Source organism: Microvirga sp. BF8, from assembly GCF_059888585.1.
Window position 1 is genome coordinate 3,235,381 of record NZ_CM187619.1, and the last position, 115,105, is coordinate 3,350,485.

101 protein-coding genes, 2 tRNA genes and 1 pseudogene (2 of these 104 running past the window's edge) are annotated in these 115,105 nt (G+C 62.1%); 40 read left to right on the plus strand and 64 right to left on the minus strand.

From position 1 onward, the window contains the following. The 6 genes from AC522E_RS15370 to AC522E_RS15395 form a co-directional block, all read left to right on the plus strand. On the plus strand, positions 1-625 hold the 3' portion of the coding sequence (locus AC522E_RS15370; protein WP_500747133.1) for an SDR family oxidoreductase. Its footprint begins 530 nt before the window's first position; only the last 625 of its 1,155 coding nucleotides appear in the window; its start codon lies off the left edge, out of view; the stop codon is at positions 623-625. Further along, entirely contained in the window at positions 622-1,644 is a 1,023-nt protein-coding gene (locus AC522E_RS15375) for a cyclase family protein (RefSeq protein WP_500747134.1), read from the plus strand. Before AC522E_RS15370 ends, AC522E_RS15375 begins: the two co-directional genes overlap by 4 nt. A gap of 604 nt (positions 1,645-2,248) precedes the next feature. Next, positions 2,249-3,262 (plus strand): ABC transporter ATP-binding protein, encoded by a 1,014-nt coding sequence (locus AC522E_RS15380; protein WP_500747135.1) that lies wholly within the window; start codon positions 2,249-2,251, stop codon positions 3,260-3,262. Between the two features lie 60 nt (positions 3,263-3,322). Further along, positions 3,323-4,606 carry an ABC transporter substrate-binding protein gene (locus AC522E_RS15385; RefSeq protein ID WP_500747136.1) on the plus strand — a complete coding sequence of 428 codons (1,284 nt, stop codon included), beginning with the start codon at positions 3,323-3,325 and terminating at the stop codon, positions 4,604-4,606. A 61-nt stretch (positions 4,607-4,667) separates the two neighbouring features. Beyond that, complete coding sequence (locus AC522E_RS15390) at positions 4,668-5,591, plus strand: carbohydrate ABC transporter permease (protein WP_500747137.1); 924 nt, start codon at positions 4,668-4,670, stop codon at positions 5,589-5,591. Then, positions 5,588-6,397: a carbohydrate ABC transporter permease gene (locus AC522E_RS15395; protein WP_500747138.1), complete on the plus strand. Its 810-nt coding sequence runs from the start codon at positions 5,588-5,590 to the stop codon at positions 6,395-6,397. The genes AC522E_RS15390 and AC522E_RS15395 overlap by 4 nt, the downstream gene beginning before the upstream one ends. Before the next feature lie 193 nt (positions 6,398-6,590). Here AC522E_RS15395 and AC522E_RS15400 read toward each other — a convergent pair whose 3' ends face one another. Next, entirely contained in the window at positions 6,591-6,833 is a 243-nt protein-coding gene (locus AC522E_RS15400; RefSeq protein ID WP_500747139.1) for a hypothetical protein, read from the minus strand. 499 nt (positions 6,834-7,332) lie between these two features. Next, positions 7,333-8,145, minus strand: a complete 813-nt coding sequence (locus tag AC522E_RS15405; RefSeq protein ID WP_500747140.1) for a pseudouridine synthase — start codon at positions 8,143-8,145, stop codon at positions 7,333-7,335. Positions 8,146-8,747: 602 nt separating this feature from the next. On the opposite strand from AC522E_RS15405, the gene AC522E_RS15410 reads away from it, so the two are divergent. Both AC522E_RS15410 and rnk (AC522E_RS15415) read left to right on the plus strand, forming a co-directional pair. Next, a complete protein-coding gene (locus tag AC522E_RS15410) occupies positions 8,748-9,197 on the plus strand; it encodes a GreA/GreB family elongation factor (protein ID WP_500747141.1) in 450 nt (149 codons plus the stop codon). Between the two features lie 15 nt (positions 9,198-9,212). Further along, positions 9,213-9,668 carry a nucleoside diphosphate kinase regulator gene (gene rnk, locus AC522E_RS15415; RefSeq protein WP_500747142.1) on the plus strand — a complete coding sequence of 152 codons (456 nt, stop codon included), beginning with the start codon at positions 9,213-9,215 and terminating at the stop codon, positions 9,666-9,668. Between the two features lie 278 nt (positions 9,669-9,946). On the opposite strand, the gene rnk (AC522E_RS15420) is transcribed toward rnk (AC522E_RS15415), so the two are convergent. The 6 genes from rnk (AC522E_RS15420) to AC522E_RS15445 all read right to left on the minus strand — a co-directional run bounded on the left by rnk (AC522E_RS15420) (position 9,947) and on the right by AC522E_RS15445 (position 13,517). Continuing rightward, entirely contained in the window at positions 9,947-10,375 is a 429-nt protein-coding gene (gene rnk, locus AC522E_RS15420; RefSeq protein ID WP_500747143.1) for a nucleoside diphosphate kinase regulator, read from the minus strand. Between the two features lie 36 nt (positions 10,376-10,411). After that, positions 10,412-10,585 carry a hypothetical protein gene (locus AC522E_RS15425; protein ID WP_500747144.1) on the minus strand — a complete coding sequence of 58 codons (174 nt, stop codon included), beginning with the start codon at positions 10,583-10,585 and terminating at the stop codon, positions 10,412-10,414. Positions 10,586-10,941: 356 nt separating this feature from the next. Continuing rightward, entirely contained in the window at positions 10,942-11,481 is a 540-nt protein-coding gene (locus AC522E_RS15430) for a PTS sugar transporter subunit IIA (protein WP_500747145.1), read from the minus strand. Between the two features lie 269 nt (positions 11,482-11,750). Continuing rightward, positions 11,751-12,398 (minus strand): YitT family protein, encoded by a 648-nt coding sequence (locus tag AC522E_RS15435; RefSeq protein ID WP_500747146.1) that lies wholly within the window; start codon positions 12,396-12,398, stop codon positions 11,751-11,753. Between the two features lie 50 nt (positions 12,399-12,448). Further along, a complete protein-coding gene (locus AC522E_RS15440; RefSeq protein WP_500747147.1) occupies positions 12,449-12,820 on the minus strand; it encodes a putative zinc-binding protein in 372 nt (123 codons plus the stop codon). 235 nt (positions 12,821-13,055) lie between these two features. After that, positions 13,056-13,517 carry an Lrp/AsnC family transcriptional regulator gene (locus AC522E_RS15445; protein ID WP_500747148.1) on the minus strand — a complete coding sequence of 154 codons (462 nt, stop codon included), beginning with the start codon at positions 13,515-13,517 and terminating at the stop codon, positions 13,056-13,058. A gap of 203 nt (positions 13,518-13,720) precedes the next feature. Here AC522E_RS15445 and metC point away from each other — a divergent pair, with 203 nt between their 5' ends. Continuing rightward, positions 13,721-14,899, plus strand: a complete 1,179-nt coding sequence (gene metC, locus AC522E_RS15450; protein WP_500747149.1) for a cystathionine beta-lyase — start codon at positions 13,721-13,723, stop codon at positions 14,897-14,899. 26 nt (positions 14,900-14,925) lie between these two features. Here the strand turns inward: metC and AC522E_RS15455 are convergent, their stop codons facing one another. The 7 genes from AC522E_RS15455 to AC522E_RS15485 form a co-directional block, all read right to left on the minus strand. Next, the gene (locus AC522E_RS15455; RefSeq protein WP_500747150.1) at positions 14,926-15,201 is read right to left on the minus strand and encodes a hypothetical protein; all 276 of its coding nucleotides are present in this window, start codon (positions 15,199-15,201) and stop codon (positions 14,926-14,928) included. Between the two features lie 26 nt (positions 15,202-15,227). Further along, a complete protein-coding gene (locus tag AC522E_RS15460) occupies positions 15,228-15,698 on the minus strand; it encodes a YidB family protein (RefSeq protein WP_500747151.1) in 471 nt (156 codons plus the stop codon). Positions 15,699-16,031: 333 nt separating this feature from the next. Then, positions 16,032-17,540, minus strand: coding sequence for a chromosome partitioning protein ParA (locus tag AC522E_RS15465; RefSeq protein WP_500747152.1), 1,509 nt, complete (start codon positions 17,538-17,540; stop codon positions 16,032-16,034). A gap of 942 nt (positions 17,541-18,482) precedes the next feature. Next, positions 18,483-19,838, minus strand: a complete 1,356-nt coding sequence (glcF, locus tag AC522E_RS15470) for a glycolate oxidase subunit GlcF (protein ID WP_500747153.1) — start codon at positions 19,836-19,838, stop codon at positions 18,483-18,485. 9 nt (positions 19,839-19,847) lie between these two features. Then, complete coding sequence (locus tag AC522E_RS15475) at positions 19,848-20,480, minus strand: DUF2585 domain-containing protein (RefSeq protein WP_500747154.1); 633 nt, start codon at positions 20,478-20,480, stop codon at positions 19,848-19,850. A gap of 1 nt (position 20,481) precedes the next feature. Beyond that, positions 20,482-21,669, minus strand: a complete 1,188-nt coding sequence (gene glcE / locus AC522E_RS15480; protein WP_500747155.1) for a glycolate oxidase subunit GlcE — start codon at positions 21,667-21,669, stop codon at positions 20,482-20,484. Further along, the gene (locus AC522E_RS15485) at positions 21,666-23,114 is read right to left on the minus strand and encodes an FAD-linked oxidase C-terminal domain-containing protein (protein WP_500747156.1); all 1,449 of its coding nucleotides are present in this window, start codon (positions 23,112-23,114) and stop codon (positions 21,666-21,668) included. Before AC522E_RS15485 ends, glcE begins: the two co-directional genes overlap by 4 nt. Before the next feature lie 140 nt (positions 23,115-23,254). Here AC522E_RS15485 and AC522E_RS15490 point away from each other — a divergent pair, with 140 nt between their 5' ends. The 6 genes from AC522E_RS15490 (at position 23,255) to AC522E_RS15515 (ending at position 27,805) form a co-directional block, all read left to right on the plus strand. After that, a complete protein-coding gene (locus AC522E_RS15490; RefSeq protein ID WP_500747157.1) occupies positions 23,255-23,677 on the plus strand; it encodes a c-type cytochrome in 423 nt (140 codons plus the stop codon). Continuing rightward, entirely contained in the window at positions 23,674-24,474 is an 801-nt protein-coding gene (locus AC522E_RS15495; protein WP_500747158.1) for a (Fe-S)-binding protein, read from the plus strand. The genes AC522E_RS15490 and AC522E_RS15495 overlap by 4 nt, the downstream gene beginning before the upstream one ends. After that, entirely contained in the window at positions 24,471-25,013 is a 543-nt protein-coding gene (locus AC522E_RS15500; RefSeq protein ID WP_500747159.1) for a DUF6653 family protein, read from the plus strand. Before AC522E_RS15495 ends, AC522E_RS15500 begins: the two co-directional genes overlap by 4 nt. Before the next feature lie 65 nt (positions 25,014-25,078). Beyond that, on the plus strand, positions 25,079-25,723 hold the full coding sequence (locus tag AC522E_RS15505) for a hypothetical protein (RefSeq protein WP_500747160.1): 645 nt from the start codon (positions 25,079-25,081) through the stop codon (positions 25,721-25,723). A 42-nt stretch (positions 25,724-25,765) separates the two neighbouring features. Then, a complete protein-coding gene (locus AC522E_RS15510; protein ID WP_500747161.1) occupies positions 25,766-26,908 on the plus strand; it encodes a sensor histidine kinase in 1,143 nt (380 codons plus the stop codon). A 372-nt stretch (positions 26,909-27,280) separates the two neighbouring features. Continuing rightward, on the plus strand, positions 27,281-27,805 hold the full coding sequence (locus AC522E_RS15515) for a hypothetical protein (protein ID WP_500747162.1): 525 nt from the start codon (positions 27,281-27,283) through the stop codon (positions 27,803-27,805). Positions 27,806-28,074: 269 nt separating this feature from the next. Here the strand turns inward: AC522E_RS15515 and AC522E_RS15520 are convergent, their stop codons facing one another. The 4 genes and pseudogenes from AC522E_RS15520 to AC522E_RS15535 all read right to left on the minus strand — a co-directional run bounded on the left by AC522E_RS15520 (position 28,075) and on the right by AC522E_RS15535 (position 31,453). Further along, the gene (locus AC522E_RS15520) at positions 28,075-28,389 is read right to left on the minus strand and encodes an EthD family reductase (RefSeq protein WP_500747163.1); all 315 of its coding nucleotides are present in this window, start codon (positions 28,387-28,389) and stop codon (positions 28,075-28,077) included. A gap of 172 nt (positions 28,390-28,561) precedes the next feature. Further along, a pseudogene (locus tag AC522E_RS15525) lies at positions 28,562-28,784 on the minus strand (transposase); the annotation flags it as partial. Between the two features lie 78 nt (positions 28,785-28,862). Continuing rightward, entirely contained in the window at positions 28,863-31,037 is a 2,175-nt protein-coding gene (locus tag AC522E_RS15530) for a hypothetical protein (protein ID WP_500747164.1), read from the minus strand. Next, complete coding sequence (locus AC522E_RS15535; RefSeq protein ID WP_500747165.1) at positions 31,028-31,453, minus strand: YMGG-like glycine zipper-containing protein; 426 nt, start codon at positions 31,451-31,453, stop codon at positions 31,028-31,030. The genes AC522E_RS15530 and AC522E_RS15535 overlap by 10 nt, the downstream gene beginning before the upstream one ends. A 500-nt stretch (positions 31,454-31,953) precedes the next feature. Between AC522E_RS15535 and AC522E_RS15540 the strand changes: the two genes are divergently transcribed. The 5 genes from AC522E_RS15540 to bfr all read left to right on the plus strand — a co-directional run bounded on the left by AC522E_RS15540 (position 31,954) and on the right by bfr (position 35,582). Then, entirely contained in the window at positions 31,954-33,387 is a 1,434-nt protein-coding gene (locus AC522E_RS15540) for a LutB/LldF family L-lactate oxidation iron-sulfur protein (RefSeq protein WP_500747166.1), read from the plus strand. Further along, positions 33,384-34,055: a LutC/YkgG family protein gene (locus AC522E_RS15545; protein ID WP_500747167.1), complete on the plus strand. Its 672-nt coding sequence runs from the start codon at positions 33,384-33,386 to the stop codon at positions 34,053-34,055. The genes AC522E_RS15540 and AC522E_RS15545 overlap by 4 nt, the downstream gene beginning before the upstream one ends. A gap of 18 nt (positions 34,056-34,073) precedes the next feature. Beyond that, positions 34,074-34,646, plus strand: coding sequence for a putative glycolipid-binding domain-containing protein (locus AC522E_RS15550; protein WP_500747168.1), 573 nt, complete (start codon positions 34,074-34,076; stop codon positions 34,644-34,646). Between the two features lie 105 nt (positions 34,647-34,751). Further along, positions 34,752-35,009, plus strand: a complete 258-nt coding sequence (locus AC522E_RS15555; protein ID WP_500747169.1) for a (2Fe-2S)-binding protein — start codon at positions 34,752-34,754, stop codon at positions 35,007-35,009. An 84-nt stretch (positions 35,010-35,093) separates the two neighbouring features. Then, positions 35,094-35,582, plus strand: a complete 489-nt coding sequence (bfr, locus tag AC522E_RS15560; protein ID WP_500747170.1) for a bacterioferritin — start codon at positions 35,094-35,096, stop codon at positions 35,580-35,582. Positions 35,583-35,633: 51 nt separating this feature from the next. Here bfr and AC522E_RS15565 read toward each other — a convergent pair whose 3' ends face one another. The 5 genes from AC522E_RS15565 to AC522E_RS15585 form a co-directional block, all read right to left on the minus strand. Further along, complete coding sequence (locus AC522E_RS15565; protein ID WP_500747171.1) at positions 35,634-37,058, minus strand: sensor domain-containing diguanylate cyclase; 1,425 nt, start codon at positions 37,056-37,058, stop codon at positions 35,634-35,636. A 142-nt stretch (positions 37,059-37,200) separates the two neighbouring features. Next, on the minus strand, positions 37,201-39,924 hold the full coding sequence (locus AC522E_RS15570; RefSeq protein WP_500747172.1) for a bifunctional acetate--CoA ligase family protein/GNAT family N-acetyltransferase: 2,724 nt from the start codon (positions 39,922-39,924) through the stop codon (positions 37,201-37,203). Positions 39,925-40,045: 121 nt separating this feature from the next. After that, the gene (locus AC522E_RS15575; RefSeq protein ID WP_500747173.1) at positions 40,046-40,549 is read right to left on the minus strand and encodes a GNAT family N-acetyltransferase; all 504 of its coding nucleotides are present in this window, start codon (positions 40,547-40,549) and stop codon (positions 40,046-40,048) included. A gap of 89 nt (positions 40,550-40,638) precedes the next feature. Further along, the gene (locus tag AC522E_RS15580; RefSeq protein WP_500747174.1) at positions 40,639-41,109 is read right to left on the minus strand and encodes a GNAT family N-acetyltransferase; all 471 of its coding nucleotides are present in this window, start codon (positions 41,107-41,109) and stop codon (positions 40,639-40,641) included. After that, positions 41,109-43,835 carry a PAS domain-containing sensor histidine kinase gene (locus tag AC522E_RS15585; RefSeq protein WP_500747175.1) on the minus strand — a complete coding sequence of 909 codons (2,727 nt, stop codon included), beginning with the start codon at positions 43,833-43,835 and terminating at the stop codon, positions 41,109-41,111. The genes AC522E_RS15580 and AC522E_RS15585 overlap by 1 nt, the downstream gene beginning before the upstream one ends. Positions 43,836-44,028: 193 nt before the next feature. Between AC522E_RS15585 and AC522E_RS15590 the strand changes: the two genes are divergently transcribed. The 7 genes from AC522E_RS15590 to AC522E_RS15620 all read left to right on the plus strand — a co-directional run bounded on the left by AC522E_RS15590 (position 44,029) and on the right by AC522E_RS15620 (position 48,246). Then, positions 44,029-44,409 (plus strand): phasin, encoded by a 381-nt coding sequence (locus tag AC522E_RS15590; protein ID WP_500747176.1) that lies wholly within the window; start codon positions 44,029-44,031, stop codon positions 44,407-44,409. 27 nt (positions 44,410-44,436) lie between these two features. After that, positions 44,437-44,958, plus strand: coding sequence for a phasin family protein (locus AC522E_RS15595; protein WP_500747177.1), 522 nt, complete (start codon positions 44,437-44,439; stop codon positions 44,956-44,958). A gap of 74 nt (positions 44,959-45,032) precedes the next feature. After that, positions 45,033-45,482 carry an NUDIX hydrolase gene (locus AC522E_RS15600; protein ID WP_500747178.1) on the plus strand — a complete coding sequence of 150 codons (450 nt, stop codon included), beginning with the start codon at positions 45,033-45,035 and terminating at the stop codon, positions 45,480-45,482. 310 nt (positions 45,483-45,792) lie between these two features. Next, a complete protein-coding gene (locus AC522E_RS15605; RefSeq protein ID WP_500747179.1) occupies positions 45,793-46,500 on the plus strand; it encodes an outer membrane protein in 708 nt (235 codons plus the stop codon). 198 nt (positions 46,501-46,698) lie between these two features. After that, a complete protein-coding gene (locus AC522E_RS15610; protein ID WP_500747180.1) occupies positions 46,699-47,070 on the plus strand; it encodes a hypothetical protein in 372 nt (123 codons plus the stop codon). A 172-nt stretch (positions 47,071-47,242) separates the two neighbouring features. Then, positions 47,243-47,680: a hypothetical protein gene (locus AC522E_RS15615; RefSeq protein ID WP_500747181.1), complete on the plus strand. Its 438-nt coding sequence runs from the start codon at positions 47,243-47,245 to the stop codon at positions 47,678-47,680. 119 nt (positions 47,681-47,799) lie between these two features. Continuing rightward, positions 47,800-48,246, plus strand: coding sequence for a hypothetical protein (locus AC522E_RS15620; RefSeq protein ID WP_500747182.1), 447 nt, complete (start codon positions 47,800-47,802; stop codon positions 48,244-48,246). Between the two features lie 9 nt (positions 48,247-48,255). Here the strand turns inward: AC522E_RS15620 and AC522E_RS15625 are convergent, their stop codons facing one another. Next, a complete protein-coding gene (locus AC522E_RS15625; protein ID WP_500747183.1) occupies positions 48,256-49,392 on the minus strand; it encodes a GGDEF domain-containing protein in 1,137 nt (378 codons plus the stop codon). A 543-nt stretch (positions 49,393-49,935) separates the two neighbouring features. Here AC522E_RS15625 and AC522E_RS15630 point away from each other — a divergent pair. Beyond that, the gene (locus AC522E_RS15630; RefSeq protein ID WP_500747184.1) at positions 49,936-50,211 is read left to right on the plus strand and encodes a hypothetical protein; all 276 of its coding nucleotides are present in this window, start codon (positions 49,936-49,938) and stop codon (positions 50,209-50,211) included. 4 nt (positions 50,212-50,215) lie between these two features. Here AC522E_RS15630 and AC522E_RS15635 read toward each other — a convergent pair whose 3' ends face one another. Next, on the minus strand, positions 50,216-50,434 hold the full coding sequence (locus tag AC522E_RS15635) for a hypothetical protein (RefSeq protein ID WP_500747185.1): 219 nt from the start codon (positions 50,432-50,434) through the stop codon (positions 50,216-50,218). 462 nt (positions 50,435-50,896) lie between these two features. Between AC522E_RS15635 and AC522E_RS15640 the strand changes: the two genes are divergently transcribed. Next, on the plus strand, positions 50,897-51,697 hold the full coding sequence (locus AC522E_RS15640; protein ID WP_500747186.1) for an outer membrane protein: 801 nt from the start codon (positions 50,897-50,899) through the stop codon (positions 51,695-51,697). Positions 51,698-51,895: 198 nt separating this feature from the next. Here the strand turns inward: AC522E_RS15640 and AC522E_RS15645 are convergent, their stop codons facing one another. The 7 genes from AC522E_RS15645 to AC522E_RS15675 form a co-directional block, all read right to left on the minus strand. After that, positions 51,896-55,144, minus strand: a complete 3,249-nt coding sequence (locus tag AC522E_RS15645) for an error-prone DNA polymerase (RefSeq protein WP_500747187.1) — start codon at positions 55,142-55,144, stop codon at positions 51,896-51,898. After that, positions 55,141-56,646, minus strand: coding sequence for a Y-family DNA polymerase (locus tag AC522E_RS15650; RefSeq protein WP_500747188.1), 1,506 nt, complete (start codon positions 56,644-56,646; stop codon positions 55,141-55,143). The genes AC522E_RS15645 and AC522E_RS15650 overlap by 4 nt, the downstream gene beginning before the upstream one ends. Further along, complete coding sequence (locus AC522E_RS15655; RefSeq protein ID WP_500747189.1) at positions 56,564-57,316, minus strand: ImuA family protein; 753 nt, start codon at positions 57,314-57,316, stop codon at positions 56,564-56,566. Before AC522E_RS15655 ends, AC522E_RS15650 begins: the two co-directional genes overlap by 83 nt. 283 nt (positions 57,317-57,599) lie before the next feature. Then, positions 57,600-57,676: transfer RNA gene (locus AC522E_RS15660), tRNA-His, on the minus strand. A 124-nt stretch (positions 57,677-57,800) separates the two neighbouring features. Beyond that, positions 57,801-58,781, minus strand: coding sequence for a tripartite tricarboxylate transporter substrate binding protein BugD (locus AC522E_RS15665; RefSeq protein ID WP_500747190.1), 981 nt, complete (start codon positions 58,779-58,781; stop codon positions 57,801-57,803). 59 nt (positions 58,782-58,840) lie between these two features. Further along, entirely contained in the window at positions 58,841-60,343 is a 1,503-nt protein-coding gene (locus AC522E_RS15670) for a tripartite tricarboxylate transporter permease (protein ID WP_500747191.1), read from the minus strand. Further along, positions 60,343-60,999, minus strand: coding sequence for a tripartite tricarboxylate transporter TctB family protein (locus AC522E_RS15675; RefSeq protein WP_500747192.1), 657 nt, complete (start codon positions 60,997-60,999; stop codon positions 60,343-60,345). The genes AC522E_RS15670 and AC522E_RS15675 overlap by 1 nt, the downstream gene beginning before the upstream one ends. A gap of 286 nt (positions 61,000-61,285) precedes the next feature. Between AC522E_RS15675 and AC522E_RS15680 the strand changes: the two genes are divergently transcribed. From AC522E_RS15680 to AC522E_RS15690, 3 genes are all read left to right on the plus strand, one after another. Then, entirely contained in the window at positions 61,286-62,035 is a 750-nt protein-coding gene (locus AC522E_RS15680; protein WP_500747193.1) for a TerC family protein, read from the plus strand. A 79-nt stretch (positions 62,036-62,114) separates the two neighbouring features. Further along, positions 62,115-62,813, plus strand: coding sequence for an AzlC family ABC transporter permease (locus AC522E_RS15685; RefSeq protein ID WP_500747194.1), 699 nt, complete (start codon positions 62,115-62,117; stop codon positions 62,811-62,813). Next, positions 62,810-63,136, plus strand: a complete 327-nt coding sequence (locus AC522E_RS15690) for an AzlD family protein (protein ID WP_500747195.1) — start codon at positions 62,810-62,812, stop codon at positions 63,134-63,136. The genes AC522E_RS15685 and AC522E_RS15690 overlap by 4 nt, the downstream gene beginning before the upstream one ends. Here AC522E_RS15690 and AC522E_RS15695 read toward each other — a convergent pair. The 5 genes from AC522E_RS15695 to murA all read right to left on the minus strand — a co-directional run bounded on the left by AC522E_RS15695 (position 63,098) and on the right by murA (position 67,354). After that, a complete protein-coding gene (locus AC522E_RS15695) occupies positions 63,098-63,583 on the minus strand; it encodes an arsenate-mycothiol transferase ArsC (RefSeq protein WP_500747196.1) in 486 nt (161 codons plus the stop codon). The genes AC522E_RS15690 and AC522E_RS15695 overlap by 39 nt on opposite strands. 2 nt (positions 63,584-63,585) lie before the next feature. Then, positions 63,586-64,071 (minus strand): UPF0262 family protein, encoded by a 486-nt coding sequence (locus AC522E_RS15700; RefSeq protein WP_500747197.1) that lies wholly within the window; start codon positions 64,069-64,071, stop codon positions 63,586-63,588. Positions 64,072-64,086: 15 nt separating this feature from the next. Further along, the gene (gene hisD / locus AC522E_RS15705; RefSeq protein ID WP_500747198.1) at positions 64,087-65,379 is read right to left on the minus strand and encodes a histidinol dehydrogenase; all 1,293 of its coding nucleotides are present in this window, start codon (positions 65,377-65,379) and stop codon (positions 64,087-64,089) included. After that, positions 65,379-65,822, minus strand: a complete 444-nt coding sequence (locus AC522E_RS15710; RefSeq protein WP_500747199.1) for a DUF2948 family protein — start codon at positions 65,820-65,822, stop codon at positions 65,379-65,381. Before AC522E_RS15710 ends, hisD begins: the two co-directional genes overlap by 1 nt. A gap of 242 nt (positions 65,823-66,064) precedes the next feature. Then, a complete protein-coding gene (murA, locus tag AC522E_RS15715; protein ID WP_500747200.1) occupies positions 66,065-67,354 on the minus strand; it encodes a UDP-N-acetylglucosamine 1-carboxyvinyltransferase in 1,290 nt (429 codons plus the stop codon). A 378-nt stretch (positions 67,355-67,732) separates the two neighbouring features. On the opposite strand from murA, the gene hemA reads away from it, so the two are divergent. Together hemA and AC522E_RS15725 are read left to right on the plus strand one after the other, a co-directional pair. Further along, complete coding sequence (gene hemA / locus AC522E_RS15720; protein ID WP_500750718.1) at positions 67,733-68,959, plus strand: 5-aminolevulinate synthase; 1,227 nt, start codon at positions 67,733-67,735, stop codon at positions 68,957-68,959. A 63-nt stretch (positions 68,960-69,022) separates the two neighbouring features. Then, a tRNA-Thr gene (locus AC522E_RS15725) sits at positions 69,023-69,097 on the plus strand. 1,651 nt (positions 69,098-70,748) lie between these two features. Here the strand turns inward: AC522E_RS15725 and AC522E_RS15730 are convergent. The 13 genes from AC522E_RS15730 to AC522E_RS15790 form a co-directional block, all read right to left on the minus strand. Next, positions 70,749-71,231: a contact-dependent growth inhibition system immunity protein gene (locus AC522E_RS15730; protein ID WP_500747201.1), complete on the minus strand. Its 483-nt coding sequence runs from the start codon at positions 71,229-71,231 to the stop codon at positions 70,749-70,751. Next, on the minus strand, positions 71,189-71,401 hold the full coding sequence (locus tag AC522E_RS15735; RefSeq protein WP_500747202.1) for a hypothetical protein: 213 nt from the start codon (positions 71,399-71,401) through the stop codon (positions 71,189-71,191). Before AC522E_RS15735 ends, AC522E_RS15730 begins: the two co-directional genes overlap by 43 nt. Before the next feature lie 186 nt (positions 71,402-71,587). Further along, positions 71,588-72,385: a hypothetical protein gene (locus AC522E_RS15740; RefSeq protein ID WP_500747203.1), complete on the minus strand. Its 798-nt coding sequence runs from the start codon at positions 72,383-72,385 to the stop codon at positions 71,588-71,590. Then, a complete protein-coding gene (locus AC522E_RS15745; RefSeq protein ID WP_500750720.1) occupies positions 72,385-73,125 on the minus strand; it encodes a hemagglutinin repeat-containing protein in 741 nt (246 codons plus the stop codon). The genes AC522E_RS15740 and AC522E_RS15745 overlap by 1 nt, the downstream gene beginning before the upstream one ends. A 47-nt stretch (positions 73,126-73,172) precedes the next feature. Further along, the gene (locus AC522E_RS15750) at positions 73,173-74,033 is read right to left on the minus strand and encodes a hypothetical protein (protein WP_500747204.1); all 861 of its coding nucleotides are present in this window, start codon (positions 74,031-74,033) and stop codon (positions 73,173-73,175) included. Between the two features lie 40 nt (positions 74,034-74,073). Further along, the gene (locus tag AC522E_RS15755; protein WP_500747205.1) at positions 74,074-74,556 is read right to left on the minus strand and encodes a contact-dependent growth inhibition system immunity protein; all 483 of its coding nucleotides are present in this window, start codon (positions 74,554-74,556) and stop codon (positions 74,074-74,076) included. A 1-nt stretch (position 74,557) separates the two neighbouring features. Beyond that, positions 74,558-83,506 carry a hemagglutinin repeat-containing protein gene (locus tag AC522E_RS15760; protein WP_500747206.1) on the minus strand — a complete coding sequence of 2,983 codons (8,949 nt, stop codon included), beginning with the start codon at positions 83,504-83,506 and terminating at the stop codon, positions 74,558-74,560. Between the two features lie 74 nt (positions 83,507-83,580). Further along, a complete protein-coding gene (locus AC522E_RS15765; protein WP_500747207.1) occupies positions 83,581-84,393 on the minus strand; it encodes a tetratricopeptide repeat protein in 813 nt (270 codons plus the stop codon). 15 nt (positions 84,394-84,408) lie between these two features. Then, positions 84,409-86,118 (minus strand): ShlB/FhaC/HecB family hemolysin secretion/activation protein, encoded by a 1,710-nt coding sequence (locus AC522E_RS15770; protein WP_500747208.1) that lies wholly within the window; start codon positions 86,116-86,118, stop codon positions 84,409-84,411. A 161-nt stretch (positions 86,119-86,279) separates the two neighbouring features. Then, positions 86,280-88,238 carry a filamentous hemagglutinin N-terminal domain-containing protein gene (locus AC522E_RS15775; protein WP_500747209.1) on the minus strand — a complete coding sequence of 653 codons (1,959 nt, stop codon included), beginning with the start codon at positions 88,236-88,238 and terminating at the stop codon, positions 86,280-86,282. Then, complete coding sequence (locus AC522E_RS15780; protein WP_500747210.1) at positions 88,235-88,720, minus strand: invasion associated locus B family protein; 486 nt, start codon at positions 88,718-88,720, stop codon at positions 88,235-88,237. The genes AC522E_RS15775 and AC522E_RS15780 overlap by 4 nt, the downstream gene beginning before the upstream one ends. Before the next feature lie 599 nt (positions 88,721-89,319). Next, positions 89,320-89,580 (minus strand): hypothetical protein, encoded by a 261-nt coding sequence (locus AC522E_RS15785; RefSeq protein WP_500747211.1) that lies wholly within the window; start codon positions 89,578-89,580, stop codon positions 89,320-89,322. An 89-nt stretch (positions 89,581-89,669) separates the two neighbouring features. Beyond that, positions 89,670-89,867 (minus strand): hypothetical protein, encoded by a 198-nt coding sequence (locus tag AC522E_RS15790; RefSeq protein WP_500747212.1) that lies wholly within the window; start codon positions 89,865-89,867, stop codon positions 89,670-89,672. A 932-nt stretch (positions 89,868-90,799) separates the two neighbouring features. Between AC522E_RS15790 and AC522E_RS15795 the strand changes: the two genes are divergently transcribed. Then, positions 90,800-91,102, plus strand: coding sequence for a hypothetical protein (locus AC522E_RS15795; protein WP_500747213.1), 303 nt, complete (start codon positions 90,800-90,802; stop codon positions 91,100-91,102). 204 nt (positions 91,103-91,306) lie between these two features. After that, the gene (locus AC522E_RS15800) at positions 91,307-91,576 is read left to right on the plus strand and encodes a hypothetical protein (protein WP_500747214.1); all 270 of its coding nucleotides are present in this window, start codon (positions 91,307-91,309) and stop codon (positions 91,574-91,576) included. A 64-nt stretch (positions 91,577-91,640) separates the two neighbouring features. Here the strand turns inward: AC522E_RS15800 and AC522E_RS15805 are convergent, their stop codons facing one another. The 3 genes from AC522E_RS15805 to AC522E_RS15815 form a co-directional block, all read right to left on the minus strand. Next, a complete protein-coding gene (locus tag AC522E_RS15805) occupies positions 91,641-92,930 on the minus strand; it encodes an NAD(P)/FAD-dependent oxidoreductase (protein ID WP_500747215.1) in 1,290 nt (429 codons plus the stop codon). 42 nt (positions 92,931-92,972) lie between these two features. Beyond that, positions 92,973-95,093 (minus strand): adenylate/guanylate cyclase domain-containing protein, encoded by a 2,121-nt coding sequence (locus tag AC522E_RS15810; RefSeq protein ID WP_500747216.1) that lies wholly within the window; start codon positions 95,091-95,093, stop codon positions 92,973-92,975. 106 nt (positions 95,094-95,199) lie between these two features. Continuing rightward, on the minus strand, positions 95,200-95,706 hold the full coding sequence (locus tag AC522E_RS15815; protein ID WP_500747217.1) for a GAF domain-containing protein: 507 nt from the start codon (positions 95,704-95,706) through the stop codon (positions 95,200-95,202). Between the two features lie 225 nt (positions 95,707-95,931). Here AC522E_RS15815 and AC522E_RS15820 point away from each other — a divergent pair, with 225 nt between their 5' ends. Together AC522E_RS15820 and hemN are read left to right on the plus strand one after the other, a co-directional pair. Beyond that, a complete protein-coding gene (locus tag AC522E_RS15820) occupies positions 95,932-96,648 on the plus strand; it encodes a Crp/Fnr family transcriptional regulator (protein ID WP_500747218.1) in 717 nt (238 codons plus the stop codon). A gap of 127 nt (positions 96,649-96,775) precedes the next feature. After that, positions 96,776-98,113: an oxygen-independent coproporphyrinogen III oxidase gene (gene hemN, locus AC522E_RS15825; RefSeq protein WP_500747219.1), complete on the plus strand. Its 1,338-nt coding sequence runs from the start codon at positions 96,776-96,778 to the stop codon at positions 98,111-98,113. Positions 98,114-98,120: 7 nt separating this feature from the next. Here hemN and pbpC read toward each other — a convergent pair whose 3' ends face one another. The 4 genes from pbpC to AC522E_RS15845 form a co-directional block, all read right to left on the minus strand. Then, positions 98,121-100,220 carry a penicillin-binding protein 1C gene (gene pbpC, locus AC522E_RS15830; RefSeq protein WP_500747220.1) on the minus strand — a complete coding sequence of 700 codons (2,100 nt, stop codon included), beginning with the start codon at positions 100,218-100,220 and terminating at the stop codon, positions 98,121-98,123. Continuing rightward, the gene (locus AC522E_RS15835; RefSeq protein WP_500750722.1) at positions 100,220-105,421 is read right to left on the minus strand and encodes an alpha-2-macroglobulin family protein; all 5,202 of its coding nucleotides are present in this window, start codon (positions 105,419-105,421) and stop codon (positions 100,220-100,222) included. Before AC522E_RS15835 ends, pbpC begins: the two co-directional genes overlap by 1 nt. Before the next feature lie 136 nt (positions 105,422-105,557). Next, positions 105,558-107,276, minus strand: a complete 1,719-nt coding sequence (locus tag AC522E_RS15840) for a chloride channel protein (RefSeq protein WP_500750724.1) — start codon at positions 107,274-107,276, stop codon at positions 105,558-105,560. A gap of 151 nt (positions 107,277-107,427) precedes the next feature. Continuing rightward, a complete protein-coding gene (locus tag AC522E_RS15845; RefSeq protein WP_500747221.1) occupies positions 107,428-107,841 on the minus strand; it encodes a lysozyme inhibitor LprI family protein in 414 nt (137 codons plus the stop codon). A 72-nt stretch (positions 107,842-107,913) separates the two neighbouring features. On the opposite strand from AC522E_RS15845, the gene AC522E_RS15850 reads away from it, so the two are divergent. Further along, positions 107,914-109,314, plus strand: a complete 1,401-nt coding sequence (locus AC522E_RS15850; RefSeq protein ID WP_500747222.1) for a peptidoglycan-binding protein — start codon at positions 107,914-107,916, stop codon at positions 109,312-109,314. Between the two features lie 4 nt (positions 109,315-109,318). On the opposite strand, the gene AC522E_RS15855 is transcribed toward AC522E_RS15850, so the two are convergent. The 6 genes from AC522E_RS15855 to AC522E_RS15880 form a co-directional block, all read right to left on the minus strand. After that, on the minus strand, positions 109,319-111,130 hold the full coding sequence (locus tag AC522E_RS15855) for an ABC transporter ATP-binding protein (protein ID WP_500747223.1): 1,812 nt from the start codon (positions 111,128-111,130) through the stop codon (positions 109,319-109,321). Positions 111,131-111,475: 345 nt separating this feature from the next. After that, positions 111,476-112,018, minus strand: a complete 543-nt coding sequence (locus AC522E_RS15860) for an MOSC domain-containing protein (RefSeq protein ID WP_500747224.1) — start codon at positions 112,016-112,018, stop codon at positions 111,476-111,478. A gap of 65 nt (positions 112,019-112,083) precedes the next feature. Beyond that, positions 112,084-112,533 carry a DUF488 domain-containing protein gene (locus AC522E_RS15865; protein ID WP_500747225.1) on the minus strand — a complete coding sequence of 150 codons (450 nt, stop codon included), beginning with the start codon at positions 112,531-112,533 and terminating at the stop codon, positions 112,084-112,086. A 17-nt stretch (positions 112,534-112,550) separates the two neighbouring features. Then, positions 112,551-113,108, minus strand: coding sequence for a cyclase dehydrase (locus AC522E_RS15870; protein WP_500747226.1), 558 nt, complete (start codon positions 113,106-113,108; stop codon positions 112,551-112,553). 8 nt (positions 113,109-113,116) lie between these two features. Beyond that, positions 113,117-114,292, minus strand: a complete 1,176-nt coding sequence (locus AC522E_RS15875; RefSeq protein ID WP_500747227.1) for a zinc-dependent alcohol dehydrogenase — start codon at positions 114,290-114,292, stop codon at positions 113,117-113,119. 128 nt (positions 114,293-114,420) lie between these two features. Continuing rightward, entirely contained in the window at positions 114,421-114,858 is a 438-nt protein-coding gene (locus AC522E_RS15880; protein ID WP_500747228.1) for an NUDIX hydrolase, read from the minus strand. Between the two features lie 187 nt (positions 114,859-115,045). Here AC522E_RS15880 and AC522E_RS15885 point away from each other — a divergent pair, with 187 nt between their 5' ends. Then, a protein-coding gene (locus tag AC522E_RS15885; protein WP_500747229.1) for an inositol monophosphatase family protein crosses the window boundary here: on the plus strand, positions 115,046-115,105 show its 5' portion. 732 nt of this gene lie beyond the right edge of the window; the window shows 60 of its 792 coding nt (coding positions 1-60); it begins with the start codon at positions 115,046-115,048; the stop codon falls past the right edge of the window.

A 115,105-nucleotide genomic window follows, 5' to 3' on the forward strand; every position in this document is an offset into this window, starting at 1 on the left:
CTTTGGCGATGTGGTTGGCGTCGCGATGAATCTGACGCCCGTCATCGGTGCCTATGCGGCCATCTGCCGGGAAGAGGGCATTCCGTTCTGTTATCCTGGAGGGCCGGCCTACGTGCTCGAAGCGGTCGACGCACGCCTGATGGCGCGGGCCCTTTCGTGGGCGGCGGAAGCGCCGACCGCGCGGAACGAGACATTCAACATTACCAATGGCGATGTCTTCGTCTGGCAGAATGTCTGGCCCTCCATCGCCGAGGAACTCGGCGTCGAGCCTGGTCCGGACAGGCCGACATCCATGGCCGAATTCCTGCCGTCCCAGGAGAAGACCTGGAGTCGCATCGTCGAAAGACACGGGCTGAAATCCATCTCGCTTCCGGCGTTGCTCGGCGAGTCCCATCACTATGCCGACTTTACCTTCGCCTACGGTGCGCAGCACAGACCGCCCCCCGCACTGGTCAGCACCATCAAGCTCCGGCAGGCGGGGTTCGGCGATTGCATCGACACCGAGGACATGTTCCGCGACCTGTTCCGCAGCCTCGCGGCGAAACGCATCCTGCCGCCGACTCGTGGCATGCAGACATCATCCGCTCAACGGCCGAGCAAAGAACACGCAGGGAGGACACCATGACGGAGAAACGCTGGGTTCGGCGACCGGAAGGCTCCAACTGGGGTGATTTCGGACCCGAGGATCAGGTGGGGCGCATGAATCTCCTCACTCCGGAGCGCCGCCTGCGCGCCATCCGGGAAGTGACGCACGGCCAGACCTTCACCTTGAGCCTGCCCCTCGACTATCCAGGCGGCAATGCGCTCTTTGAGTTTCGCAAGGAGCCCCGGTTCTTCCATGAGCGACGCGGCCCAGGGCACAATTACAACTTCCGTCTCAGCAATGTCTGCGGCTGTTTCTCCGATATCGTCTCGGACGATGCGGTGCTCCTCTATACCCAGTACTCTACGCAATGGGATGGCCTGAGCCATGTGGGCCAGCTCTTCGACGCTGACGGTGACGGCATGGTCGAGAAGGTCTACTACAACGGCTATCGCGGAGGCATCGACATCGTCGGCCCCGACGATGCAGCGGAAGCCTCCGGCGCAAAAGCTCTCGGCATCGAGCATCTCGCGACAAGCGGCGTCCAGGGACGCGGTGTCCTCGTGGATCTCGAATCCCGCCACGGCCGCGACCGCGCCATCGTCGGCTATGACGAGTTGATGCGGATTCTGGACGAGCAGCGATCCGCCATAGAACCGGGCGATTTCCTCTGTCTCTATACCGGGTTTGCCGATCTGGTCCTTGAAATGGGCAAGAAGCCCGATGGACAGGTTCTCCTATCGTCCTGTTCCGTGCTGGACGGGCGCGACGAACGCCTCCTCAACTGGATTACGGATTCAGGCGTCGTCGCCATCTGCGCCGACAATTTTGCGGTCGAGGCATATCCGGCCAAGCCCGGACCCGGCGAAACCTATCCGGGCCTTCCCCTGCACAATCACTGCCTCTTCAAGCTTGGAATCCATCTGGGCGAACTCTGGTACTTCGCCGATCTCGCCCGGTGGCTCCGTGCCAACGGGCGTTGGAGCTTTCTCCTGACGGCTCCGCCGCTGAGGCTGCCCGGCGCGGTCGGATCGCCGGCGACACCGGTCGCGACCGTGTGAAATCACGTGCGCTGACGGGACGCGGAAGGGCTTTCCGGCACCAGACCAGGACAGGGCGCGCGGCCCAGTCCAATGCCGGGTCGGCTGACACATGGAACTTCCAAACCTTGACCATGGCAAACCTTGACCATGGTCGGTGGGTCGACGTTTCAGCGCGCCCTCCAAGGCCGGCAGAAGGGTCTACGGGACTGATATCCATCCCGCCATGCGCTCCATGATCCCGGCTGGCCTTCGCCAATAATTTGGGACATCCCACATAAGTATGCTTGTTATCCCAAATTCTGTCTTCTAGGCTTCACAAAAAGCCTGGAGAAGGGCACTCAATGGGAACGCTCACGCATGCATACAACCTGTCGCTTCATCGTTCGGATGCGCTGGCGGACTGTTCAAGGTCCGTGCCGTCCCTGGCATTGGCTGGCTCAACGGCTATGATGGGCTAAAGGCCAAGACCATGCCGGCGACCGGCTAAACACCGCGTCGTTCGCAGCCCTCTGCTGATGATACGGGTTGCCGCATAGGAGTGATTTTCCTAACCGGCTGCCGTTCTGCTGCAGGCAATGGGAAGGTAGTCTTCCCAGCCTCCGAAACCTCATAGGTTTGAAGAATGTCCGAAATCGTCGTCAATGCCGTGTCGAAATCCTGGGGAGGAGTAGGAGGCGTGAACGGCATCAGCTTCAAGGCTGACGCCGGGAGCCTGCTTGTGCTCCTTGGCCCCTCCGGATGCGGCAAATCCACGACCTTGCGCCTGATCGCAGGACTGGAAGAGGTCGATTCGGGCACGATCACCATTGGCGGACGCGATGTAACCCACCTGTCTCCGGCCGAGCGCCGCATCTCGATGGTGTTCCAGTCGTACGCTCTCTTCCCTCACCTGAACGTCGCCGAGAATATTATCTTCGGACTGAAGGTTCGCGGCGTTCGTCGGGCCGAGAGAGACGTGCGGCTGAAAAAAGTGGCCGATATTGTCGGCCTGAGCCATCTGCTGGAGCGCAAGCCGTCTCAGCTTTCCGGCGGCCAGCGTCAACGCGTCGCCCTTGGTCGTGCCATCATTGCGGAGGCGCCCGTCTGTCTCATGGACGAGCCTCTATCGAACCTCGATGCCAAATTGCGCCACGAGATGCGAACCGAAATCCGCAGCCTGCAGCAGCGGCTCGGAATGACCATGGTCTACGTCACTCATGATCAGACCGAGGCCATGACCATGGCGGATCGGGTGATCCTCATGCGCGATGGCTCTATCGAGCAGAACGGCGCGCCGCATGAACTCTACAACCTTCCTGCCAGCGACTTCGCGGCCCGTTTCATCGGCACTCCGCCCATGAACATCATCTCCTGGCGCGATGGCGCCATGCTGGGGGTGCGGCCGGAGCATATTTCACTTGTGGAGCAAGACGGGATTCCCGCCACCGTGAGGGCTGTCGAGTATCTGGGCGCGGACACCATCGTGCTGTGCGACGTGGAGGGTGAGACCGTGGCCGTACGCCGGACAGGGTATTGTTCGCTGCAATCCGGCTCCAAAGTCGGACTGGCTTGGCAAAACTGTCACATACATCTGTTTGAGGGGGACAGCGGGAAGCGTCGCGAAGGTGGTTTCACCTCCCGAGATGCCTTCTCCTGAAAGAGCGTGAGCGGCCCCGTGGCTGCAAGCGTGTGACTTCCAACACCCGAGGGGGAGACGATGAAGTTCAAAACCAAGGCCCTGCTGACAGCCGGTCTGATGGCCGTCGCAAATCTGGGCGCAAGCGTCGCTCAGGCTGTCGACCTGACGATGTATTATCCGGTCGCCGTCGGCGGCCCCGTCACCAAGATCATCGACGATATGGTCCAGCGGTTCCAGAAGGAGAATCCGGACGTCAAGGTCGAGGCCGTTTATGCGGGCAACTATACCGATACGATGACCAAGGCGATGACCGCCATGAAGGGCGGTCAGCCCCCGCAATTGTCGGTTTTGTTCTCCACCGACCTCTTCACGCTCATGGATGAGAAGGCGATCGTGCCGATCGACGAGATTGCCGGCGCGGACGGGAAGGCCTGGCTGAGCGGCTTCTATCCGGCCTTCATGGAGAACGGGCGGATCGAGGGGAAGACCTGGAGCGTCCCCTTCCAGCGCTCCACCATCGTCCTCTACTACAACAAGGACGCCTTCAAGGAGGCAGGTCTCGATCCCGAGAAGCCGCCGGCAACCTGGGCCGAAATGGCGGAGATCTCGAAGAAGCTTCTGAAGAAGGACGCATCCGGCAACGTCACTCGCTGGGGCGTTGAAATTCCGTCAACAGGCTATGGCTACTGGATGCTTCAGGCGCTGGCGATCGAGAACGGCCAGAAGCTCATGAACGAGGCCGGGAACAAGGTCTTCTTCAGCGACAAGAAGACGGTCGATGCCCTCCAGTACTGGGTCGATCTGGCTGCCAAGGAAGGCGTCATGCCGAAGGGCGCCGTGGAATGGGGAACCCTACGCACGGATTTCCTCGAGGGCAAGACCGCCATGATGTGGCACACCACCGGCAACCTGACGGCGGTGAAGGAAGGCGCGAAGTTCGATTTCGGCGTCGCCATGCTTCCTGCCAAGGAGCGTCGCGGCTCTCCCACTGGCGGCGGAAACTTCTATGTCTTCAAGAGCGCGACGCCCGAGCAGCAGCAGGCTGCCGTCAAGTTCATCCGCTGGATGACGGCTCCCGAGCGCGCCGCGGAATGGAGCATCAAGACCGGCTATGTGGCCGTGACGCCTGCAGCCTATGAAACCGAGACGATGAAGAATTACGTCAAGGACTTCCCGCAGGCGGTCGTGGCGCGCGACCAGCTTGAGCACGCGGTGGCCGAGTTGTCGGTGCATGACAACGGGCGCATCTACAAGATCCTCAACGATGCTGTGCAGGCGGCCGTGACAGGTACCCAGAGCCCCCAGGAGGCTCTCGAGAGCGCCCAGAAACAAGCTGACCGGGTCCTCAATCGCTACAAGTAGTCAGCGAAAGCGTGTGCCGCGACGGCCTCTGTCGCGGCACATATCCTCCGTCATCCGGGAGATGTCCATGACAGCCGCCGTCATGAGCGCAGTCGGGCCGAAGGCCGGCTATCGCAGCAACTGGCGTACAACCATCAATGCCTGGCTCCTGCTACTGCCTGCAATCGTTCTCCTGGCGGCCTTTACGCATTATCCGATCCTGGCAACGCTCTACCACAGCTTCTTCTCCCTCGGCCGCAGCGGCCCGGCGGAGTTCGTTGGCCTCGAGAACTACAACTATATGCTCGAGGACGATGTCTTCTGGCAGGTCCTGCGCAACAATCTGCTATTCGCCCTGGCAACAGTGCCGACGAGCATCGCTCTCGCCCTTCTGATGGCCGTTTGGGTGGACAAGAAGATCGCCGGACGCGCCTTCCTCCGGCTCGCCTTCTTCACACCGACCGTTCTGCCGATGATTGCAGTCGCGAATATCTGGCTGTTCTTTTACACTCCCGACTACGGCCTCCTCGATCAGTTCCTGAAGTCGCTGGGTTTCTCGGGCCATAACTGGCTCGGCGATCCGTCGACTGTCATGACATGCATCGCCGTGATGGTGGTTTGGAAGGAGGCCGGATTTTTCATGATCTTCTATCTCGCGGCCCTGCAGACCATTCCGCCCGAGTTGAAGGAGGCCGCTTCCATCGAAGGCGCGGGCAGGTGGTACTTCTTCCGCCGCGTGACATTGCCGCTCCTGATGCCGACAACCCTTTTCATCTCGATCAATGCATTGATCAACTCGTTCAAGCTCGTTGACCAGCTCGTCATCATGACCAAGGGCGGTCCGAACAACGCCAGTTCGCTGCTGCTCTACTACATCTACGAAGTGGCCTTCAATTTCTGGGATACGGCCTATGCCGCCACGCTGACCGTGACCCTCATTGCGATCCTGGCTGCAGTGGCGCTCACCAAATTCATGTATCTCGATCGCAGGATTCACTACCAATGAGACGGACCGGTTATTCGATCGAGACGATCGCCGCATGGGTGCTCGCCCTGCTATGGCTATTGCCCTTGGCCTATAGCCTGTGGAGCGCATTCCATCCGTCCGAGTACGCCACCCGCCTCGACCTGACGGCGCCGCTCACGCTGGACAACTTCTTTCGCGCGTGGCGCCAGGCGCCGTTCGCGCGCTACTACCTGAATACGCTGATGCTGGTCACTCTGGTCCTCGCAGGCCAGCTCGTGATCTCGACGCTGGCGGCTTATGCATTTGCACGCTTTCGGTTTGCGGGCCGTGACATCCTGTTCGCACTGGTCCTCGTGCAACTCATGATCATGCCGGACGTCCTGATCGTGGAAAACTATCGTGTCGTCAGCTGGCTCAATCTCCTCGATACGATTCCGGCCATTGCCCTGCCTTACATGGCATCGGCCTTCGGCATTTTCCTGCTGCGGCAAACCTTCAAGAGCGTGCCGAACGAACTCGTCGAGGCGGCGCGCGTCGAAGGTGCGTCGTCCTTCGGTGTGCTCTGGCGCGTCTTCGTGCCGCTCGGCAAAACCACTTATATCGCCTTTGGCCTCGTCTCGGTCAGCTACCATTGGAATAACTTCCTCTGGCCGCTCATCGTCACGAATTCCGTGGAGAGCCGTCCCCTCACGGTCGGTCTCGCGGTCTTTGGCGCCCCGGAAACAGGAGTCGACTGGTCGGTGATCACGGCGGCAACCGTCATGACCATGGCGCCTTTGCTCCTGGCATTCCTTCTGTTTCAGCGCCAGTTCGTTCAGTCTTTCATGCGCGCTGGAATTCGGTGACCGAGGCCGTCAGACGGGCATCCGGTGCAGGTCTCGTCAGACGGTCGATTTCACGGCCCCCTCCCCTGTTCGGGGCCCGGGATCCGTGTTTGGATCCTGGCCGGCTTTCGAGAAATCACACGCTCCGTTGGCTGCGAAACGATCGAGCCGGCTGTTGCGGATCATGGCCTCGGCTCGCGTTGTCCGAGCTTGTCTACCCGCCCGTCCGCATGGGGCAACTCTGCGCTGACACAGCACTGAGGAAGCCTGCTGCGCGCGGTACTTGGCGCAGCACCTGCCGCGCCTCGACGATCGCGATCTTCTGTTCGACAAGATCCGCAAGCGCGCTTTCACGCGAAAGGGCCCGCAGATCACGAACTGCATCCTTCAGCTCCTGCAAGGTCGCGCCGTCGATGAGCTGGCGCTCCGCAATATCCAGGGCTTCATCAAATGCCATAGGCAACTCCTTTTCAAATTCTCGGATGGGAAAAAACATCCTGATTGAGGCAAAGCTTGGCCATTCGTGAAGCGCCTGTGAGGCATTTCACGGACTGGCCGCGAAAGAAAAAGGCCGCTGCTTCCAGCGACCTGAAGTTGGGAAATTCATTCCAGAGGGAACGACACGAAAGGGAGGACATATCGTGTCCTCCCTGAGATGGGGACGCAAAGCCGCTTCCGCCACCGACAAAACCGTCGAGGTGCCATGCACCCGGTGCATTGGTCCACGGGGAATCGCCTCGACACCTGGAAGCGGAAGCATCTGCATCCGAGGGCAATCTGCCTGCAGCTTTCATGGCACACCATGTGGCTCCATGTTTCAGCCCGACACGATGGATGATCATCCTCTCCTTGCTGCTCGATCCAGCGTGCCCAGCATCAGCAAGAGTCCGCTCTCGCCGATGTTGGAAGGTGCGGATATCGTGCAGGCACCGAACTCCGGCCCTCCTTCGAGGAAGCTAGGAGTGACCGTCACGTGGGGACCTGAACGAGCCCGGAGCGGTCCGGACCGGAAGATCCAGCATTGCCTTTTCGCTCGGGGCAAGATGGCGGACCGCTCCTTTCGGAAGGTCGCCAAGTTGCACTCCGCCCACTCCGATGCGCACAAGGCGAAGAACGTCGGCGCCAGCTGCGCCGACAAGGCGCCGGATCTGGCGGTACTTGCCCTCGTTCAGAACCACCTCGATCCATGCATTGCGTGAGCCCACGCGCAGGATGCTCGCTGATTTCGCGACGAGTCGTTCGCCCTCAATGACCATGCCTGCCTGAAGCCGGTCCAGCATTGCCGGGTCCGGCCTGTGATCGATCTGCACGTGATAGACCTTCTCCACGTTCGAGGCAGGATCCAGCACACGCTGCGCCCAGCGCGTGTCGTTGGTCATGAGGAGCAGCCCCTCGCTCGCCTTGTCGAGACGACCGACCGGCGAAACGAAGGGAAGATCGAACCCTTTCAGGCAGTCGTAGACCGTCACCCGCTCCTGTGGGTCGTCGCGGGTCGTGACAAGACCGCGCGGCTTGTTGAGCATCAGGTAGACTTTGCGCTGAGCCACGATCGCACGATCGTCGACGGTGATGCGGGCCCGGCCTGGATCGACACGGCTTGCCGCAGTGCGGACGACAATGCCGTCGACGCGTACACGCCCTTCGGCAATCAGGACCTCGGCCTGCGTGCGAGAGCAGAATCCGAGCTTTGACAGGGCTCGAGGCAGACTGACAACGGCGCCGTTCGGACGTTGCAACCCTCCGCCCCTCCGCGATGGAAATTGCTTCATGATGCTGTCGCTCCGGCTCAGCTCATGAAGAAATGCTGCGAGATGCACACCTCGATAGCGTCTGCGTCGTGACCGATAAGGCGGGCCTCTTCATCGCGGCGCGTCAGAACCTGATCCGACATCCAGGCTGCATTCAATTGATCTCGCTCCTGTAGATTGGTGCATGCTGCGAAAGAACCGTTGCTGAACCGCGTTCATGGCGAGTTCTGCCGTAGAGCGCAATATCCTGTCGCGTGCTGCGTCAATCGGGGACATACGCTGCCCCGCCGTTGCTCGACCTCGCTCCACGTCCTTTGCATGCTAGACGCCGAGACAGCCCACGGGCTTGTATTTCCGGCCGATCGGGCTATCTTGTCCCTTATGAATCTGCTCGTGAAACATCCTCGCCTCACGGTGCATGCGGGCTGCCTCAAAGCAGGCAGGTAAGCCCCAGGAGCGGGCATGACCATGGTGGTCGCCAGCGCTCCGGGGCATGAATTCTCTCTCCCATGACCCATTCACCGTCCACGCGCCTCTAGGCGCGGGTCGGTTCGCCGACTCCGCACAGCGTGCAGCGTCGCTCCTGCATGTCCAGCGGAATGGCCATTCCCGAGGAGGTTTTCATGAACGCGCAGCACGAACTTCCGCCGATTATCCTCGCCGAGAATGACTACAACCGCCTGCTGTTCACCGCGATGATCCGGCGGAAGCACAGCCGTTGGGTCTCCGACTTCCTGCTCAAGGAACTGCGTCGCGCTGTGGTTTGTCATCCCGCGGAGCTTCCGGACGATATCGTCTCGACGAACTGCCGCGTCATCTTCCGCCTCGATGGCGAGCCAAAAACACGTGCGCAACTGCTTGTCCATCCCGAGGACTTGATTTGGCCCGGCGCGGAAATTTCTGTGACGACCCCGCTGGGGACGGCACTCCTTGGGCTGCGCGTCGGGGACCACATGTCGTTCGTGGAGGCCGATGGGCAGGTCCACGATGTATTTGTCGAGGGTATCGGCCTCCGATTCCTGGATGACGGTTCAACGGTGACGCGAGCACCTCGCGGCATGACGTGGGCCTGAGGCGAACTGCACACCATGATGGAACACGAAAGCCTTCCGCCTGTCACCATATCGGCGGGCGACTACGACCGCCTCGCCTGGGTGGCGACAGCCGGCGCGCAAAGCCCACGAGATAGAACGGCTGCGGAGATGCTCGCCAACGAGCTGATGCGTGCCACGGTTCTGGCCGAGCAAGCCATCCCGCGCTTCGTGGCGACAATGCATTCACGGCTGGAGTTCCGGGACGATGTCACTCTGGAAATCCGGCGTATCACGCTTGTTTACCCCAGCGAGGCCGATGGAAAGCCGGACAGGATTTCCGTGCTGAGCCCGGTTGGAGCGGCTCTGATCGGACTTCGCGAGGGTCAGTCGATTACGTGGCGGGCAGCAAGGGGACGGCGCAGTCTGACGCTGGTGCGCGTCCTCTTCCAGCCCCATGGACGGTTGGTGGAACTCTCGTGGGACATGGGACAGCACTCACTGTATCTCTGAAACCAGCGATACGGCGAGGATGAACCATCGTCATGACGATCGGATCGCAACCCGGTGGCGCTCCTGAAGGGCTGCGGCTTAGCGACTGCACTTGGAGCATCAATTCCAAGTGTGGACTGCACTGTCGGGCCCGATGCTCATAACGTTCGGCGCCGCGGCGGATGCGGAGGCCCGCATCCGCACGACGCGCTGGAGCGCCGGAGGTTTCGACACGGGCGCTCTCTTTCCTGTCGCAACGTCCTCACGCGGGATGTGCATCCACCTTGTCGCACATTGCATCAGGCGGGCTGAGTGTCCGCAAGGGCAGGTTCGCGCACCTGCAGCACCGTCAATCGCTTGGACTCGCCCGTACGCGTGGTCCAATCAATTGATTTCCCGACAGAAAGTCCAATCAGGGCAGTCCCAATGGGGGTGAGCACCGAGATCCGTCCCATCGAGATGTCGGCCTCCCTCGGGTAGACCAGCGTTACCGTCTGCACCCGTCCTGTCATGTCGTCGCGAAAATCCACCTCGCAGCCCATCCGGACCGCGTCGACGGGATGGCGGCCCTTCGGAAGGATGTGCGCCCGGTCGAGTTCCTCCGCGAGTTCGGCTGCGACCTCGGGCACGGTGTTCGCGGCTGCGTTGGCGAGCGTAGAGAGCTTCTCGTGGTCTGTTGCCGTCAGAGTGATGCGGGGCTTGACGGCGCCCGCTGTCTTTTTCGACATCTCAAATCTCCTGTTCTGTTGACGCGACGGCAGCCTTCAGGCTGCCGAGGGGCCGGGATCGTCGTTGTCTTCGTCTTCAGGTGCGTGCGGATCCGCAGTCTTGTTCGGATCGTGGCGCTGCTTCGGCATCAGCCGGACGATCTTTCCGTTCGGTCGATCCGTATCCTGCGACACGGGTTTCGGTGACGCCTCATCCGGCGACTGATGCATGGCACGATCTCCTCTGCGTTGAGCGTGAGTCTGGGCAAGGGCCGATCCGAGGATCTGCGCAAGGAACTTGGTTGTGGGGTGTCCCACCATGGGACGTGGTCCATCTGCCGGCAGGATGGGTCGTCGACCTGCCAGCTGAGGGGACGTGCGTTCCGCGGTGCGGAACACGAACTTGAAGAAACCATGAAGCATAGTGCCGCACCGGATGCGTCAGCGTCCGGCCTCACAAGGTATCCAAAAATTGAGGGATCCTGCGGTGCCCCGAACTCGGGGCGCGGATGCGCGTCGAGCCCGGGGCTACTTGCCCGCGATGAGGTTGCCTGCCCGATGCAGGCCGCGACGGTTTTGTGCGAAGCTCAACATAATGGCTCGATGCTGGTACACATCTCCGCGTTTGTCAAATCCCTCCTAGCCACCGGAGGAGACCGACCGGGCGGATCGATGTCGCGCCAGGCATCGCTCGTCAGCACGACATTGATGGCCTCTGCGCCCTTCGCTGATCTGAGGCGTGCCGCAACATCGCGATCGCGGAGCCGGCGCACCACATGGGCCAGAGAGCGCAGATGCGTCGGATCGTCACCATCAGGGCTCAAGAGAAGGAACACGAGATCGGCAGGAATGTCGTCTGCTGCACCGAAATCGTGCGCCGGGTCGAGACGCGCGAGGACACCGACCGGCCGGCGAAGACCTGGAATCGCAGCGTGAGGAATGGCGACGCCGCGTCCGAAACCGAACGAGGACACTTCGCCGCGTTCCAGAACCGCCTCGCGAATAACGCCGTGATCCAGGTGGGTCTCAGCAGCCGCAAGGCGCGTGAGCTCGTCGATGACATGCAAGACATCGCGTGCGTGCAGGTGCGGCACGACACGTGCGGGCGAGATCAGGGATACCATCATGGTCGTCATCATCAATGCCGGCCCATTCAGGGCCGCCTCGAGTTTCCGGGAAAGGGACTGGGCAATCGGCCCACGGCGGCGAGGGTCCACCGCCGCGGGCCCTGGAGCCCGTTTGGAGCCGTCCCGTCCGGAACAGCATGCGCCGCATGAGAAGGCGTGCATTCATGACCCTATGGCAACGCTTGTCGGCCGGGTCGGTTCACGCTCGCGCCGAAGGCTATCCTTAAGAGCCACGGTGCCGCGTACCGGCGCGGGCGCAGCGCGGCCTCTCAGCTCACTCCAGCATAGCGGCCCGGCCGGTGATTGGCGGCCAGGATCAGATTGAGAACAGCCGCTCCGACGAGCGATAGTGCGACTTTGTCGATCTCGAGAACGGAAAGCGATGCCAGAAGGATCAGTGCATCCAAACCCAGTTGAACGTAACCGGCCCGCAATCCGTATCGCTCCTGAAGATAGAGCGCGAGAATGTTGATGCCCCCGAGACTGGTCCTGTGTCGGAACAGGATCAGCAGGCCGATCCCCATGAGCGCACCGCCGATCACCGCGCCATAGAAGGGATTGACGTGCTCGACACTGATCCAGGAGGGAGTCAGCCTGGCGAAGGCGGAAACGAGCAGGACGGCGAGGAAGGTCCTGACTGTGAGCTTCCAGCCCATCCGTCGGCCGGAGAGATAATAGAATGGCAGGTTGAGAACGAAGAAAAGGGGCCCGAACTCAAGCCCTGTCGCATAGTGAAGGAGGAGTGCGAGTCCCGTCGTTCCTCCGGTGAGGAGTACGGCCTTCGAATAGAGCGTCACGCCAAGTGCGACAAGCAGGGTCCCGGTCAGGATCGCCGCGACGTCCTCGATGGGACGGTGTGCGAGTTCCGGCCTTTCAACCGGCGGCGACCCGCTCGCCAGGAGACCTTGCCCGCTCATTTACCCCTCATGCCTCTCCGGCTCCGTGCCGCCGTCCCCGTGGAATTGGCTTACGCGGCTCCCGCCAGCGTCTCGCCCGTGATCAGCGCGAATACCCTGTCCGCATCCTGTTGATCGTAGTCGGCGCCATAGCGCTTCTTGATCCCCATCTTGCTCAACTCATGATGGACGGCAGGCACCACACCATGCCGGGCGAGGGAATTCTTCACGCAGGACAGGACGCAGCCGTCGATGGCGACGATGGGACGACCCGACTTCGCAACGCGCACCAATGAAGGGACGTCGCCACCGACACCGGCGATGCACGACATTTCCGCATGTCCGGCGCGATCCATCCTGACCGCGACGTGATTTGCCAGCTGGGCGGCGCTGGAGCACCCCGAGCAGGAATAGACAAGCGGCAGGTCCCGGTTGCGTTTCATGATGCCTCTCTTCGGATGCGCTCACCAGGGCGAAGGATCGGAAGCCGGGCCGGCCCGAGCCCCCGATGGCGGTGACGATTGGCCCCTGCTCGTCCCCAGGATCGCGGATCGGCCGCACTAGACCATGTGGGCGGCGTCCATTCTTTGCGGCTCATCAAACAGCGGGCCGATGGCGCGGGCGCGTCGTTTACGGATCGATCTCACCCTGGCATCGCTGCGGGCACCGAAACCGGAATCATGATGAATAGCTCGTCGGGATGGCGGTCGTGAACTTGAGCTCTTCCATGGAGATCGATGCGCTGATGTCCGCAAATTCGAGTTGATGGATGAGTCGCTTGTAGACCGCGTCGTAAGCGCCAACATCGGGCACCACGATGTGCAGGAGGTAGTCGTCCTTGCCTGTCAGTCGCCAGGCTCCGACGATTTCCGGCATTCTTTCGATGGCCTTCCTGAAACTCTCGAGCCATTCCTGCGAATGACGCGGCGTTCGTATGGTGACGAACACCGTGGTCGGAACCTTCATGCGGGTCCGGTCGAGGATCGCCACCCGGCGCGCGATGTAACCTTCCTCCTCCAAACGCCGGACGCGCCGCCAGCACGCACCGCTGCCGATTCCGACGCGGTCGGCGAGCTCGGCAATCGACTGGTTCGCATTCTCCTGCAGAACATCCAGAATTCTTTGGTCGAATTGGTCCATTGTTAGCTTTCCGCCTTTGAAGGCCGCCTGGAACACGGCCGATCCGCGTCGGCACAAAATTTCGCACAATGGCCGGTTTCGCGCAAAATTATTCTCACATTCCGGCCTATCGACCGGAAGATTGAACAAGACCTTTCGACGGCGACCGGGGACGATCCGACTCTCGGGTCGCAGCCGGTGAGCGACCCAGGGGAAGGACGCTCATGAACACCAAAGTTACGACCAAACTCGGCCATTTGGGCCGCTGCCGCGATCTTCAACCCGCCTTCGTCAATCCGCCGGTCTGGCGCGGATCGACTGTCCTGTTTCCAAGCCTGCGATCGCTGCTGTCCAAGGACCAGGACTACAATTACGGGCGGCATGGAACTCCGACGACGCGGGCTCTGGAATCCCTGCTCAAGGAGCTCGACGGGCCGCGCGCCCACGGCGTGCACCTGACGCCCTCCGGCCTGTCCGCGATTTCCACGGCCCTCCTCGCCGTGATGCGGCCCAACGACCACCTTCTCGTCGTCGACAGCGTCTATCAGCCGATGCGGGCGTTCTGCGACACCGTCCTCGCCCAGATGGGCGTGGAGGTGACCTATTTCGATCCGCGTCTTTCCTCCGGCATTCGCAGGCTGCTCCGCCCGCAGACCAAAGCCGTGTATCTTGAAACGCCAGGCTCTCAAACGTTCGAGATGCAGGACATCCAGGCCATTGCCCAGGAGGCCCACGCGGTGGGCGCCTTCGTCATCGCGGACAACACCTGGGCCACGCCCCTGTTCTTCAGGCCGCTGGACCATGGGGTCGACATCGCGATCCAGGCAGCGACGAAATACGTCGTCGGTCATTCGGACGCGCTGATGGGCGTCATTTCGGCGAACAGCCGGGCCTGGACGGCGGTCCATGACATGTACGGCGCCCTCGGCCTCTCAGTCAGCCCCGACGACGCCTATCTTGCCCTGCGCGGGCTCCGTACGCTCGAGCTGCGCTTGAAGCAGCATGAGCGGAACGCCCTAGCGGTCGCCCATTGGCTCGAGAAGCACCCTGCGGTCTCCCGGGTTCTTCATCCCGGGCTGCCGTCTCATCCCGATCATGCCTTGTGGCGGCGTGATTTCGCGGGTTCATCCGGTGTTTTCGGCGTCGTCCTTCGGGCGTCTCCGTTCGCTTGCGCGGAGGCCCTTTTCGACGATCTTCAGCTTTTTGGAATGGGCTTTTCGTTCGGCGGCTACGAGAGTCTTGCCACCTATGTCAGGACGGAGGGACTCCGGACGGCTGTTCCCTGGAGCGACGAGGATCATCTCATCCGGTTGCAGATCGGACTTGAGGATCCGGAGGATCTCATAGCCGATCTGTCCGCAGGTCTGGAGCGGTTCGAGGCTGCACGGGACCGTGCGGCCTGAATCGAGAGTAGCCCGGCAGGCACCGCTTACCGGCGGCGGTTGAGCCACACGGTTGCCTGCATGGTCGTCATGGCCGAGAACACGAGAAACTCGTGCCACTTGCCATCGGGCGCCAGAAGCCGCCGCACATCGTAGTCGGCGGCTTCAGTATCGCTGGATGCGGCCGGCGCACCTTTCCTGGCCGATGCGGAGGGGGCGCCCTGCCGCATCGGCAGGCGGATATGGCGTTGGTCGGCCAAGGTCCACGGAGCGCCGTCGTACGGGCCGCCGACGCAACGATAGGTTTGTTCCCGCGCGGCCAACGTCAGCCTCTCCTCGTCGGTGCCGGTCAGGAACGCGATATGTCGGTCGCTTCGGGAAGGCGGCCATCGGGCGTGTATTTGTCCACGGCATCCGGCAAGGTGGTCGAGAGCCTCGACAGAAGCTCCTCCCGTGAGAGGCCGGTCTGCTGGGACAGGGTGGCCAGCACGTCGGGACCGATGGCCCGTTCAAGCTGGTCGGGGGCGATCTGCTTGTTCGGTCCCGTTCCAACCCACGATTCCGCCACGTCTCCATGACCGCTCTGCTTGAAGGAATCCATCAATTCCCCCAGCCCGCCACCGAGCAAGCCTCCCAGGCCAGCGCCGCCCATGTTTCCGAGGAGCCCGCCCAAGCCGCCCTGGGGCTGAACGCGGCCGGACGCGTCAGGGCTGTCCGATCCCGATCCCCTCAGCATCTCGGCGATCTTGTCCCGGTTCTGAAAGCCCGCCACGGCCAGGAGGCCCAGCAGGGCCGTCATAGAGGGAAATCCGCGATTCATATCGATGCTCCTCGATTTGGGTTGGTGCATCGGGGTAACGTGGGACCTTCGACAGAGTTCAGCGTCCTGCCTTTCCGGTCCGGCCTTTCAGGGAATGGGCAATGTCTGCCGGTCCCGTGGGGCGGGACGTCGCGCGCGGGGACGATGATCCGCGCCTGAGGCTCGAAGCAAGGCCCGAGGGGGCTGGGCCGCGTTGCGCCGGCATGGCGCTGGGGAAAGCCGGGCCTTGCCCGGGCGGCAGGCTCACAGGCGGCTGAGCCCGTCCTGCCTGGCTCCGTTGTCGGACTGCCTCGTGCCGTGTTCGCCGGCGACGTTGCGAATTCGATGCCGGCCCTATTCCGCGTCGGAGGATTTTAGCGGCCGCACATTCGTTTCCGCCGCAATGTCGTCCCCGTCGAGAAGGGCCGGGTCGTCATCCTGCGTATCGAGGCGCGTCTTCTTGCGGAGCGAAACGTATTTCTTCTGGATCTTGACGCGGCTTTCGCGGGCGATTTCCAGGGCGCCCTGCATGAGCGAGCGCTCCGCCTTCTCGTTCTGAAGCTCTTCCGTGAGGCGGCGATTGGCGGATTCGAGAGCGTTGCGATCCTGTTCGAACCGCTTGGTGACCTGATCGATGCGCTCTGTCAGGCTCGCGACCTTGTTGTCGGAGCTCTCGATCTGGAAGTCCTTGGCGGCGATGGCCTTGTTGAGCATCTCGACCCGCTCCTGCAGCTCGATGCGCGAGCGCTGAAGCTCGTTGACCATGGCGACCTGCCGCTCGACCTCCTGCTGCGTCGCCTCCAGGCGCCGCTCGACCGTGTTCTTCTCGATGGTGGTCTCTTTCAGGCCGCGCTCGACGGTGCGAAGCGCCTCGTTCTTGTCGCGCAGCTGATCGCGGGTATGGGCCAGGATCTTGTCGGTGGCGCCAAGACGCGAATTGAGGCCTTCGATCTTCATGTCGAGGGCGGACAGGTCCGTCTGGTGCGCGGAACGCTCGGAGTCGAGCTGGGTCTCGAGCCGCTGGCGCAGGACCTGCTCGCTCATGAGCTTGGTCTCCAGCTCGGACGCACGCTGGCGCGTGGCCTCGAGCTGGGTTTCCAGTTCGCCGTAGCGGTTCGTCAGGCTCGACAGGCGGTAGTTCTGCTCCTCCGCCACCTTCTGCAGGCGCTTCACTTCATGGTCGAGGAGGCCGTTGCGCTCACGGGTCTCGATGAGCTCGCGCTCGGCGCGGGCGACCGTCTGATCCGCCTCCTGCGCCTCGAGGCGGAGGGCCTGGTTTTCCTCCGTGATGTTGCGGGCGCGCTCCGTCTCGATGGTGAGCTGGTTTTCGAGATCGGCGACAACAGCCTCCTTGTCCTTCACATTGAGGCGAAGATCCTCGAGGAGGGATTCCTGCTCGCGCACCTTGGTCTCGGCCTTGCGCAGCTGCGAAACGGTGGCGGAGAGATCGTCCGTCATGCGCGCGTGGGTGCCTGACAGTTCCGCGAGTTCCCGGCGCAAATGCGCGGTGGTCTCGGTCTCCTGGCGCAGCACCGCCTCGGTTTCCAGCAGGCGCGACTGGAGTTGCGGATAGTTGCGGATCAGATCGTTGACCGGCTCGCTCAGGAGCGCGAAATCGTCCTTGAGGCTGCGGATTTCCTCCAGCCGGTCGATCATGTTGGCAAAACGGACGCGGATCAGCTCATTCTTCTGGCCCACGGAATCGAGGGCGCCACTGTGCCGAACAATGATGGGCTCGCCCTGCGCGGGTGGCACCGGCAGGCCCGGCGCAGCGGATTGAGACCCGTCCGACGGAGAATTCGCAACCATTTCCTCGGGCTTCTTGCCGAAACGGTTCCTGAAAGACGTCCAACCCGATGACATGGTGTCGCCCCCTTTTGACCCCAAAATTCATACTTTGGACACCTTTTAGCCCAGAGGAGGCGGAGGTGGAAACAGAATTTCGCTTCGCCGGCGTAGCGACGGGGTGCCCGACGGCTGCGGCTGATGGGGAACAACGGTTCTTGCTTGGCGGGTCGCGAGAGCGCGCCGCTGTCGTCCTGGCAAATCTCGCGCAGGCGAAGGCTCTCGGAAGGAATTCCCTCTTCGAGCCGGAGTCGCCGGCTCCTGCCCCTGCGCACCGGAGAGAGCAGCGGCGGGAGCCCCTGGCATCGGCAGTTGCAGGAGGACATGATCGGTGCGGCTCATGGCAAAATCTTTCGGCAATGAATGGATGACTGACGGAACGGAAGGGATGGCTGAAACCGCCACGCCGCTTCGACCTCCGGGCTTGGTGGCCCGGAGGGGAAGCAGGCTCGAGGGGGGCGCGGTGTCGGCTCCGGCTCGGGTGGGATGGGAGTGAAGCGAAGAGCCGAAGCGTCATCGCGCACGGTTCGTTGCGGCGGACAGGCGGCGCAGGGCTGGCCTGCTGCCCGGCGCGGACACCGCTGTTCGCGACAGCGGGCGGCGGCGGACCAACCGGCAGCCCCGGGCACAGCCTGGGCCCCCCGCCCGGCAAAGGCGGCGTGACCTTGCCTGCGGGACCGTTCCCACCGCCACACCAGCGACGCCTCGCGCGCGCGCCCCTCGCTGCGGCGGGACAGGTCATGATATAGCCTAGCTTGAGCGGGGCGTCAAGAACAAAGACGGAACACCGGCCCGGCTGAGGGTTCACAGTGGGAGAGCGGCGCCATCCGCGGCGCTTCCCGCTGCACTGGCAGCGGTGATGGGGTCCGGGCCCAGCGCTCTGCGCTGTCCCGGAATGACGGGGGCGGTTCGGCGCATGGTCCTCCCTCTCCCCGCCGGAGAGGCAGGCGCGGCGGCAGGCTACTCCGCGGCGACGGCCGACGGTTGCGGGAGGCGCTTTTCGAAACCGGCAGCCTCGAGAACCTCCGGCATCGGTCCGCCGGTGGCCCAGTCGAGGAGTTCGACCGTGTGGACGATGGGGATCGCCGTGCCTTTTCCGATCTGGGTCATGCAGCCGATATTGCCCGTGGCGATGAGATCGGGTGTTGTCCGCTCGATATTGGCGACCTTCCGGTCCCGAAGCTGCGCGGCGATTTCGGGCTGGAGCAGGTTGTAGGTCCCGGCCGACCCGCAGCAGATATGGCCTTCCGGCACATCCTTGACCGTAAAGCCCGCGCGCTTGAGCAGCGTCTTGGGCTCGGTCCGGATCTGCTGCCCGTGCTGCATGGAACAGGCGGAGTGATAGGCCACCACGAGATCGGTATCGCGAACCGGATCCATAAGAGTCAGGCCGGCCATGTATTCCGTGATGTCCTTGGCGAGGGCAGATACCCGCGCGGCCTTGTCGGCATAGGCCGGGTCTTCCCGGAACATGAAGCCGTAATCCTTGATCGTCGTGCCGCAGCCGGAGGCGGTGACGATGATCGCATCGAGCCCCTCCCCGTCCATCTCGGCGATCCAGGCGTCGATGTTGCGCTTCGCGAAGGCGTGCCCTTCCTCGTCCCGGCCCATGTGATGGACGAGAGCACCGCAGCATCCCTCCCCTTTCGGCTGCACCACGTCGATGCCGTGCCGGTTGAGGAGACGCACGGCGGCTTCGTTGAAGCCCGGCTTGAGGACCGGCTGGGCGCATCCGGACAGAATCGCGACCCGGCCCCGGCGCTCGCGGTCCGTCCTGAACTCGCCGGGGCCGTCGAAGGGCGAGCGCGCCGGCACCTGGGCCGGCGCCAGATCGATCATGGCCCTGAGGCGGGCCCCGAACAGCGGCAGGGCGCCGATCAGCCCCTGGAACGGTTTCGCGAGCAAGGCCGCCCCGATCGCCACCCGGAAGCGGTTGGGATAGGGCAGGATCGCCGCCAGAACCGAGCGAAGGAGCCTGTCATGCCAGGGTCGCGTATAGGTCGCCTCGATATAGGCGCGGGCATGGTCGACGAGATGCATGTAATGCACGCCCGAGGGGCAGGTCGTCATGCAGGACAGGCACGAGAGGCAGCGGTCGATATGCTTGACCACCTCGGGTGTCGCGGGCTTTCCGCCCTCCAGCATGTCCTTGATCAGGTAGATGCGCCCGCGGGGGGAATCGAGCTCGTCGCCGAGGAGGAGGTAGGTGGGGCAGGTCGCCGTGCAGAACCCGCAATGGACACAGGTCCGGAGAATTTTCTCCGAACTCGCCATGGCCGGGTCCTTCAGCTGATCGGGGGTGAAATTGGTCTGCATGGGTTCAACTCAACTCCCCGCCTGCCAGCGATCGATGGCTTCAAAGGGATGGATCAGCATGATGATATTGAGGGCGAGATTGTCCCGAATCCAGTAGCCGACGATCACTTCCATGAGAATGGCCACCGCCACCGTCAGCCAGACCGGCCAGATCCGCGCCAGCCAGAACCCCGCGACCATCATGGCGATGTCGGACACCGAATTGATGACGCTGTCGCCATAATAATCCAGCGCGATGTTCGTCGCGCGGTAGCGATCGATGATCATGTCCGTGTTCTCGAGGATCTCCCAGGCGCATTCCGCACCGAGTGCCAGCAGAAACGCGACGCCGACCGGCAACGGCTTGCCGCGGATTACGCCGATCAGCCACGTGCCCATGTAGAACAGGAAGCCGTGGATGATGTGGGAAAAGGAATACCAGTCCGTCAGGTGCTGGGAATTGCCGGAATCCTTCACCGTCCCATGCCAGAGCTCCACGGAGCCGCAGGTGCAGATGGGTGTGCGGCCCATGGCCAGCAGAATGGCGGCGGTGGCGGCGACGAGAGCGACCGCGAGCCCGGCATAGAGCAGCGCCCGGTCGCGCTTTTGCCGCTCGGGCCTGGGCTTCAGCCCCTGCGCGGCAAGGATGGCGCCGTCGTCCACGCTACACTCCCGCATACATGCGACCGGGATTGAGAATGCCGGCGGGATCGAAGGATGCCTTGATGCCACGGGTGAGCGCCATGACCGGCTCCGGTTGCGGCTCGAACACATCGAGCGTCGACCGGTTGGAATCCGGAGCGCGCACCAGGGTTGCGTGTCCGCCATGGGATCCTGTCGCCGCGCGGATGGCGGCGGCTCCCAGATCGCCCGAGAGCGGCGTCGTCATCCAGAGGAGGCCGCCGCCCCAATCGTAGAACCATTGCGCTTCGACCGATGCGGCGACCTGCGCGGCGAGGGCCGGACCCTTCGTCGGCGCCGTCGAGATGCGCCAGACGGCCCGGTCCGCGCGCTCCTGCAGCACGGTCGCGTCGCGGACGGATTGCCAGAGCGCCTCCGCTCCCCTGCCCTCGAGGATGTCGCCGCCGGAGCCGAAGCGTTTGAGCAGGCGGCGCAGCTCGTTGAGGCGATAATCGACCGAGACGGAGAATCCCTGGAGTCTGATCACCGTTCGCGCCCCCTGCCGGTCCGGCGCGGGCAGATGCGCCGCGCCGGTCACGTCGAAGGGCGAGCCCAGCGCCATGGACAGGGCCTTGATGGCGCTTGCATCGTCGAGGCCCCGGATCAGCAGGGTCGACATGCGCTCGGGCTTGGGCAGGACCTTGAACGTGACCTCCGTCAGGAAGCCGAGCGTGCCCCACGACCCGGCCATGAGCTTCACGAGGTCGAGCCCGGTGACGTTCTTCATCACGCGCCCGCCGGATTTCACCGCCTCGCCACGCCCGTTGACGAAACGCACGCCGATCAGACTGTCGCGGGCGGCGCCCGCCATGATCCGCCGCGGGCCGGAAATGTTCATGGCCGCCACGGCGCCGATGGTGGGCTCGCCGCGGCTCCCGAGAAGCGGGCGGTAATCCATGGGTTCGAAGGGCAGTTCCTGGCCCTTCTCCGCCAGGATCGCGACCACCTGCGACAGGGGCGTGCCGCTGCGCGCCGCAACGACCAGCTCGGCGGGTTCGTAGAGCGTGATGCCGGTGAGCGCAGCGGAGGTGAGCGAGGCATCCGTCTGGTTCGGGCGCCCCATGGCGGCCTTCGTGCCGTTGCCGCACAGGTTGAGAAGCGTGCCCTTGGCAGCGGCGTCGGAAATGATCGCCGCCGCATCCTGCTCGTCGCGGGGGGTATGGTGATTCACGCGGCGCGCTCCCCGCCCATGAGCCTTCCTTCGAGAGGAAAGACCTTCGCCGGATTGAGCAGCCAGGCCGGATCGAAGACGCCATGCACGCGCATCTGCTGCTCCAGGTCGACATTGTTGAACTGACAGGTCATCAGGTCCCGCTTCTCGATGCCGACGCCGTGCTCGCCGGTGAGGCAGCCGCCGACCTCGACGCAGAGCCTGAGGATGTCCTCGCCCGCTGCCTCGGCCTTCTCCATCTCGCCGGGCTTGCTGGTATCGAACATGACGAGGGGATGCAGGTTGCCGTCGCCGGCATGGAACACGTTGGCGACGCCGAGCCCGTAGGACTTCGCGATCTCGTCAATGCGCTTGAGCACGTGCGGCAGCTGGCCGGTCGGGATCGTGCCGTCCATGCAGATGTAGTCGGCCACGCGGCCTGTGGCGCCGAAGGCCGACTTGCGGCCCTTCCAGATCGCCGCGCTCTCGGCCTCCGACTGGGACACCTTGATGGTTTTCGGCTTGAACGGCTCTGCAATGGCGACGATGCGCCGGAGCATGTCGTCGATCTCCGCGTCCGATCCCTCGACCTCGACGATCAGCATCGCATCCACGTCGAGCGGATAGCCCGCATGGGCGAAGGCCTCGCAGATCTTGATCGCCGGGCGGTCCATGTATTCGAGCGCGACGGGAATGATGCCGGCGGCGATGATCGCGGCGACGCAGGCGCCCGCATCTTCCACCCGCTCGAAGCCGAACAGCGCCGGCCGCGCGCCCTCCGCCGCACGCAGGATGCGCACGACGGCTTCGGTGACGATGCCGAGCTGCCCTTCCGAGCCGGTGATCAGCCCGAGGAGATCGTAGCCGGCGCTGTCGAGATGCTCGCCGCCGAGATGGACGACCGTGCCGTCGAGGAGCACCATCGTGACGCCGAGGAGGTTGTTGGTGGTCACGCCGTATTTCAGGCAATGGGCCCCGCCGGAATTCATGGCGATGTTGCCCGCGATGGTGCAGGCGAGCTGGCTCGACGGGTCCGGGGCGTAGAAGAAGCCCTCATGCGCCACCGCCTGGCTGATGCCGAGATTGGTGATGCCGGACTGAACGCGGGCGAAGCGGTTCTCGAAATCGACTTCGAGCACGCGATTCATCTTCGCGACGCCGAGCACGATGGCGTCGGCCTGCGGAATCGCCCCGCCCGAGAGCGACGTGCCCGCGCCCCGCGGCACGACCTTGACGCCGTTGTCCCGGCAGAAGCGCAGGATGGCGGCGACCTCCTCCGTCGTCGAAGGAAGCACCACCGCGAGGGGGACCTGCCGGTAGGCGGTGAGTCCGTCCGTCTCGAACGCCCGGCGCTCATCTTCCGTGACGATCAGGGCCTCAGGCGCGACGAGACGGGCGAGGCCGGCGAGAATCTCGCTCCGGCGCGACAGGATGGCCTCGTCGGGAACGGGGAATGCGATCGACATGACGACCCTCCCAGGCGGTTCGTGGGCTGCGTTGGGCACATATTTCCTCTACCGGAGAATGGTAGCTGCCCTTCGGCGATTTATCCAATAATGTGGAACCTCTCTAAAATGGCCCTGCCATATCCGCCAAGGAGTATTTAATGCGCCTGCCCGTTCTGACGACCGTCGGCCTGCTTCTCGCGACCGCCTTCGGGACCGTCCCCGCCCTCGCCCAGGATGCCGCAGCAAAGACTGGCGACCCGGCGGCCGGCGAGAAGACCTTCGCCCAGTGCAGGGCCTGCCACCAGGTCGGGGAGAACGCCAAGAACACGGTCGGACCGGTTCTGAACGGCATCATCGGTCGCAAGGCCGGAACGCACGAAGGTTATAACTATTCGGCCGCCAACAAGAATTCCGGCCTGACCTGGGATGAGGCGACGTTCCGGGAATACATCAGGGACCCGAAGGCCAAGATCCCCGGCACCAAGATGATCTTCGCCGGGATCAAGGACGACAAGAAGGTCGATGACCTCGTCGCCTATCTCGAGCAGTTCGATGCATCCGGCAAGAAAGTGACCCCATGAGCGCCGCTCATCCGGCAGCCGGCGGCGGCAAGAGGCCCCGGGTCGGCCTTTTCGTGACCTGCCTCGTCGATCTCATGCGGCCCACCGTGGGCTTCGCGGCCGTGAAACTGCTCGAGGACGCGGGCTGCATCGTCGAGGTGCCCGTCCAGACCTGCTGCGGCCAGCCGGCCTACAATTCCGGCGACCGCGGCACGACGCGGAGCCTTGCGGAGCAGGTCATCGCCGCCTTTCGCGGCTACGACTACGTGGTCGCGCCCTCGGGCTCCTGCGCCGGGATGATCAAGGCGCATTACCCGCAGCTTTTCCATGACGATCCGAACTGGCTGCCCAAGGCCAACGAGCTTGCAGCGCGAACCTACGAGCTGACGAGCTTCCTCGTCGACGTGATGGGTGTCACGCGTGTCGACGCGCGCTACGACGGCGCGGTGACCTATCACGATTCCTGCTCGGGCTTGCGCGAATTGAAGGTCCGGGCGCAGCCGCGCAAGCTGCTGGCCAGCGTCGAAGGCCTGACTCTCGTCGAGATGAACGACAGCGATGTGTGCTGCGGCTTCGGCGGCACGTTTGCGGTCAAGTACAGCGACATTTCGGGCGCCATCGTCGAGGCCAAGGTGAAGAATGTCGAGGAAAGCCGGGCGCCGACCCTGCTCGCCGGCGATCTCGGCTGCCTGATGAACATGGCCGGCAAGCTCAGCCGCGACGGCAGGCCCGTGGCCGTGCGCCACGTGGCGGAGGTCCTGGCCGGCATGACCGACGAGCCGCCCATCGGCGAGGCGAAGGAAACCCCGTCGAAATGAGCGGATACGGACGCGCCGTCGCGCGGCTGTTCCGGATGGACGAGCGCACCTGGGAGCGCCACGCGAGCCCCTGGAGCGTGTGGACACGCGTCGCCACCTGTCCGATCCTCCTCCTGGCAGTCTGGAGCCATGTGTGGATCGGATTCTGGGCGTTTCCGGTCGTCGGCCTCGTCGTGGCGTGGCTCTGGCTCAACCCGCGCCTGTTCCCGCCGCCCGCACGGAAAGACAGCTGGAGCGCCATGGCGACCTTCGGCGAGCGTGTCTGGCTGAACCGCAAGGCCGTGCCGATCCCGCGGCATCACGCCCGCATGGCCAATCTTCTCTCGCTCGTTGCGGCACTCGGCGCCCTCCCCGCCTTCGCCGGCGCCTTTCTCAGCGACCTGCCCATGACGGTGACGGGCGCAACCCTCGTCATGCTCGGCAAGCTCTGGTTCTGCGACCGCATGGTCTGGCTCTACCAGGACATGAAGGACCGGCATCCCGCCTATGCCGCATGGCTGCGCAAGGAGCATGGCCGGGAACCGGAGAGCGCTCCGTAGGCCCCATGCTGCAAGGCCCTGCAGAACCTTGACTTTTGGAACAATGTTCTGTATTTGTTCCCTCAATGAACCCGTTCGACCGCTCCCCCATCCGACTGCGTCCCGGACCGCCCGGCCCCGAGGCGCCACGCCTCCACCCGCGGCAGGCGCACCCGCCCAGCGTCGTGGCCGCGGCGCGAAACCTCATCGAGAGAACCTGCCTGCCCCATGCCACGGTCGCCTACCGCACCGGGGTCAACAAGGGCACGATCTCCCGCTGGGCAGCAAAGTACGGCTGGGTGCGCCCGCCCGGCGCCACGCCCTATCGACCGCGTCCGGAGACGCGCTATGTGCCGGTCCTGGTCGGCCGGGCGCTCGCCCAGCGCATGCGCATGCAGGCTGAACGCCTCGTCAGCGAGATCGAGCGCGCGCCGCAGGTCGACCCCGTGGCACTCGGCGAGGCGCTGAACCTTCTCACCCAGGCTCGCGAGGAACAGAAGATCCGGCGCACCAGGCTGCGCATGCCGCCTTCCCGTCCGCCGGACGCGGAAACGGTTTCCACGCGCCCGCCGAGAAACCGTTCAGAAGCTGCCGAACGAGGATGGCGCAAGCGCTATGGCCGCCGCGCGCGGCAATGGGCGCTGATGTCCGAGAGGGTTGATAAATACACCCGGATGACGACGGCGAAGCCGAAGGCCGCCGTGAGATGCGGAACCCAGAAAGTTGCCTGAGAATTGACGTTGTCAATCGGGATTACTCTGGCATCGGACAAGATGGCTGATCAAAAGGACGCAGACCAGGATGAGTTACTGGGACAGCAGCGGGTTCTCGCCGAGTTCGGCGACACGGCGCTGAAGACGGAGGATCTTTCCGACATCCTGAACACGGGCTGCCGGCTCGTCGGCCGTGCCCTGAGAACCGATCTCGCGAAAGTGATGGAACTGCTGCCTGACGGGCAAACATTCAAGGTGCGCGCAGGGGTTGGCTGGAAGCCCGGAGTCGTCGGAAACGTCCTCGTCACGGCGGCTGAAAGGTCGCCGGAGGGCCTGACTCTCAAGGACGGCGCCGTCATCTCTGTCGACATCGCCAAGGAGACGCGGTTCGAATACCACCAGTTCATGAAGGAGCACGGTGTCAAGGCATTCGTCAATGTACTGATCCTGAGCAGCAACCGACGCCCGCCATTCGGCGTTCTCCAGGTGGACAGCCGTCACCCGCGCAACTTCACACAATCCGATATCGAATTCCTGCGGAGCTATGCCAATCTCCTCGGCGCGGCCATCGAACGTCTGCGCGTCGTGGACCAGTTGCGCGTCGCGGTGAGGGACAAGGACCTTCTTATCGACGAGCTCAATCATCGCGTGAAGAACACCCTCGCGACCGTCCAGTCCATCGCCTCTCAAACCCTCCGCAACGCGCCGACGATCGACCACGCATCGAGCGCCATCGAAAGCCGCCTTATGGCTCTCGCGCAGGTGCACGACGTTCTGACCGTCCAGAGCTGGGCTGACGTAGAGCTCAACGAGATCGTGAGACAGGCACTCGAACCGTATCGCAGCCGCGGCGGGACCCGGATCCGCATGGGAGGCCCGCTGGTTCAAATCCCGCCGCGCATGGCACTGGCGCTCGCCATGGCGTTGCAGGAACTGGCGACGAACGCGGTGAAATACGGCGCATTGTCCAACGAGGCCGGACAAATCGCCGTGCACTGGAAGCTGGACGGCGCAACAGCTCCGCCACGATTGCGCCTGAGATGGGAGGAGATGGACGGGCCGCTGGTTCAGAAGCCTGAGCGGCGTGGCTTCGGGACCCGGCTCATCGAGAGAAGCCTGGCGCAGGATCTCGACGGTGACGTGCGGATCGAGTTCGCTCCGACGGGCGTCGTCTGTTCGGTCGACGCTCCGCTCGCCAGCTGAGGTGGACCGCGCAGTTCACTGGGTCGCGGATTGCCGGAGGCCGAACTTCCCGGTCCGATCCCACGATGACCATACGATGCGGCTCTGGTTCGCCCGTTCGGGGTTGTCCCGCCGCCAGCGCCCGCCATCCACCGGATCCTGCGCCCCGCCGCTCCGGCTGGCGACATCCTTCCTGAACTGGTAGAATCAGCCGCGACGCGCCGCTCGCGCGACCCGGGTTGCGGCTCGAGGCCGATGACCAATGGGCTGTTCGAGCGGAGCGCCTGCGGCCATGCCGCGCCCACCATCGGAAATGTCCGCAGGACAGGCGTGCGATGGCTGGTTTCTCGATCACAGTGCCCCCGCTGAACGCAGTCGACCGGAGGACGAGAGATGTCGGTGCCGTGCAAATTCGAGCGCAGTGTGTTGAGCCATGAGGAATACGAAGCGGTTCATGCCACACATCATCCTGCGATCTACGAGATCGACCGCGATGGCCTGCTCCAGGCGAAGGACCGATTGCGCGGAATGCGCGACAAGGAGCGGACTCTCGCTCGGCAGAAGCGGCGCGAGGTGCGGGGAAAGGCCGATCCGCGCGGGGGAAGCTTTCCCGGGACCGCCGAACGGCCGCTCCAGCGCAAGCAGGTGTTCGCTGCAGCCCTGCAGCGGGTCAGCAAGGAGCTTGGCCGCATCCGCAAGCTGGAAGCGCGCGTGGCGCTGACCGAGGCCTCCCAAAAGGCGCTTGCCCTGCGGCGCGCCGGACGGGAGCTGCATCATCCGGCGGCTGGCGACACGGCTCATCGCGGCATGCGCCCCGCCCCGAGCCAACGCCGGCGCACCAAGGTCCCACCGGCCAAAGTCGGCAGTGTCTCCCAGGCCACGAAGAACGCTCAGGCTGCGCGCGATTCCAGGCCGTGAGGGCACGACCCTTCCGTTATGGAGACCGCATGCCGGAATGAGAGAGGCGCCTCGAGGCGCCCCTGTCATTCATCCTAGGTCACCGACTCATAAGGCGCATCCAGATTTTGGCTGAACCGAGTTTGACGAGATCAAGGGAGTTTTCGCTTCGACGCCAACGACATGTTCCCGATCGTGACCGGTTCTGCACCGGCTACGTCACCATGGAACAGGTGCGCCAGCGCCGATCCCGGAAGGTTCAACGGCTACGCCTGACGCGCCGACGCCCCTTACCCTTCAACGATTTCGCTGATCTGCACGATGGGCGCGATGTCCGTATAGTTGGCGACGTCCGCGCGGAACTCCGGGGAGTGGGGAAGGAACGCCGCCTGGAATGTCTCCAGGGTCGGCGAGTAGATGTGGCACGCCGCGACGAACTCCGGCGCGCTTCCAGGTTCGCGACCCGAAAGGCCCTTGTCGATCTCGTAGCGAAGGCAGGCATCGCCGAGCCGTTCCTGGAGCAGTGGCATGTGGCGGGTGCGGTAGTAGTCGTGATCGAACTTTGAGCCGCCATCGGCCGGGTAGTAGACGCTGAACTTGATCATGGTCGGGCTCCTGTCTGAACGCCTCTCCGAGTGTCCGAGGGGCCCTTCTAGCTCACTGAACCATAGAGCGCCAGATTTTGGCCGAAGCGAGCCTGACGAGAGCAAGGGAGTTTTCGCTGTGTCTGCCCATTGCCATCGTAAGCCTTGATACAGCATCGAAGAGCCGGCCCTATACGCCCGCCTTGCGCCATCTGACGAAGCGGTTGTAGCAGGTCATATACGGGCCTTTGCGCTCGGGAAGGTCCGCCCACGGCGAGCCGGTCCGAAGACGCCGGTCAATCCCGTTCAGGACACGCCGGTCGTCAACCTGAGGCAACCCCGCGCGACTTGCTCGATAGCAGCGGCTCGATCACCGACCACTCGAAATCCGTCAACTCGTAGCGACGCTGGCCCATCAGCAGCTCCCTTCAGGAAGCTTGAATCGGAACCTTGCAGCTGCTGCCAGCAGTTCATGAGTGCGTGACCTAGACGAATCAGGATCCCTGCGCCCTCCAGCGTGAGCTGAACTTCGATCCGACCAGCCAGCGCTTCACGTCGTCGGAGGCTCCATCGCATGGGACCTCGATTGCATCGCGCAGGTACGAGAATTCGGCGTCGACAATCGCGCCGAACAGGACGCACACGCTGTCCCGGCGACCGAGAGGCTTGTTCTGCAACTTCAGCTCGGCGCGCACGATCACGGATTCCAGCTTGCGCGACTTCCAGTCGGCATCACCGAAATCCTCGACCATATAGGATTTGCTTTCGAGCTCCCAACGGTCACGGATCATCTGCTTGTAGGAGCGCACAAATGTCGGGAAGAGCTCCCCTGCCTTGCCGAACACGCCGTCGCCACGCTTGTCGCCGCTCGCCTTCACGTCGGCAATGAACGTGTCGATGATGCTGGAGATGCGGTCCTGCGCCGCCCGCGCCATGGAGCCGTTGCGCGCCCGCAGATCACGCTCGATGTTCTCGCGCTTTGCGGCGGCATCGAGTTCGCGCTGGCGAAGGATCGTCGCCTCCTCCTGAAGGCTCTTGCGCGCCTGCTCCTCCTTGGCCATCAGGTTGGCCATCTGTACGGCCTCCGCCTTGAGGACAGCCGAGATCTCGATGGGATCGATCCACATTGGAGCCATGACGTAGTCAAGGCGTTCGCGCTTCATCGCCTTGATGAGGCCGGCGAGATCTTCTGCGGAGGCGTAGATGGCATTGCATTTGTGGGTCTGGTAATCGGCAAATGCATCATCGAGAGACATCTTCGTGAAGACGATGTCCTTCGTGGAGACGTTGAAGATCGTGTCCGTCTTGCGAAGCACCGCAATCTGATGCGCCTCGGGATCGTCGCCTACCGTATGGCAGATTCGAGCTTGACTCGGATTCGAGTACAGGAGGCCGAAGCCCGAGCTCTTGCCGCTGAGAACCTGCGCCTCGATCGTCGCCGAGCTGGCGGCCTCGTTTTGAAAGGCTTGCAGAACCTCCTGCCCGGACAAGGCAGCCAGGAAACTGAAGTTGGCCTCAACGCGCCGGACGACGGATGATACGTAGTCGGGAGCCTGCGACAGGAGCCCGATCCGCTGGAACGCTATGATATCGAAGCTGTCCATTCCATTGATGGGACATGCAGCCTGCGACATCTGGAGATTGGGGACATCGAGTTCCTGCCTCTGGATCAGCGCCATCATCAGGCGTTCCAGATCCTTGATACGCTCGTTGCTTCGATCCTGGGCAAAGCAGACGCTCGCACTCCTGCTCTTGAAGACCAGATCGCCGCGGAGGCTTTTTACGATGCGCCCGGAACCGGTGTTGTAAAGGAGAACGAACTCCTCATTCTCGCCCTCGATCACAAAGCGCGTCCGCTCGGTGATGCCCAGCTCCTTGGCAAGCGCGGATTTGGGATCGTCCGATGTCTTCGGGGTGTTCTTTTCCGTCCATGCGAGCATGGCGGATCGGTAATCATCCGTGAGGTTTTTCCCGCTCACGAACTTCGCAAAATCCGAATTGGCGCGATTCAGCCCGTTGAGATTGCGTTCCTTGTGGGCCTTCGCGAGCTGCTCGCGGAACTTCGTCAGGTCGGCCGTATGCGGCGACAGAATGTTGCCTGCGATATAGCCGTCGATGAAAGTGAGGTTTTTGCTGACCTCGAGCGCTGCCTCGGAAATCCGCTGATCGATGATCTGCTGACGCTCATCCGCGAAGCGCTTCATGAACAAGGCGAAGGCGCTGTCGCCTTTGAACATCGCCTCGAGGCGGCGCTTCCCGTTGCGCGCCTCCGACAGGTTCTGAACGTCGACGGCGGTCTTCGTGGCGACGGCGGCCTTGGCGATCTCCGTCAGGTTGATCGTGGTGCCGTCGGCCGATCGTCCCTTGAGATACTGGGAAAGATCGTTCAGGAAATCGGCGATCTCCTGCAGTTCTTTGCTCTGTCCCGATCCGCCGCCGGCCGCGGCTTCCGCCTCGGCCTGCTTGAAGCGATTGTAGAACTCCTGAGGGACCCGCTGCCAGTTCGCCGTGGACGACGTCTTGCAGTAGTGATTGCCGTTGTCCGCCCGGGCGCAGGTGCGAAAGCCGTCGAGGGAAAATTCCTGAGCCGAAGACGTCGAAAGGAGGCCATAAAGGCCTCCTCCGACAACGGCAGCGATCGCGGCATAGCGAGGAAAGCTCACGCGCATTCGGTGCGATCCTCCGTCGAGGGTTTGCCCTGGAACGTGATCGTCTCCTGGACCGTCCGGCAGGTCTTTCCGTCCGGCATCTTCTCGACCTTGGCAACCTTTACGGTGCCCGACGCGCCCTTGCTCTTCCAGGTGGTCGTCGTTCCAGCGGGCTTCTTCGTGGCCGCTCGCACGGCCTGCTGCCTTTGCTGCTTCGACTGAGCATCGAGGTTGGCGAGAATCTGGCCGAGAACCGCGCCGACAATCGCACCGGCGATGATGCCGCCGGCCTTCCCTTTTCCGACTGCCGCTCCCACCGCGGCCCCCGAAGCACCACCAAGTAATGCACCGAACGGATTCTGTTGAGCATAACCGGGAGATAGTGTTCCAAGGACCAACGAGACGCTAACGAGAGAAACTGTAACAAACTTACGCATACATGCCCCCCAAATCTACTTTTTTGCCTCCAAAAAGCCTATATCCTGCCACCCGAAGGACACAATACGTCTATGCATTGATACTTTGGTTTTTTTTAAACTGGATAACGCGGTCATATTGTTTCTATGAACTTATGCGTCCTTTCAGAATATTTTCCTCAAGACGCAACTCAATTGGGAATAGCCTCGCGCCCGGTCCAATCTGCTCGCTACTGAGGCGTATCCCCACTGTGTCGTCCGTCGCGTGGAATCAGGGAGCCTGTCGATGCTCGCCCGCGAGAACGAGCGGCCGATAGAGGCGACGAAGGGCGGCCCCTCTATTCCAGCGCGACATGGCGATCACCCTCGGCCAGGGTGGCATCTTCAGAGGGACTGCTCGGACAGTGGACGCGGTCTTGGCATCCCATTTTCGCAGCCCCCACGATGCGGTCCGGTTCGAGGGCTCTCGTGCGGCCCCTGCTCTCTCGCGCTTTCGGCGATTTCGGGCTAAACAATCCCTCATGACCGTTCATACCACTTCGCCCCAGTTCAAGCAGAACGCGGCCCGGGCGCTGGCCGACACACAGTTGCAGAAGGCGCTCGGCAATGTGAAGCAGGGCTTCATCGACAAGCGCCAGAAAGCGGCGGACAAGCTCCCCGAATTCGAGGCCCTGCGCGATTCCGCCCGGGACATCAAGAACCATACCCTCGCGCATCTCGACCTCTACCTCGAGGCCTACGAGGCGAAGGTGAAGGCCTCCGGCGGGCATGTGCATTTCGCCCGAAACGCGGAGGAGGCCCGGGACATCGTCCTCACCATCTGCCGCGAGGCCGGGGCCAGGACCGTCACCAAGGGCAAGTCGATGATCTCCGAGGAGATCGGCATCAACGCTCATCTGGAGGCGAACGGCATCGTTCCGGTGGAGACCGATCTCGGCGAATACATCATCCAGCTCCGCAACGAGATGCCGAGCCACATCATTGCGCCGGCGGTGCACCTGAACGCGACCCAGGTCGAGCAGGATTTCCGCCGCGTGCACCGCAATCTCGACCCCAAGCGCGACCTCTCCGAGCCGGTGCAGCTTCTGACGGAGGCGCGCACCGTCCTGCGCGAGCGCTTCCTCGCCGCCGATGTCGGCATCACCGGGGCGAACTTCCTCATCGCCGAGACCGGCACCTCGGTCATCGTCACCAACGAGGGCAACGGCGACCTGACGCAGATCCTGCCGAAGACCCATATCGTCCTCGCCTCCATCGAGAAGGTGGTGCCGACCCTGGAGGATGTCAGCCAGATCCTGCGCGTCCTCGCCCGTTCCGCGACCGGCCAGGAGATGTCGGTCTACACGACCTTTTCCACCGGGCCGCGCCAGGCCGCCGACGCCGACGGGCCGCAGAACTACCACGTGATCCTCCTCGACAACGGCCGCTCGTCCATGCTCGGCACCGATTTCGAGGAAATGCTGCGCTGTGTGAGATGCGGCGCGTGTATGAATCATTGCCCGGTCTATCATGCGGTCGGAGGCCATGCTTACGGTTGGGTCTATCCCGGCCCCATGGGTGCGGTGCTGACTCCGAGCCTGATCGGCGTCGATCAGGCGGGCCACCTGCCCAATGCCTCCACGTTCTGCGGACGCTGCGAGAGTGTCTGCCCTGTGCGCATTCCGCTGCCGAAACTCATGCGGCACTGGCGTGAGCGTGAATTCGAGCGGCATCTGACGCCAGCCACCTTCCGCTCCGGCCTTGCTTTATGGGGCTTCTTTGCGAAGCGTCCCACGCTCTACCGGCTTGCGACGCGCACCGCGATGGCAGCTTTGAGTATCGCCGGACGCCGCAAGGGTCGCTTCACATGGCTGCCTCTCGCGCGGGGCTGGACGAAATATCGCGATTTCCCGACGCCGCAGGGAGACACCTTCCAGGCGCGCTGGCGGCGCGAGCGCAAGGAGCGGGCCGCATGAGCGCGCGCGACGAAATCCTTGCCAATATCCGCCGCTCCCTCGGCGTCAAAGGCAACGAGACGATCCGTCAGCAGATTGCAGCGGAGCGCCTGGAGCGCGCGCCGAAGGGCCTGATTCCAGGCCGCGGGCAGGTGACGGGCGAACAGCGCCTCGCCCTGTTCAAGCTGCAGGCGGAATCCGCGCTGGCGACCGTAAGCGAAGTCGACTCCGCTGCCGACGTACCTCAATCGGTCGCGGCCTTCCTGCGCGACCACAATCTTCCCGCCACATTGCGCATGGGCAGCGATCTGCGCCTCGCGGCTATGCCCTGGGGCGAAACGTCCCTCGACGTTTCCCGCGGGCCGAGCGAGGGGGGAGACCTCAACGCCGTGAGCCACGCCTTCGGCGGCGTTGCCGAGACGGGAACCGTCGTGCTCGTCTCGGGACCCGAGAATCCGTCGACCCTCAACTTCCTGCCTGACAACCATATCGTCGTCGTTTCGGCCAAGGATATCGCGGGCGATTACGAGACCGTGTGGAACAAGGTGCGCTTCGCCTTCGGCAAGAGCAGCATGCCGCGCACGGTGAACTGGATTACCGGCCCCTCCCGCTCCGGTGACATCGAGCAGACTCTGCTCCTCGGTGCCCACGGCCCCCGGAGGCTGCACGTGGTGGTCGTGAGAGAGTAAGCCGAGGAATGCTTGCCGATGACCTCCAACCTCATTGCCCGCACCATCCGCTGGTCTGCCTGGGATGGCTGCGAAGCGGGCATGGAGCACGTGGAGATCAGTCCTCTCGAGGGCGGGATCGAGCTCTCCGGAGTCGTGATCGGGCATGATGGGAACGCACGCTTCGGACTGACCTATCGCGTAAGGATCGATCCCACGTGGCGCACACGGGAGGCCCGGCTCCGGACGGCTTCGGGACGCCTCCTTCATCTCGAGGGCAATGGCCAGGGCCTCTGGCGGGTAAACGGCGTCGAGCATCCAGACCTCCAGGGCTGCCTCGACATCGATATCCAGGCATCTCCGGTCACCAACACATTGCCGATCCGCCGCCTCGGGCTCAAAGCGGGCGAGGCCCTTGAAATCCGGCTGTGTTACATCCCCGTGCCCGTTCTCACGGTCACTCCGCGCGAGCAACGCTACACCGCCCTCGATCCGGACCGCCTCTATCGCTTCGAGAGCCTGGACACCGGTTTTGCCGCCGAACTCCCCGTGGACGACGACGGGTTCGTGCTCGACTACCCCGGCCTGTTCCGGCGCCTCGCCGGACCATAGCCTCCCGTGACAACCGGGCGCAGCCGCAGGGCTTTACCGTGATGGTCCGTTCAGGTTAAGTGTTTGACAACGCTGTAGTTTTTAACAGTTCTAAACTGGATCGCCATGATCGTCTGCTCCTGTAACGTCCTTTCCGACGGCGATGTAAAATCATGTCTTTCGCCGGGGCCGGGCTGCCCCCGCACGCCGGCGCAGGTTTATCGCTGTCTCGGATGCAGTCCCGAATGCGGGCGCTGCGTACGGACGATCCGCGCCATCATGGACAAGGCGCTGATCGATGCGGGCGTCGAGCCGATATCGGCCTGCCAGCGCGGCTGTTGCCCTTCCCTTCCCGCCCAGGCCGCGGCCGAACCCGCCGTATGATGCACAAAGATCCTTTTCCTCGCTTCCTATTCCTCTAAATAGGGAGGCGCGGCGCGTCGGCGCCTCATCGAACGAGGATCAGGGATGAAGGGCGATCAAAGAGTTATCGAGTATCTCAACCGCGGTCTGCGCAGCGAATTGACGGCCGTCAACCAGTACTGGCTGCATTATCGCGTTCTCGATAATTGGGGCTACAAGGAGCTCGCCAAGGTCTGGCGCGAGGAGTCGATCGAGGAGATGCACCACGCCGATCGTTTCATCGAGCGCATCCTCTTCCTCGACGGATTTGCCAACCTCCAGGTTCTCGATCCGCTTCGGATCGGCCAGACCATCCGTGAAATCCTGGAATGCGACCTCGCTGCCGAGTACGATGCCCGCGAACTTTATGGTGAAGCCGCCACCTATTGCGAGAGCGTCGGCGACCGTGTGTCGAAGAACCTGTTCGAGGATCTGATGAAGGACGAGGAAGGTCATATCGACTTCCTTGAAACGCAGATCAGTCTCGTGGAGCAACTCGGCGTCCAACTCTATGCCCAGAAGCATGTGGGCGAACTAAAGAGCGACGATCACTGACCATCGGACATCGCAGCGGCGCGAAGCGGCGGCCTCACAGGCAAGGCGCAATCAGGCCGCTGTAACGACGCGGTCGCGCCCTTCGGCCTTTGCCCGGTAGAGAGCCTGATCGGCCGCAGCGATGAGGGCCTGGGGCGTGCTCCCATGCCGGCCCAGCGCGGCCACTCCAGCTGAGATGGTCACGTTTCCGAGCTGGCGGTGCCGGTCGTGCAGGCCGAGATCCTTGACGGCCCGGAGAACCTCCACGGCCCGATCCTCCGTCATGGCGAGGTCGGCTCCGGGCAGGATCATGATGAACTCCTCACCACCGGGTCGACAGACGATATCGGTGGCACGGACCTTGGACGCCAGCACCTTTCCGAGAGCCAGAAGCAGATTGTCGCCTGCTTCATGGCCGAACGTGTCGTTGATGCGCTTGAAGTGATCGAGATCGAACATGATGAGTCCGAGATCGATCCCCGCGGCCTGGGCCTTCGCAATCTCGATCGGCAGAACCTGCTCCAGATAGCGCCTGTTGAACAGGCCGGTCAGTGGATCGCGCATTGCCTGCTCGCGCAGGCGTTCCGCCAGCCGATACCGCTCGAGCGCTTCCCTTCGGGCGAGCCATATGAACACAGCGGAGAGCGCAGCGGCGATAAGAGTCGCCGCTCCGAGAATCCATATCAAGCGGACGAACCGCGCATTGTAGGCCGCACTTGGCGACGAGATATGGACAGACCAGGATAGCCGTGGCGAAGTCACAAAGGCCGTCATGGCTGCGCGCCCCAGCAACATGGACCCGTCGTAGAGCCCGTTGCGGTGCTCCGAGCGCGATGCGAGATCGCGGGAGTCGGCCGTCTTCCCTACGAAATCCGGATTCTTCGGCGCCGCAATGACACGTCCTGCGCCATCGACCAGATAGGGCGACCAACTCGGTCCCAGGGTGCCTGATTCCAACACCTCGTCCAAACTCTTCGTTGTGATGATCGCCGACAGTACCCAGCGGACGACGCCATCGCGCAGAACCGGTACGCGGAGGCTGATCCGGGGCCTTCCATCCTGAGTCAGCGGCCCGGGACCTGTCAGATTGCCGATCATCGGCGAAGCTGTCGCGACCACCTTCGCGAAGCTCTCTGGATCGACGATCCGCGGAAGAGGTTTCCCAAAAGCCGACTTCGTATTGAGGATCTGCTGGCCCGTCAGATCTGCCAGAATGACATTGTCCCAGAACGGCAGGTTTCGTTTGAACTGAAGAGCCAGGCCGTAGAAGGCTTCGAGATCGGGCTGATCGAGCAGCGGCGAATGGGCCATGACATTGAGAACGTCGATCTGATTGAACAGCTCGCGTTCAACCCCCGCCAGGATGCCGCGCGCCCGTTCAATCGAACGTGCTTCCATGACCCTGTCCTGATCGCGCAGAAAGAAGATGATCACTCCGCCCGCAAGGATGAGGAGGGGAAGAAGTGCAGCGCCGACAAGAATAAGTAGTCTTCTCACCGGCGATCCCCGAAAATCGAGCCAATATGGACGTTCCACTTGCCCGGCATCTTAGTAGCCGTGCGTTTCCGTTGCCAAGCCGATGCCGATGCTGCGGAATTCCGCAACATCGGTTGGTCCATGGAAGTCTCGAGAGCGGTCCTCATGCTTCTGCAAAAAGTTTGCTCGGCTCTTCGATGGATGCGATCGGCAACGTCACGATGCGCAGTTCCGGGTCGTCCGGATCGATACGGATGGAGAAGCCGAGCTGGCGGCACATGTCGAGCATGGTGACGTTCTCGCGAAGCACCTGGCCCTCGATGACCCGCAGACCCTCGACCTTCGCCCATTCGATCATCATCCGCATCAAGCCCCATCCGAGGCCGAGGCCCTTGAGGTCTGACCGAAGAAGGATCGCGTATTCTCCGGTCTGGTGATTGGCATCCGCGTGCAGCCGCACCGCACCCATCATCTCGCCGGTTTCCTTGTCGAAGGCCACGAAGGCGATGGCGCGCGCATAGTCGATCTGCGTCAGGCGCGCCAGGAAGGTGTGGCTGAAATCGCGAACGGGTGCGAAGAAGCGCAGGCGAAGGTCCTCGGGGGTCACCTGCTGGAAGAAGCGCCGGAACTCCTCCTCGTCCTCGGGCCGGACCGGCCGCACGAAGGCGTCGCGTCCATCGCGCAGCGCCATCGTGCGTTCCCATTCCTTGGGATACGGCCGCACGGCAAAGCGCGGATGGCCCCTGCTCTTGCGGGTCTCTGCCGCAATGGCGACGCGGGCATCCACGGCGATCACGCCGTCCTGGTCGGCAAGCAGCGGGTTGATATCGATTTCGCGGATGTCCGGCAGGTCGGCGGAAAGCTGTGCCAGCTTCACCAGAACCAGAGCAATCGCCCGTTCATCGGCCGCCGGCACATCCCGGTAGCCTTTCAGGATACGCGACACCCGGGTTCGCGAAATGAGGTCGTGAGCGAGCTTGAGGTCGAGAGGCGGCAGGGCGAGGGCCTTGTCGTTGATGACCTCCACGGCCGTGCCGCCGCGCCCGAAGAGGACGATCGGCCCGAAGGAGGGATCGTCCGCGAGACCGACGATCAGTTCCCGGGCCTTGGCGCGTCTCACCATCGGCTGAACGGTGACACCCTTGACGGCGGCGTCCGGCCGCAGGCGTGCCGCCCGTTCGAAGATGTCCACCGCCGCCTTTCTCACCGCTTCCGCGGTCGTGAGATCGAGTTTCACGCCGCCGATGTCCGACTTGTGCACGATGTCGGGCGAGAGGATCTTCACGGCAACGGTTCCGCCCTCGGACAGGATCGGCCGCGCAGCCTCCACAGCCTCATCGGGCGTTGTGGCGAGGATCACGGGAGCGCTCGGGATCTCGTAGGCCCTCAGCAGGGCATTGACCTCGAGCGGGTCAAGCCAGTGCCGGTTCTCGGCCAGGGCTCCTTGGACGATCCGTTGCGCGGCGGCCGTATCGGGCACGAACTCATGAGGCAGGCTGTCGGGCGTCTCCATGAGTTCGGTCTGCGCCTCACGGTAACGGACCAGCTGCATGAAGCCGCGGACGGCGTCCGCCTCCGTGGCAAAGTGCGGAATGCGGACATCTTCGAAAATTCTTGCGGAATCCGGGTCTTCCCCGATCCAGGCGGCAAAAACCGGCTTTTGACTGAAGCCTTTGGCGCGGGCGCGCCTGATCGTATCGGTGACGGCAGCCGCGGCGGCCGGCGCCGCTGCGACGGCCGTGGGAACGTTGAGGATCAGAATGGCATCGATATCGGGATCCGCCAGAAGCACCTCGAGGGCCGCGGTGTAGCGAGCGGGATCGGCATCGCCGATGATGTCGACCGGGTTCCCCCGCGACCATGTGGGTGGCAGGGCCGAGTCGAGTTTTCGGCGAGTCTCCGGCGAGATGGCGGCCAGCGTTCCGCCAAGATCGATCAACCGGTCGACCGCGAGAACGCCGACCCCTCCGCCGTTGGTCAGGATGGCAAGGCGATTGCCGGGGAACGGCTTCTGCCTCCCGAGAGTCTCCGCGGCGGCGAAGAGCTGGTCGAGATCGAGCACCCGCAGTACGCCAGCTCGGCGGAAGGCGGCCTCGTAGACGGCATCGGATCCGGCCATGGCCCCCGTATGGGTCGCGGCGGCCTGCGCACCCTGGGCATGGCGGCCGGCCTTGATGGCGACGACCGGCTTGGTACGCGCCGCGGCGCGGGCCGCGGACATGAACTTCTTCGCGTTGTCGACGGATTCGATGTAGAGCAGGATGGCGCGCGTTCCGGCATCGCCCGAAAAATAGTCCAGGCAGTCGCTGAAATCGACGTCGATCTTGTCGCCGAGCGACACGATGGCGGAGAAGCCTACCTGGCGCTGCGCGGCCCATTCCACCAGTCCCGCCGCGACCGCCCCCGATTGCGAGATCAGCGCCAGGTCGCCCGGCAGGGCGCTGCGTGCCGCGAAGCTGGCATTGAGCTTCGCCCGGGGCGCAATGATGCCGATGCAGTTCGGGCCGACGAGGCGCAGCCCATGGCGCCGCGCCGCCAGCCGGGCCTGCTCTGCCAGGGAACCCGAGCCGTAGCCAAGGCCCGAGGTTGCGATCACCGCCGCCGCCACGCCGCAGCGCCCGGCCTCCTCGATCACGCCGACCACGCTCGACGGCGGCACGGCCACGACGATCAGGTCGGGCACCTCCGGAAGCTTGGCGATCGACGGAAAGCACGCCCTTCCCTCGATATCTCGATGGTGCGGATTGACCGGATAAATGGCTCCGCCGAAGCCGCCCTCGACCAGATTATGGAGAAAGGTGAGACCGAGCGATCCGGCACGGGGGCTCGCCCCGATCACGGCGACGGAGCGGGGTGCGAACAGCTTGTCGAGGCGATAGGTGGACATGGAATGGCTTCGTCTCGGTGGTGGGGCGAACCAACACCTAGAGCATTTTGCGGAAATGTCAGAGGCCCAATCGCGCCCCGGTTTGGACGCGGGCGGTTCGGCCGGAAGCCGCTACGAAGGTTCACCTGCACCGGTCGGAAAAGTCGATGAACAGAAGCTCCTCGTCGTAGAAGGCGTCGCCGATGCGAAGGGCCTTTCTCTCGACGCCGTAGGGTCTGAAGCCGAGCTTGTGGTAGGTGTGGCGGGCGCCTGTATTGGACATCCCGACCCCGGCCTCGAGAACGATGACATGGTCGGACGCGTGGTCGACGACCTGCCGGACGAGCGCCTCGCCGAAGCCATGACCGCGCCAATCCGGTCGCACATAGACACCCCACATCAGGCCCTTGTGCCGGGCCTTCAGCCGGTGCTGGACCAGGAAGCCCGCCATCCCCGCAAGGCGCCCACCGGAGAATGCCGCAAAGATCCTGTCGGGACCGGAGATCGGTATCCGATCCCGGAACTCCTCGAGGGTGCGGACGACCTCCTCCTCGTAGCTCGAGCCGAAGGCCTCGGGTGCGCCGGCGAGCGCTTCGAGCCGCAATTCCCGGTAGGCTTCCGCATCGCTGGGGACGAGCGGGCGCATGAGGATGGGCGGATTCCTGGAAGGTACCATGGTCGATCGGAGCGTTACGGTTTGGGTGAAGAATGATGGTGACCGGCGCGGCCCCCCGGTCAAGTACCTGCCGCGCGCCAGAAATAGCGCATATCCGGTTCCCCCTCTTCGTTGCCGGACCCGTCCGTGCGCTCGACCTGAGCGAAACCGTGACGTTCGTAGAAGCGTCGCGCCCGATCGTTCCTCTGGAACGTCCAGAGCTGAAGGCTGTCGGCCCCGTCCATGGCTCTGGCCAGCAGGGCGGATCCGACGCCCCGGCCGTGCCAGAGGGGATCGACATAGAGATGATCGAGCCAGCCTTCGCGCAAGGCACCGTAGCCGACCAAGGCATGCTTCGCTTCGGCGACCCAGACGACGCTGCGCGGAAACACCTGCGTCTCGAAGAAGGCCAGGTCCTCCGCCGGCGTATGCAGGTCCGGAAGATAGGGCATGCAGATCTCGCGGACGCGGCGGTGCAGCTCCGCCACCGCGGCCACATCCGCCTTCGTGGCACGACGCAGGGTGATGCCCGTAGCTGTATCTCCCGTCACTATTCCGCCAGAACCCGCGTCGGCGGGAAGATCACTTCGACGAGGGTGCCCACGCTGGGATTGCTCGAGATCTGGAGGGCACCGCGGTTCGCCTCGACCAGGGCTTTGGTCAGCGGCAGCCCAAGTCCCGTCCCTCCGCGCTTGCGCGCCGTGGCCAACTGGCGGAAAGGCTCGAGGGCGGTCTGAACTTCCTTTTCCGTCATGCCGATGCCGGTATCACGGACCCTGAATGCCACCTCACCGCGATCCGTAAGAGCCGTAGAAACGATCACCTGGCCACCTGCATCCGTGAACTTGATCGCATTCGAAACGAGATTGAGAACGATCTGCCGCATGGAGCGCTCATCGGCGACAACCGGCGGCAGCTTCCCGGGGAAGCTGGTTCGCATGACGATGCGGTCCCGCGCCGCCTGCGGCTGAAGCAGGGTCACGCAGGCGGAAACGAGTTCGTTCAGGGCCACGCTCGTGAAGGCGAGTTCCATGCGCCCGGCCTCGACCTTGGCGAGATCGAGCAGGTCGTTCACGAGGCTGATGACATGGGCGCCGGAGGCGTGGATGTCCTTGAGATACTCCTTGTAGCGATCATTGCCGACGGACCCGAAACGCTCCTCGAGCATGACCTCGGCAAACCCGAGGATGGCGTTGAGAGGCGTTCGGATTTCATGGCTGATCTTGGCAAGCAGATCGGACTTCTGGGCGCTCGCTTCCTCGGCGGCGCGCTTGGCGCCGACCAGTTCCCCCTCGGCCTTCTTGAACGCGGTGATGTCGCGCAGGACCGCGCAGAACTTCCGGCCCGGTCCGTCATGGACCCGGCCCATGGTCATGAAGAGCGGGATCGTGCCGCCCTGGCGCACCCGTCCCTGAACCTCGCGCCCATCGTTAAGAAGGCTCCGTACGCCCGACGAACGCAGACCTTCCAGGTAGTCGAGCGCGACGATGTGGCTTTCCGGTGCGAGCAGCACCGTGATCGCATCCCCCACGATCTCGCGCTGGTCGTAGCCGAAGAGAGCCTCGGCCGAGCGATTGAGGGATACGACACGGCCCGTCTCGTCGAGCACGATCACGCCATCGGTCGCGGTGTCGAGGATCGACTCCAGTTCCTGGACCCGGCTGACGCGCTGGTGCAGCTCCGTCTCGACGAGGCGCAGGCGCTCGCCCGGATCCGCGTCCGGGATCGGACGGAGCGTCATCAGATCGGCGGGCTCGCCGTCCCATTCGGCATGGGCGAGGCGGACATCCACCGGGACGTTCTCGCCCTGGCGGCTCGTGAGCGCAAGCGACGGACCGGCCTCGAGCATGCCCTGGAGAACCGGAGAGTTACGGAAGAGGCGAACGAAGCCGCCCTCCTCTATCAGCTGGGAGAGAGTGTCATATCCCGCAAGCTCGAGCAGGCATCGATTGGCGAAGAGAATCTCCTCGCCTCGGTGAACGAGGATACCGATGGGCAGGCGGTCGAGAACCCGATCGCCGCCATCTGCGGCAGCCGGCGTGGCAGGCAGAGGGGCCCCTGTCTCCTCCTGCTCCGGCGAAGTCTCCGTGGCGGGCACGCTGCCGGCTTCGCTCGGAGACGCTTCGGGTTCAAGCCGGGCCCCGAGGGCTCGGGCGATTTCCCGGAAGGCATTGCGCTCCGCGCTCGACAGGCCGGACGGATTGTCGGTGGAACGCCGCGGTGCCGGAAGGCTTTCGGAGGCAGGAGCGCCGCTGCTTGCCGGTTCCTCTCCGATCCCAAGCTCTGCGAGGGTGGCGACTGTCTCGCGCAGCCGCTCGACCAGGCCTTCATCCTGACCTGGAGTCTCCTCTGCTCCCGGAGCAGGGGAATCTGCTGGCGAGGCCGCTCCAGCTTCCGTTGCGACCTCTTCTTCCAATTCTTGCCGTGCGGCGCTTTCGCCGGCGGATGGACGCTCGGACGTGGTCGGTTCCCCCAACGCGTCCATGCGCACGAGGCCGAATCCGCGGAAGCCGACAAGTTCCCGCTGGGGGCCGAAGACCGGCATTCCCGCCCAGTCGACAGGGACTCTCCGATCCGATCCGTCGACCGCCCAGGCGACCGTCCGACCGCTCCAGGTCTCGCGCTGCGCGAAAAGCGATGCGACGGTGCCGTCCGGGTCCATGGCGAGTGAGCGCGAGACCTCGCCCCAGGTCTGACCGAGAATGCTCGAAGCCTGCTTTCCCACGGCCTCGGCAAGACCCGGAGAGACATGGGTGAAGCGGGTCTCGGGGTCGGCCTGCCACACAAAGCGGACGATGGACCGCGCCTGTGTCGCGGGCTGCGCGCTGGAAACGATCCCTTCAGTCAGAGGACTCGTCTCCGCCTTGGCGGAACTGCCAGGGCGCACCCGGGCTGCGAGGCGCGGCACGGCTCCCACGATGGCCGTGACGAGAACGGTCCCTCCGTCGTCCAGCTCTGCAAGCCTGCAGACGCAGGTGACGGGCGGGGACAGGCGGCTGGGGTCGAGCCAGAGGCGCTCGAGTCGCATGCCTTCCCGTGGCGCTATGCCGGCCAAGGCCTTGAGACGGTCTCGCGCGCGCAGATCGGGAAATACGGCCCCCGTCTCATCGGCGAAGACAGGCCTGAGTCTGGCTGCCGCAGGAGATGTCCAGAGAAGCCGGTCGACCTCCCGATCCCAGACGAGCACGCCGGTTTCCGGCTTGGCGAGCAGCGCCAAGGCCGGATCGGCGGCAAGCCGCGCCAACATCCTTTCAAACCGGTTCGGAGCATCCGCCATCAACGGTCTCGACCCCTGTACGACCCGCAATGTCCCATATGCGCGGCTTCCCGGCCATTATCCGCGAATGGCTTGCGCGCCTGAACTCCTAAATATCTTTACTTCGTGCTAACCTTAACGAATGGGCACGGGATTGATTTTGCAGTGCACAATGTGATATTGCGCTGCACAAGAGCCTCAACAGGAGCGATCCATGGCGACGAACCAGACGACAGGTTACGAGATTCCGGAAGAAATGCGCGATTTCGCGGAGAAGAGCGTCGAGCAGGCTCGAAAGGCCATCGATGGTTTCATGGGCGCCGCCCAGAAGACAGTCGACACGTTCGAGGGCTCGGCGAACACCGCCCAAGCCAGTGCCAAGGACGTCACCCGCAAGACCTTTACCTATGCGGAACAGAACATCGCTGCGGCCTTCGACCTCGCCCAGAAGATGGTGCGCGCCAAGAACGTGCAGGAAGCCATGCAGTATCAGGCCGAGTTCGTGCGCTCGCAGATTGAGTCGATGCAGGCACAGATGAGGGATTTGGGCTCCGCGGCTCAGGCGGCCATGAAGCAGACGCCCACCAAGAAGTAAGTTCCGCTGACAACCAAGGATGTGGCCATGGCCGAAGCGAAGAAAGCAGGCACCGCGCGTGCCAGGAAGCCGGTTTCCGTATCGAAGGCGGGACCCGAGCTCGCCCTCGAGACAGTGAAGAGCGTAGCGGATTCCGACAACGAAACCGCCCTGCCGACGGTTGCTGCTGCCAAGGCGGCACCTCCTTCCCAGCCGACTGAAGCCCTCATGGCGGAGCCGATGCAGTTTTCCCAGTTCAGCCCGGAACGGGCCGATGCTCTGCGTCACGCTCTGAGTCAGGCGGCACTGGCGACGGCGCATGGAGCCCTCGAGATCAACGACAAGGTCATCACGGCCGTGCGTGATCAGAGCGAAGCCGCTATCGATCTGTGGCGCTCGGCGATCCATGCGCCCCATCTGGCAGACGCTCTCCATGTCCAGACGAGCGGAACCCGCCAGGCCTACGAGACCGCGTCCGCCCAGTGGAAGGACATTGCCGAGGCGACTGCGCGCTGGTTCCACAAGAGCCTGGAGCCCCTTCAGGCGATGATCACGCACCGGGCTCACTGACGATCACAGGAGACCGGCGTCTCCGCGAGACATGCCGGTTTCCATTCCCTTGCAACTTCCCTAAAGGCTTCGCCATGTCGGGCCAAGCCTCCCCCATCCCCATTCCCGCGGTCATCGCCATCGTCATCCGTGACGGGCGGGCCCTCCTCGTCCGCCGGGCCCATCCGCCGGACGCCGGGTTATGGGGTTTCCCAGGCGGCAAGATCGAATATGGAGAGACCAGTGCCGCCGCGGCCCTGCGCGAGTTGCGGGAGGAGACCGCCATCGAGGCAAGGGCCGAAGGAGTTCTCACGAGCCTTGACATCCTCGACCGCGACGAACATGGCTGCCTCCAACACCACTACATCCTGATTGCGATCCGTTGCACATGGATCTCAGGCGATCCCATTGCGGGCGACGATGCCCTGGACGCATGCTGGGTTCCGCTCGCCGATCTCGACCGCAAGCGCCTGCCCATGAGCGCGGATGTGGATGTCCTCGCGCGGCGTGCCCATGACATTGCGCGCGGTCGCGGTCTGCGCTGAGCGGCCGTGTCACAGCCAAGAAGCGTGCCCTGAACGAAAGGGCCCCGCCTTCCGGCGGGGCCAAGGTCTCGTCGTCTCTCGCTTCAGGCCAGAGGGCCTTTGGGTCGCTGCAATCAGCGCATGTCGGCACTCTTACGGTCAAGCTTTTACGTCAGAGCATAGTTGATGAAAAGTAAACATTCAGAATTTGGAAAGCATAAAGCCAGCTTCGTATTGAAAGACTATTGCAACATTCTTCGCAGAGACTAATTTGCCGCTCGACAGGCACTTCAAGCCCTGAGCTTTTGGTCCTTAAGCACGGAAAAAAGTAATGCGTACCTCTCTTCTTCGACTGTTGACCGGAACCGCAGCGCTGGCTCTGGTCGCCTCGGCTGCCCAGGCCGCCGACCTTCCCTCACGCTATTCCCCAGCCCCTGCCTACAACGCGATGCCGGTCTTCACCTGGACCGGCTTCTACGCGGGTGCCAATGTCGGCTATGGCTGGAGCACTGGCACCAGCCGCTACTACGATCCCGCCTTCGGCTATGCAGGCGGCAGCAAGAGCGGCGGCTTCGTCGGCGGCGTCCAGGCTGGCTACAACTATCAGTTCGGCATGTTCGTTCTCGGCGCCGAGGCGGATATCCAGTATGCCGCAGTGGGCAACAAGGGCGCGTCCTATGGCCGGATCTATTATCGCGGCAATTCGGACGGCTTCTTCGGCACCATCCGCGCCCGCGCCGGCGTCGCTTTCGACCGCGCCCTCGTCTACGGCACCGGCGGTTTCGCCTATGGCGATATCGGCGGCAACAATGCCTATGATCCGCTGCTCGGCTACCGCCGAGACGACAACACGAATGGCGGATGGACGGTCGGCGCCGGCGTGGAATACGCCGTGTCGGACAACATTACGGCCAAGGTCGAAGGCCTCTACGTGAATCTCGATACGCGCAGCAACTATGTCGGCAGCGCCTACGAGGCCGTGCGCCGCGACACCGAATTCGGCGTGGTCCGAGCCGGCGTGAACTACAAGTTCAACTGATCGCGTTTTGCATCTCGGTGGAGCGAGGCCCGGTGTTGCCACCGGGCCTTTTTCGTCGTGCGGACCAGTGACTTGGGAAGACAATTGTCCGACCGCCGAGAATTTCTATCCTCCGCAGGATGCGTCGCCTCGCGCGACCTGATACGACATGTTGCCGCCCGTTGCGCAGAGCATGCGGGCATCCCGAAGGAGGTTTTCGTGACGAAACTGGCTGTTGTCGCCGGGCTGGCTCTGCTGACCACCGGATGCGCGTATGATCCGCAGGGAGAGCTGGCGATGGCCTGCAGCGACTATATCGGCCGCCCGATCTCGGACCGCATCGCAGCCTATGGCGCGCCGCAGACTGTGGTGCGGCTCAGCTCCACGGAGGTCGGCTACACCTTTTTCACGAAGACGACGACCTATTCGGGCGGCGACGCCTACTACACGGTCAATTACATGGTCGGCTCCGATGCCCATCGCACGCCCGTCTATGCGACCACCACGACCTGCCGGGGAACCTTCGTCGTCCGGGCGCCCTCCGATTCGGTTCCCGTCGAAGAGCGGGTCATCATCAGCGTTCTGAACTGAGGCGATTTCTGCGCCGCGCCGGCCGAGCGCGTGCCTGACGAGACCGGCCTTGGTCCTGCACATTCCGGAGCCTGCGCAAAAGGGTACTCAAGGGAGCTTTGCGCTCCGCTCGGCGTTGATGATTCAGGCCAGGTCCCGATCCGGTGCGTCCTCTCCTCGAGAACAGGAGTGGATGGCCGGCCAACCGACCTTGGCCGGCAACAGGAATGTGGAAGCAAAGGGTCGTTCATCCATGCATCACGCGGACATTGGAGTTCACATCGCCGCCGACGGGAAGACGGCGGTCATCCTGCCGGCCGGCGAGACGTCTCATCCCATCGACCTGACGCTCGATCAGATCACCAAGCTGATCGGTCATCTCGGCGAAGCGCGGCGGCAGATGGTGCAGGGCCAGCCCACGCCCAGCCTGACGGGCGCGACGGTGAGCATCGCGGCCCATACCAGCTGGCACATTCAGTCCTATCCCAACGGAGGCGCCCTCTTCGCGTTTTATCACCCGAGCTTCGGTCCGGTAGGCTTCGTCCTGCCGAGAGACCAGCTTTCCGGCATCGTCCAATTCCTGAACAACCAGCTCGCCGTGACACCATCGCCGACAGGGACGGCGCATTGACGTCCAGCAGCCCGATCGCCCATGGTCGGCTCCCTGTTTCCAGACGATATTCGGCCGGGATCGCTCCGTCCCTCGCGAACCATCGGCCCTTTCTCCTCCCCTTGGAACCGGACTCCGGCATGATGACCCTGCCACCTCTTCGACCCAGGAGCACGACCGTTCGGGCAGCGTCCCTGCTGTTCGCGGCCATCCTCTGGCCCTTTCATGGGGCCTCCGGCCAGGAGGGAGGCGAGGACAGCCCCTTCGCCGATGCGGATATGGCGCCACGCAAGCAGGCACGTTGCAGCGAGGTCGGACGCTTGACCCGGGACAAGGAAACGGGGCTGGAGCGAATGGATTTCAGCGTCACAGGGACATTGGCCCTCGTCCATTACGACGGCACCCTGGCCTATCTCGGGCTCTGCGGCACACCGCCGGATCCGAAGGTCGTCTGCATCACCTACCAGACCAATGGCCTGCGGGTGGGCGACCGGGTCATCGTGACCGGGGGCTACAGCAAGCAGAGCGCCGACTACATCCTTCTCGATCCGTGCCTGGCATCGCAGCCCGATCTGCCCAAGGAATAGCGCCTCGTCTCAGCCGGCTTCGGCGGAAGCCAGGATGACGACGTTGCGGCCTGCCGCTTTGGCCCGGTAGAGGGCATGGTCGGCTTCGTGGATCAGTTGATCGACGGTCGTGTTGGCAGCTCTCGCGCAGCCGATGCTGACAGTCGCGGCTACCTCCCGTCCAAGGACAGTCTGCGCCGCCCTTGCAAAGGCCCGCCGGATCTCATCCGCGCGGGTTTCGACAGCGTTGTGAAACGGGAGGATGGCCACGAATTCCTCTCCTCCCATCCGGCCGAAGGACCCTGCGGGAAGATGCGCGGCCAGCACCTGTCCAAAGACCGTCAAAATATGGTCGCCGACCTCATGGCCGTAGGTGTCGTTGATCTTCTTGAAGTTATCGAGGTCGAAGAGGAGGCATGTCACGGAACCGCCTCCGAGGCGGCGAAGCAGTTCGGATGCATTTTGAAACAGGGCGCGCCTGTTTGGAATTCCCGTGAGCGGATCCACCAGTGCAGCCTGCTTGTGCTCGTCTTCCACCTGCTCCTTCGCCATGGACAGGAATACGAAGGCCAGCGCAGGGACGTAAAGGAGGAGAAACAGCGCCATGTTGGAAGACCATCGCATGGCCAGGACATCGATCCACTCGACGCCTGTCGAGGTGAAGGCGAGCACGCCTCGAACCACGTGAAACGCCGCCAGCACCAGAAGGAGAACGATCGCAACGCCCTGAGAGACGAGACGCTGGCGCGCATTGTGCCACAACTCCCAGGCGGACAGGGACACATAGGCGCCGGAGATGATGGAGGCGACGACGAGGCGCGCCTCGAAGCGCTCCTGGATGGCGGGGAAGAGAAGGATCCATGCGGCCAGGCCCGGCAGGCTCGCCAGAATGGTCCGCGAACGCCCATTGAAGGCCCGGCACCCCGCGTAGAGGATGCCATAGACCAAGGCCATCAGCGCATTCGACACCAGGACCATGAGAGGACCTGTCGGCTGCAGCCCCAAACTGGCGAGTCCCATGCCAAACGGCACAAGGCAGAAGGCTGTGCCCCACCATGCCAGAGCATGGACATTGCGGTTCAGAAGCCAGGAGAAGAGCAGAAGCGCTCCCAGAACCGCTGAAATCATCAGGAACGCAACGCCAAGAGTGGTGGGATCAAGGCTCATGGACGGTCGCGGGTTCCTCGGGTCTGCTTCGGGAAGAGCCCCTTGCCCGCCGGATCCAGACCCGCGAAGGGGCCGGGACTTTCGGCGGATGATCCTGCCCGCTCACATCGCTCTCGGTCACCAGATGTGGATCCATCAAGATTCCGGGGATGTCGAACAGGGTCGGAGGTCTTTAAGAACGTAGCATTATGTGCACGAATCCAGGCATTCAGCAACGGAAACTCTCTTCCGACCCAAGATAACGGATATCGTTGTTGCCGAAACCAATAAGCAATTCTTGGAGTTCAGCCATATCCAGGCCAAACCGCAAGGCGTTGAGTGCATCATCCGGACAATTTGTCTGGACATTGGATCTAAAATTCGGGTGGGCGCATCGATCGGAACGGAGCCTGCGCCCCCTCGCCTCGCTAGCCAAGTTTCAACCCATGCGTCATCCTCGCCGAACCGGATGTAAGCTTGGTCGTTATGATGAATGACCGACGGGGTGCAGTCCGGCGACAACCTGAACGCCGGCGGCCTTTCCGGTCCAACGATGTGAGTGGTATGAGCAAACAGACCAAGACTGCAGCAATCGCGGTCCCCCCTACGGAAGCCGCCATCGTGACAGCCAGCAACATGACGGAGCTCGAGCTGGTCCTTCCAGACCTTGCCGATGAGGACCTTCCCGAAATCCCGACCTTTCTCGTTGCGTGCGCCATGCGGTTTCATAGCGATCCGCAATTCGTTCAGGACCAGATCGAATGGCTGGCCAGGATGAGGGAAGCCGATGTCGACGAGGGTCTGAAGCCGGACGAACTCAACTCCTCCAACGACGATTGACGTCTCAGCTCTTCCCCGCCCGCTTGAGATCGCGGAGACGCCGTGCGGCAACATCGCCGGGCGTGCCGGCGGAAAGGCGGTCGTTCAGCGCCTCGATCTGCCGCCGCTGGAGTTCCAGCAGGACTTTCAATCCTTTGATCCGGGTGTGGAGCACATTGGCTTCATGGAGTCGACCGAGAGTCCCCGCGAACCGGCTCCCGTTCGCCTGCTTGAAATCGTTCATGGTGTCTGGATGCGAAGGTCAGAAGATCAGTCCGAAGGCGCATCCCTGGACAAGAATTAAGGTCATTTGACGGCCGAGCTGCCGGCAAGCCTCTGAACGAACGCCGTCCCTCCAAGGCGGCTTTCGATCCGGGCGGCCTTCGTGTCGTCGCGGAGGTGTGGGCTTCCGTCCAGAAAAAACCCTGTCCCTCGCCGGGACAGGGTTGAGTTTGTCTCAACTCACCCTTCGGAAGCCTCTCCGAAAAGCCCGGACAGTAGGGCACAGAGCTCCACGCCTGTCAAATATGCGCATGTATTCACACAAGATAAGTTAGTATTCTTACTATGTATCTTTAGTGGTAGAACCTTGGTTGCAAAAGCTTGGCCGCAGGAAATCCCGTAGTGTTGCTGTACAGCCATAGCAATTCTTAAGCAACTGGTCGTAGCCTGTACGAGTGAGTCCTCACACAAGGGAAGCCCAATCATGAAAATCCGTCTGCTGAATTTCCTTGCCGCTACGGCAATCACAAGTATCGGCGTCTCCGCCGCCTCCGCTGCGGATCTCCCCACCCGCGCCGCTCCCCCGGCCCCGATCATCGCGGCTGTTCCGGTCTTCACCTGGACCGGCTTCTATGTAGGCGTGAACGCCGGCTATGGCTGGCGCAATGGCGATCGCGAACCGGTTTTCCTGTCGCCCGGCGTCGGCACTCCCGGCCTTTCCGGAACACTGATCTTCCCAGGCGGAGACGACGGCGGCTTTGTCGGCGGCGGCCAGGTCGGCTACAATTACCAGATTGGCTCCTTCGTGATCGGCGCCGAGGCCGACATCCAGTGGGCGGATACCGGCAATGATCAGAACGCCGTCTTCGTGCCGGCGGCCGGCTTCGCCGGCACCTTCGTGCCCGGCGTCTTCCGGAACACCTCGGAAGATTGGTTCGGCACGCTGCGCGCCCGGATCGGTTTCGCGATCGACCGCGTCCTGATCTACGGCACCGGTGGTCTCGCCTACACCGAGAACGATACGGGCTGGGTCCTCGGCGGCGGTGTCGAGTGGGCTCTGCCCACGAGCTGGAACCTGTTCGGCTCCTCTGCCGTCACCTTCGGGGTGGAGGGCCTGTGGCTTAACATCGATCGCGGCAATGACTTCAACGGACCTGTTGGCACATTCACGCCAGCGGTCGTCGGCCTCCCCACTGCGACGGTCCTCGCACCTGTCGCCAACAACAACGACAGCGATTTCGGAATCATCCGCGCCAAGCTGAACGTCAAGTTCGGCACCTACTGAGGCCCATCGGGCACTATGGGAAGAGGCCCGGTTTTTTCCGGGCCTCTTCCATGTCGGCCCTGAGCGCGGTCTGCTTTCCCGCCGGCCTGGGATCTTCTACAGCGCAGGCATGTGAAGCGCCTTCGAGGAGAGGTTGCACGTCGCGGCGGGGATGAATCGGCGGGTTCGCTGAAAGGCTGGCTCCAGTTGCCTGTGGACTTACCGGAAGTTCCGCGACTTCACCCGGATTTCCGCCGTGTCGCTCAAGGGAGGGTCTGAGGGCATTGGCGGCCTGCCGCCTCCCGGGACGCGCAGGTCCGGCCCGCCGCCTGTCCTGGCCTCGTCGCCCCGTCCATAGGGCAACGGAAATGCCCCGCCCCGCTGCCCGACGCTGCGCAGAAGATCCGAGTAGTCGATGAAGTGCTGGGCAATGACATGGATGATCTGCCCTTCGCGCTGCACCCGGCCGCGGCATCCGAGCATGCCGTTGGTCAGGATCAGGCGGCGCTGCCTGTCGAAGAGATCCGCCCAGATGACGATGTTGGCGACATCCGTCTCGTCCTCGATCGTCATGAAGGTCACGCCCCGCGCCGAGCCCGGCTTCTGACGCACCAGCACCAATCCTGCGACAGTCACTGTCCAGCCATTCCGGGCCTGCCTCAGAGAGGAACAGGGCACAACCTTTTGCTTATCCAGATCGGCTCGCAGGAACGCCACCGGATGACGCCGCAGCGTCAATCCCTTGGAACGGTAGTCCTCGACCACCTCGCCGCCTTCCGTCATCGGCATGAGGGCGACGAAAGGCTCGTTCACCTCCGGCTGCGGATCAGCTCCGTCCGCGGCCATGAAGAGCGGCAGCGGCTCATCACTCAAGCCCTTGATGGCCCAGAGCGCGTCGCGGCGATCGAGCTGCAGGGATCCGAACGCGTCGGCCTCCGCCAGCCTTTCCAAGGCCGGGACCGAAATTCCCGCCCTGCGCCAGAACTCCTCGATTGTGGTGTAGGGTCGGTCGGCACGCATCAGAGGCACCAGGCCGCCATCGGCATTGGCGAGGCCTTTGACCATGCAGAGCCCGAGACGCACAGCCAACAACCCCTCCCGCTCTGGTTCTTCCAAGGTGCAGTCCCAATGGGAATGGTTGATGTCGACGGGGCGGATCTCGACCCCGTGCTGCTGCGCATCCCGCACGAGCTGTGCGGGAGCGTAAAAGCCCATCGGCTGAGCATTGAGCAGCGCACAGCAGAACACGTCCGGATGATGGCGCTTCAGCCAGCACGACGCATAGGCAATCAGGGCAAAGGATGCAGCGTGGCTCTCCGGGAAGCCGTATGAGCCGAAGCCCTCGAGCTGCTTGAAGGTCCGCTCGGCGAAGTCGCGGTCATAGCCACGGGCGAGCATGCCGTTGACGAGCTTGTCCTGGAACTTCGAGACGCCGGCCGTAAACTTGAAGGTCGCCATGGCCCGGCGGAGCTGATCGGCTTCCGAGGGCGTGAAGCCGGCGCACTCGATCGCTACCCGCATCGCCTGTTCCTGGAACAGCGGCACGCCCAGAGTCTTGCCGAGGACGCGCTCCAGTTCAGGCTTGGGATAGGTGACCGGCTCCCGGCCCTCCCGTCGCCGGATGTAGGGATGCACCATGTCGCCTTGAATCGGTCCCGGCCGGACGATGGCGACCTCGATCACCAGATCATAGAAGGTCTTCGGCTTCATGCGCGGCAGCATTGCCATCTGGGCTCGGCTTTCGATCTGGAACGCCCCGACCGTGTCGGCCTTGCGGATCATCGCGTAGGTGTCGGAATCCTCCGGCGGGATGCGGGCCAGATCGAGATCGATCCGCTTATGGTCGCGCAGCAGCTCGAAGGCACGGCGCATGCAGCCCAACATGCCCAATCCCAGCACATCGACCTTCATGAACCTGAGCGTCTCGATGTCGTTCTTGTCCCACTCGATCACCTGCCGGTTCTCCATGGCGGCGGGCTCGATCGGCACCAGGTCGTCGAGGCGCTCCTGGGTCAGCACGAAGCCGCCGGGATGCTGCGAGAGATGGCGCGGGGCACCGATCAGCTCCTTGGCCAATTCCAGCGTCAGGCACAGCCGCGGATCGTTCAGGTTGAGGTTGAGCGCCTTGGCATCCTCTTCACTGAAGCCGTCGTTGCTCCAGCCCCAGACGATGCTGGACAAGGCACTGGTGACATCCTCCGGCACGCCCAGCACCTTGCCGACCTCGCGCACGGCACCACGGGTGCGGTAGCAGCTCACCACGGCCGTCAGGGCCGCCCGGTGACGGCCATAGGTGTCGTAGATCCACTGGATGACTTCTTCCCGGCGCTCATGCTCGAAATCGACATCGATGTCCGGCGGCTCGTTGCGCTCCTGGGAGATGAAGCGCTCGAACAGCAGGTCCGAGCGCACGGGGTCGATCGACGTGATGCCGAGCACGTAACAGACGGCGGAGTTCGCCGCCGAGCCGCGGCCCTGGCAGAGGATGTCGCGCGAGCGGGCGAAGCTCACGATGGCATGGACGGTCAGGAAGTAAGGCGCATAGCCGAGGCTCTCGATCAGAGTCAGCTCATGGCGGAGCTGTGCCGCCACATTATCGGGCAGCCTCTCCGGGTAACGGCTCTTGGCTCCCTCCCAGGTCAGCCGTTCGAGCTTCTCCTGCGCCGTCTCTCCAGGGTCTGTCTCGGCCGGATATTGATAGCGCAGCTCGTCGAGTGAGAAGCGGCAGCGCTCCATGATCTCCCGCGTCCGGGCATAAGCCTCGGGATGGCGCTCGAAGAGGCGCGCCATCTCCTCCGGATCCTTGAGGAAGCGGTCGGCATGGCGCTCGAGACGGAAACCGGCTTGATCGATGGTGCAGCCCTGACGGATGCAGGCCACGACATCCTGCAGCATCCGGCGCGCGGGATGGTGATAGAGCACATCGCCCATGGCCACACAGGGCACGCCCTGCACTTGGGCCTCCTGCTCGACCCGCCAGAGCCGCAGATGCTCGTTAGGCGCGAAGCGCCGGATCAGCGCCATATAGGCCCGGTCCTGGAAGACCTGCTTCAGACGCTTGAGATTGACCGCCAGCGTCTCACCCGCCTCGTCTCCGAGCAGGATGGCGAGGAGCCCCTCGTTCCAGGCCGCCACATCCTCCCAGGCCAGAGAGCACTTGCCCTTGCCGGCACGCGCCTTTCCGACGCTCAGCAATCGGCACAGGCGCGAATAGGCGGCTTTGTCGGTCGGGTAGACCAGCAGCGACGTGCCATCCATGAGATCGAGCCGGCAGCCGACGATGAGACGAACGCCGGTTTCCTTCGCGGCGTCATAGGCCCGGACGATGCCGGCGAGCGAGTTGCGGTCGACGATGCCGAGCGCCTCGATGCCGAGGAGCTTGGCCTGCTCGAACAGTTCGGCCGGGCTCGACGCACCGCGCAGGAATGAAAAATGCGTCGTGACCTGGAGTTCCGCATAAGAGGTCATGAAAAGAGCCCGTGCAGCCACCAGCGCCCGCCCTGATCGGCCGGCGCATCACGGAAGATCCAGAAGCGGGCGCCCTGCTCGTCCTCCACCCGGTAGTAATCGCGCACCAGCGTGCGCTCCTTGTCGCTGCGCCACCACTCGCCGGCAATGCGCTCGGGGCCATCGGCGTGAACGACACGGTGGCGTACCTTCCGCCAGACGAAGAGCCGCGGCGGATGATCCGGCAGAAGTGCCGTCGCCGTGACCGGCTCCGGCGGATCGATCAATCGTGTCGGCCGCGGCAGGGTCTCGGGCCAACTCTGTCCGGTCGGCGGCGCCAGCGGTGAAATCTGCCGCATGGACCGCTCCGGAATGCGGCTTTCGACGGGAGCGAGCCGGTAGACGCTCCTGGTGCCGAGCCGCGCTCCGAGACGATCGACCAGATGGCTCAAGTCCACATCGCTGCCATCCGCACCCGTGACGCCTGTGGTCCGCATCTGCTGCTCGGTGAGCGGCTCGACCTTGCTGGCGAGCAGAGCCACAGCGTCAATGCCGAAACCCGGATCGATCATCTGCAGGCGCTCGTCGAAGAGCCTGGCGAGGTGCCTGGCATCGCGACTGGCTCTGGCGGTGCCGACCCGCAAGGCGATGCTGCGCTTGTCGACCCGCTCGACGATCAGATCAAGCCGGCGCGCGCCCTGCCCTTGCCGCGCGAGAACTTTGCAGAGTGCGTCCGACAGCCGACCGACAACATCCTGAAGATCCTCGAGCCGCCCGATCGGTTCGGCAAATGCCAGACGCTGCGACGGCAATTCCTTGGGCATGAGTGGATTGAGCGGCTCGAACACATGCCCGAAGGCCTGGTCGAGCCGCAGAGCCGCTTCCCTGCCGAACCGCCTCACCATCGGCCCTCGCGGCATGGCCGCGAGTTGACCGATGCGCTCGATGCCGAGGCGCTGCAGACCCTCGACGGTTTTCAGCGGCAGGCGCAGCGCCGCCACCGGCAGTGTTGCGACGGCATCGACGGACCGGCCCGGCGGAACGACGCTCATGATGCTGTAGCGCGCCACAGCCCAGGCCGCGCCCGGCGCATCCGCCACGCAGGCCATGGCCTGGATACCTTGGGCCGTCAGGCGCTTCATCAGATCATCGACAAGGCCTTCCTCGCCGCCGAACAGATGAGCCGACCCCGCAACGTCGATCCATATTCCATCGGGCGGATCGGGCGCGACGATCGGCGAGTAGCCGATGCACCAGCGCGCCAGCTCGAGAAGCGAGGCCTCATCCTCCTCCGGCGTTGCCTCGATCACATGCAAGTCGGGCACCAATGCCTGGGCATGGGCCAAGGTCTGGCCTGTGCGCAGCCCGAGCGCATGCGCCGCCTGATCAACGCCCGCCAGAAGTCGCCGCGAGCCTTCGCTGATGACGGTGACGAGCGGCTTATCCCGCGGCGGATCGCCGAACTTGCGGCGGATCCGATCGGTGGGCCAGGTCGGCAGGTAGAGCGAGACGACCCTTCGCATCGCAGGCCTCGACAATCCAGGAACGCGGTTCGCCGCCACGGCAGCGCAGGAGTTCGACATGCCACTGAGCACGGCTCAGGCCTGGGGCGGGCGGCGCCTGGGAGGTGAAGGGTGAGATCCGCCAGCGCGTGACGGCCGCGTTCGGCAAGCCGGTCAGTTCCTTCTCGGCCACTGTCCACCAGCGGCGCAAGGCGAGCGCCGTCACCCCGGAGGATTCCGCAGCCAGTTGCAGCCGCCGTGATGAGGTCAGGCCGAGCCGTGTGACCTCTCCGATGACGGCGGCCAAGCCCTTCTCGCGCAAGCCCTCCTCCATGCTTGGCAGGATGTCGCGCTCGCGAAACGCTTCGGCATAGATCACCCGGTCAGGATGCAGGCCTGCCGCGGCCAGGCTGGGGGCAAACAGGTCGCGTCGGTTGAGGCACCACAGCACCGGGCCTCTGAGACGGGCCGCAATGCCAGCCACGAAGAGCGTCGCGGAACCGGCGAACTCGGCGGCCATTCCGCCCTCGATCACCTCGTGCAGTGCGCCACGGGCCAAGCCGTTGCCGGGCAGGCTGCGGTCGAGAGGAGCGAGGCCGAAGGCCAGATGTGGCTTGTGCCGCGCGCTGCCGCCGAAGCGCTCGATCTCGTGCCGTAATTCGGCCAGCACTGTCTGTTGCCCGGCACGCATGCGCCCTGACCATCCTCATCTTCGATATGTCGATGTTCCTATTATGTTCTCGCGTGCCGCAGAGTCAATCTGCCGCATGAGGCTGTTAATTCTGGGGAGAAGACTGTTTCATGGCCGGCACAGCAGGCAGATGGGTTCAACGATGGCCGCCCGGATGGCCATCTTTCCGCAAGGAGGCAGCCGATCAACTCGGAAGAGCCTTCCGTTGCCCCAATGTTACCCTGATGGATGTCTCACGGCTTCTAAGCCAGGACGAGCCGCGCTCAAGTCTTTGACTTTGAAATGGTACAGCCGCCCCGGCTCGAACGGGGGACCCCCAGATCCACAATCTGGTGCTCTAACCAACTGAGCTACGGCTGCACGCGTGGCAGGGTGTAATCGCCCAAGAGATCAATTTCAAGGCTTCTTTGTACGGCAGCCCCAAAATCAAAAACGGCGGGCCGTGGAGCCCGCCGCCAAGGAGATCGTGCCGGGTGGAAGGAGCTTACTCCGCAGAAGCTCCGGCCGCCTTGAGAACCGGAGTCCAGCGCGCCACCTCCGACTCGACCAGCTTTTGCAGGGCCTCGGGGGTACGCTCGGCCTTGGTGGGAATGACCCCGCCGAGGTCGAGAAGGCGCTTCCGGGTGTTCTCGTCGTCCAGGGACTTGACAAGGGCATCGTTGAGCTTGGCCACGATCTCCGGCGGTGTCCCCTTTGGCGCGAAGACGGCGTTCCAGGCGCTGACCTCATATTCGGGCAGGCCGGCCTCCTTCGTGGTGGGCAGGTTCGGCAGGGCAGGCGAACGCTCAGCCGTCGCGATGGCGAAAGCCTTGATGTTGCCGCCCTGGATTTGCGGCGCGACGTTGACGATCTGATCGGTCATGTAATCGACGGTGTTGGCCATCAGGTCATTGAGCGCCGGCCCGGTGCCGCGATAGGCGACCATCGTCGGCTTGGCCTTGATCACTGAATTCAGGAAGATGCCGGTCGAATGGGACACGGATCCCACCCCGGCATGGGCCATGTTCACCTTGTCGCCATTAGCCTTCATGTAATCGAGAAAGCCCTTCAGGTCGTTGGCCGGAAAGTCCTTTCTGGCCACGATGATGATCGGGGTGCCAGCCGCCAGGCCGATGGGTGCGAAGTCCTTGGCCGGATTGTATTTCAAATTCGGATAAAGGGCCGGCGCTGCACCATGGGTGCCCATGTGGCCCATCATGATCGTATAGCCGTCCGGCTGCGATTGCGCGCCGCGGGTGATGCCCGTCGTGCCGCCGGCGCCGGCGACATTTTCGATCACGATCTGCTGACCGAGGGTCCGGGACATGTGATCGCCGACGATGCGGGCGATCACATCCGTGGGGCCGCCAGCCGCGAAAGGTACGATCATTGTGATCGGCCGCTGGGGATAGTTCCCCTGCGCCTGGGCGGCGCCCGTGGCGCCGATGGCGAGCCCTGCGGCGATGGCCAGTGCGATTTTCTTCATTGTCTTCTCCCTGGAAAGTAATCTTCTTACATTGTGGAACAGCGAGCCGGGACGGCAAGCTACTCGGTGAACACCTCGTCCCTCCCCTTGCGGATCGAAGGCAGCAACGCCACCACCAGGAGGACCACGGCGACCAGAAGCAGGACCCCGCTGACCGGACGGTCGATGAAGGTCTCCAGCGATCCTCGCGACAGGATCAGGGCCCGGCGGAGGTTTTCCTCCAGGAGCTTGCCGAGCACGAAGCCGAGAAGCATCGGCGCAGGCTCGAAGCCGAACTTGATCAGCATGTAGCCGACGATGCCGAAGAAGCCGATGAACATCACGTCGGTCGGCAGCGAGTTGATCGAATAGATGCCGATGCAGCAGAACATCAGGATCGCCGGGAACATCAGGTGATAGGGCACCTTGAGCAGCCGCACCCACATTCCGACGAGCGGCAGGTTGATGACCAGCAGCATCAGATTGCCGACCCACATGGAGGCGATCATGCCCCAGAACAGTTCGGGATTGCGCGTCATCACCTGCGGCCCGGGCACGATGCCATGGATCGTCATGGCACCGACCATGAGAGCCATCACTGCGTTCGGCGGAATCCCCAGCGTGAGGAGCGGAATGAACGCCGTCTGCGCGCCCGCATTGTTGGCGGATTCCGGGCCCGCCACGCCCTCGATGGCGCCCCGGCCGAAACGGCTCGGATCCTTGGCGAGCTTTTTCTCGACCGTGTAGGACGCGAAGGGGCCGAGCACGGCGCCATTACCCGGCAGAATGCCGAGGATTGCGCCGATGAAGGTTCCGCGCAGCACCGGCTTGTAGGATTGCCGGAAGTCCTCCTTGTTCGGCAGGAGGCGGCCGATGGCCTGCCGGACCACGTCACGGGTCTCGGTATGGTCGAGGTTGCGCAGAATTTCCGCGACGCCGAACACACCCATGGCCAGGACTGCGAAGTCGATTCCGTCGGTCAGGAACTGCAGACCGAAGGTCATGCGTTCCTGGCCTGTCTCGAGGTCGGTGCCGACCGTCGAGAGCAGGACGCCGACCAGGATCATCGCGATCGCCTTGAGAATCGAACCGCGCGCCAGGACGACGGCGAAGACCAGGCCCATGACCATGAGCGAGAAATATTCGGCCGGGCCGAAGATGAGGGCGAGACCCGTCAGCGGCGCGCCGAGGCCTGCGATCACGAGGGTTGCCACCGTCCCGGCAAAGAACGAGCCGATGGCTGCAATTCCAAGCGCCACGCCGGCGCGGCCCTGGCGCGCCATCTGGTGACCGTCGAGGGTGGTGACGACCGATGTCGCCTCGCCGGGAATGTTCACCAGGATCGCCGTGGTCGAGCCGCCATATTGCGCGCCGTAATAGATGCCGGCGAGCATGATCAGCGCACCGACCGGGTCGAGCCCGAAGGTGATCGGCAGCAGCATGGCGATGGTCGCGATCGGGCCGACGCCCGGCAGGACGCCGATGAGTGTGCCGACGAGACAACCGAGGAAGGCAAGGCCGATATTCTGTACCGAAAGGGCGACGCCGAAGCCGAGGCTGAGATTGGAGATCAGATCGCTCATCAGACTTCCTCGGGTTGCTTGACGACGTCGATCCTGTCGCCTCCGCGCTTCCGTGCCGTCAGTTGAACGATCACAGCCGCCACGACCATCAGCGCGGCTAGGACCCTCAGAATGGTCTTCTGGGACCATGTCGCCGGGAGAATCCCGGTGAGGGCCTGTGGGAAGATCGGGATCGGCAAGTTGAGCATGTCGCCGAACAGCAGCATCGAGAAGGGCGTCAGGCTCAGGGCAAGAACAAGCAGCTGGCGAAATTGCGTGTCGGCCGTTGCATATCCGCCGATAATGATTGCCAGCGGGCCTGCGATGATCATCCCCAGCCCAGGAATGGACACCGGGCCCAGGCTGAAGGGTCGGATCGTGACGGCAAAGGCAAGAATGCCCAGGACCACGAAGAAGGGTCCCCGCAGGCTCCAGGCCTCGAGGGGCTCGCCGTCCTTGAGAAAGGCGGCGGCGATGAGCGCCAACCCGCACAGGCCGACCCCATAGGCCAGCCAATCCGGCAACATACTGGGACCCATGGCGCTCAGACGACCCTGGGGAAGATCACGGGTCAGCCACAGCGCCAATACGGCCAGAAAAAGCAGAAACAGCCCTGCTGCGAGATTTTGAGACGAGCGGATTATTCCGTGGCGTTCCCGCCCCTGCCCGTGAACCATGGATACGTGGCCTCCCCGCGGAGCGTGTCCGACGCGCGCTCCCTTGTTCTTCAAGATCGATTTTTGCCCAAACCGCGCCTCGGGATCAACCAATTCGGCAAAGTTTTCAAGGCTTTTGGCACCCGGGCCAAGCCTATCGAGCGTAAGACCTTCGACCTATTCGCGGGCGTCGGAACGATATAGCCACAAAATTCGGCGATTTAGATCTTTGAAATCCGGCCACTCATATATAGGTAAGCATCTTCATTTCTCGGCACATATTCCGAAGACCTCCAAGGCCTGGCGCATGGACTATTTTCTCTCAAGTACGTTTCTCCTGTCCCTGCTTCAGGTTGTTTGGATCGATATTCTGCTCTCAGGCGACAATGCTGTCGTCATTGCGATGGCCTGCCGCTCCCTGCCCGCCCACCAGCGGAAGCTGGGCATCTTTCTCGGCGCGGGTGTCGCCGTCGGGCTTCGAATCGTCTTCGCCCTGATCATCTCCTACCTCCTCGGCGTCCCCTATCTGCGCGTCGGAGGCGGCCTCCTGCTGTTCTGGATCGCCCTCAAGCTGATCCAGGGAGAAGAGGAGGGAGGCGGGCACGAGGTCAAGGCGAGCGACTCGCTCTGGAAGGCTGTTCGCACCATCGCCATTGCCGATGCGGTCATGAGTCTCGACAACGTCGTTGCCATCGCCGCAGCCTCGCGCGGGCATCCCGAGCTTTTCATCTTCGGTCTGCTTCTGTCGATTCCGCTCATCATGGCGGGCGCCTCGCTGATCACGAACCTCCTCACCCGCTTCCCGATTTTCGTCTGGGCGGGAGCGGCGCTCCTTGGTTACATTGCCGCAGAGATGATCGTCACGGACCCCGTCGTCCTCGGCTGGCTGTCCAACGCCTATCCGCAGCTTGTCATGCCAGATCCAGGCCACCCGCCTCTCGATATCAAGCCGGTCGGAATGGTGCTCTACAGCGCCGCGGCCATCGGTGCCCTGTTCGTGATTGCGGGCGGCTGGCTCCTGGGGCGGAGCGCAGCGCAGAAGGAAGCCAAGACCTGAGCCTGCGCGCCTTTCGCGAAGTGCGCGGTTGACGCGGGCAAAGGCGGCGGGCACAGAGCATCGCCACAACGAAACGCTGATGTCCGCCCCACGACCACATTTTTCCTTCGCCGGAATGATTCTTGGCGCCCGCGCCGCCCTTCCGGCGTTCCCGGGTTTCATCGTGTTTTCCATGGCCTTCGGGACGGCGGCCTCGCAGAAAGGCCTGTCCCTCGGGGAGACCTTCGGCTTGAGCGCCTTCGTCTATGCAGGCGCCTCGCAGATGGTCGGGCTCGAAATCTGGCAGGCGGCGTGGTCGCCGGCGACCATCCTCACGATCATGACGGTGACGGCGGTCGTCAATTCACGCATGATCCTTCTCGGCGCGACCCTGCAGCCTTGGCTGCGGCATGAGCCGAAGGCGCGCAGCGCACTCAATCTCTTCCTCGTCACCGAAGCGGGCTGGCTCATCGGCACCCGATACTACAGCGAAGGTGGACGGAACACCGCGGTGCTGCTCGGGTGCGGAATCACCCTCTGGCTCCTATGGCTCGCCTCGACGCTCATGGGTTATTTCGCCGGGGCGCTTGTCCCCGAACCGCGGCGCTTCGGCCTCGACCTCGTCATGCCGATCTTCTTCAGCGTCATGCTCGTGCCGCTCTGGAAAGGCGCCAGACCTGCCTTGCCCTGGCTCATCGCCGGGCTGGTTTCACTGGTGGTCCATGCCCTGGTGCCTGGATATTTCTTCATTATCGTCGGTGCCCTGGCAGGCGTCATTGCGGGAATGCTGATCGAATGATCGATTTCGCTGCCCTTGCCGCGGGCCCATGGGGTTCGACCATCGCCATCGCAGCCATGGCCCTGGTGACCTATTTGTGCCGCATCGCCGGTGCCGTGGTGATGAGCAGGGTTGCGATTACGCCACGGATGGAACGCGGCCTGCGCGCCCTGCCCGGCTCGATCATCCTTGCGACGATCCTGCCCATGACCATCGACAACGGCCTTCCCGCGATCGTGAGCATTGCCGCCGGCGTGGTGACCATGGCCCTTATCAGGATCGAACTGGTCGGCCTTGCCGCCGGACTAGGCACTCTCAGTCTCATCCGGGCGCTGGGCTTCTGACCCCTGTTTGAGCCGCAGGCGGATGCGATAGGAGAGCCCGTCGCGGACGTTGCGATAGGCATCGAGCACTTGGTCGCGGGAGCCCTGGACGAGAGTCGGATCCGGCGTCGGCCAGTATTCCACCTCGGCACCAAGAGTCCGCGTCAGCTCGAGGGCTGCGTGATGTGCTTCGGGGGAAAGGGAGATGATGAGATCGAAATTCAATCCCTCCCACTCCTCCAGTTCCTGCAAGGTGCGCGGCCTGTGCCTGGTGCCGTCGATACCGATCTCGTCGAGTGCTGCCGCCATGAAACTGTTCGGCTCGCCTTTCCTTACTCCGGCCGACTGCACATAGATCGACTGGCCGAAATAATGCCGGGCGAGAGCCTCGGCCATGGGCGAGCGTACCGCATTCATGGCGCAGACGAACAGAACCGAGTGGATTCGCCTGGGCCGCGCCTCCGCCACGATCAGCCTCGCCAATGCAGCGCGAAGATGAGCGTGAAGATGCGCCGGGCCGTGTCGAAATCGAGGACGAGCTTGCCGTCGAGCCGTTTCATCAGGAGTTCTGCTGCTTCGTTGTGCAGGCCGCGACGGCCCATGTCGATGGCTTCGATCTGCGCAGCCGAGGCCTCGCGGATGGCCTTGTAGTAGCTGTCGCAGATCATCTCGTAGTCGCGGATCGTCCTGCGGAATGGCGTCAGCGAGAGGTGATGCGAGACGAGGACGCTTCCGTCCTGGCTTCGAACCTCGAAGCACAGCTTCTTCTCGACCAGCCCGATATGGAGGATGTACGGCCCACCGTCGTAATGCGGCAGACCGAAGTGGTTCTCCTCGAGAATATCGTAAATGGCGATCGCCCGTTCGTGCTCCTGGTCCGGGTTGCCCCGACCGATGGAGGCCTCATCGAGCGTGACGGCGACCAACCGGCATCGCTCGTTTGCTTCGCTCGCCATGCGACCTCCGATCCGTCACAGGTTCAGGCGGATCGCCACCGATCGCGCGTGCCCCTCGAGCCCCTCCGACCGCCCGAGTGAAATGGCAGCCGGCCCGAGCACGCGGAGCGCGGCCGGGTCGCATTTCAGGATCGAGGTCCGCTTCATGAAGTCAAGGACGCCAAGTCCCGACGAGAAACGCGCGGACCGCGCGGTCGGAAGGACATGATTGGGGCCGCCGACATAATCGCCGATGGCCTCGGGCGTATGGCTGCCGAGGAAGATCGAGCCGGCATTGCGGACTTTCCCGGCGAGGATCTCCGCGTTCTCGGTCTCGATCTCGAGGTGCTCGGGCGCCAGACGGTCGACCAGAGGGACGGCATCGTGCAGGTTCGGCACCAGAATGATGGCGCCGTAATCGCGCCAGCTCGCCCCCGCGATCTCGGCCTTCGGCAATGTCCGGAGCTGGCGCTGGACGGCAGCCTCCACCGCATCCGCCAAGGCAGGGCTGTCGGTCATAAGGATCGACTGCGCGACGGGATCATGCTCCGCCTGGGCCAGCAGGTCGGCGGCGACCCAATCCGGATTCGCATGTGCATCGGCGAGGATCAGCACCTCGGAGGGACCGGCGATCATGTCGATGCCGACCGTCCCGAAGACCCGGCGCTTGGCCGCCGCCACGTAGGCGTTGCCGGGACCGACGATCTTGGCGACGGGAACGACCGTTTCCGTGCCATGGGCGAGCGCTGCTATCGCCTGCGCACCGCCGATGCGGAAGATTTCATCGACGCCGGCGAGCCGCGCGGCTGCCAGAACGAGGGGGTTCGTCTCGCCGCGGGGGGTGGGGACCACCATGGCGACACGGGGAACGCCTGCAACCTTCGCGGGCACCGCATTCATCAGGACGGACGACGGATAGCTCGCTCGTCCGCCCGGAACATAAAGACCGACGGATTCGATCGCATTCCAGCGCCAGCCGAGCGTGACGCCGATCGCATCGGTGCTCATGGAATCCTGCGGTCGCTGGGCCCGATGATAGACTTCGATCCGCTCCTTTGCGAGCGCAAGCGCCTCAAGCGTTTCCTGCGAGCATTGCGCCTCCGCGGCGTCGATTTCCGCATCCGAAATCCGCAGGGTTTCAGGTGTGAGGTCGAGCTGGTCGAAGCGACGGGTGTAGTCGATCAGCGCCGCGTCGCGGCGATCGACCACGTCGTCGATGATGATACGGACGGCCTGGTCCACATCCTCCGATATCTCGCGTTTCGTGGCGAGGAGATTGGCGAAAGCCTGCGGAAAATCGGCATTCCGCGCGTCGAGTCGTTGCACCATCAGTTGGGCTCCGCCGACGTCTCGGCGTGGGTGGGGCGGCTCTCGGCGGCCCAGACGGGTCCTAGATCTTTCATCTGCATCTCAATGCAATCCACATCGACCTGAATGGCTCCGCCTTCCGCGAAGATCAAGGTCGCCGTGCCGGAAGGTGCATCATGCTCTTCGAACGAAATGGCCAGGAGGTTGAGGACGGCGTCCTTGTTGCTCTGATCGATGCCCCGCACGCGCACGCCCTTGACCTGCTGGAAGTGCATGCCCGTCAGGCGCCGCTGGGGCGGCTTGTCGGGTTCGGTCTCCCAGTCGAAACGGCGGGCGACGATGGCGAAGCACCGCTCCTTCGGCAGGTAGGCGATATCGCCGACGCGCACAATGGCATCCTGCAGATGCATCGAAACGACGGTGAGATCTTCCTGGTCGAGAGCGACGAGTTTCAGGAGGTCCATGGGCCGGTCACCTGTTGCTGGAGCTTTGACAGCCAGAGCACGATCAGGACCAGTGGAAGCCGGTTGTCCGTCATGATCATGCGGCACTCCACAAGCCTGAAGCTTGATCGTGTCCCTCTAAGATACGATCAAGCTCTAGGTAGAGAGCCCGTACGCTGAGTGCAACCTCCGAACCGGCGACGGCCCTGGCCTTATGGGACCGCCATGCCCGGCCGGTGCGCTGCAGGCGCCTTCGCGGTGTCCTAACCCCGAAGCCGCTCGATATCCGCCCCACAGCGCGCCAGCTTGCTCTCCAGAGCCTCGAAGCCCCGGTCGAGATGGTATACCCTGTTGATCGTGGTCTCGCCCTCGGCCACCAGACCGCCGATCACAAGCGAAACGGACGCGCGCAGGTCGGTCGCCATGACCGGCGCGCCTTTCAGGGCGGGAACGCCCTCCACATAGGCGCTGTCGCCATCCAGCCGGATCCGGGCACCGAGGCGGGCCAGCTCCTGGACGTGCATGAATCGGTTTTCGAAGATGGTCTCGCGGATCCGCGCCGTGCCATTCGCCCGGGTCATCAGGGCCATGAACTGAGCCTGAAGATCGGTCGGGAAGCCAGGGAAGGGATCGGTGGTCACATCGACGGCCTGGATACCGTTGCCGTTGCGGCGGACCCGGATTCCGCCGATGGTCGGCGAGACATCGGCCCCGGATTGCTGCAGAACGTCGAGTGCGAATTGCAGGAGCTCCGGACGGGTGTTCTCGAGCACGATATCCCCGCCTGTCATGGCGACGGCCATCGCATAGGTGCCGGTTTCGATCCGGTCGGGCAAGACGTCGTGCGTCGCGCCCCCGAGGCGGGCGACGCCGTCGATCACGATCTCGGAGGTGCCAGAGCCCTCGATCCGGGCCCCCATCTTGATGAGGCACTGCGCCAGGTCCACGACCTCGGGCTCCCGCGCCGCATTGCGAATCACTGTCGTGCCCTCAGCGAGCGTTGCAGCCATCAGGGCCACATGGGTGCCACCCACCGTCACCTTGGGGAAATCGATCTCGGCGCCCTTCAGGCCCTTCGCGGCCGTCGCGACGACGTAGCCGCCATCGATCTCGATGGCCGCGCCAAGCTTGGCCAGAGCCATGATCAGCAGATCGACCGGCCGCGTGCCGATGGCGCAGCCCCCGGGCATGGACACCTTGGCCTGGCCGAATCGGGCCAGGAGCGGTGCGATGACCCAGAAGCTCGCCCGCATCGTGGACACCAGCTCATAGGGCGCCGTCGTGTCGATGATGGTCTTGGCGCTGAGGCGAATCGTCTGGCCTGTCTGGGTCGATTCCCCTGGCCGCCGGCCCGCGATCATGTGATCGACGCCGAAATTGGTCAGGATCCGCAGGAGCGAGGAAATATCGGCGAGGCGCGGCACGTTGCCGAGTTCCAGCGTCTCCTCGGTGAGAAGGCTGGCGATCATGAGAGGCAGGGCCGCGTTCTTGGCGCCTGAGATCGGAATCGAGCCTGTGAGAGGCGCGCCGCCCCGGATTCGAATGCGGTCCATGAGGATCCCCTTGCTGGCAATCTGATGAGCTATGCCGTTTCCGGCCCATGTGGACTAGTCGGACGGCTTGTCGCGCTCGTTTGAAAAAGTGGGCGCAGCATTATCGGTTCCGGAGCCGCTGGCAACCTTCCGGCCCCGAGCCTGAGCTTTGCGCCGCTTCAAATTCTCTTTCAGAGCCGCTTTGAGACGGTCGGCTCTGTCCTGCGGTTTCTCTTCGGCCATGCTTTCACGCGACCCATCGTCGCCGGACCCAATAAAGGCTTCGCAACCCAGCCTCAACAGGAATATGACCTTAATCCGACATTGACGGGGATCAATGTCGTCTCGTTCATGCTCCGCCATGGTAGGCGGCATCGCATGGCTGCATCCGGTGAGATGATGGATTACCAAGAGTTTTTTACGTCGGCGCTCGAACGGCTTCAGTCGGAGCGCCGCTATCGGGTCTTCGCGGATATCGAGCGTCTCGCAGGCCGCTACCCAGACGCGATCTGGCATAGCCCGGCCGGGCCGAGGGCCATCACCGTCTGGTGTTCCAATGACTATCTCGGCATGGGCCAGAACCGCGACGTGACCCGCGCCATGGTGGAAACCGCGTGGCGCATCGGCACCGGCGCAGGTGGGACCCGCAACATTTCCGGAAACAGCCACGCTATCGTCGGGCTGGAAGCCGAACTGGCCGATCTCCACGCCAAGGAGGCGGCTCTCGTCTTCACCTCGGGATATGTCTCCAACCAGACCGGCATCGCGACGATCGCGAAGCTGCTTCCGAACTGCCTGATCCTGTCCGACGCCCTCAACCACAACTCGATGATCGAGGGCGTGCGCCAATCCGGCTGCGAGAAGGCGATCTTCCGCCACAACGATCTCGAGCATCTGGAGGAACTTCTGAAGGCCGCCGGCGACCGGCCCAAGCTCATCGCCTTTGAGAGCGTCTATTCCATGGATGGGGACGTCTCTCCGATCCATGCCATCTGCGATCTGGCCGAACGCTACAACGCCATGACCTATCTCGACGAGGTCCACGCGGTGGGCATGTACGGCCCCCGTGGCGGCGGCATTGCCGAGCGGGACGGCGCCATGCACCGCCTCGATGTGATCGAAGGGACCCTCGGCAAGGCTTTCGGGGTCATGGGCGGCTATATCGCGGCGTCGCGGGCCGTGACCGACGCGGTCCGCAGCTTTGCGCCGGGCTTCATCTTCACGACGGCCCTCCCGCCGGCCGTCGCGGCGGCGGCCACGGCCTCCGTGCGTCATTTGAAGGCTTCCTCCACGGAGCGGCAGAAGCAGCAGCGCCAGGTGGCCCGGACCAAATCCGTCCTGTCCGGCGCGGGCCTTCCGGTTCTCGAGACGGCGACCCATATCGTCCCGGTGATGGTGGGCAATGCCGAAGCCTGCAAGGCCGCCTCCGACCGGCTGCTTGAGCAGCACGGCATCTATATCCAGCCGATCAACTACCCCACGGTTCCTCGCGGCACGGAGCGCCTGCGCATCACGCCCGGGCCTTTCCATACCGACATTCACGTCGATGCTCTCGCCCGCGCCCTGGTCGAGGTCTGGACTGCCCTGAACCTTCCCCTCGCCCCCAAAGCCGCAGCGGCGGAATAAAATTGAACTTCAAACTTGCGCCGGGCGCTGCCCTGTGGCAGTAACCCGGCGCGCCCGACGCATGCTGCCGTAGCTCAGTGGTAGAGCACTCCCTTGGTAAGGGAGAGGTCGAGAGTTCGATCCTCTCTGGCAGCACCATTCTTTCTGCCTTGCGGTGCAAAGCCTTCAGCTTTTGCGAGCGTCCCTAGTCTGATACAGGGCGCCCACACATGGCTCTTAAAATGGCCCGGCTGTTCGAGGTCTCCAAATCAGGTATGTGGCTGCTTCGGCAGCGAACCCCGCGTGATCTTGTTGCGCGGCTCAAGGCACCCAAGTTTTTCTTCCGGTCGGCGATATTGCCTCTAAGGTCACGGTTGGGAAATGGTCCAAATCGCCCTAACGGACCACGACCGCGAAATGGCGAAGGAACGCCGTGCAGTTGCGGATGCAGACTTGCGGAAGTTCCGGGAGACCGACCGGAGTGGCTCTCTCGGCTTACTTGGAAACAGGTCACTGCGCTCTTCAGGGGGCCTACGATCTTCTCTCAGATGCTATCGAGGACGACCCTGGCTCCCCCCCGGAGACGTGGGCGGCGGTGGCAGAATTGTATGAGGGGGCCCGATGCGGAAAGCTCGGTAGGTCTCGCTTCAAAACCGGCACCAAGGACGAGGTATCGCAATGGCCGATGAAGAAGCGGTTCGGGATGTTCGCGGACATGCTCTCAAGCCAAGAGGGCCCTGTCATTGATGACGACAGCCGAAGCAGGCTCATTGTAGCCGCCTCTGCCACAGATGACGCCTCCAGAAAACTCGAACGCAATGCGATGGGCGACTATAGCCCCGGCCCCACGGCTTCTGGTTCCTTGCCTGGGAGCTAAGCCCCGGCGACACCACTCCCCACCTCTTCGATAGGTTCACCGTGTAGGACCTCTTCGAGCAGTGGGAGAAGGCGAGCCAAGGAACGACGTCCGGAGGAACCATTAGGCGATATCGGGCGAGTTGAAGGCGTCTGCCTTCACGAAAATCAAGGACGTTGGGTCGCTGACGAGCGACGACATTCACGCATCGACCATAGACAGGCATGATGGGGAGAGCGTGAGCCCCAAAGTCCATCCCTCAAAGCGGTCTCGTCGCGGACTCATCAATCTTAAATTGGCACTAGGACGCAAGCACCGCCCAATGCCGGACAATCCAGCAATCGGCTCGAGCCTGGCCGGACCCCGCGTGAACTCTATGCGTGAATAGTCGTTCCGGGAGAAAGAGTAGAATGCGATTCTCACGGCGGCTTCCTATGTATTCGCCAGGGCGACAATTCCGGTCCAGATCCCGCTTGCCGGTGACCTTGGTTTCAAGGGCTTTGGTAGCAAGTCGGGGGCCTGTGCTTCCTTGAGATCAAGGATATACGCGTGGAGGAAGGGATATGAGTGCTAGACCTCATACGAAAACCGGCAGGACGAGAACCGTCTCACTTCATGAGCACCTTAAAAGAGCAGAGCTTTGCCGAGTTTACTGAATTGAAGAGGAAAAAGCCCTCTCTTCTTCCAACCCGTCACAGCGCAAAAGGGCGCGATCACGACACTGCATGGGATTAGAGCGCAAGAGGTAGCCGACCGGGTTCGTGATTTCGTCGCACTACCTGCAACCATTGTGCCACCATCACGGATGGCGGGCTCGTAAACGACTGCGTTAGATGTCAGCACTGACATACGTATCAAGGATACAACCGCAGGGCATAGCAAAACTCACTTCTCGCGATATAGCCTCAGATCAATGCTCAATTTCACGCATGAATTGGACAAGCACCCATACCGCTAGATGCAGCGACTGAAGGCAAGCCTCAAAGCCCCACCAATCTCTGTTGAGGAAGCACTAGCAGGAATAAGAACGTCCTCGGATTCATCGAGTCCTTCCCATGCTTCTAGCTTGTCGTGTCGAGTGGGGCTGAACTTGATGCTATTGTCGATTAGATAGATGTGACAGTTCTTCATATCTTTGAACATTGCACGTTTTGTTTTGTAGGAATACATCTCCATGATCTTCTTCACCCATACATCATAGAGCTCAACCACTCTTTCGCGACGGTGTTGTGCCTCCTCAAGCGTCAAGAACCTGCTTTGGGCCAGACTGTCTTTAATTGCGGCTCCGATTGATTCATCAGTTGCATTTGGGTCGAAAAAGAACTCCTTTGCCTCATAATCCGCCATAGATGACCTATAACCCGAATAGGTCGATATAGAGAGGAATACTTTATTTAATAAAGCGCCAGCGTGCTTTGTCCAAACCGGAATATCCATTTTACTTCACCTCGGTTAGCTTCATGACGAAGCCTAAAATCCTTCGTAATTTGTACCTTCGTCGCATCGTCGTTCGTCGCCGCCACGTCCTGCTGCTGGTAAGCCTTATCGCGGATCGTCATCGTGCCCGCGCCGATCGTGCCGCGGGTGATCTGCTGCCGGTCGTGCATCACATATGCCCCGACACCGGGCCGCCAGTGCTCAGATGCACGTTGAGTTGCGTGACGCTTCAGTTGTCACCCTTCTAGTGCGTAAAGCTATGGGTGGCTTACCGCTAGCATAGACTGGAGTGAACAGGAGATTGCGGGTGAAGCCGTGCTAGCTAAAAGCGTCACCCCAAAGCGGTCGCTCATTTGCTATAGATATATTAATTCCCTCAGTTTATCCTGAGTATGTGCTGTGCTCTCGTCATGAAAACAGATCTCTGAGGCCTGAATTTTGACGACGTGAGAGATAGGCTCGACAACTTTCAACCAGTTCGCTTGAGCTAAACGTTGCTTGTGATCATTTCCCACGCGCCCCCAGAAGAGATCGCTCAACCACATGACTGCACCGACAGCTTCAACATAACCGCGCTTTAGGATCCAGCGACCTGGATTCCGTGACGTATCGATCTTCATCCGGTCTAAAGGAGAAGGCAGATCGTTCATTCTCATAGGGAGACGCGAATAATCCCGTCCCGCTGCGCGATATTGGAGCGGATCCTTGGCATTCTGCCAGTAATCATAATCGACGTCGAAAACCCACGCTTGTACAAAGGCTTCTATATGCAGAAACGCTTCGACCCATTTATCCCAATCTCCAGCGGCACCAGCGACCTCTTCTTGAATCGACAGAAAGCAAAATTCACACGCACCGACGACGGCCCATTCAAAAGAAAGATCACCCGCTTTCAAATCTCTCCATTTTCCACTTCTCTCGACCTTTTTTAGAAGTTTTTTGGTAGTTATTAGCTTTCCGCTCTCACTGAAAGATTCGGGGATACTTAATTCTTTCATAATAGAAATTATTAATCGTAGCGCAAAAACAGGCTCAAATGGCTCCTTTCTGCGCTCAAACCGCAGTGTTGAACCATTTATGTGAATTTCATCCAACTCCACGATTTCCCCCATGGAGAATATAAACTTTAACTCCTCTCGTGTAATTGCGTGCATTACGGATACTCTTTCACTATAACGGTTACGCTTCTTTTTAACCCGTACTGTACCAAAGATTCCACTGGTACCTTTGAGCCAGGTGGCACTCTTAAATCAAATAAGAGCGTTGCAGGATAATCATTAACCGTTGATCTACTCACGCCCAGGTCGTCGATAGCAGTTTGTACGCGTGCCAGCCAAGTTGGGGACGTTGGGTCGGCGCTTTTCAAACTAAGCACTATAGTTCCACGTTGAAAGTCGAGCAGACGAAAGTACCCGTTATTCTCCGCACCAACGTAGAACCACCCCTTGGATTCACTATATTCAGTTTGAGCCAACCTCTTCTCAATAGCAATTCCGCGCTCGAAGGGAAGCTTGTTCGAGGCGAACAGCCCCGCCTCCTCCGTCACCCACGCACTATCCGCCGAACCGCGCAAGCCGCCGCCAGACAGTGACACCGAGGACGGGCCGATGATGCCGATATTGACGCTGCCTTCGGCATTCGCGGACGACGAAGAGCTATGCGCGGTATCCTGCTGCGAGGCCACCGTGAGGTTGCGGCCAATGTCGAGGTCGATGTCCTTGGTCTTGACCACCACCCCGGCAAAGGTTGCATCGCGGCCAGTGGTCACGGACACCGTGCCGCCAGCGTTGAGATGCGCATTGAGCTGCGTCACGCTCCAGCTGTTGCTCTTCGCACGGGCAAAGTCATAGAGGAGGCCTATCGCCAGTACAGACTTGAGCCCGAATGCGCAGATAAAACCGTACTAGCTAAAAGCTACGTTCCAAACCGTCAGCAAGCGCCCTAGAGATACAATAATTCTCTCAATCTATTCTGAACGTCGGCCGTACTCTCATCATGAAAAGAATTCTCGGCTGCCTGGATTCTGACAACATGCGGAGTGGGCTCGGTAACATTCAGCCAACTCGCTGCATACAAACGCTGCTTGTGATCTCTTCCCACACGCTCCCAGAAAAGGTCGCTCAACCACATGGTCGCACAGACAGCTTCAACATAGCCGCGCTTTAGGATCCAGCGACCTGGGTTCCCAGATGTATCGATCTCCATTCGGTCTAGAGGGGGAGGCAGATTATTCATTTTCATTGGCAGGTGCGAATAGTCTCGCTTTGCCAGCTGATATAACAGAGGATCTTTGACATTCTGCCAATTGTCATAATCAACATCGAAAACCCATGCTTGAATAAAACCTTCAAGTTCAATGAATGACTGAACCCATTTATCCCAGCGAATTGCTGCCCCTCCGACTTTCTCACAGATCTCAACAAAGTAGATGCCACACCCATGGACAACACCGAATTGAAATTTTAAGGTTTCCGTTTCGAGAGGAGGCCACGATTGCTTTTTCTTGGTTCTTGCCAAGATTTTATGGGCCGGAATAGTTCTTCCATTCTCTAAGAAAATTGCTGCCATTTCAAGCGACGACAGCGCCTGAAGAATGATTTCAAGGGTATCCAACTTACTGAGTGCCCCAGGCCTCCATGGCCGCAACGTAAGCTTGTTCTCGCCAAGCATATACTCCTCAGTCACAGAGGAGGCCCCGGAGACAAAGAAAATCTTCAGCGCCTCTGATCTTACTTGTGTCATCAGAGGGCTTTGTGGCCGATCGATACACATCTCACTTTTCGCCACATATCCCCAGATCACGGCTTACTTCCACGCGACAAATAGATAAACATCCACGCCGCTAGATGCATCGGCTAAACGCAAGTCTCAAAGCTGAGCCAATCTCTGATGAAGAATCATCGGCGCGGACAACGACTCTCTTGGTATTATCGAGTTCTTCCCACCCCTCAAGCTTTTCGTGGCGCGTGGGACAAATTTCGATCTGACTCTCAACTAGGTAAATACTACACCTCTTCATATCTTTGAACATTGCACGTTTTGTTTTGTAGGAATACATCTCCATGATCTTCTTCACCCATGCATCATAGAGCTCAACCACTCTTTCGCGACGCTGTTGCACCTCCTCAATTGTCAACAACCTGCTTTGAGCCAGACTGTCTTTAATTGCAACTCCGATTGATTCATCAGTTGCATTTGGGTCGAAAAAGAACTCCTTTGCCTCATAATCCGCCATAGATGACCTATAACCAGAATGAGCTAGTATGCAGAGAAATTCTTTATTTAATAGGGCCCTGGCTTTCTTTGTCCAAACCGGAATATCCATCTTATTTCACCACGGTTATCTTTACGTTCACCTTCACAACAGAGCCGCTGCTTCTGGATTGAGCATATGAGATCGCCTTCTCAATTTGTTCCCATTGTGTTGCCGTCGATCCCTGTGGGACAGCAACAAAAAGCTCGCGCCGTGTTATTTTGTTGGGATTGACCTCGAATTCTTTTATACTGTGCACCTTGTCATATGCCAGTACATCATCGATATTTTTCTTGAGAGAGTAGTATATTTGCTCAGGATTCGCGATTTTAGCAGCGGTCATGGTGTCGAGAGTCTTAGCGCTGGTTGCAACACCGCTCTGCTCATCGAAAAAGTCAAATGTCTTGAAGGTCGGCGGCAAGCGTGAACCTTTCGGCATTGTCCTTGCAAGATAATCCTCCCACGGCAGTCCCTGCTCAGCAATGCCCCCATTCCATTTGATATTGGCATCCACGACCTTGATCGTTTCGGGCAAGGCGATCTTACCAAGTCCCAGTTTTGCAGCTTCCGCAATTTTCGGCATTGCTGCTCTGATCGCATTAAGCGTGCCCTTGCCGACAGCCTCGGCCGCACCGCTGGAGGCCACAATTGCTGCGATCTGATAGGTGAGCTCGCCCTCGATACGTCCCATGGTGACGTAGTCGCCTTGAACCGCTGCTTGAGCGTATCGGATGGACTGATCTTGAACCTGATTGACCAGCTCCGTTGCCGCACCTTTGAGCGTATCGACCGGATGCAACAGCATGCTCGCAACTTGATCTCGCATGCTGCCAAAGAACTGCTCGGCCTCCTGTCTCCGTGCGTCACTAGCATCATAAGTGAGAGCTACGGCATATGCCCCTAGTTTCCCCATCGCACGCAGATCGCCACCGGCAGCTTCTAACGCGCCCGCGGCAAACCCCGATGCGGCCGCACCAATAGCCTCACTGTTGGCACTCCGCCGCAAAATTCCGAGTGCCACTTGGCCAGCAGCATACCAGCAGCTTTCCTGCTCACTTTTTGTCAGATAGACCTTCTGGCCGTTACTGAGAGTGACTGGGCATCCATCCCCGGCATAGGCAGGGGTGAACAGCAGATCATGGATGTTAATGCCGCTCTGGCCGCAGGTGGCAAGGCTTCTGGCAAGATCGTTGTAATCGAGTTCTCGTTTTTTAAGAGCTTCGCCGATCCGAGCAATATTGGGATTGAAGATCTTGTCCAGCACGCCACCAAGTATTTGATCCACATCGTTTCCAAGCAGATTCTTGCCGGCAATAGCCTGATCAATCCCTTTCCTTATCGTTTCCGGGAGAGCCTCGAAATTATTTCTGATTCCCGCGAATCCCGATGCGACCTCCTTGACCGCCGTATCGGACACATAAACCTTGGTGCCTGCGCTCACATCCCTGGTGATCACCTGCGCCTTGCTGACGTCACGGTTGATCGCCGCTACATCCTGCTTCTGCTGTGCCTTGTCACGGATGGCGATTGTCCCCTCGCCGACCGTGCCGCGCGTCTCCTGCGCGCGGTCGTGCATCGCATAAGATCCCGACACCGAGCCGCCGACCAGGTTGCCTTGCGCATCGGTCTTTGGTGTGTTGCCCGAGGCCGTCTTGTCGGTGAGCGTCAGCCCGAGTTGCACGCTCGTCGAGGTGCCCTTGTCGTAATCCTGGATGTCGCTGACGGTGAGCGTGCCGGTGTCGAGGCTCAGCTGGCCCTTGCCGGAGGCCAGCACCGCCCCGTCGATCTGGGTGTGCTTCTCGACATAGGCCTTGAGCCGGTTGGCGGCGAACAGCCCCGACTGCTCCGATATCCAGGCCTTGTCCGACAAACCCTGTCCGCCACCGCCCGCCAGCGACACCGACGAGGGGCCGAGCAGACCAACGTTCACCGTCGCCGAGCCGTTCACCGCCGACGAGGAGCTATGCGCGGTGTCCTGGCGCGAGGCGATCGTGAGGTTGCGGCCGATATCGAGGTCGATGTCCTTGGCCTTCACCACCGCCCCGGCAAAGGTGGCATCGCGGCCGGTCGTCACGGACACCGTGCCGCCAGCGTTGAGATGCGCATTGAGCTGCGTGACGCTCCAACTGTCGCCCTTCTGCCGGGCAAAGCCGCCTTCCGCCGTCAGCCCCAGCGACGGGCCGGTGACGCCCATGCCCGCATAGACCCCCACCCCCGCATTCCAGCTCCTCAACGAACTCGCCGAGGAAGCATAAGATGGCGCGCTCTCTACCACGAGGTCGCGGCCGGCATTAATGGCGATGTCGTGCTTGACGTCCGCCTGGGTGCCGACGAGATGGATGTCCCGCCCTGCATGCAGGCTCAACGAGCCGGCCTTGATCGTCGTCGGCACCGCCGTGACGCTCTCCGCCCAGCCGGTCGATTTCGCGCCGCTGGCTCCCAGCGTCAGACGCGCACTGACGCTCGGGCTGGTGAGTTGGTTGAACCCGTCGATCGCCTGCAGGGCGCCCGAGACCATGCCGATGGCCTTGTAGGCCGCGCCGCCATAGCCGGAGGTGAAGGTCGCCGGCGCCTGGCTCAGCTGCCTGACTGCGCCGGAAACGTTCTCCGACACTTTCAGGCTGATGCCGGCAAAGACCTGCTTCGAGGATTGATAGGAGGATTCGCGATCGGCCCCGGCAAGCAGCTTGAGATCGCGGCCGGAATCCATATCGACGTGGCCCTTGGACGCCACATTTGCCGCCACCAGCGTGACGTCCCGCCCGCCTTTGGCGCTTACGCCCTTGCCGCCATAAAGGATCGACGGCGCCACGGACACGCGGTCGTAGGCCGTGTACTGGCTCCAGGCGTGATAGCCCTGATTGATGCTGAAGCCGCCTTCCCCACCGCTGACCTTGATGCCGAAGCCCTTCTCCTTCTTCGAGAAGGCATAGCCGCTGCCATCCTGACCGGGGCCGATATTCACGTCGCGGCCCGCTTCCAGGGCTGCTAAGCCCTGGGCGTTGATGACGGAGCCCATGACATTCACGTCCTTGTGCCCCTTCACGAGGACGTTGCCGCCCGCCGTGAGAGACGAGGCCACATTGTGCGCCTCGGAGGTCGTCATCGCCGTCTTGCTTGCATGATAGAAGTCGACGCCGCCGCCCGTCGCGAAGAGGCCGATCCCGCTCTTCTTCTGCATGAAGGCGGTGTCCTTCACGTCCTGCCTCGAGAGGACATTCACCGAGGCTTTCGATCCCTTGATCGCGTTCCCATCCGCGTCGTAGCCCGCAAGAGCAGCAAGGTCCTTCTTGGCGACGAGGTGGCTCGCCGCAATCGTGATGTCCCCGGTCTCGGTCCGCACGGTCATGTTCCCGCCGGCGGAGACGACCGAGCTCACATTGGTGAGGCTGTGCTCGGAATAGCCGTAGCTCGATCGCGTCAGCAGGCCGCTCTTCTTACCGCCAGCGAGAGCTTCGTGCTCGTCGAGAACGGAGGCGATGGTGACACCCCTCTTGCCGACCAGCAAAGCATCGCCTCCCGCTGTCACGGTCGAGCCGAGGATGTTGAGGGTTTTCTGGGCCGCCATGACGAGATTGCCGCCCGACGACACTAGGCCGCCCGCATGGGTGACGTCCGTGGTCATCAACCAGTTCTTCTTGTTGCCGGCGAAAACCGAATTGGTGATCGTCTGCGCCTCGATGCGGATGCTGCCATCGGCCTTCAGAACCATGGTCTCGCCTGCAACGAGGGATCCGCCGCGGTTGATGAGATCGCCCTTCGTGGTGATCGCCATGGTCTTGGCACTCATCAGGCCGCCGCTCTGAAGAGCAAAGGTTCCGCCATCGGACGCGACCCTCCGCTCGTTGCGGAACTCCCTCGCGTCGATGACCAGAGAATTCACCGCCAGGACGGTGCCCGTGTTGGTGACCTTGTCGCCCTTGATCACGACGTCCTCGGCAAAGATCGCACCGCCCGCAACGGATGCGTATTTCGCAAGGTCCTTCTCCGGCAGGATGAGCTGCGGCACGAGAACCTTCTTTCCGTCGACAACCTGATACTCGTACCAGAGGATGGGCTTCGTCACCTTCGCCCTCTGAGCCGTGGTGAGTTTTGCCCCCAGCTTGGCCTCCGGATTGGCTTTCAGGAAATCGACAGTGCCTTCGTAAAGCGCCTCCTGCTGCTCCTTCGGATTACGGTATTTTGGATCGAGAAGGACGCGGCCCGTCTGCTCGATGAGCGCCTGCTGGATCAGGCGGCGCTCCGTCGCCGGGTCGGCGAAGAAGGTAAGATTGGCAGCATTCGCGCCGACCTGAGCAAAGATCCAGCTTGGGTTGCGGTCCTTCGCGCCGGAAGGCACAGGCGTCGCATAGAGGAACGAAATTCTTCCGCCGACCTTGACTTCCCTGTCGTTCGGCCTGTCGCTGGAAACGGAACCCATCCTTGCATCGGGGTCGGGGACGTATGCCGGACCGCTTCCCGACACGAGACCCCGGCCGACGAGCTTGATAGCGCCGGCGAGGTCGATGTTCGCGTCGGGAATATGACCCGGCGCGGTCGGCAGGTTCGGACTGGAAATCCCGATCGTAACCGATGGACCGATAATGACGACCTGGTTAGCCTGAATCGTCCCTGAATGACTATAGGCTCCCGAATGCTGAACATGCAGGTATCCGGCAGCATAAAGCAGTGCAGGCGTTTGTGAGAGGGCGTGATCAAATTCCGCAAATACTTGACCAACATTTTCGCTGCCTCCCGCTTTGATGACCTGCTCGTGACGATAGAGGGTCCTGGCGACATGGTCGACTTGGCGGGCAGTGATATCGAAGTTCGCTCCAGCGATGATCGAAGAGGCAACGTTAAACACATGATCAGCATTGATGGAAACAGATCCGTCTGCCTGTATCGTTGATGATCCAGATGTCTCCTCCTGACGTGTGAAGACGCTCGTAAACTTATCGCCATATGGAGGAGGTGGAGGCCCTGATCCATCATTCACGACAAGTACTTCGGTTCTTGTGTTTGCAAGCTTCCCGCCAACATCAATGATGAGATTGCCGCCGGATTGAATGACTGAGGCGTAGTTGTTGAGGTCGTCAGCTGCTTTAAGCGTCATATCTCCGTTGGAGTAGATCAGTCCACCACCGGGCGCAGTCGCGCTGTTGACCCCGTTAGTGATTGACCCACCAGTCGCTTCCAACAGAAGCGAGCCTCCAGCCGCAATGGTAGCGTAATTGACGATGTCGCCGGCGACACGGAAACTTAGATTGCCCTTGACCTTGAAGTCTTCAGAGAAGGTCCAGTCGCCCTGCGTGAGGGTGAAGTCGAGATTTTTCCCAAAGGAGAAGCGCCCATTGGCAATTTCATCCTTCTCGAAGAACCCCGAGCTTACCGCTTTGGCTTTGATTATCGCATCCGTCTTGCCCTGAAGCAGGGAGTTGGCCCCAAGGCTCAACACATCCGACACGTCAACGCTGAGAACGTTGCTCGAGATAGAAGCATAGTTGGATGCGCTGGTGCCGCGATTACTTAAGATGGCGGCCTTGATAAAAACCCCCTCTGCACCGTCAATGATGCCCGCATTGGAAATCTTGCCGGTCGATGTCAAGGAGACGTTCTTGCCTTGAACGCGTGCCCCTACCTGATTCGTAATCGAGCTTGCCCTTGTGACGACAAGACTATCATTGGCCTGAATGAGTTGCCTATTGATCACAGCGCCGGCAACTGTCAGAGACAGATCCCCGACCGATTTTATGTCACCGGTATTTGTCAGTCCTCCGGCTATGTCGAGTATCCCGATAGACTGAGCGGTGATCCCACCGGCATTCGTCACGTTGCCGGATCCGTGCAGATCGATCTGGTCGGCGCCGATTATTCCGGTTCCCGCATTGGTAACGTTTCTTGCCGTCAAGGTCAAAAGTGATCGGACGTCGATCTTGCCAGCATTGGTAAAATCGCCAGAAAGGCTGAGTGTGACATCAAAGCCGTTCAGCGACGATCCGGACCCACCTAAGTAGTTCGCGCCTGTAAGCCTTAACGAGGCAGCGGCGATTTCCATCCGGTTGTCGATGGCACTAAGGTCGAGCCAGAGAGCGTTGTTAGACCTGATCGCACCGGTGTTGAGCAACCCGCCGTGCCCCTGGATGGTCAATGCGATTTCCGACTGAAGTATGCCCTGGTTGGTCAAATCGCCAGTGGTCTTGACAAGGATGACGTCTCCAGCGATCAGGCCGGCCTTTTCGCTGCTATGCGAGCCATTGACAAAGTTTCGCGCTGACGCGTCGAGATGCGCTCCACCATTGACGAACCCTTTGTTGGCAAAATCTCCACTCAGACGGACGACTATCGTGCCGCCTCCCATCTGCGCCGTGACTGAATCATTTGTCAGAGATTCAGCAGTGATGCTTAGCTGTCCTGTGGCTGCCAGAACACCGGTCGATGAGACCGACCCGTCCGCCATCATAGTCACGTTTCCAGTACCGGTCGTAATAGAGCCGGAGTTGGTCGCATTGCCGTGAACCGTCAAGCCGATCTTGACATCGGCGGAAATCTCACCCTGATTCCAAAGGCTCCCGTTCGTTGTAATCGTCGCTGACGCTCCGCCGATCGCAGATTCTGTACCTCTGTTGGTCAGGTTGCCTGACGAGAGCGTGAGCGAATTCGAGCCGTAAACGGTTCCGGCGTTATCGAGTGACCCGGTTTGGAGATCGATCGTCAGATCCTTGGAGGCGATAAGCGCCATTGCCTCTGAAGCGAGATATGAGCCGGCCGTCACCATTGTGCTCGCAGCCGATTTGATCGAGCCATTATTGGCGACCTCGCCCGCAACAAGCAGAGTCGCTTCGGTTACTCCAGTGAGACTTCCAGCATTCGCCAACTTTCCAGACGTGATATGCAGTGAACCGGACGCCTCGATAGCGCCATTGTTCGTCAGGCTGATAAGCTTGGCGAATTTTAAGGTCCCACCCAGGATCTGACCAGCCTGGCTATTTGCGTCCGTCGGTCCATTTGTTAGGTTGAGAGCTTCGATGTCGACAAGTTCCGTCCCGGCGATGAATCCTCGATTTCCCATGTCGCCAGTCAGACGGATGATGACGCTTTTTCCGCCAGTTTGCGCATTAGATGTCGATTGATAATTAGTGGCTGTGAGACTTAAAGCGTGATCGGACACTAATGTTCCACTGTTCGCGATAGTCCCGCCGGCAATTAGCGACAGCCCGTCGTTTCCGATCACCTGACCGGCATTCTCGAACCCGCCGGTGACGATCAGGTCAGCTGTCGCGGCAGCAAGTGCGGCCTCCGTCGAAGACGACCGATAGCTCGTCCCTCGCAGCGTCAACTTCGTGCCAGATTCGAGTGTGCCGTTATTGGTGATGTCACCCGCGATCAGAGAGAAGGTCCGGTCGGATACGATCTGGCCAAGATTAGTCAGATTCCGGCCAATCGTCAGCGTAATCTCCGGACCATAGATGATGCCCGACTGAGCATTGGTCAGAGCCGCAACATCAATCTTCGTATCGAGATTCCCGTAGATCAGGCCGGCGTTGTCGACTTTGTCCCGAACGGCCAGCAGGACATGGTCCAGGACAAGCTGTCCGCTATCTGTATTTGTGAGGACATTGCGAACCGACAGGTCGAGATTCCGATAATTCAGCTGCGTCCTGTTGGTCAGCGAGTCCTTCGCATCGACGAAAACACGGTCCTTTGCTTGAAAAATCGTGCCTTGTCCTAAATCGACGACGAGCCCTGCAATCTTTATACTGTCCTTCGTGGAGACGATTTCAGTGTTTTCCAGAGTCGTGGTATTGAGACCCGCAACCGATACAGAGCGACCGCTGATCTTCAATCCCTTTGAGGCAAAGGATTTTCCTTCGAAAGCGATTTCGCCGTTGGAGGCAACGATACCTTCCGCCAGCAACTGCCCACCCGATACCAGGCTGATCGCATTCCCGGCTTTCAGCACACCACGGGTTGACAGTAATTCAATTGCTTCAAACACGATCGTGTCGTTGGCAAGAAGCTCCCTGTCGAGCGCCACCTCGATACCGCGTGCCGAGGCGACAATCCGCCCGAGGGCCCGACCATTGCCGGTCAATCTCAGCTGACCGTCAGTGGTCAATTGAATATCGCCCTCCGCTATCACGTGTCCAACAGCGGCATCTCCGAAGGACCGGATTGTCAGAGAATGGGAGTTGGCCGTAAGAACACCGTTAAGCCGGATGCCGATATCCAGGTCCCGTGACAGAACAGATATCGTTCCAGCCGCAATTTTGCCTTCCGCTGTAGATTGGATGGCCGGACTGGTGATCACCGGAAGCTCGGATGCCGGCTTTGCAGTGATCGTATCCCCACGCTGATCATAAGTCATGCCGCCGGCACGAAGGCGGACTGCGTCCTTTGCCTGAATCGGACCGCTGATCTTCAGCTGACGGCCGATAAGGTCAACCTTCTCCAGAATCTCATTGATCCCAATAAGGCCTACTCTGCTGACAGATACAGTGCCGCGGGTGACATCGAACTTGACCGTGCCACGCCGGTAATCGGGTATTGGAACGCCGGTCGAGAGCGTTACACGCCTACTATTGATAAAGGAGCAGCCGTTACAGGCAACGCCATTCGGATTGGCGACGATCACATCGGCTTTGCTCCCGAAGATTTCGGTCGGACCATTCAGGGCAGAGCGCGCACTGCTCGTAACCTCATTGAGGATGACACGCGCCGGACGCTGGCCCTCAAGATTTGGGTTAGCCACGACCCTCCCGCCGATGAGCGAGGTTCCGGACAGTTTGGAATTGTTCAGAATCAGACCACGAGTGTCGATGTCGTAGCGCTGGAATTGATTGTGTGAGATGCCGCCGAACGACGGCTTCGTGATGTTGACGACAGGGGTGCCATTGGCGGAAGTACCGACCTTAGGACGAAACTGAATTGTCGCCCGCGGATCGGTGATTACCTGCCCCATTACCGCCGGCGCCGAGAGCGAGGAGGCGAGTGCCACTGCAGCAAGCCCAAGGCCGAACTTCTGGCCAAGGCCCTGTCGCATGGTTCTGCTGAGCGCAGCGAGAGATGACCCGCGTGCGGGCTGGAATCTCCTGTCCCTGACCATCGCCTTATCCCCTAATTGGACCACTTACTGGCGGCGAACCCGCCCCTTTCTTGTACAGCCTGAACGGAAGCTTCGTTCAGGCTCGGCTTCATTGTCTTATGGCGTTGCCTTCCAGGCCCGGGCATCCGCCTGAGCCTTCTCGATCGCCTCAGGCGTGCGGCCCGCTCGAAGTAGTTGCGCGCCTTCGCAAGATCCTTACCGACACCATTGCCGTCCCGATAGGAGAAGGCCAGAGCATTCAATGCTCCGATGTGACCTTGCTCGGCGGCCCTACTGTAAAGATCGAGCGCCTTTGGGAGGTCCTTGTCGCCGCCCTGGCCTTGGCCCAACAATCCGGCGCAGTTAAACTGTGAATCGGCATCACCGATATCGGCTGCTTTGCAGATCATCTCCCGGGCAGCTTTGTAATCCTGAAGCACGCCCTCGCCGCGGAATGCCATGAGACCGATACGGTTCATAGCCCTGGCGCTGCCCTTATCGGCAGCAGCTAGATATAGCAGACGTGCCTTTTCAGGATCGGCCTGCAAACCGACGCCCAGTTCCAGCATGCGCGCGAGATAGAAAGCCCCATCGGCCTTTCCGGCGCTATAGGCATCATTGAAGGACTTCAGGGCTGCCTCATAGTTCTTGGCATCCAGACTGGCGAGGCCGTCCTTAAGAGAATCACCACTTGGCGGGACGGGCGCTGTCGCCGGCGCGAGCTGAGCAGCCTGCGTAGCCGGCTTTTCCGCAGCAGATTTCGGAGTTGGCGGCCTCGTCTGCGCGACGGATACCGTCGCCATGGCAGTCAGAAAGGCCGTGCTCACAACAAGTCGCAAAGTCATACCAAGCATCCTCATTCATAAAAGCTTGACGGAAAGGGTGAGGTACGCCTCGGGAGACCGCCAGCTCTTCGGCTTGGTACCGCCGATGCGATAGACGGGCTCGCCGACACTGACATCCAAATTGACGCGACCGTGACGATAGCGGAGACCAATTCCCATACCGGCGCGTTCGAGATTCTTGTGATTGGCAATGTCACGTCCGGCGCCATAATCAGCGAACAGATAAGGCTGCAGCGCCTGCACTACATCAGCTAGGAATATCCAATCCTCTTTATCGCTGCCGAGGATCTCATCAACTGGCAGGGCCGGAGCAAACTCGCTTCTTACGATGAATCCACGATCGGCTCGCACGGCACTGTTGGTGAACCCGCGCACGGTAGAGACCGATCCAAGGACAATCTGATCGTCCGAGTAGAGAGGATACTTTGACCATTGCGCGTTGACGTCGATGCGCAGAACTCCGATATTGGCGATCGTTCTCACCAGGGAGACTTGCCCGTCGAACTTTAAAAAATTCGCGCGTGGGGCCGAGCGCTCAATGTCGGCGGGATCAGTTGCTGCACCCAAAATCGGAAATCCATGGTCGGCTCCCAATCCGTAGGTCAGTTGAACTGTCTCAAAAGTTCGCATTTCCGCAACTCCGATCCGTGCGTGAGTCACGGTCTGCGGCGTCAGGGACACACCGTTGATAAAGCGCTCGTTGTTACGCCAGTAAAGTGAGCCGTCCAGGTTGATCTGATGATCGCGGGCCCGGTAGAGCATGTAACCAAGGCTCGCTGAAGCCGTCCCGTCCCGCGAGAACATCTCAACACCTGGGGTTACTTCCGTCAGAGACTCCGAGTATCCTGCATCTAAAGAGAATGTTGCACGGCGGAATGGCAGGGAAACTGCACCACGGACCTCATTCGAATCGAGGCCCCCTGCATAGGAGATGCGCCACGCATCGTTCACGCCAATGAGGTTGTCTTTGACAAGGTCAACTTTGAACCGGTTTGGGATGGTCTTGCCGGAACCATTGATATCGGCTCCGTTAAGTTCATAACCCGCATTCACGCGGAAGGAATCGTCCTGATTGTTTTCAACCACCACATTTGAGGTGGCTGCTTGCTCTCCCGGTTCAAGTTTGATCTGCGATCGGCTCGAAGTAACCCGATTGATCTGATCGATTCCCTGTTGGATCGTGTCGATCTGAACGACATCGCCTGATGCAGTGATGAAGCTTGTCCAGACCTTTGGATCGGGTTCCATATTGCGTGGGAGAATCTGGAAACTATCCAGAGGATCATCAATCCGCTCAACAAGCTGCGAAATAGCTGTCAGGGTGCTCCAGGGCCCTTGTACGTCCCGAAGCCTGCTCCAAGCCTTGCTCCATCGCTCACGCATCGGCAAGGCTTCGTCCGCACGATTCTCTCGATAGATGATTTTAGCAACGTGTCCGGCGATGACATTGACGACCAAGACCTTCGAAGCCCGAAGATCCTGCTCCGGAAGGTAGCCTTGGGTGGTCACGAAGCCCTGATCACCATAAGCTTCGTTAATTGCACTCAAGATGGCCTTAACCTCCTCGTTGTCAATGCAACTGACTGCCAGCGGTATGAGTTTTGCTTTGAGAGGTGAAGGGTTGATCAGGACGATGCCGCGCACTTCAAGTCGTTTAACAGGGGTGCAACCCGCAGCATTGGTTCGTCGTTCAACGCGAGGACGCGTATTGAGCGCAAGTGTCATTCCCGCCGGATCTGGCTGTGGCGCACTGACGTCAGGTCTAGGAGCCCGTGTCGCCGGCAATTCTCGTGTTATTCCGGAGCATGGGAGAAGAACAGCCAGCAGCATGCACAGACTGAGGAGGGCCGGATGAGGCGTCCATGGACGTGGCCACTGTTGGGACATCACTTCAGCCACGACTGGAGCAGCCCTATATGGTGAAGTCCACCTGGAAATCGTGGCTGGTCTGCCTGGATTTGAATGATCCCTGCAGGGACTTCAGTCGCCACCTGACCACTTGCCGTCCCGCCGGACAGGAGCAAGGGATTTTCGCTGTCGATAATGACCTTGCCTGACGGAGCCAGAAAGCTGCCTCCAATAGGTGAGAGCGAGGCAAGCGCCATACTACGGGTGAACAGATTATAGAAGCCACCAGGGCGGTTTGCGAATGCCGGTGCGAACAGCGCCCGCCCCATCACGGTCTTTGCCGTGACGGAGAGGTTGCCGTAAGCGACGATCTCGCCGGTATTCTCAACTCTGCCCTCGGCCCTGATGTCCAGGCTTCCGGCGGCGTTGATCTTGCCGCCAAGGACCGTGATTTCGCTCGTTCCTCGGCTCCAGCAGACGATGCCACAATTTTTGGTGAGGTTGAGGCTGCCGGAATAGAAGCCCGTATTGGCGATGTTTTCGGCTTCGATAATGAGCGAACCGTCAAGGGCGTCGACCTCACCGGCATTTTCCACGCGCTGAGCCTGGATATCGACGGCTTCCCCAGCAATGTATCCAAGCTGGCCGGGGATACGGGTCGATCCTGCCTGGAAGGATTGGACGGCAATCTTGCTCTTCAGACTGAACAAGCGTCCCAGAAAGCCGGAGTGAAGTCTTTTTGCATACCTCAGCGCCGCTACCGGCTGGCCTCTGTCCGTCGTATTGGACAGAATACCCTTTGCCCGGATGATAGTCGTCGCATTCGAAAGAAGCCTGCTGGTATTGTTGACGAGATCTCTTCCCGATTGGACATAGAGATCGTCTTTCGAAGAGAAGGCAATGGCAAGGCGATTTGCATTCTCGCTCAGGAGTTCGATCCGCTTCTTGGCCTTCAGGGTCACGCCGCCCAGGGAAGCGCCATCATCTTCGTCTCGCTCGACTCCGGTAATGGCACCGTGAAGGGTGATGCCACCGCCATTCGCGAGAAGGGTCACGGCCCTTGTGATGGAGCTGAGCGTACTTTGACGGTCGTGGCGATTGAGGATCTCGATGTCCGCCGCGCCGATCCGAATGCTCTTTTCGGCTTTGATGGCAGCTCCTTTGGTTGTCACCTTGCCGCTAGCATCGATATGAAAATCGCCGATCGTGGCCTGCCCGCTGCCGGCATAACTGACGCCGACCCCTCTGGAATTTACTGCAACCGAGATGCGGCTCGCCGAGAGGGCTCCCTTCGGAGTAATATCGACCAAAGTGTCTCGTGCGTAACTATCCAAGTCGCGGCGAGTTGCAAGGGGCTGCAAGGTCACGAGAGGAGAGACGCTCGAATCGAGAGTCACCTCGGAATGTCCGGCCACCAGGGCGATATCGGCATTCGGACTGATATGGGTGTTGGCGACCTTCCCGTTGATCCTGATGCGTCCGGCAATGAGTTGCAGCGTCGTCATCGCCCCTGACAAGCCCGAGCCGGTCACAAGAATGGTACCCGCCCCAGTAGGCAGCACTGTGCTGAGAAGACCGTTGGCGCTCGTTTCAAACCGCGGCCGGCCACCGGAAAGCGCGACACCGCCGGTATTGATGAAGCGTCCGCCGTCAATCGTGATACCATTTGGATTGGCGATGACGACATGGGCACGCGAGCCGAGCACTTCCATCGGCCCATGAAGAAGGCTGCGCCGGGTCGAGGTGACTTCATTGATGATGGTCGTCGCGTTCACGCCGCGATTGTTCAGGCCAACACCGGCTGGCCTGACCGAGAACTCAGTATAGGTGTTATGGCTGATGCCGCTGGCATTGGCAGGCGCAATGGCGACCGTGGCTCGCCCGGATGATGAGGTCATGACAGCCGTTGCGGTCGTTTTATCAGGCACGACCTGAGCTAAGGCCGGGAACGTCCAAAGGACCAGCGTCAGAGGCATGAAGGTCGTACAGGCTTTCATGAGCGACCTTCCAGACGTGCAACCGCCTCGGCAAAGCCATTCAGTGAGACGTTGACGTCAACGGGAGCATTCTTGGCCATCCAGATGCGGAACTGCGCCTGCTTTCCTTTATGCAATTCCGTCCCGATCCGGCCGGAGATCGCAAAGCCGGCATGGCAGCCGGCAGTTGTGCAGGCCTCGATCAGCAGTTTGTAGGGTTTGCCTTCGCCGATGCTGACTTCAATGCCTGGAACCAGATAGCCTCCGAGCGGCACCGACACGATTGCGATAGGCGGTGCCTTCGGACCATCTCCTGGCATAAGCGTCATGAGAAAGACCGTTGCATCCGTTTCCTTGACAACCAGACGCTGAGTCGCCTTGCAGGAAGGCACGGTCGAGGCGGACAACTGCGCGCAGCTGATTTCCCAATCACCGAGCCGTTGAGGCTCAGACGCACTGGCAGCAAAACTATTGAAATAACCGAAATAGACGACGAAATGCATTGAGAGCCTAAGAGCCCACCCCGCCCTTCGATGGCCTGCCGTTGCGGAAAACAACCCACGCAGCGTCTCGCCCCAAGGAGCCAGCTCCTTGCAGAGGCGGTTACCAGCTGTGGGCTTTACGTGCAGAGACCCCAGTTGTTTATTAATTTTATAACATATCATATAGATTAGGATTATACGCCTGCAACCAGAGCGTCAATCCCTGAGCCTCCCGAAGCGATTTCGGTTGCTGCAGCTAGAGCGAATTTGGCTTGAACGGAATCGACCCGTCCGATTCAATGGTGGGGGGCGTGAGCAACAAGGCGCACCATGACTACACCACTCTCTCAAGATCTTCGCCAGCGGATTGCCAGGGCTGTCGAGAAGGGCAGCTCGATCCGTCAGGCTGCCGCGCGTTATGAGGTTAGCCCGTTGGCTGCCGTGAAGCTGATGCAGCGGGCGCGCGCGACTTCAGCGCCGGCAATGCAGAGTTCTCGGACAGTATCCAGCACCCGCGTCCTAAGGGTCTCGCGCTTAGGCTCATCCAGCGAGGCTCTGTAAAGACAGCGCCAACCAAAGCGCGGCCGCCCAAAACATCGGCAGTCATCCGCCCGCTAAGATCAGGTCTGGTGCCATTTATCAGATGCAGCGCCTACGCCGGCGACGATGACAACTTCCAGTGGGAGATCTTCGTAGAGGAACGCGGAAGTCTTCTTCTGCGTGGCTGTTTGGACTTCCTCGCCTAGCACACTAGAAGGCTTGTCGGCGATCAGAGCATTAGCCACATCCTGAGCCTTCAGGACTATTGCCCTGACGTTGCGTCCCTTGCCCCAAGCGAATCTCAGTAGGTTCGCGGCTACCTTAGCTAGCGTCAACATCATCGTTGCTCAGGGTTAGGCCCGCAATTCGCATAAGTGTCGCTACGTCGTTCAGGCGTTACCCACATTATGGCTGGACAGCATCTGATCGATCAGCCGCCAACGTCGTTGATCTTCCCTTGATCCATCAACCAATCGAAAAGCATGCGCTCTATCGCTTGTGTCATTCTTTGAACGCCATCAGGTCTGATCGCTGCCAAGTCCAACAATATCTTGAGACGTTCACCTTCCGTAAGATCGCGGAAGAAGCGAAGAAGAAGATAGCGATATCCCTCGTTCTCAAGGGACACCTGTCCAACTCCCTCAGTGTGGAGCGCTTGCACAAAATCGAGTGAGGGGCCCCGACGTCTCCTCTATGGCTGGCGATTGGGCTAACGCCCCGCCAGCCTCGACCGGGAGCTCAGCCTTCCGAAAGTTTGAGCCGCCAAGAACGCACCGTGGGCTGGCTGCACCCAGCCGCTTATCGTCAGCCTCGAACCGCGTTTGCTCCGGATTCCGCGCCCGCGTATGAACAACCATCGCAAGCGCATCGGAAGCCGATTCCCGCTCGAACGCGATGATATCGTAGCAATGGGTGAAGACTCCTCAGATTTGAATGTTACTGTGACGCCAGCTGCGAGCATGAGAACGTCTGCCGGCCTCTACTTCGGTAACCTGTGCTTTGGGGTCGTGCTCATGACCACATATCACCACACGGGCGCGGCCCTTGAAATACCGGAAACCTCGTTGCTATCCTTCATCCAGTAGAGCGGATGATGGATTAGCACAATGGCCTCTTCGCCATCCGCAGGAGGAATGGTGAACTGTCTTGCGCCAAGGATTAGCTCGAGCTCTTTGTCGTCCCCGGTACATAAAACAAGGACGAATTCATCCGAATGAACTTGATGGCTCGCCCAGGCGCGAGTTCAACGCGAAGATTGGTTGAGTATCGGCCATGAGGATCGAGCGGGCAGTCGTAACCCTCGCAGAATTGGGCATAGTCATGGAAGCGGGCGAATGGCGCACCCTGTCGATCTCATTACCGACGATCTTCTCGCAAATCTCGGAGCCGCCTGCTCAGATATCGTCGAGAATATATTCGGGGCCAACCGATAAGCGGTCGCGATCAACGTCGTAATTGCCAGAAGCATCATTTCCTTTTTTGCTTTACAGTTGGAGATCTTCGAACGCGCCAACCCATTGCGTGGCGGTTCAGTTCGATGCGGAAACTGGGAAGTGCGGCGTGGACGATCGCGTTGAATATTGGTGGGTCAGCTCCAATGCCGACATCCAGCCTGCCGAGGTGACGTTCCGGGGCGGGATTCCGATCCATATCCGCCTCATCGGCTCACGGGATATCCTCGCCGCTGCCGCCGTCGAGCTGCTGGAGAGGCTTCCGGCCGCTCCGAGGCCTGTCCTGGAGCGGCCTGAGATATCCGTACCGCAAGCGGGCTCGAAATCGATCCGCCTGGTCTGGCTCGTCGGGCTGATCGTCCTGATTCTGATCTACTGGTTCTCGGGCCAGCTTTTCGACGTCCTGAAATAGCGGAAAATCCCCAAGAGCTTCATGCGCCTGCGCTGCCGCGCCGGATTTGCTTCGGCGATCGGGCCTTTCCATGCCCCCGCCGGAGCGACTTCGGCGCTGGAACGATGCGGAGGGCTGAGCCGTTAGACCCGCTCATCGGCGAACGGGGGATGGGCCATGCGACACGTTATTGCTTTGGGTTGTGCTTTTCTGATCGGATCTGCCATGGTTCCCCTGGCCTCGGCATCCGCGACCGAGCGGAACGCCGCACCTGACCGGACCCAGTGGCAGCAGCACTTTCACAGCCGCGATCGGACCTATTTCCGCGAGCATCGTCTGCGCGCCTACCAACAATCCCGAACCGGGCTGCAACAGGGCGCGAATTGTGTCACGCCCAGGGGTGTGTGCTGGATCGCGCAGCCGACTGCGCAAGGCCGTTCCTGCACCTGCGAGAACCAGAACTTCGGCACGATCGAAGGTGTCGTCGGCGGGTGAGCGAAGGGCTGTTCAAGCTTACGCCAGGCCCACCGCTCGCGGCAGACGGAATGCGCGCCAAGTCTTATGACGCGCGATATTCCCGAACGGCATCGGCAGCCTGATAGCCCCAATAGGTCAGTTGCGCCGCGACCTTTCCGAACACGCCGCCATTCCACGACAGGCCGAAAGGTGAGAAGAGCTTATAGCGGTCGCTCTCGCCGCTCATGCCCTCGGCAATCACCGTTCCGCCGATCGCCGTGGTGTTCATGCCATGTCCGCCAAACGCGGTGCAGTACCACACGCCGGGCTGCAGCCGGCCGATCTGCGGCATGAGATGACGTGCATAGGACATGAGGCCTGACCACGCGACATCGACCTTCAAGGGAGAAAGCTGGGGATAGGTGCCGACCATCTCGCGCCGCAGAACGGCGGCGATGTCGCGAGGGTCCGTGACGCGTGTCGTGATGCGACCGCCCCACAGGATGCGATGCCCGTTCTCGACCGCGCGGTAATAATCGCTGGCCCGGCGATCATCCAGGATTGCAGCCGATGTCCGAATGGCGCTTCGCACGAGGTCGGGGGAACTCTCCGTGAGGAGCACATAGGTCGCAATCGGCAGGAACGCCTTGCGAAGGACCGGCAGAACGGCGCCGGTATAGCCGCCGGTCGAGAAGAGGACCTGATCCGCATCGATCCTGGCGCTCTCGGTGGAGATCCGCTTGCGCACTCCTTCCAGCGCCACCGACACGACAGGTGAGCCTTCGAAGACCTGCCCGCCGAGCCTGACGATTTCGCGGGCGAGTCCGCGGCCGTAGTTCAGGGGGTGGAAATGGAATGCATCCTCGTCGAGCACGCCCTCCCTGTACTTGGGAGACGCGAACATCATGGCCATCTCGTCTCGCGGCAGGTAGCGGAGGTTCAATCCGAACTTGCGTTCCTGACTGTCGCGCATGGCACGCAGGGCGCCGCGTGAATCGTAGCGAAGCGCTTTTACGATGCCGGGCACCGGCTGCGCATCCGACAGACCGAGATCGACGATGTTCCTGCGGACAATCTCGACCCCCTCCATGGAGAGGCGGTAAAGCTCTCGCGCCTGATGAGCTCCGACGCGTCGCTCGATGGCAGCCAGGCCCGTCGCATAGCCGGCGGAGACGAATCCGCCATTCCGCCCCGACGCGCCCCAGGCGACACGCTTGGCCTCGACGAGTGCAACCGAGCGGCCTGTGCGCGCGAGATGCAGTGCTGCCGTCAGTCCGGAAAGCCCCGCACCGATGACGCAGACATCTACGCTGATATTGCCTTGGGCGGTCGGATACGATTCAGGCGTGGAGAGGGTACGGCTGTAATAGCTGTCGATATGGGATGGGGTCATGGTTTGCTTGTAATGAGCTGTGGGGCGAAGTGAAAGGGCCTGTCATGGCGTGGTCGGCGGGTTGAGTTGGATGCGGCATTGCTGGAGACGGATCTTGAACAGCATGTCGTCAGGGGCCACCAGAACCAGCTCCTCGAGAAGTTTCGCCGCCCTTTCCCAGTCGCCCGCATCGCAGAGGGCGACCACCTTGTTCCACATGGGGAGAGTATCGAGCCGCTCCGGCGGAGCAGCCAGCTCCGGCTCGTCCGGAAGCTCCGCCCCGAGCAGTTCATGGACAGCCATCTCGGCATGGGCGCCCTCAGGAACCGTGCGATCCACGAACCGGAACAGAAAATCCTCGCCCGCCGCGGCGCGGACGTCCTCGCTTACGAGAATGGTGGTGCCATAACGCTTGTTGAGCTTCTCGAAGCGGGAGGCCATGTTCACGGTATGGCCGAGCGCCGTATAGTTCATCCGGTCGACCGACCCTACATTGCCGACCACGGCCTCACCGGTGTGAAGGCCGAAACGGGTTCTCATCGGTACTCCGCCTTCGGCGACGAACTCGGTGTTGAGCTTGTCGAGATGGCGTGACGCGCGAAGGGCGCCGAGGCAGGCGAGAGCCACATGATCCTCCCGCTTTTCCGGCGCGTTCCAGAAGGCCATGATGCTGTCACCGATATACTTGTCGATGGTCGCGCCGGAGCGGATCAACTCCCTGCCGATCTCGCTGAAATAGCGGGATGTCTTGCTCATCACCTGCTCGGGATCGAGAGCCTCCGCCATGGTGGTGAAGCCGGCGACGTCAGAGAAGAGCACCGTGACAGGCTGACGGATTCCGCCGAGGTCCGCGGAAAACCGGCGTCCGATGATGCCGCGCACGAGGGCGGTCGGCACGTAGCGCATGAAGTTGCTCAACGCCAGTTCGAGCGTGTCGATGGCGCGCGCGAGTTCGAGCACCTCGACAACGCGCGAGGGCGCGCGCCGCACATGCCCGAACTCGAACTTCATGATCCGTCGAATATCATCCGTCGCAGTCCGCAAAGGCAGAGCCAGCCGACGCGAGGCGAGAAGCACGATGAGCAGCGCGCCGATCACGGACGCGGCGCTGACGAGAAGCAGGGCGGACCTGATCTGCTCGGCGGGGCCTATCATCGTGCCATAGGGAATGGCGATGCCGATGATGAGATCGTCGAACCCCTCCCCGACCCCCTCCGCGTGGCCGAAATAGGCCTCGTTGCCAACGGTAAAGGAGAGGTTACGCCCCTGGCTGTTCCCCGCGCCCTGAAAGGCATGAAAGAGGCCGCTGAGGAGCGGCGACTTAAGGTCGTCGATCGTCAGGAGGCGGTTGGCGGCATTGGCCTGATGAAGCTGCCGTAGGGAGCCGCCGCGCGGATGGGCGATCAGCGTACCGGAGCGGTCGAACACGATCAGCTCGAGATCGGGGGGAAAGCGCAGCCGGTCGAGATATTGATCGAGGCTGGCGAGCGTCATGTCGATGCCGAAGACCGTATCCGCCCTTTGATGGGACTGGTGCGCGAGCGTGACGCCCGCCTCGGGAAGATTGGCAAAGCGATAAGGCGGAGTGAGGACCGTGCCCTGATTGGCTTGGCTCAAGGTGTACCAGGGTCGCTTGCGCGGATCGAAATCCGTCGGCTGAGCCGGGACGCGCCGCAGCTCGCGTCCGGCATCGTCGACAACCACCCACTCTACCGTTTGTCCCGCATCGGTCGGCTGGACGATCTGATAGGCGAGCGCCGCATTCTCAAGGCCTGGCCCAATCTCTGGCGGGCGGGCGCCATCAAGCGGCTGAACGAGGATGTGGCTGCCATCCCCCCGGCCGATGAACAGGCCCGTGGCGGCTGGAAGAAGCCGGTCGAGATCCTTGAGAACAGGCGTCAGGACGAGAGCGAGCTGGCCAAGGGGGAGATTGGGGTCGACAGTCAGGGAAACGGTATCGAGGACCGAACTGGCGACACGCAGCGTGCCAGCGATCTCATTGCGGACGCTGGCCGAAATGCGGGCGAAATCATCCTCTGCGTCACGCAGGGTCAGGGCCGTAAGCTGATGGTGGTTGTAGCCGATCAGGACGCCGGAAATGGCGAGCACGATGAGCGTGAACACAAGCGCGACGACCGCCTGAAGGGACCATAGAAATGTCTTGCGTCCCGCCTGGTCCGTCATTTTCGCCACCCGCGACCGAGCAGGTGGCTTCCCAGTCCTCGCAAGTCCCGATGCGGCCCGGAACCAGCCGGGACCGCATTCCCATATGGACGTGTCCCGGACAGCGTCAGCCCCTGTCGCCCGTCAGATCCGACGCGGCAAGGTAGATCCGGACGAGGGCCTCGCATCCTTTCCGGTCCGTGTCGTCGAACCGGTCCGGCAACGGGCTGTCCAGGTCGAGGACGCCGAGCACGCTTCCGCCCTTCAGCAGGGGCACCACCAATTCGGAACGGGACGCGCTGTCGCAGGCGATGTGCCCGGGGAAGGCATTTACATCCGCCACGACGATGGATGTCCTGCGCTCCACGGCGGTCCCGCAGACACCGCGCCCGACCGGAATGCGAATGCAGGCCGGCTTTCCCTGGAACGGTCCGAGGACGAGACCTGGCCCTCGCATGAAGTAGAACCCGGCCCAATTGAGATCGGGCAGCTGATCATAGATCAGCGCGGACATGTTGGCGGCATTGGCGATGGCATCCGGCTCGCCGTCCACCAGCCCCGAAAGCTGCTGGGCCAGGGATTCATAGATCTCCGACTTGCTGGCGGTCGTGGGCAGGGCTTTTGCTTCGAACATGGGAATCCCTTAGGAGGCCTGCTTTTCCTTGTCCAGAGCGGCCGACAGGGGGAGCATTCCTCAAACACGGTGGCAAAACAACCTTTCTTGTGAGAGGCGATTGCGTTCGCGACAGGAAGGGCTATTCCGAGCCTGCGGTGTTTTGTGGCGGGACAAGCGCCGCAATTTACTGGAAAATATCCCTGAAAGCACCATATTCTGATGATCCATCTTTCGCCGGCTCCCATGACTTCACATTATCGCCCCCCCTGCAAAGCATGCACCGGCTGCGACACGCGGCGGATGGCGGTCTGCTCCGCCCTGCAAGATGATGAGGTTGCGGAGCTCGAGCGCGCGATGAGCTTTGTCCGGCTGGAGCCCAATGACGCTTTGGTGGAGGAAGGAGAGCCACGTCGCCGGGTCTATACGCTGACATCCGGAATGCTGCGCCTCTCCCTGGCCCTGCCGGACGGACGACGCCAGATCACCGGCTTCCTGATGCCAGGGGATTATCTTGGCCTTGCCGACGACGAGACCTATGCCCAGACGGCGGAAGCGGTCGTGCCCTCCGGCCTGTGCTCCTTCTCGGTCAGCGACATGAACAGGCTCGAAGAGCGCTTTCCCCGCCTTCGGGACCGGCTTCATCTGATGACCCGCTCCGCCTTGAGGGAGGCGCGCGAGACCCAGATGATCCTCGGACGCCTCGCACCCTCCGAGAAGGTCGCTTCCTTTCTGCTGATCATGTCGAACCGGGCGGTTGCCCACGGACGACCGGCAAGCCCCATCCAGCTGCCGATGACGCGCACCGACATCGCCGATTATCTGGGATTGACCATTGAAACCGTGAGCCGGACCTTCACCAAGCTGAAGACGCAGGGCCTGATCCGGCTGCCAGACCCGCACTCGGTCGAGATCGCCGACAAGGGACGCCTTGCCTCCGTCGCGGGTATCACCATCAACTGACGCCGGGCCCGATCCTGGCCCCCGGGTTGGAAAACCCTGGTTGATCAGGATCAAAGCACACTTGTCGGACTGAGCGTATGCGTGCATCGAGGCCGGCTTTCAAGCCGGCACGAGCAGGACAACGCTCATGATCGACGCCCTCGTTCGCCGCTACGGCACTCTGCCGGTGCCGCGCTACACATCCTATCCCACCGCTGCCGAGTTCAGCGCGAGTGTGGGATCCAAAGAGCATGAGGGCTGGCTGCGCCGCCTCGATGCGCGCGACAGCGTATCCGTCTATCTGCATGTGCCCTATTGCCGCGAGCTCTGCCATTATTGCGGTTGCCACACGAAGGCCGTGCGGCGGGATGACGTGATCGAACGCTATCGGAATGCTCTGAAAGCCGAGATCGCTCTTGTCCGAAGCCATCTCTCGGAACCCCTGCGGGTGGCCCGGCTCCATTGGGGCGGAGGAACACCGAGTATCCTCGGCATCGACGGACTCAGGTCCGTTCTTGAGGCTCTCTCGCGCGCATCCTCCTTCGACAAGGGTTTCGAGCATGCAATCGAGCTCGATCCGCGCTACGTCGACAGTGCGCTGGCGGCGGGCCTCGCGAGGCTCGGCGTGAACCGAGCGAGCCTCGGCGTGCAGGACCTCGACAATACGGTTCAGGTCGCCATCGGCCGCGTACAGCCATTCGAGGTGGTGCAGAAAGCTGTAGAGATCCTGCGGGATCATGGCATCGAGCGGCTGAACCTCGATCTCATGTATGGCCTTCCCCGTCAGAGCATCGCATCGATCAAGGCTACCTGTGCCAAGGTTCTGTCCCTGGATCCCGATCGCGTCGCCTGCTACGGCTATGCCCATATGCCGCACCGCAGGGCCAACCAGCGGCTGATCGACGAGGCTGCCCTGCCCGGCTCCGAGGAGCGCTTCTTTCAAGCCCGTACCGTCGCGGAAGCCTTTACCAGGAACGGCTATGCCGCCATCGGCCTCGATCATTTCGCCCGTCCGGACGATCCGCTGGCCCTCGCCAGCCGGTCCGGTCTCCTGCACCGCAACTTTCAGGGCTACACGGATGACGATCGCCCGAACCTCGTAGCTTTCGGCGCCTCGGCGATCTCGCAGCTGCCGGACGGTTATGTCCAGAACGCAGCCGATATCGGCGCGTACATCCGCGCTACGGACGAGGAGCGTCTGGCGACCGCCCGTGGCTACCGGCTGACAGCGGACGACCGGGCCCGCGGCGCCATCATCGAGTCGCTGATGTGCAACTTCTCCGCCGACCTCAGCATCCTCGGCGATCACTCCCACTACATCGACGAACTCGCCCTGTTGCGCCCCTTGGTGGCGGACGGCGTGGTCACGCTCGGCGACCATTCCATTGCGATCACGGAGGCTGGCAGGCCCTTCGTGCGCCTTGCGGCGGCCGTCTTCGACCAATTTAGGGACGAGGACGCTTCGCGGTTCAGCGCGGCCTTGTAAGGCAGTGTTATTCGACCCGTACGACGATGCTGTCCGTTGCACCTTTCGCGTCGATCACCGACAGGCGCACGAAGCCGGCACCCTGCGGCTGCCAAAAGGTTTCGCGACGCACTGCGTTCGACCCGACCGGCGCCCCATCGACCAGCCACGTCAGGGGCGGCACCCCGCCGGCGGCCTTGAGAGCGAGGCTGCCGCGCTCTTCGATGGCCCCGGCGAAGCCAAGATCGACCCGGGAGCCATCGAGCGGGAACGTGATCTTGAGAGGTGCCTGCACGGTCGAGGCAAGCGTCTTCGGCACGTCCTGGCGAACATGGCGCAGGGGCGGAGGCAGGGTCGCGGTGGTTGCCTGCAGAGCGAAGGGCGGCACCGGTAGGGCCTCCGGCTCTGCGCCCAGGCGCCCATAGGCATCGAACAGGATCGGCGCCGCCGCCATGCGCCCGACGAGGCCGGGAACAGCCGTGCCGTCGGGCCTGCCGATCCAGACGCCTATGGTATAGGTCCGGTCGTAACCGACTGCCCAGGCATCGCGATAGCCATAGGACGTCCCGGTCTTGAAGGCGATGCGTCCGGCGAGTGCGTTATCGGGCGGCGGCGCGCCACGAAGGATGTCGAACACATACCAGGCCGCCACCGGGTCGGCGATCCGGCGCGGCGGACCGGATGGCGCGGCCTCCCCGATTCGCCGTACGAGGTCCGGCATGTCGCCGCCGCGGGCCAGTCCGGCATAGATCCGTGTGAGATCGCTGAGCGTGATGCCGAGCCCACCGAGACCGATTGCAAGGCCTGGGGCGGACTCTCTCGGCATGGCGATAGCAATGCCGGTCTGGTGAAGGCGGGCCAGGAGCCTGGCGGGACCGATCTCGTTCAGGAGTTCGACGGCAGGTACATTGAGAGACAACTGCAGAGCGCGCCGCGCAGTCACGGTCCCCTGGAAGCCGAGATCGAAATTCTCCGGTTGGTAGGAACCATAGCGGGAGGGCCTGTCATCGAGAAGTGTCTCCGGATGCGCCAGTCCACTCTCGAAGGCGAGTGCATAGATAAGCGGCTTCAGCGCTGAGCCGGGGGACCGCAGGGCCTGAGTCATGTCGATAGCCCCTGCCCGCTCGCGGCTCATGTAATCGGGACTGCCGACCTGCGCGCGGATCTCGCCGGTGGCGTTGTGGATCACGACGATAGCGAGAGACAGGCGATGATCGAGGCGTTCGATCCGCTCCCGTGCCAGCCGCTCCAGGCTCGCCTGCAGACGCAAATCGATGGACAGGCGTTGAATCTTCAGGAATGGCCGCTCGGCCACCGCCTCCTCTGCGGCGTGTGCCGCCAGCATGGGAAACGCGTGGCGCCGTTGCGGGACGGGCTCGGCCTTGGCTGCCTCGGCTTCGACCGCGTTGATGACACCACGCGCCCGTGCGCGATCGAGAACCCGGTCACGCGCCCTGCGGGCGGACCGCGGGTCACGGTCGGGACGCCGCGCTTCCGGCGACTGGGGCAGAGCAACCAGGAGCGCCGCCTCGGCAAACGAGAGGCGTTTCGGTTCGCGGCCGAAATAGGACAGGCTCGCAGCACGGGCCCCTTCGAGGTTTCCTCCATATGGCGCAAGGGTGAGATAGAGCCTCAGGATCTGATCCTTGGTGAGCTGGCGCTCCAACTGCAACGCCCGCACGATCTGCCGGAGCTTCGCACTCAACGTGCGCTCGTCTCGCGGTTCGAGGAGCCGCGCCACCTGCATGGTCAGGGTCGACCCTCCGGACACGACGGCGCCGTTCTGAATGAACTGAAAGGTCGCCCGCAGGAATGCGAGGGGATCGATGCCGATGTGCCGCTCGAACCGCGCATCCTCGTATGCCTTGAGCATCGAAAGGTAGTGGGGATCGACATCGTCCGTCGCGATGGGAAGCCGCCAACGGCCCTCGGCAGTCACGAAGGGGCGCAGCAATCGCCCGTCGCGATCGAGAACGACGGTCGAGCTTTCCCCTGCGACATCAAGGTCTACCGGTCCGAGTCGCTCCACATGGCGCCAGAGGACGAGGCCAGGCAACACCACGACAACCGCAAGCACGCCTGCAGCGATGCGACCGATCCTGAGCAGCTTGGCGGCGCCCGCGCGCATCACGGCCTCGGCTGCATCACCTCGACGGAGCCGAAGCCGGTCCGTCCGAAGCGCTCCGGCCGGTACATGTCCTCGACCTGCGCCGCCGGATGCACGTAGCGGCCCGGCGAGACCGCCCGCGCCATGTAGGCGACCGTAAAGAAAGCCGGCTGATCCGGATTCCTGTCGAAGGCGACAACGAAGCGGTCATCGCGGTACTCGGTATGCGCCGGTTCCACATCCCGCTTGAGCCACGGCAAGCCTGCCACTGTGTCGCTGTCCACGAGCTTGGGATTGTCGATTTCGAAGCCGGCCGGCAGGCGGTCGACGAGCAGGATGCGCGCCTGCTTTGCCTCCGATTCGGTGACCTTCAACACCACCACGAGCCGATCGTTCTGGCGCACGGCGGTCGGCTGGACCTGGGTGCCATCGAGCTTGAAGTAGCTGCGTTCCACCGCATAGCCGCGCGATACCGCAGGCTCCGGCTCGACCGGGTTCCCGGTGACTGTGACGACAGCCTGAACGGCAGCCGGGCCGGTATTCGCAACCGTCACCGATGCGCCGTTCAATGCTGCGTCCCGATAGGTTCGATAGAATGAACCCTTACGATTCGCGCCATCCACCCTCAGCACGATGGCTTCCGCATCGCGGGCAACAGCCTGCGCCGCGAGAACGAGCCATGCCTCTTCCTGCGTACTGGTGCGCCGGTTGCCACGCTCCTCGTCGATGACCTTCGCAACCGGCTGCATGATTGCCGGCATGTTGTCGGTCTCCGATGCGAGCGTCAGAAGCCCGGCTCCATCGCGCAGTCGCGAGCCATAATCGGCCCGGTAGCCGCCCGTGTCGCGCTCGTTTCGCAATTGCTCCGCGGCTGATGCAAAGGCCTTCTGCGCGCGCCCTCGGTCGCCGAGCAGAGCCAGTGCGGCGGCGATCTGGCCGCGCGCCAGGGGGGATCCGAAGGCACTCAGCTTCGTATCGGCAAGATACCTGAGGTCCCCCATGACGGGGCGTCCATTGCGTGCCAACACATAGGCCGCGTAGGCAAGGTTCGCGGCATTGTCCTCGACCTGGGTCGTATTGGCGACGAAGTTTCGCAGCCGGTCGAGAGCGAGCGTGAAGGCAACCTGAGGCACGGTAAAACCATGTTCACGCGCACGGGTCAGGAAGTCCATGGCATAGGCATCGAGCCAGATGTCGTCTCCACCGACATTCCATAACCCGAAGGATCCGTTGGAATCCTGCCGCGCCAGAATGCGTTCGATGGCGGCGCGCACGCGCTCGTCGGCCTTCTCGTCGAGCGACAGCTTCTCTTCCTCCGCAAGCTTGTTGACATAGAGCAGCGGCAGCGCGCGGCTGACGATCTGCTCCGTGCATCCGTAAGGATAGCGGTCGAGGGCCTGCAAAAGCCCCGGTACATCGAGGCTCGCGAGCGGTGAGACCGAGAGCGATACCGCACCGGTACCGGCAAGGATATCGACCACGAGGTCCTTTGAGAGAGTGATGCTCGCGCCCGGATCGATGTTGCGCACCGTGCGGCGCTCGAGCGCTCCCGTGCCAGGCTGGATCGCGACGGTGAAGCGCTGAGTCAGATCGTCTATTCCGGGACCCTTTAGGGTAACATCGATGCTGGCTGTCCCCTGCCCACCGGCCGTCACCGGAATGACGATATTGCCTTTGGCTTTCTCGCCCAGCCTGATCGTCGATCGCATGGCATCCGCCGCAACGATGACGGGTCCCTGGATATCGAGGTCAACGGTGTATTCGCCGGCGGCCCCTTCGACGTTGTCGAGCTGCAGGAAGAAACGGGAACGATCCCCGACCGACAGGAAGCGCGGAAGCGTTCCCGACAGCACCACCGGATCGCGCACGATCACATCGGACGCAGCACTGCCGACACGGTCCTTGGTCCAGGCGACGGCCATCACACGCACGGTGCCATTGAAGGCGGGGATGTCGAATTCTACATTGGCGGACCCGTCGGGAGCGACTTTCACTACACCCGAGAAGCGAGCCAGCGGCTCCTGCGTCGGTGGAATGCCGTCGAGCGGCTTCGGCTCCATGTCGCCGCCGGAGCGAATGGCGCCGCGAGTGCCCTGCATCCCATCGATCAGGTAGCCGTAGAGGTCGCGAATCTCGGCGGAGAGTTGCTTCTGTCCGAAGAAATAGTTCGTCGGGCTCGGCGCCTCGTAGCGTGTCAGGTTGAGGATGCCCACATCGACTGCGGCGACAGTGATGCGTGCCTCCTCACCCGGCTTCAATCCACCCACTTTGATCGGAAGGCTCAGGAGACCCCGCGGTCTGATCTTATCGGGCGCATTGAGATTGACGGCGAGAGATCGAGCGTCTCGGTCGATCTCGAACCATGCGGTGCCGAGCGAACGACCCGGCATGCGTCGCGCCGTCCGGTCGAGCGGACGATGCGCCAGGACGACCATATAGGCCCCCGGACCCCATTCGGCCTTGACGGGCAGGCTCACGTCAGTTCCCGCAGCCGCGACGTCCACGACACGGATATCGTGCACCCGGTCGCTGACGACCGCGACTGTCGCTTTGCCTGCGAAGCGCGGGTTGAGCCGCAGCTTCATCGTATCGCCCGCGCGATAGCTCGGCCGGTCGAGCGTCATGTCCAACAGATCCGGCGTGTCAGCCGTTTGGTCGCCGGACCAACCGACAGTGAAGGACAGGCTGGTCTGTGCCGTTTCGCCGAGATCGACGGCGTTCACGTCGAGCCTGTAGGTGCCCCATTCCACCGGCGCTGAAACCCGGGTCGGAGCATCGGCCTTCACCTCGATGCGCCCATCGGCGACGCGGCGGGTATTCTTGACCGGTTCATAGCTCCAGCGGCCATCGGAATTGTACCATTGGTAGCGCCGCTCGATCTTGTAGAGGCTCCAACCCACATTGCCGCTCGCCAGCCGTTTGCCCGTGGGATCGGCGAGCACGACATCGAAGGTGGCATTCGCTCCCTCCCCGAGCTGGCCACTGAAATTCTTGCGCACGGCGACGACCGGGCCTTTCGGCAGGATCGGCAGCGTCACACTGCGCTCGACGGCGCGCCCTCCCGACTCCCCGACGCGTAAGGTGAAGCGCGCTTCCAGCGGACGGGGTGCAGCGACATTCTGCACCGGAATCTGGAGGCTGGCGCGTCCCTGGGCATCCGTTGTGGAGGCTTGTTCGATCTCGACGGTGGACGCTTCGACCGTCTCGTCGTCGAGGCCGACGGTGAACCCGTCGAGCCCTTTCACGCCGGACGCACTCGCTGCGGCGACGGCAACCTCGCCCGTGACGGCAAGGTCTGCGCCCGGCGCACCGTAGAGATAGCGGGCGGCAAGATCGACGGGCGCGAGTTGGCCCGGGCGGAGAGCATCGACTTTCGGCGTCAGGTTCACTTCCAGCCGCTCGGGGACGTAATCCTCGACGAGAAAGGTGGTTTCACCGATCGAGGCTCCCTTCAGATCCGTATAGGCCGCGATCCGCCAGGTGCCGCGCAGCGACCCGGGCAGGATCGGGATGGAGAGAGCCCGTCCGCCCAGACCCTGGTCCTCGACCAGCACGCGGCGGTACTCGACGCCGTCGGGACGACGGACCACGAGCGTAACAGGCACGTTCGGAACGGCAATACCCTTCACGTCGCGCAAAAGCGCCGTGAGGGCGACCGTCTCACCGGTGCGATAGACACCCCGTTCCGTATACAGATGGGCATCTACCGAACCCGGCACCGTGCGCCCCTTTACCCCGCGGTCGCTCAGATCGAAAGCCGAGGACCCGAGATCGAGGAATCCGTAATCGGCGCCCACCGTCGCCACCACGAGCCCGGGCGCAAGCCCGCCTTCGCCGCGCGCGAGACCGGGGTCGAACTGGGCCACGCCGGTTGCATCGGTCTTCTTCGTGGCGAGCACCTCGTTGTTGCGGGCGACCAGCCTGATCTCCACGTCGCTGTGCGGTTCGGCGCTGGCCAGCGACCGCACGAAGACCTGAACGCCCCCCTTGCCGGTGAATGCCGTCAACCCGAGATCGGATACGACGAACCATTGCGTGGCAATGTTGCCGTAATCCTCGTCGCCCGGACTGGTGGCTTGACCGCCGTCATTGGGTTTGGCCGTCATCACATAGATGCCTGGTTCCAGCTTTCCGACCGCCTCGATCACCGGAAATGCGGTGATCACGTCCCGATTGAGCTCCGACGCGGTATCGAGCGTGCCGTTCCAGATCTTCACGCCCTTCTCGCGGCCGATCTCCGCTGCGGAATAGCGCGAAAGCTGCCCGAGAAAATCGTAGGAGCGCACCGTCGGCAGAAGGCTGCGGTCGCCGATCCGGTAGACCTCGACATCCACCTTCCTGGTGTTGACCGAGACGACGGGAATGCCCTCCTGCCCCGTGCTGGGCAGCACATAATTGCGCCCCGTGAATCGCGCCTGGGGAGAACGGTCGCGAACATAGATCTCATAATCGGCCGAGGCCAAAAGGCTTTCACCGACGGCCGACGGGAGGCCCTGCCGCAGAACGACGGCATAACGCTCGCTGTGTTTCAGGCCGTCGACGCAGAGCTGCGTATCCTCGGCAGAGACAGCGGCATTGGCCTGACCGGAGACGGCGACGAAGGGAGAGAAATCGACCTTGCCGCCCGCCAAGGGGTCGGAAAACTGGAAACATACCCGCGGCGAGGCCGCATCGGAGTCGACCTTGAAATCCAGGACCCGGAAGCCGTGCTCTTCCCGGAGCGGCTCGTAAGTTGCGCGGACGGAGGAATCGTCCCTGATCTTGAGGCTGGCCGCATAGGCATTGAGCGCCGGACGCCAGAACTCCTGCGCGGCATAGGCCTGTCCCAGAAGGGCGAGCGCCGCCGCCTCGTCGACCGGACTGGTCGCGCGCTGATAGGCAGCAAAGGCCGCAGCGAGGCGTCGGCTCTGCAGCTTCTCGCGCTCCTCCCAATTGTTTCCGGGATCCACGGCAAGAGCCGCCCGAGCATAGCCGGCCCAGTTCGCTGGGTTACCAGGCTCGACGGCGATGGCTCCGGCAAAGGCACTCAGGGCCTGATTCGCCAGACCCCGCCCCAGCATCGTCTCTCCAGTGCGTCGCAAGGCGGGCGCGGCCCTGTCCGCCGCGAAGGCGCTGCCCTCTTTCTTGATCGCCTGTTCCAGGCGGACCGCCTGGCTTGCCAGCTCGTCGCTGACGAAGGCTTTCGGGGCCGGTTGCCCTTGGGCCGCCAGGGATCCAGCCATCACACCCGCAGCAACGATGGCCACGCGCACCCATCGACGGATCATCGGATTCTCCCCTGCCCATACGCAAGACGCGAGCCTAGCATTGCGACGGGGCACAACCAAGACGAGCGGTTCGAGAGCCCTGCGGTTACCCTCAGGCCTGACGCTCCTTGCGCATGCTCTCGCTCACGGTCTCTTCCCCAAGAGCTCCACGATGGGCCTTGTCGAGCTCTTCGCTGTAGCGCCGCAGGAGATGGCTTTCGGTCAGCAGCCCGAGAACCTTGCGGTTCCGCGTATTGTCGACGACCGCGAGTTCTTCGCTCTGGGACTGATCGAAGATGCCCGCCGCCTCCTTCACATTCATGGCGGGAACGAGCATATCGTCCCGGTAGCGCAGCAGCGGCGCGATGCTGTTGTTCGCATCGGCTTCCAGATCGGACGCATAGGCTTCGGGAACGAGAACGATCCCGGCATAATGGCCTGCTTCGTCGGCAGCCACGACCCGCTGGGCCGATCCGAGAGGGAATTTGTGCCGGAACTCCGTCAACGTCGTGGGAACCTGGATGGTCTTGACATCCCGGCGCATCATCTTGCCCACGGTCAGGTTGCGCAGCCAGCCGACATCCTGCGCGCTGCGGATCGTCTCCCCACGCAGATGAAGGCGCCAGGTCGAGAAGGAGTAGCCGAAGGTCTGGCGCACCACGATGGCGGCCATGATAGAGGCTGTAAGGACGATCCCGCTGATGGCAAGATCGCCTGTCGTTTCGAGGGCGAGGAACGTGATCGTCAGTGGGCCGCCGACGATGCCGACGGCAAGGGATGCCATGCCGACGATGGCTGAGACCACCGGATCGACCGCGAGCGGCATGACTGGTCCGGCGACGATGGCGAAGATCTTGCCGAGAAGCGCACCGAGCAGGAGCGAGGCAAAGAACAAGCCGCCGCGGAAGCCGGACCCCAGCGAAACGGCCGACGCCGCAACCTTGGCCGCGAACAGAAGCGCCAGCATTCCAAGGCTGAGACCGGTCTCGAGCTGAATATGAAGGGCACCGTGGCCGGCCGACAGGACCTGCGGGACGAAAAGAGCAAGCCCGCCCACTGCAAGTCCGCCAAAAGCGGGCCGGAACATCGGCGGGCAACGGGTGGCGACGAAGGTCTGCTCGACGAGGGTCACGAGGCGCATGATGCCGACTGAGACGGCGCCTGCAACCAACCCGAGAATAAGGAAGGGGAAGTAGTCGCCGGCCGATAGATCCGGGATCGGCGGAACCTCGATCAAGGTCGGAGCGGTTTGAAGGAGACGGGCGACCAGGACGGCGGCAAGTGTCGAGGCCATCACTGGCGCGACGGTTGCCACCGAATAGACGCCGATAATGAGTTCGAACCCGTAAAATGCGCCTGTGAACGGTGCATTGAATGCCGAGGCAATGGCTCCCGCAGCCCCGCAGCCGACGAGCACGCGAACATCGCTGCGGCGCAGGTTCAATCGCCGCGCGCCCCAGGAGGCGAGCCCGGAACCCATCTGCGTATAGCCGGCCTCCAGTCCCACAGACGCTCCGAAGCCGTTTGACAGAATGGTCTGGATTCCCACGATCAGGCTGTCATTGAGGGAGAGCCGCCCGCCATGGAGGGCATTCGCCTCGATCGGGTCGACAAGGTGCGTCGTCCGGTAACGGGCGACGAGCCATGCGCTGAGACCCACAAGGCATCCGCCGATGGCGGGAATGAAAGCTTGGCGAGGCTCGAGCACGGTCAGAGCGCTCAAGCTTTCTTCGAGGGTGATATCGAAGAGCAGACTGTGCAGCAGCCGCGTGATGAATCCCATGGCCGCCACGACCACGCCAGAGAGCGCTCCGACGGCAGCCGCGAGCATGACGAACGGGACCTCGCGCCGTCGGATCAGAGCCTGAAGACGCGGATGGTTGAGGAGATGGCGGGGGATGAAGGCTATCACGGCAGGACCACGGGCCAGTTGCGCCGTGGTTTGTCACGAGGGCACAGGGGTGTCAAAGGAATACCGCAGCCTACCGGTTGATGTATCGGTCGGTCAGTTCCTGAGTCCTGATCTTGGTTTTTTCGAGGTTGCAAGCCAACGTCGCCGGTCCCATGCCGGTACCCTGAAACCATTCGTAGCCGACTGGCTCACCGCAATCGGCGTCCCGGAACGCAACCCAGGCGCGCTGAGCCTTTTGAAGCGCCTGCTTCCAGTTGCGGCGCTGCTCCGTATTCATCGTGTCGCTCTTGTCGATGGCGGCCTGCGCCTTCCTGTAAACGGTGTTGAGTTCGCCGTCGGCTGCTTTCAGGGCCTTGTCCAGGCACTCGCCCTGAGCGTAGGTCGACGTTTCCGTGCTGCAGGGATTTGCGGGGCGGGCCTGGGCAAGGGCACCGCTCGAGAACGAGAAGGCGCTGAGGACGACGAGGGCGGCATGAAGTTTCATCGAAGCATTCCGTGATCTGGTCTTTGGTAGCACGCTCTGCGAAAATAATCCGATCGACGAGGGAGACGCCAGATGAATCGCGCCTGTTTGCGCCCCAAGCTGACGTGGTGGGCCGTTCTTTTGGCCCTCGCGGTCCCGCCTTATGCAAGCCCTGTCCGGGCACAGCCTGTGTCAGGCCCAGGGAGCCGTACATCTGACCCTGCCGTCGATCCAGCGCGTGCCGCCTTCGAGAGCCTGCCGGAACCCGACCGTCGGGATATCCAGGAAGGATTGATCTGGAGCGGCGACTATAGCGGGGCCGCTGACGGAACCTTCGGCCGGCAGACCTTCGAAGCCATCGTGGCGTATCAGAGGAAAAATAGGCGGCCCGCAACGGGTGTGCTCGCCACGGCCGAGCGCGCGGCACTCGTGGCGGGCGCCCGGACCGCGCGCGATACCATTGGCTTCACAGTCATCGACGATGCAAGAACCGGAATCCGAATCGGCATTCCCCTGAAGCTTCTCCCAAAGATAAGCGACAATCCGAGCGGCGGAAGCCGCTGGCAGAGCGCGGATGGCATGGTAACCCTCGACACCCGCATCGCACCAGGGGATGCGACCCTGCTCTCGCTCTATGAGCGTAATGTCTCCATCAAGACACCAGGTCGCGTCGTCAGCTACAAGGTGCTGCGGCCGGATTTCTTCGTGATCGCCGGTGAGACGCCGACAGGCAAATTCTATACGCGCTATGCGGGCAGCGGATCGGGAATCCGCGCCTTCTCCATCGGCTACGACAAATCCGTCGCACAGCACTTCGACCGCGTGGTCGTTGCCATTGCCAATTCGTTCGAACCCTTTCCAACGACGCCGCGACCGGCGGCCGCAGCGTCTGCCGCAGCAGGGCCCGCACAGCCGGTGATCGCGAGCACTGGACAGGCGCCCTTCGGCACAGGTCTCGTCGTGGGACGCCGCCAGGTTGTCACCGCCGCAGCGGTCGACCGCTGCAAGGATGCCAGGATCGGCGCGGTGCGGGTGCAGCAGGTCAAAGGGAAAGGTCCGTTCGTACTGGAACTGGCGCAGGATCTTGCCGTGAAACCCGAGTCACCCCTTTCGGCCGCCCACCCGGAGCCGGGCGGGCGGGTGCTCGTCATCGCCTCTGGAAATGACGGGGATGGCGAGCGGCTCAATGCCATCGCCGGAACACAGGAGGACACGACAGAAATCGTTGCGGCCCTCCAGCCGGGCGCAAGCGGCGCCCCTGTCTTCAATCCGAATGGCGGCCTGGTAGGACTTGTGGGGACGCTTCCCCCGAGCCCGCGCAAGGTCGCCGGGATCGTTCCGGTTGCCCGCTACGGGCTTCTCCCCTCCGCCGATCTGGCGGAAGCCATCCCTGGCCTCAAAGGCGAGGCGAAACCGGCGGCACAAACCATGAGCGCCGCCGATCTCGTCACCCTGATGCGACCCGCCGTCGTCCCGATCACCTGCGGCCCCTGATACACTACTCCGCCGCGAGTCCGGTGCGCCTTGCGTCGCCGAACTCCAATTCCTGGTGATCGCAGAGGCGTCGATAGAGCCCGCCTTGATGATACAGGTTCATATGCGTGCCTTCTTCGACGATGCGCCCCTTCTCGAAGACGAGGATGCGGTCAAGGGCGCGGACCGTGGAGAGACGGTGTGCGATGACAATGGATGTGCGCCCTTCCATCAGTCGTTCCATTGCCTGTTGGATCAGTCGCTCGGATTCCGAATCGAGGGCAGACGTGGCCTCGTCGAGGATCAGGATGGGCGCATCCGCAAGGAAAGCCCGCGCAATGGCGACCCGCTGACGCTCACCGCCCGAGAGCTTCACGCCGCGCTCGCCAACGAGCGTGCCATAGCGCTTGGGCAGATGCATGATGAAATCATGCGCATTGGCAAGCTTCGCCGCATGCTCAATCTCCTCCATCGAAGCGCCGGGACGCGCATAGGCGATATTCTCGGCAAGCGTCCGGTGGAATAGCACGGGCTCCTGCTGGACGATGGCGATTTGCGACCGCAGGGACGATTGTCGGATTTCGGCGATGTTCTGCCCGTCGATGAAGATGCCTCCGCCAGACACGTCGTAGAGCCGCTGCACCAGCTTGACGAGCGTGGTCTTTCCCGATCCGGACGGACCGACGAGGCCGACGCGTTCGCCCGCGCCGATGGTGAGCGAGAGATGACGGTAAAGCGGCGTCGCGTGCCCGGCATAGTGGAAGCTCACGTCGTCGAAAGCGATTTCACCTTTCGTGATGCGAATGGCGGGAGCCAAAGCCCTGTCCTCGATCCCGACCGGCTCGTCGTGGATCGCGATAAGTTCCTCCATGTCGTTCACGGAACGGCGCAGATTGTTGATGTGCATCCCGACATCGCGGAGGTACCCGTGGATCACGAAGTACGTCGTCAGAACGTAGGCAAGGTCTCCAGGTGATGCACGGTTCTCCCACCACAGCCAGAGCGCCGTGCCAATGATGGCGGCACGGATGACGAGAAGCGCCAGAAGCTGCGTTGTTCCACTTCTTGTGCCGCGGCGCCATAGGTGCCGGGTCCGGCTCTGCCATTTCGCGATCACGCCCGACAACCGGGTATCCTCGCGCGCCTCCGCGCCGAACGCCTTGACAACCGCGTTGCAGCTCAGCGCATCCGCCAGGGTCCCGCCCATCTTCGTATCCCAGGCATTCGCCAACCGAGCGGCCGGCGCGACATACAGGGACGAGAGAAGAGCGGTCATGCCGATGTAGGCGAGCGTGCCGACCGCGATTACGAGACCCATGACCGGCCAATGCAGGCCAAGCACGATCATGGAGCCGATCAACACCACGAGCGACGGCAGCAGGGCGAGCAGGATGGTGTCGTGCAGGAGGTCGAGCGCCCACATGCCCCGAGTGATCTTCCGGACGGTCGATCCGGCGAAGCTGTTCGCATGCCAATCGGTCGAGAACCGCTGCACCCGCGCGAAGGCGTCCTGCGCCACACGGCCCATCACCCGCAGCGTCAACTCCACGATTCCGTAGAACGCCAAGTGCCGCATGACGACCATGACGAGGCCAAGCATCGTCATGGCGACGAAGGCCGATATTGCGCCGGACAGCGCGGCATCCCGCTCTGCCGCCCCAAGCGAGATCGCGTCGACAAGACGGCCAGCGAAGACCGGCATGAATACATCCGCCAGCGTCGAAGCCATCATGGTGGCAACGATGAGCAGGACATATCGCGGTTCGTGGCGCCAATGCCGGAACGTGAATCTCAGTACGTCGCGGGTCGCATCACCGCGCTTCTTCTGGTGTCTCATCGGACGACCGGTCCGCACCGGGGCGAACCTCTCCTGGTAAATGAGGAACGGCGCACGGTGCGATCGTAAGGATCGCCGGACTCGTTCACGATGTCGGTATGCTGGGGTGTTCTGGGCCTATGGGGCCCGTCTTGTTCTGCCTAAAGCGCGAACATGGGAGGAACATTGCGCAAGCGTGCGACAACTGCCATGCAATCCTCCCTGGTTGGAACGAGACCCTGCGCAGACGTAACCGATGCCGTTTACTTTGGCAATGCCTATCCAGCCTCGCTTTCAGGGAACGAGCGCTCCGGGATCATCAAAAGAATTGATTCGATCGATCAATTCCGCGGAGTTCCGGCTGCCTCAGACCGGCTCGAGCCTTTTGTGAGGCACTTCCGGAAATTCAACACGGATCAGATCCCCGGGTCTTACCTCGCCGCCGCGCAGAACGACAGCCATTACACCCGCCTTGCGAATGAGCTGGCCATGCTCGTCACGACCAAGCACCGCCGCCATCATCCCTTTTTGAAAGCGGTCGATCTGGACACAAGGATTGCGCAGGCCAGTCACCTCCACCAGGGCTCCTTCGCCAATGGACAGGAGCGCGCCTGTCGGCAAGGAGAGGAGATCGATTCCCCGCGTCGTGATATTCTCGCCCATGTCGCCGGCGGAGACACTATACCCCTTGGCCCGCAGTTCCTCGTGGAGCTCCGCATGGATCAGGTGCACCTGGCGGAGGTTGGGCTGAGTCGGATCCTTCGCGACACGCGAGCGATGTTTCACGGTTCTGCCCGCATGGGCATCGCCCTCAACGCCAAGCCCTGCAAGAAGTCGTATACAGTTCTGGCTCGTCTTGCTGAACGCGTGCGCAGGGGAGCTGCTGACGGCTTCGACGACAGGATTCATGCTTGTGCCTTTTCCGGATAGCCAGGGGCCGGAATGACCATCGATGGTCCGTCGTGGCACGTCCCTCATACCACCGTGAGATCGACCACATCCATTCCGCGCTTGCCGAGACGCTCGGCGAGAATGCGGCGATGGCAGTTGGCCGGGTCACGCTCGAAGCAGAGAAGGCAGATGGGTTGTTGTCGCGCAAGATCTTCCAATTGCTCGAAGGACGCCTGTGCCTCCGGTGTCGCCAGAACCTCGTCGCAATAGATCCGCTGCATGAGGGCAGCGTCGCCTGCGCGGGCGGCCTGTCGCCCCTCCTTGGGCGTTCCAAGCCGGATGAAATGCTCGTAGCCGAGATTGCGCTGGGCCAGCGCTTCGCGGAGTGCCGACTTCGAAAAGCCGCGTTTCCGCGACAACGCCACGGCGCGTACGTCCGCCAACGTAGCGACGCCCGCATCCTGCAGAGTCGTGAGAAAGCGGTCGAGATCCGCTCCCTCGTAGCCGATCGTAAAGACGCGAGGCTTTGCCATATGTCCTCTTTGGTCCCTTACATGGACGGCTGCGGTCGCCCGGGACTTCGCGCCTGCTTGTAGGGACGCAGCGCATCGGGAATGCGCATGTCTCGTGGCACCTCGAAGTCGCGCGCCACACCCCGCATCTGCTGGGGCGGGCGCGGCAGGCCGCTACGATCGCTATAATCGAAGCGGCGCTGCCGTGGCTCCTGCCCTGTCAGGGCATTGGCGCAGACTATATCGACAACCGTCGCGCCCGCAACCACACCGAAAGCCACAGCAATCCGGTCATGTTTCGCATGACGCTCCCGGAGGGCGGTTCCGAGGGTCGCCAAGTCAAGCGCGTCGCCCGCCACCCGACCCCAGATCCAGGGCGTGGGATCCCTCTGAGCAAGAATGCCGACGCCGGTGGCGATTTCGCGCGCGCCATATGCGCGGATCAGCCTTTCATGCTGCTCGATGCCGAGCCAGCGTGCCATGCTTTTCGCACCCAGGAGTTCGGCGGCGCCAAGGGCGAGGCTGAACCAGCCGAGCCCGCGTGCCAGAGTCTCGGCGGAGGCCTGCGAACGACGTCGGTGGGCAGAGTGGGCCATGGGACACCTCAGTTCGGTTTAAGGACGACCTTGATGCAGCCATCCTTCTTGTCGCGGAACGTCTCGTACATCTGCGGCCCTTCTTCGAGCCCGACCGTGTGGGTGATAACGAAGGAAGGATCGATCTGACCCTCCTGGATCCGTCGGAGCAGGTCATCGGTCCAGCGGTTCACATGCGTCTGGCCGGTGCGGATGGTGAGACCCTTGTTCATGACGGCGCCGAACGGGATCTTGTCGAGGAGCCCGCCATAGACGCCGGGCACGGACAAAACGCCTGCGGGACGACAGACATAGATCATCTCCCGCAGCACATGGGGGCGGTCGGATTCGAGCATCACGGCCTGCTTGGCCCGATCGAGAATCGTGTCAGGATGCGCCATTGACACATGAGCTTCCATTCCGACCGCATCGATGCATTTCTCAGGGCCGCGCCCCCTCGTCAGCTCATTGAGGCGCTCGATGACACTCTCTTCCATGAAGTTGATGGGAATCGCGCCACCGGCCTGCGCCATGCTCAGCCGCTCCGGCACGCAGTCGATGGCGATAACCTGCTTCGCGCCGAGGAGAATGGCGCTTCGGATCGCCATTTGTCCCACCGGGCCTGCGCCCCAAATCGCGACCGTGTCCGTCGGATCGATGTCACACTGAACGGCTGCCTGCCAGCCCGTCGGGAAGATGTCGCTGAGAAACAGGACCTTCTCATCGCTTAGCCCGTCCGGGATCTTCACATGGGTCGTGTCCGCATAGGGAACGCGCAAATACTGCGCCTGGCCGCCTGCGTAGCCACCGGTGAGATGGGTATAGCCGAAGAGGCCTGCAGTCGTATGGCCGAAGGCCTTGGCCGCGAGGTTCGCATTCCGGTTCGTACGCTCACAGACCGAATAATTGCCGCGGCGGCATTGCTCGCATTCGCCGCAGATGATGGTGAAAGGGATCACGACACGGTCGCCGACCTTCAGATTCTTGACTGATGACCCGACCTCGACCACTTCGCCCATGGTCTCGTGGCCCATGATATCGCCCTTCTCCATGCCGGGCATGAAATGGTCGTAGAGATGCAGATCCGACCCGCAAATGGCACAGCTCGTTACCTTGATAATTGCATCACGGGGCTCTTCGATCTGCGGATCGGGGACGGTTTCACAGCGTATATCCCCCTTTCCGTGCCAGCGCAGCGCTTTCATTCTGATCTCCCGTCGGCATCCTGGAGGGCCGGCGGAGCGCCGACCGCGTGATGCTAGGAAAGACTTTCTGCGGGTTCATGCGTTCCCTGACAGGCAAAAAAATCAGGCATTGGATACCTAGAGAGACATCAGATATGGGCGGGAAGCCGCCGGATAAGCTCGGCCAGGGCCGGCTCCAGAACCTGGTACGCCGCGTCCTCTACCTGAAACCACTGCGCGTCGCGCTGTCCCTTTTCCCGCCAGGTCTTGAGCTGTTTCGACACTGCAAGTGGATAGACGTCGACCCGACACAGGTCGAAATGCTCTGTCCGGCGTTTCCAGTAATCATAGTGACCGATGGGCTTGCGCTGGATAGAACCCTTGACGCCGGCTTCTTCGACGGCCTCCTGTGCCGCGGCCCTGTACGGTTTCTTGCCCTTCATGGGCCATCCTTTGGGAATGAGCCAGCGCTTGGTTTCGCGGGAGGTGACGAGCAGCACCTCGACCCTTCCGTCCTTCACGCGAAACGGAAGCGCCGCGACTTGGGCCAGTTTACCATTGGGAAGTGCTTCGGGCTTCTTGGGCATTCTCTGAAAGGGGAACTCTTGAGGTGAGGGCCCAAATCTGATTGATTTGAGCCGGCTAATCAACAATCAAACTGCAAAGCATCGAAGTCCTCCATCGGACAGGCATAGAATTCAGCGCTTTGTAACAAATGCAAATGAATGCCTGGCAACAGCCGGCCGGGCATCGAAGTTTCGGGGGAATGTCGCCATGCAAGACGATCTGAACACTCGTTTCGAGGCAGCCTGCGCGGTTGCGAAGGAAGCTGGC

Excerpts from the sequence above, each read along its gene's own strand:
- AC522E_RS15375 (WP_500747134.1), top strand. The coding sequence starts at position 622 with ATGACGGAGAAACGCTGGGTTCGGCGACCGGAAGGCTCCAACTGGGGT.
- AC522E_RS15380 (WP_500747135.1), top strand. The coding sequence starts at position 2,249 with ATGTCCGAAATCGTCGTCAATGCCGTGTCGAAATCCTGGGGAGGAGTA.
- AC522E_RS15385 (WP_500747136.1), top strand. The coding sequence starts at position 3,323 with ATGAAGTTCAAAACCAAGGCCCTGCTGACAGCCGGTCTGATGGCCGTC.
- AC522E_RS15390 (WP_500747137.1), top strand. The coding sequence starts at position 4,668 with ATGTCCATGACAGCCGCCGTCATGAGCGCAGTCGGGCCGAAGGCCGGC.
- AC522E_RS15395 (WP_500747138.1), top strand. The coding sequence starts at position 5,588 with ATGAGACGGACCGGTTATTCGATCGAGACGATCGCCGCATGGGTGCTC.
- AC522E_RS15400 (WP_500747139.1), bottom strand. The coding sequence starts at position 6,833 with ATGGCATTTGATGAAGCCCTGGATATTGCGGAGCGCCAGCTCATCGAC.
- AC522E_RS15405 (WP_500747140.1), bottom strand. The coding sequence starts at position 8,145 with ATGAAGCAATTTCCATCGCGGAGGGGCGGAGGGTTGCAACGTCCGAAC.
- AC522E_RS15410 (WP_500747141.1), top strand. The coding sequence starts at position 8,748 with ATGAACGCGCAGCACGAACTTCCGCCGATTATCCTCGCCGAGAATGAC.
- rnk (WP_500747142.1), top strand. The coding sequence starts at position 9,213 with ATGATGGAACACGAAAGCCTTCCGCCTGTCACCATATCGGCGGGCGAC.
- rnk (WP_500747143.1), bottom strand. The coding sequence starts at position 10,375 with ATGTCGAAAAAGACAGCGGGCGCCGTCAAGCCCCGCATCACTCTGACG.
- AC522E_RS15425 (WP_500747144.1), bottom strand. The coding sequence starts at position 10,585 with ATGCATCAGTCGCCGGATGAGGCGTCACCGAAACCCGTGTCGCAGGAT.
- AC522E_RS15430 (WP_500747145.1), bottom strand. The coding sequence starts at position 11,481 with ATGATGGTATCCCTGATCTCGCCCGCACGTGTCGTGCCGCACCTGCAC.
- AC522E_RS15435 (WP_500747146.1), bottom strand. The coding sequence starts at position 12,398 with ATGAGCGGGCAAGGTCTCCTGGCGAGCGGGTCGCCGCCGGTTGAAAGG.
- AC522E_RS15440 (WP_500747147.1), bottom strand. The coding sequence starts at position 12,820 with ATGAAACGCAACCGGGACCTGCCGCTTGTCTATTCCTGCTCGGGGTGC.
- AC522E_RS15445 (WP_500747148.1), bottom strand. The coding sequence starts at position 13,517 with ATGGACCAATTCGACCAAAGAATTCTGGATGTTCTGCAGGAGAATGCG.
- metC (WP_500747149.1), top strand. The coding sequence starts at position 13,721 with ATGAACACCAAAGTTACGACCAAACTCGGCCATTTGGGCCGCTGCCGC.
- AC522E_RS15460 (WP_500747151.1), bottom strand. The coding sequence starts at position 15,698 with ATGAATCGCGGATTTCCCTCTATGACGGCCCTGCTGGGCCTCCTGGCC.
- AC522E_RS15465 (WP_500747152.1), bottom strand. The coding sequence starts at position 17,540 with ATGTCATCGGGTTGGACGTCTTTCAGGAACCGTTTCGGCAAGAAGCCC.
- glcF (WP_500747153.1), bottom strand. The coding sequence starts at position 19,838 with ATGCAGACCAATTTCACCCCCGATCAGCTGAAGGACCCGGCCATGGCG.
- AC522E_RS15485 (WP_500747156.1), bottom strand. The coding sequence starts at position 23,114 with ATGTCGATCGCATTCCCCGTTCCCGACGAGGCCATCCTGTCGCGCCGG.
- AC522E_RS15490 (WP_500747157.1), top strand. The coding sequence starts at position 23,255 with ATGCGCCTGCCCGTTCTGACGACCGTCGGCCTGCTTCTCGCGACCGCC.
- AC522E_RS15495 (WP_500747158.1), top strand. The coding sequence starts at position 23,674 with ATGAGCGCCGCTCATCCGGCAGCCGGCGGCGGCAAGAGGCCCCGGGTC.
- AC522E_RS15500 (WP_500747159.1), top strand. The coding sequence starts at position 24,471 with ATGAGCGGATACGGACGCGCCGTCGCGCGGCTGTTCCGGATGGACGAG.
- AC522E_RS15505 (WP_500747160.1), top strand. The coding sequence starts at position 25,079 with ATGAACCCGTTCGACCGCTCCCCCATCCGACTGCGTCCCGGACCGCCC.
- AC522E_RS15510 (WP_500747161.1), top strand. The coding sequence starts at position 25,766 with ATGGCTGATCAAAAGGACGCAGACCAGGATGAGTTACTGGGACAGCAG.
- AC522E_RS15515 (WP_500747162.1), top strand. The coding sequence starts at position 27,281 with ATGTCGGTGCCGTGCAAATTCGAGCGCAGTGTGTTGAGCCATGAGGAA.
- AC522E_RS15520 (WP_500747163.1), bottom strand. The coding sequence starts at position 28,389 with ATGATCAAGTTCAGCGTCTACTACCCGGCCGATGGCGGCTCAAAGTTC.
- AC522E_RS15530 (WP_500747164.1), bottom strand. The coding sequence starts at position 31,037 with ATGCGCGTGAGCTTTCCTCGCTATGCCGCGATCGCTGCCGTTGTCGGA.
- AC522E_RS15535 (WP_500747165.1), bottom strand. The coding sequence starts at position 31,453 with ATGCGTAAGTTTGTTACAGTTTCTCTCGTTAGCGTCTCGTTGGTCCTT.
- AC522E_RS15540 (WP_500747166.1), top strand. The coding sequence starts at position 31,954 with ATGACCGTTCATACCACTTCGCCCCAGTTCAAGCAGAACGCGGCCCGG.
- AC522E_RS15545 (WP_500747167.1), top strand. The coding sequence starts at position 33,384 with ATGAGCGCGCGCGACGAAATCCTTGCCAATATCCGCCGCTCCCTCGGC.
- AC522E_RS15550 (WP_500747168.1), top strand. The coding sequence starts at position 34,074 with ATGACCTCCAACCTCATTGCCCGCACCATCCGCTGGTCTGCCTGGGAT.
- AC522E_RS15555 (WP_500747169.1), top strand. The coding sequence starts at position 34,752 with ATGATCGTCTGCTCCTGTAACGTCCTTTCCGACGGCGATGTAAAATCA.
- bfr (WP_500747170.1), top strand. The coding sequence starts at position 35,094 with ATGAAGGGCGATCAAAGAGTTATCGAGTATCTCAACCGCGGTCTGCGC.
- AC522E_RS15570 (WP_500747172.1), bottom strand. The coding sequence starts at position 39,924 with ATGTCCACCTATCGCCTCGACAAGCTGTTCGCACCCCGCTCCGTCGCC.
- AC522E_RS15575 (WP_500747173.1), bottom strand. The coding sequence starts at position 40,549 with ATGCGCCCGCTCGTCCCCAGCGATGCGGAAGCCTACCGGGAATTGCGG.
- AC522E_RS15585 (WP_500747175.1), bottom strand. The coding sequence starts at position 43,835 with ATGGCGGATGCTCCGAACCGGTTTGAAAGGATGTTGGCGCGGCTTGCC.
- AC522E_RS15590 (WP_500747176.1), top strand. The coding sequence starts at position 44,029 with ATGGCGACGAACCAGACGACAGGTTACGAGATTCCGGAAGAAATGCGC.
- AC522E_RS15595 (WP_500747177.1), top strand. The coding sequence starts at position 44,437 with ATGGCCGAAGCGAAGAAAGCAGGCACCGCGCGTGCCAGGAAGCCGGTT.
- AC522E_RS15600 (WP_500747178.1), top strand. The coding sequence starts at position 45,033 with ATGTCGGGCCAAGCCTCCCCCATCCCCATTCCCGCGGTCATCGCCATC.
- AC522E_RS15605 (WP_500747179.1), top strand. The coding sequence starts at position 45,793 with ATGCGTACCTCTCTTCTTCGACTGTTGACCGGAACCGCAGCGCTGGCT.
- AC522E_RS15615 (WP_500747181.1), top strand. The coding sequence starts at position 47,243 with ATGGCCGGCCAACCGACCTTGGCCGGCAACAGGAATGTGGAAGCAAAG.
- AC522E_RS15620 (WP_500747182.1), top strand. The coding sequence starts at position 47,800 with ATGATGACCCTGCCACCTCTTCGACCCAGGAGCACGACCGTTCGGGCA.
- AC522E_RS15625 (WP_500747183.1), bottom strand. The coding sequence starts at position 49,392 with ATGAGCCTTGATCCCACCACTCTTGGCGTTGCGTTCCTGATGATTTCA.
- AC522E_RS15630 (WP_500747184.1), top strand. The coding sequence starts at position 49,936 with ATGAGCAAACAGACCAAGACTGCAGCAATCGCGGTCCCCCCTACGGAA.
- AC522E_RS15635 (WP_500747185.1), bottom strand. The coding sequence starts at position 50,434 with ATGAACGATTTCAAGCAGGCGAACGGGAGCCGGTTCGCGGGGACTCTC.
- AC522E_RS15640 (WP_500747186.1), top strand. The coding sequence starts at position 50,897 with ATGAAAATCCGTCTGCTGAATTTCCTTGCCGCTACGGCAATCACAAGT.
- AC522E_RS15645 (WP_500747187.1), bottom strand. The coding sequence starts at position 55,144 with ATGACCTCTTATGCGGAACTCCAGGTCACGACGCATTTTTCATTCCTG.
- AC522E_RS15650 (WP_500747188.1), bottom strand. The coding sequence starts at position 56,646 with ATGCGAAGGGTCGTCTCGCTCTACCTGCCGACCTGGCCCACCGATCGG.
- AC522E_RS15655 (WP_500747189.1), bottom strand. The coding sequence starts at position 57,316 with ATGCGTGCCGGGCAACAGACAGTGCTGGCCGAATTACGGCACGAGATC.
- AC522E_RS15665 (WP_500747190.1), bottom strand. The coding sequence starts at position 58,781 with ATGAAGAAAATCGCACTGGCCATCGCCGCAGGGCTCGCCATCGGCGCC.
- AC522E_RS15670 (WP_500747191.1), bottom strand. The coding sequence starts at position 60,343 with ATGAGCGATCTGATCTCCAATCTCAGCCTCGGCTTCGGCGTCGCCCTT.
- AC522E_RS15675 (WP_500747192.1), bottom strand. The coding sequence starts at position 60,999 with ATGGTTCACGGGCAGGGGCGGGAACGCCACGGAATAATCCGCTCGTCT.
- AC522E_RS15680 (WP_500747193.1), top strand. The coding sequence starts at position 61,286 with ATGGACTATTTTCTCTCAAGTACGTTTCTCCTGTCCCTGCTTCAGGTT.
- AC522E_RS15685 (WP_500747194.1), top strand. The coding sequence starts at position 62,115 with ATGTCCGCCCCACGACCACATTTTTCCTTCGCCGGAATGATTCTTGGC.
- AC522E_RS15690 (WP_500747195.1), top strand. The coding sequence starts at position 62,810 with ATGATCGATTTCGCTGCCCTTGCCGCGGGCCCATGGGGTTCGACCATC.
- AC522E_RS15700 (WP_500747197.1), bottom strand. The coding sequence starts at position 64,071 with ATGGCGAGCGAAGCAAACGAGCGATGCCGGTTGGTCGCCGTCACGCTC.
- hisD (WP_500747198.1), bottom strand. The coding sequence starts at position 65,379 with ATGGTGCAACGACTCGACGCGCGGAATGCCGATTTTCCGCAGGCTTTC.
- AC522E_RS15710 (WP_500747199.1), bottom strand. The coding sequence starts at position 65,822 with ATGGACCTCCTGAAACTCGTCGCTCTCGACCAGGAAGATCTCACCGTC.
- murA (WP_500747200.1), bottom strand. The coding sequence starts at position 67,354 with ATGGACCGCATTCGAATCCGGGGCGGCGCGCCTCTCACAGGCTCGATT.
- hemA (WP_500750718.1), top strand. The coding sequence starts at position 67,733 with ATGGATTACCAAGAGTTTTTTACGTCGGCGCTCGAACGGCTTCAGTCG.
- AC522E_RS15730 (WP_500747201.1), bottom strand. The coding sequence starts at position 71,231 with ATGGATATTCCGGTTTGGACAAAGCACGCTGGCGCTTTATTAAATAAA.
- AC522E_RS15735 (WP_500747202.1), bottom strand. The coding sequence starts at position 71,401 with ATGCACGACCGGCAGCAGATCACCCGCGGCACGATCGGCGCGGGCACG.
- AC522E_RS15740 (WP_500747203.1), bottom strand. The coding sequence starts at position 72,385 with ATGCACGCAATTACACGAGAGGAGTTAAAGTTTATATTCTCCATGGGG.
- AC522E_RS15755 (WP_500747205.1), bottom strand. The coding sequence starts at position 74,556 with ATGGATATTCCGGTTTGGACAAAGAAAGCCAGGGCCCTATTAAATAAA.
- AC522E_RS15760 (WP_500747206.1), bottom strand. The coding sequence starts at position 83,506 with ATGCGACAGGGCCTTGGCCAGAAGTTCGGCCTTGGGCTTGCTGCAGTG.
- AC522E_RS15765 (WP_500747207.1), bottom strand. The coding sequence starts at position 84,393 with ATGACTTTGCGACTTGTTGTGAGCACGGCCTTTCTGACTGCCATGGCG.
- AC522E_RS15770 (WP_500747208.1), bottom strand. The coding sequence starts at position 86,118 with ATGACACTTGCGCTCAATACGCGTCCTCGCGTTGAACGACGAACCAAT.
- AC522E_RS15775 (WP_500747209.1), bottom strand. The coding sequence starts at position 88,238 with ATGAAAGCCTGTACGACCTTCATGCCTCTGACGCTGGTCCTTTGGACG.
- AC522E_RS15780 (WP_500747210.1), bottom strand. The coding sequence starts at position 88,720 with ATGCATTTCGTCGTCTATTTCGGTTATTTCAATAGTTTTGCTGCCAGT.
- AC522E_RS15785 (WP_500747211.1), bottom strand. The coding sequence starts at position 89,580 with ATGATGTTGACGCTAGCTAAGGTAGCCGCGAACCTACTGAGATTCGCT.
- AC522E_RS15800 (WP_500747214.1), top strand. The coding sequence starts at position 91,307 with ATGGTTCCCCTGGCCTCGGCATCCGCGACCGAGCGGAACGCCGCACCT.
- AC522E_RS15805 (WP_500747215.1), bottom strand. The coding sequence starts at position 92,930 with ATGACCCCATCCCATATCGACAGCTATTACAGCCGTACCCTCTCCACG.
- AC522E_RS15810 (WP_500747216.1), bottom strand. The coding sequence starts at position 95,093 with ATGACGGACCAGGCGGGACGCAAGACATTTCTATGGTCCCTTCAGGCG.
- AC522E_RS15815 (WP_500747217.1), bottom strand. The coding sequence starts at position 95,706 with ATGTTCGAAGCAAAAGCCCTGCCCACGACCGCCAGCAAGTCGGAGATC.
- AC522E_RS15820 (WP_500747218.1), top strand. The coding sequence starts at position 95,932 with ATGACTTCACATTATCGCCCCCCCTGCAAAGCATGCACCGGCTGCGAC.
- hemN (WP_500747219.1), top strand. The coding sequence starts at position 96,776 with ATGATCGACGCCCTCGTTCGCCGCTACGGCACTCTGCCGGTGCCGCGC.
- pbpC (WP_500747220.1), bottom strand. The coding sequence starts at position 100,220 with ATGCGCGCGGGCGCCGCCAAGCTGCTCAGGATCGGTCGCATCGCTGCA.
- AC522E_RS15835 (WP_500750722.1), bottom strand. The coding sequence starts at position 105,421 with ATGGCTGGATCCCTGGCGGCCCAAGGGCAACCGGCCCCGAAAGCCTTC.
- AC522E_RS15840 (WP_500750724.1), bottom strand. The coding sequence starts at position 107,276 with ATGCTCGCGGCTGCCGTCGGAGCGCTCTCTGGCGTGGTCGTGGCGGCC.
- AC522E_RS15845 (WP_500747221.1), bottom strand. The coding sequence starts at position 107,841 with ATGAAACTTCATGCCGCCCTCGTCGTCCTCAGCGCCTTCTCGTTCTCG.
- AC522E_RS15850 (WP_500747222.1), top strand. The coding sequence starts at position 107,914 with ATGAATCGCGCCTGTTTGCGCCCCAAGCTGACGTGGTGGGCCGTTCTT.
- AC522E_RS15855 (WP_500747223.1), bottom strand. The coding sequence starts at position 111,130 with ATGAGACACCAGAAGAAGCGCGGTGATGCGACCCGCGACGTACTGAGA.
- AC522E_RS15860 (WP_500747224.1), bottom strand. The coding sequence starts at position 112,018 with ATGAATCCTGTCGTCGAAGCCGTCAGCAGCTCCCCTGCGCACGCGTTC.
- AC522E_RS15865 (WP_500747225.1), bottom strand. The coding sequence starts at position 112,533 with ATGGCAAAGCCTCGCGTCTTTACGATCGGCTACGAGGGAGCGGATCTC.
- AC522E_RS15870 (WP_500747226.1), bottom strand. The coding sequence starts at position 113,108 with ATGGCCCACTCTGCCCACCGACGTCGTTCGCAGGCCTCCGCCGAGACT.
- AC522E_RS15875 (WP_500747227.1), bottom strand. The coding sequence starts at position 114,292 with ATGAAAGCGCTGCGCTGGCACGGAAAGGGGGATATACGCTGTGAAACC.
- AC522E_RS15880 (WP_500747228.1), bottom strand. The coding sequence starts at position 114,858 with ATGCCCAAGAAGCCCGAAGCACTTCCCAATGGTAAACTGGCCCAAGTC.